Consider the following 111,552-nt stretch of genomic DNA (forward strand, 5'->3'; position numbering starts at 1 on the left):
ACGAACTCAACGACAGACCCCGCCAACGATTCGACTTCTGCACCCCAAATGAGATGATCAGAACCTTCCTGTTGCGATAACCGCTAGAAACCGCCCGCTCAAAACAACCACAACTGCGAGTTGGTTGGGCTACAGAACCGGGAGGACTTCCAGGCCGCCCAGGTACTTCTGCAGGGCCTTCGGGACGTTCACGGAGCCGTCCGGGTTCTGGTGGTGCTCCAGGAGCGCAACGATCCACCGCGTGGTGGCAAGCGTGCCGTTCAGCGTGGCCACGGCGCGGGTGCCCTTGGCTACGCCTTCGTCGTTGACCACGCGTTCGCGGATGTTGAGGCGACGCGCCTGGAACGTGGTGCAGTTCGAGGTGGACGTGAGCTCACGGTAGGCGTTCTGCGTAGGAACCCAGGCCTCGCAGTCGAACTTGCGGGCCGCGGACATGCCAAGGTCTCCCGCGGCCGTGTCGATCACGCGGTAGGGAAGCTCGCACTTGGCCAGCATTTCCTCTTCCCACGCCAGCAAACGCTCGTGCTCGGCGGCGGCTTCCTCAACCGTGGTGTAGATGAACATCTCCACCTTGTTGAACTGGTGCACGCGGATGATGCCGCGGGTGTCCTTGCCGTGCGAACCGGCCTCGCGGCGGTAGCAGGAGCTCTGGCCCGCATAGCGGATGGGGCCTGCTGAGAGATCCAGGATCTCGTCTGCGTGATAGCCGGCGAGGGCCACCTCCGAGGTTCCCACAAGGTAAAGGTCGTCTTCAGCGAGACGGTAGATCTCGGCGTCGTGCTTTACATCGAAGCCGGTGCCCTGCATGGTTTCCGGACGCACCAACGTGGGCGTGATCATCGGGACGAAGCCGGCCTCGATGGCCTGTTCCATGGCCATTTGCAGGAGTGCCATCTCCAGGCGGGCCCCAACACCCTTCAGGAAGTAGAAGCGGGCACCGGAAACCTTGGCACCACGTTCCATGTCGATGGCGCCGATCAGTTCACCGATCTCCAGGTGGTCCTTCGGCTCAAAGTCGGGGAATTCACGGGGCGTGCCCACAGTCTTGACCACCACGAAGTCGTCTTCGCCGCCCTCGGGCACGCCGTCCACCACCAGGTTGGGGATGACGCGCAGGAGTTCATCTTGCTTGGCCTGTGCGACGTCGGCTTCCGAGGACGCAGCCTTGACGGCGTTGGCCAGTTCCTTGACCTCGGCCAGCAGGGCCTGCTTCTCCTCGCCCTTGGCCTGCGCAACCTTCTTGCCGAACGCATTCTGCTCTGCACGCAGGGTCTCGTAGCGGATCAGCGCTGCGCGGCGGTCGGAATCGGCGGAGATGATCGCGTCCACAACGGACTCGTCGGCGCCGCGGGCGCGCTGGCTGGCACGGAACTTGTCCGGGTTTTCGCTGAGGTCTTTTACGTCGATCACCACACAAGAGTATCGAATCGGCCACGATTCCCTGTTCCGCGATGCACGGGGACCGGACCGGCGCAAACGGCCCCGCCGGAACGGATAGTGTTGGAGCACAATGAGCGACTGGATCTGGTGGGTGATTCTCGCTGGGGGTGTGGCATTTGCCGTCTCCAGTTGGTGGGGCGTGCGGCGCTTGAAGGCCCGCCATATCCGCAGTGCCGTGGCGGAGGACCCCCACAGGCCGGACCCCGGCCACCAGAAGGTGGCGGTGATTCTCAATCCGGTGAAGAACAAGTCCGACGAGGCGCGGCAGGCGATCATCGATGCCTGCGACCTGGCCGGCTGGGATCCGCCGACGTTCTACGAGACCACGCCCGAGGACCCTGGATACGCCCAGTCCCGCCAAGCGCTTGAGTCAAGGGCCGACGTCGTTCTTGCGTGCGGCGGCGATGGTACGGTGCGCGTGGTGGCCGAGTCGCTGGCGCACCAGGGCGTGGCGATGGGACTGATTCCGCTGGGCACCGGCAACCTGCTGGCCCGCAACGTGGATCTGGACGTCTACGATCTGCCGGGCTGCATCCAGGTGGCGTTGTTCGGGCACCAGCGCTACATCGACACCGCAACCATGGGCATCGAGAACAGCATCACCGGGGAGTCGTCCACGCACACGTTCCTGGTGATCGCCGGCATGGGACTGGATGCCGAAGTGGTGGGCGACACCAAGGAAGACCTCAAGAAAACGGTGGGCTGGCTCGCCTATACCGAAGCCGGCGTGCGGCACCTGCCGGGCCGCCGCAAACGCGTCACCATCGCCATGGACGACGAACCGGAACAGGCCCGTAAGATCCGCAGCGTGCTCTTCGCCAATTGCGGGTTGATCCCCGGCGGCATCGACTTCATCCCGCAGGCCATGGTTGACGACGGCATGCTGGACATCGTGGTGATGAGTCCGCGCAGTGCGGTGGGCTGGATCGCGATGTACGCGAAGGTGCTGTTCAAGCACAACCGGAACCTGCCGGTGATGAACTTCTATCGTTCGCAGAAAGTCAGCATCCGCAGCCAGGAACCCATGGCAACACAGCTCGACGGCGATCCGTCAGGTGAGGCCACCGAGGTCACCGTCCAGGTGCAGCCCGGCTCGCTGCTGGTGCGGGTGCCGAAGAGCCACCCTTAGAGGGCTCCCTTATCCGGCTCTGCGGCATTCCGGTCAGCCTCTTCCTGGGCAGCTTTTGCCGCCGCGCGGGCCTCGGCCTGCTCCCGGATCATGGCCTGTTCTTCTTCAAAACGGAGTCGATCCGCACGGTCGGCTTCGTCGCCGTCCCAGTCGTCCTTGTTGTCGCCGGACGGCTTGGGATTGACGATCATGCCCTGGCCGTCTTTGTCATCGCGATGCACTGACATGACGTCTCCCTTCGTTTGGGCATTCATCCATCGTTTATGGATCAGGCAAGCATACGCACACTTACAGTCGCGCGAAAGGGGGTTGAAGCGTCAATGATTTCGCCGGAAATGGCCCGTACCGAACAAACGATCAGCCCTTAATAATCGATTCCACCCAGGCATGCGCAGACGCAAAAGCAGCGTCCGAAGTGTGCGGTGCCACGACGGCCGGCTGCTTATCGGCGCGGGCATACGACCCCAGGAACCGCGTGGCGGGGCTGATCCGGTGGAGTCCGGCGAGGGCGTCGGCCACGCGGGAATCGGCTGCGTGGCCGTCGGCGTCGATGCTGAAGAAGTAGTGGCCCAAGTACTGGCCGGTGGGCCGTGATTCGATGCGGCTCAGGTTGACGCCACGGGAGGCAAACTGGTCCAGGATTTCCATCAAGGCGCCGGGGTGGTCCTCCGGCAACGGCACAACAACCGTGGTCTTATCCGCCCCCGTACGTTCCGGGAGGGCACCGGGGCGGCCCACCAGGATGAAGCGGGTGACGGCCTCAGGGTTGTCCCCGATGTTCTCGGCGAGTACGTTCAGCCCCGGTTGCCCGGCCGCAACCAGCGGCGCACAGATGGCAGCCTCGTAGGGCGCGTCCGGTTCCAGCAGGCCCATGGCGGCAGCGGCCGTCGATGAACCCGGAACATAGTCCGCTTGGGGAATATGTTCGTCCAGCCAGAGGCGGCACTGCGCCCACGCGTGGCCGTGGGTGGAGATGCGCTGGATGTCCGAAAGGTCGACGCCGGGCCTCGCCACGAGCACGAAGGTGATGGGAACCAGCGCCTCACGGAGGATGCGGAGCTCCGGTCCCGTGGCAATGGCGTCGAGGGTTGCCGTAACGCCTCCCTCCACCGAGTTCTCGATGGGCACCATGGCAGCGTCAGCTTCACCTGCACGCACGCGGTCAAGGGCGGTGTTGACGTTGGTGCACGGGACGCGGGTAGCTTCCGAAGCACCCGGGACCTGCATGAGCGCAGCCTCGGTGAACGTCCCTTCCGGGCCCAGGAACGTATACGTGGGAACTGCAGGCATCAATATATTCCTTGCCCGTTATTAGAGGACGACCGGCTTGAGGCCGTTGTCGGAGGTCATCGGCCTGCCTGCTTCGAACCACATGTCCATGCCGCCAGCCACATTAACGGCGGAGTAGCCCTGGGCCACGAGCCACTGCACCACCCGGAACGAGCGGCCGCCCGTGCGGCAGATGACGAACAAATCGTCGTCCGGGTCCAATTCCTCCAGGCGCGCGGGGAGTTGGTCCATGGGGATGTGGCGCGCACCCTCGGCGTGGCCGGCAACCCACTCGTAGTCTTCGCGGACGTCCAGGATGCTGGCGTCGGCCGGAATGTCGCCCACGGTCACTGTTTCGAAGTCGCTCACGGCAGTCCCTTCCATCGGTTCACGGAATCTGCATCCAGCCTAGTGCCCGGGAGGCGCACTCCGCGCCCGAAGAGCGGGACCTCCTTGCATGCCGGCGCCTTCCCGCGAAGACTGGGTGCCAGTCACTCCCACCGACGCAACCCAGGAGTAAGGAGCAGGCCATGGCTGCTGTCCAACCCACTATTCTTGCCACGTCCGGCGGGTACAGGCAGGGCAGCCGCACGCGGATCGAGTTCGACTCACTGGTGGACTATGCCGTGGAACTCTCCGGTGTCACGGGCAGGGCACCGAGGATCGCCCACATCGGCACCGCCGGTGGGGACCAACGATGGTGGGCCGCGGAAATCGACCAGGCAGCACGGATTGCGGGCTTCGACCTGAGCCACCTGAACCTGTTCACCATGCCCAACGTCGAGGATCCAGAGGCGTACCTGTTGGAGCAGGACGTGGTGTGGGTCAACGGCGGATCCGTGGTGAACCTCCTGGCGGTGTGGCGCGCCCATGGCTTGGACCGCATCCTCAAGAAGGTGTGGGAGAGCGGCGTCATCCTGGCCGGTGTATCAGCCGGTTCCATCTGCTGGTTCAAGGGCGGCGTCACTGACTCCTTCGGCCCCGGGTTGAGGCCCGTTACGAACTCGTTGGGATTCCTTCCGTTCCACAATGGCGTGCACTTCGACTCCGAACTGCGCCGCCGCCCGACGGTCCACAAGCTGGTAGCTGACGGCACCTTGGGCGAGACCCACTGCACGGACGACGGCGTCGGACTGGTTTACCGGGGCACGGAACTGGTGGAGGTGGTCTCCTCCGTGAAGAACAAGGCAGCGTTCCGCGTGACGGCAGGAGCCGGCGAGAGCGTCGATGCCGTTGCCATCGAAGAACGGTTGGAGTCGCGCTTCCTTGGCTGATTCATCCCCTGGCAACCAGTCGGGGATCGCAGCGTTGACGGCAGTTGAACTCCGCGATGCCCTGGCCGGCGGCGAGCTGTCTGCGCGTGAGGCCGCAAGTCACTTCCTGTCGGTGATTGAATCCCGCAACAGACATCTGGGTGCCTTCATCACCGTGACCGCCGAGCACGCGATGGCCGCCGCCGCGGCAGCGGACCAACGCCATGCCGACGGCGAGCGCAGCGAGCTCCCCTTGCTGCACGGCATGCCCCTTGCCTTCAAGGACCTCACGGATGTGGCCGGCGTTCCCACCACGCACGGCAGCGCGGCTTTGGAGCACAAGCCGGCACCCGAGGATGGCGCCCTGGCCGCCACTTTGAAGGCGCAGGGGGTCATCTCGCTGGGCAAGACCCAGGTTCCGGAATTCGGACTCACGGCCTACAGCGAAAACCGCGTGGCACCGCCGTCGCGCAATCCGCATTCCCTGGCCCGCAGCTCGGGTGGCTCTTCGGGCGGAAGCGCTGCCGCGGTTGCGGCGGGCATGGTGCCGTTCGCGCCGGGTACCGACGGCGGCGGGTCCATCCGCATCCCGGCCGGTGCCTGCGGGTTGGTGGGCCTCAAGCCGGGCCAGGGGCTGGTACCGTCTGGGGCGAGCGCGGGTGACGCTGCCAAGCTGGTGGTCGCCGGACCCCTCGCGAAGAACGCCGCGGATGCCGCACTGCTGCTGGACGCGCTGGTCCCCTTTGGGAACAGGCCCGACGGCGGCTACCTCGCCAACGTCGGCAGAGCGCCCGGACCCCTGCGCATCGGTTTGACGCTGGACAGCCCCTGGGCCGCCAGCTATCCGTTCGAGATCGAAACGGAAGCCTTGGACGCGCTGAACCGCGGCCGGACCCTGTTGGAAAGGGCAGGACACCGTGTCCTTGAGGCAGGTATCCGCTACGACAACCGCTACCCGGAGGCGTTCACCGCGGCCTGGACTGCCGGCGTCGGGAGTGCACGGATAGCTCCGCAGCGGGAGGCGCTGCTGACCCCGCTGACCAGGACGTTCCGGCGTCGGGCGCAACAGCGGAGCGCCGCAAAGGTGCAGGAAGCGCTCGGGTTCCTGCGGCAGTTCACCACCGATACCGTTGCCCAGTACTCACAGTGGGACCTGATGCTCATGCCCACCCTGGCTCAAACTCCACGGCCCATCGGCTGGTTTACGGGCGGCGGCCACAGTGGCGAACCGTGGCCCAGCGAATGGGCCGGAGACGCGGACGAGGACTACAAACGGCAGTGTGAGTACGCGCCGTGGAGTTCCATGGTGAACGTGTGCGGCCTCCCTGCGATCAGCATTCCGGTCCACACCACGGAGAACGGTATGCCGATGGGCATCCAACTCATTGGCAGGAGGGGATCCGAGCTACAACTTCTCCAGGTGGCGGCAGCGCTGGAGGCTGCATAAATTCGGGCGTCTAGCATATGGAATGCGGTTGCCAGAGGCATTGGTCGATGTGACAATGCCCGCAGTCAGTGCCAGCATTGAGGAAATGAGCACACCTCAAACCACGGCTCCGCCTGCTAAAACCCCGGGCGATACGTCATTCTTCGGCCACCCAAAGATGTTGGCCAGCCTTTTCTCCGTGGAAATGTGGGAGCGATTCTCCTTCTACGGCATGCAGGGCATCCTGCTTTACTACATGTACTTCACGGCCGACCAAGGCGGCCTGTCCATCGACAAGGGCCTCGCGGCCGGCCTGGTGGGCGCGTACGGCGGTGGCGTCTACTTGTCCACCATCCTGGGCGCATGGCTCGCTGACCGCATCTTCGGTTCAGAGAAGGTGCTCTTTGGCTCGGCCATCATGATCATGATGGGCCACATCGCCCTGGCACTCATCCCCGGCATTCCGGGTCTGATCGCCGGCCTGGTGCTGGTGGGAGTCGGCTCGGGTGGCCTGAAGGCCAACGCCACGGCATTGGTCGGCACCCTGTATGGCGAGAAGGACGAACGCCGCGACGCCGGCTTCTCCATCTTCTACATGGGCATCAACATCGGTGGGCTCATCGGCCCGCTGGTCACGGGTTGGCTCCAGGAAAGCCATGGCTTCCACTGGGGCTTCGGCGCGGCAGCCGTGGGCATGGCCATCGGCCTGGTCATCTACGCCTTTGGCCGCAAGCGCCTGCCGGAAGAAGCCCACCGGGTCCCCAACCCGCTGCCCGCCAAGGACCGGACAAAGTACGGCCTGATCTTCCTCGCGATCCTCGTGGTGATCGGCGTGCTGCTCGGTACCGGCACCGTGAACGCGGACAACCTTGCGCGCAGCATGGCTTACGCGGCTATTGGCGCCTCGGTGATCTACCTCTTCCTGATCTTCCGGAGTCCGTTGGTGACGGGCCTTGAGCGCAGGCGTGTGCTCGCGTTCATCCCGCTCTACATCGCATCCGCCGCGTTCTGGGCTTTGTTCCAGCAGCAGTTCACGTTCATTGCCGTCTACTCGGAGGAGAAGCTGGACCGCAACCTGTTTGGCTGGGAAATGCCTGCCGCGTGGGTCCAGTCGATCAACCCGGTATTCATCATCATCTTCGCCGGCGTCATGGCTGCGCTGTGGACCAAGCTGGGTTCCCGGCAGCCGAGTTCACCGTTCAAGTTCTCCATGGGCTTGTTCATCATGGGGCTGGCCTTCCTGGCATTCATCCCGCTGGCCGGCGACGGCAAGACCCCGCTCCTGGCACTCGTGGGCATCCTGTTCCTCTTCACCATGGCGGAGTTGTGCCTTTCCCCCATCGGGCTCTCCGTGAGCACCAAGCTTGCGCCGAAGGCCTTCCACACACAGATGGTGGCGCTGTTCTTCCTCTCGGTCTCGCTCGGCACCACCCTGGCCGGCATCCTCGCGGGCCTCTACAACCCGGACGACGAACTCCCCTACTTCCTGGGCATCGGCGGTGTTGCAGTAGTGCTCGCGGTGGCACTGGCCGCCTCGACTCCGGCGATCAAGAAGCTGATGGCAGGCGTCCGGTAGCACGCGTTAAATCGCCACGGCGGCCCTCGCCTTCGGTGGGAATCCCAACCGAAGGCGAGGGCCGCCGTCGTTCGCTTTTAGTAGTTGTAGCGGCTCGAGGCGCCCAAAACCACGATGAAAATGATCCAGATGATGGCCAGGGCCACGCCGATGTATCCCATCACCAGGCCCGCGATCGCCATGCCCTTGCCCGCGGGTTCGCGGTTCAGTGCGAGGTGGCCCAGGATCACGGCCGCGATCTGCGGGAGGATGAAGAAGCCGAAGCCCACCAAGGTGGCGATACCGCAGATCATGCTCGCGATGCTCAAGCCCTTGGGCTGCGAGGGCATGGCGTAGTAGGCGGGCTGTCCATACGGGTTCGGCTGGCCGTAGGGCTGCTGCTGGTAAGGGCTCGGCGGCTGGTTGTAGGAGGTGGCCGGCTGGTTGTACGGCGACGGGGGCTGCTGGCTGTAGTCACCCGGCGTGTACGAACTGCCAGGCGGCGTACTCGAAGGCGGCGTCGGCTGGGTGTAGAAGTCACTCTGGCCTTGCGCGTTTTGCGTGTAGGCGTTTTGCCCGTACGGCGGCAACGGCTGGGTGGCGTCGGCCTGGGTCGTTGATTCGTACGACGGCGGCGGCGGCACCGCGCTGCCCTGGCCCGGCGCGCTGAATTCGGCGGGCGGAACGTACTGCGGCGGTTCGTAACCCGCGGGCTTGTCTTCGTTGCCCTTGGCTGGTTGCTCTGACATAGGTATCCCCCTGTGTGCATGGTCTTTGATCCCAACCCTACCGCCGCCGAAGGCCCCGCATAAGTAGGGAGTATTGCTGTGGCCAGCGGGATGCGGGGCTGTGACGCGATTCATGCATATGCATGGAATACGCCTCTTATGGAGTGGGTTGGCTTTAAGAGCGACGTAAGCAGCGCTACAACGATCATCAGCGGGCTCCGGTCCCGCGAAGGAGGACATCATGGGTAACTTCCAAGGCAAAACCGCACTCGTCACCGGCGGCGGTTCGGGTCTCGGGGAAGCGATCAGCAAGGACCTCGCGAACAACGGCGCCAACGTGGTTGTGGTGGACGTCAATCTTGATGCAGCCACCCGCGTTGCCGGGGAAATCACGGCCTCGGGCGGCAGCGCAGTTCCGTTCAAAGCCAACACCGCGGTAGCCGAAGACAGCAAGAAGGCCGTCGACTTTGCCGTCGACACCTATGGTGCCCTGAACTATGCAGTCAACAACGCCGGCATCGGTGGCGCCAACGCCCCCGTTGGCGAAGTGGACCTTGAGGATTGGGACCGCGTCATCGCCATCAACCTCAGCGGCGTGCTCTACGGCATGCGCTACCAGATCCCGGCCATCCTCGAAGCGGGCGCGGCTGAGGGTGCGATCGTCAACATGGCTTCAATCCACGGCACGGTTGCCGCCTTGGGCAACGCCGCCTACACGGCGGCCAAACACGGCGTTGTGGGCCTGACCAAGAACGCCGCCGCCGAATACGGAGCCCAGGGACTGCGCATCAACGCGATCGGTCCGGGCTACATCGAGACCCCTCTGCTGGCCAACGCTCCCAAGGAAGTGATCAGCGGACTCGAAGCGAAGCATTCACTGGGACGCCTGGGCCGCCCGGAAGAAATCGCCAACGTCACCACGTTCCTGCTTTCGGACAAGGCAAGCTTCGTGACCGGCTCTTACGTCCTGGCTGACGGCGGCTACACGGCCGTCTAGTTCGTCACGGCCCTTACGGCCAGTGGTCCAGTCGGATCCACCGGCCGTAAGGGCTCTTTTGTGCTTAATCAAGAAGCTGTCCGCAACGTAAAGCCGGCGTGAATCTTTAGTCCTTTTGTTCCACCTGACCGCCATTCGACGTCATAGGGGCCGCATCACGGACATTTCCTGTCGGCGGGCGGAACGGTCTGGCATGCTGTTGGACATGGCTAGCCGAGCGGGCACAGTTGCCCTTCCCCAGGACCTTGTTGACATCACAGCCCTGCTGGACGCGTACTTCGATGTAGCTCCGGACCTGGGCGATCCCGCCCAGCGCGTGGCTTTTGGAACCTCGGGGCACCGCGGTTCCAGCCTGAAGGCGTCGTTCAACGAACCGCATATCCTCGCGATCACGCAGGCAATCGTCGAGTACCGCGGACGCCAGGGAATCACGGGACCGCTCTTCATTGGACGCGACACCCACGCTTTGAGCGAACCCGCGCAGAACTCCGCCCTGGAAGTGCTGGCAGCCAACGGCGTGACCGTCCTGGTGGACGCGCGCCACGGCTACACCCCAACCCCGGCCTTGAGCCACGCAATCCTCAAGTACAACCGCGAAGCCGCACCCGGCACTCCCCAGGCCGATGGCATCGTGGTCACTCCGAGCCACAACCCGCCGGCAGACGGTGGCTTCAAGTACAACCCTCCGCACGGCGGCCCGGCGGACACCGACGCCACGGGCTGGATCGCCGAGCGCGCCAACCAGCTCCTGGAAAACGGGCTCCGCGGCGTCAAGCGCATCCCGCTGAATGACGCCCTGGCCGCAGACACCACGGGCAAGTTCGACTTCCTCAGCAGCTACGTTGACGATCTCCCGTCCGTCCTGGACCTCGATGCGATCCGCAACGCAGGCGTCCGGATCGGAGCCGACCCCATGGGCGGCGCCTCCGTGGACTACTGGGGCGAGATTGGCGAACGCCACCAGTTGAACCTGACCGTGGTGAACCCTACCGTGGACCCGCAGTGGGCCTTCATGACCCTCGACTGGGACGAAAAGATCCGCATGGACTGCTCCTCGCCGTCGGCCATGGCTTCGCTGATCAAGCGCATGTCGCTCGGCGCCGAAGGCACCGCAGCGTATGACGTTGCCACCGGAAACGACGCCGACGCCGACCGCCACGGCATCGTCACCCCGGACGGTGGGCTCATGAACCCCAACCACTACCTCGCCGTCGCCATCGACTACCTCTACCGCAACCGCAGCGGCTGGAACCCTGAGTCGGTAGTCGGGAAGACGTTGGTTTCGTCCTCCATCATCGACCGTGTCGCTGCCGGTTTGGGCCGAAAGTTGGTTGAGGTCCCCGTGGGCTTCAAGTGGTTCGTGCCCGGATTGCTGTCCGGCGAAGGTGCGTTCGGCGGCGAAGAGTCCGCCGGCGCTTCCTTTAACAAGCGCGACGGCAGCGTTTGGACCACGGACAAGGACGGCATCCTGCTGGCCCTGCTCGCCTCCGAGATCACGGCCGTCACGGGTTCCTCCCCCTCCCAGCTCTACAAGGGCCTGACCGACCAGTTCGGCGCCCCGGTCTACGCCCGCATCGACGCTGCTGCCACCCGCGAGCAGAAGTCCAAGCTGGGCAAGCTCTCCGCCGCCGACGTCACCGCGACGTCCCTGGCCGGCGAGGACATCACCGCGAAGCTCACTGAAGCTCCCGGCAACGGCGCCTCCATTGGCGGCCTTAAAGTCGTTACGGAAAGCGCCTGGTTCGCGGCCCGCCCGTCCGGCACGGAGGACGTCTACAAGATCTACGCTGAGTCCTTCAAGGGCGCCGACCACCTGAAGCAGGTCCAGGACGAGGCCAAGGCCCTGGTGGACGGGGTCATCGCCTAACCCCCCACCCCCGGACGCTCTCTCACCGAACCCCCCTTCCCCCCGGACGCTCTCTCACCGAACCCCCCTTAAACGCCAACGCTCCTGCACTTGGGTGCAGGAGCGTTGCCGTGGAAGGACCGGAATCAGACGGTGCGGACCACGTCGTCGTAGGCGAACTTCGGCTTGGCTTCGCCCCAGGCGTCCGGACCGGGCTGGCCGATGTTGACGATGAGGAAGCTCTTCTGGTCACCTTTCGGGAAGAATTCTGCGTCGATGGCCGCAAAGTCGGCGCCCGTCATGGGACCGGCGGCAAAGCCGAGCGACCGGACGGCGAGGATGAAGTAGCCGGCCTGCAGGTGGGCGTTGTTGTTGCCGGTGCTTGCGGCGAGTTCGGCGTTGTCGTCATACATGGCCTTGGGGGCGCCGTAGGCGGGGAGGAACTTGTCCCACTGTCCCTGCCAGTCGGTGTCGTAGGAAAGGACGGCGACCAGCGGAGCCGAAGCAGTCTTCGCCTGGTTCCCGCGGGAAAGGTGGTCAACCAGCTTGGCGCGGGCCTCGTCGGAGCGGACGTAGGTCACGCGGAGCGGCTGGGAGTTGAAAGCTGTGGGACCGAACTTGGTGAGCTCGTAGATGGCGCGGGCCTGCTCTTCGGTCACTTCGCCGGCGAAGCTGTTCGCGGTGCGGGCTTCGGCAAAAATGGCGTCGACTGCGGCGGCGTCAATGACTGCTTCTTCGTGTGCAATCGTCATGGATAAACCTTTCGCTGTGCCCTCGCCTCTTGGGGTGGCTGGGCTCTTCTGCTTTCCATGGTTGCAACTTCAAGTTCGCCTGTCCTCTTCCCGTGACGGCACGTGACGTTTGGCACACCCGGTGTCGCCAGGCCCGGTTTGCGCTCCACTGCGCGTGCGAGGCGCGTAGAGCAGGCCCCGCAACGGCGGTAATGTTGCACCGAACCCCAACTATTCTTCTGAGGAAGGCACGCCATGAGCATGCTCGGCATCAAATGGAAGCTCCACGGCAACGGCAAGACCATCCGGCCCGGCCACGTGGTGGCACCCGACGAGCGTCTGGCTTGGCCTCTGACCATCGGCATCGGCATGCAGCACGTGGTTGCGATGTTCGGCGCCACCTTCCTGGTCCCGATCATCACGGGCATGCCGCCGGCCACCACGCTCTTCTTCTCCGGCATCGGCACGCTCCTGTTCCTGGTCATCACCAAAGGCCGCGTGCCCAGCTACCTTGGTTCGAGCTTTGCGTTCATCGCCCCGATCCTCGCCTCCCAAGACCAGTACGGCGTGGGGGGAGCTTTGGGCGGCGTGGTGCTCGCCGGCGTCGTACTGGCGCTCATTGGCGCCGTTGTCCAGAAGTTCGGCGCCGAATGGATCAACCGGTTGATGCCGCCGATCGTGACCGGCGCAATCGTCGCGCTGATCGGCCTGAACCTCGCTCCGGCAGCCAAGAACAACTTCGACGCCGCGCCCGTCACCGCACTCGTCACGCTGGTGACGATCATCCTGGTTTCCGTGCTGTTCCGCGGCATCCTGGGCCGGTTGAGCATCCTCGTGGGTGTTGTGGTGGGCTACGTCGTGGCGATGATGCGAGGCGAGGTTTCCTACGAAAAGATGGATGCCGCCGCCTGGGTGGGCCTCCCGACGTTCCACACGCCCGAATTCCACATCGGAGTGGTGGGTCTGTTTGTACCAGTGGTGCTGGTGCTGGTGGCAGAAAATGTGGGCCACGTAAAGTCGGTGGCCGCGATGACCGGGCAAAACCTCGACGGCGTCTCCGGCCGCGCGCTGATGGCCGACGGTGCCGCTACGGTACTTGCCGGCTTCGGCGGCGGTTCCGGCACCACCACCTACGCGGAAAACATCGGCGTCATGGCGGCCACGAAGGTCTACTCGACGGCGGCCTACTGGGTGGCCGGCGTCTTCGCCATCCTGCTGAGCTTCTCGCCGAAATTCGGCGAGCTGATCGCGACCGTCCCCGCCGGTGTACTGGGCGGCGCGGCAACCATGCTGTACGGCATGATCGGCGTGCTTGGTGTGAAAATCTGGGTCCAGAACAAGGTCAATTTCTCGAACCCGATCAACCTGACCACCGCCGCCGTTGCCCTGATCATCGGCATCGCTGACTACACCTGGACCATCGGCGAACTGAAGTTCACGGGCATCGCCCTGGGATCCGCCGCTGCCCTGGTGATCTACCACGGCATGAAGGGCCTGGCCCGCTGGCGCGGGACCGTGGCTGAGCCGGAGACCGAGACCGCAGGACTGCCGCCTGCGGTGAAGTCGGCCATGAATGCGGCGGCGAAGCGGAGCGGGAAGAAGAAGTAGGGGCCGACGGCGGGTAGCAACCCGGGTGCCGAGGCGCCGGTCCCCGCGCCTCGCAGGGACCGGCGTCGTACCTTCCGTATCTGAGCCGCTACGAACTGAAGTCGATGACGAACCGGCCCCGGACGCGACCGGCTTCCAGCTGCTCGTGGGCCATCCACGCGTCCTCTGGCGCGAAGACGTCGGCCACGCGGAGAGTGAGGATGCCCTCCTCGGTCTGCTGCACCAGTTCCTGAAGGAGGGCGGTTTCCTTAAGGACCGACCCCACATACACCCTGTGGACCTGGATGCCGCGCTCTCCGGCGCCATCCCAGGCCCGGACCACAGCCAGGTGTCCGTGATCGCGGATGGCCCCGAACGTTGCGCCGTTAAGGACTGCGGCATCCAGGACGCCGTCCACCCCGTCAGGGACAATCGAAAGCACGTCCCCCACGAAGTCTCCGCGCCGTGGAATCAGGTGATCCGCACCGAACGAACGCAAAGAATCGCCATCATCAGTGGAAGCGTCGGCTATGACCGTAATCCCTGCCGCCTTTGCCAACTGGATCGCATACACGCCCAACGCCCCGGATGCTCCCGTGATGGCGAGCGTCTGACCGGCTGCAAGTCCCATGTGATCCAAAGCGATCCTCGCGGTGGCTGCGTTCATAAGCAGCGTGGAGGCCGCCACGAAATCGGCCCCGGCCGGTGCGGCAACCACCGACTCCGCCGGAAGGACGATCTTGTCCGCATAGGCCCCCGCCGGGAAGGGAAGTACGATTCCCACCACAGGATCGCCCACTTTCAGGCGTCCATCCAGCCCCGGGCCAAGGGCATCCACCACACCGGCAAGATCCATGCCGGGGATGAAAGGTGGCCGGAGGTCCAGCGCGGAGACGGTGGCGGCGTGTTCGCCGTTCCGCAGCATCAGGTCGGTGGGACTGACGGCAGCAGCGTGTATCCGGACACGCACTTCTCCGTGCCCGGGCGTGGGCTCCTCCACGTCCAGGAGTTCGAGGTTCTTCGGGCCACCATAGGTCTTTACTCCAAGTGCTCTCATGACAGGTCCAACCCGGTCACATTTGTAGTAATTCCAGGAAAATGACTCATATCCGGGCAGTATTTGTAACAGGATAAAAAGCCACTGGACTGCGGCAATGCCGCACCACATACTCGCTTCCATGGCCGGAACAACTCTTTATTGCTTTCACCATGCCGGCGGGACGGAGTGGCAGTTCCGCTCATGGCAGTCCCGGCTGCAGGCTTCCGTGCGGGTCATCGGGGTCCCTGTCGAATGCCGCACTGGCGAAGTCCAGACCATTGAAGACATGGCAGCACGAGCCCTTGAATTCCTTAAGAGCGCCCACCTTCCAACTGCCGCCTTTTATGGGCACAGCATGGGCGGCCACGTCGCCTACGAGGTGTGCCGCCTCCTGCTGGAGCGCGGACTGGACCTTCCCTCCGCGGTCATTCTGGGTGGCTCACCAGCTCCTGGCTCGCTCCCGGACAGCGGGGAGGCACTGCGGATCCTGCACGAGACCGAACCGATGCCCGCTTTCCTGCCCGGATACATCGCCGAACGAACCGCAGCCGGAGTGAGGCGCGCCTGCGCCTATTCCCCGCCCCGTGACAAAATTCCCCTGCAACTTGACCTTATTCGTGGAACAAAAGACACGCTGGTAAATATTCGTCGCATGCAGCAATGGGAGGAGTACTGCGGCCCGACACCTCGCTACCATCAAGTTGTTGGGGGACATCTTTTTCACCGAACTGCGCTTGACGATTTCATGACCGTCCTGGAGCACTTGGTTCCCCTCAACGCACACAGTGCAGGAACAGCGGCAGCCTCCTGACAGCCGGACAGACACCAAGAAAGCGCAGGCATTTCATGGCAACCACAACACTGGCGGACAACCCGGGAACGCCACAGTTCGCCGTCCAGCGCGGCGTTGACGAGTCCGAGGCCCGGCGGCAGAACCTGGCCCGCTTCCTCCGCGCCCGCCGCCAGCAATTACTGCCACAGGACGTTGGCCTTCCCAACAGCAGCCGCCGCCGAACGCCCGGCTTGCGCAGGGAGGAAGTAGCCGTCCTGGCCAACGTGGGCGTCACTTGGTACACGTGGTTGGAGCAGGGCCGGGACATCGGAGTTTCCTCGGATGTTGTGGATGCGATCGGTCAGGCCCTCCGGCTCGAAGGCGGCGAACTTGAGCACCTTTACGAGTTGGCGGGTAAGCAGCAACCTGTCCGCAGGTCCGCGGCGGCCGAGGTCCGCGCCATCATGGGACGGGTCCTGGCGGGTTTCACGCATTCACCCGCATACGTCGTTGACCGCTATTGGAACGTCGTGGCAACCAACCCGATCTCTGAATACGTCTTCGGCATCCACGTCGGTTCCAACTGCCTGGAAGCCTTCTTCACCAAAGCCGACGTCGCAGCCCATTACCCGCATCGCGAACTGGCAGGGCGCATGATGGCGGCCCAATTCCACCGGCAGGCTGCCATGTACCCGGGAGATGCAACGTTCTCCATGCTGGCCGACAAGATCGCCTCCGTTTCCGCCGAGTTCAAGGACTACTGGGAAAGCCACGTAGTGGGGGTGGAACCGCATGTGGACATCGTCTTCGACCACAACCAGATGGGCCGGCTGACGTTTGAATCAGTGGTCCTGAACCCCGTCGGCGGTGACGATCTTCGCGTATTCGTCTACTTGCCCAAACCCGGCTCCGGCACCGCCGAAGCCCTCGCCCGCGCCAGCTGAAACGCCCGCGCCAGCTGAACCGCTGCCGGGCGCCTTACGAGAAGGAGAACCCTTGGAAGCCCGAACCAGCCCCGACCTGGACCGTTGGAGCGCAGTTGCGCAGCACCGCACCGTCACCGTTGGAGACCTCACGGTCAGCTACCTGCCCGACGGATTCGTCCAACTGCACCCGGAAACCTGGTTCTCCCTGCCGGGTGACCGCGGCGACTACTTCGGCATGCCCGAGCTCATCTCCGGCAGCGGCTACCTGACGGGTTCCATCGGCTCCCTGCTGGTCAGCGGACCGGGAGTTGCGGTCATGATCGACGCCGGGTTCGGCCCCAGGCACCTCCCGGCAGCCAGGTCGCATCCGTCCCTCGGCGACATGAACGGCGGCGGACTCGCGGAGGCAGGTTTGCTTCCGGACCGCCTGGACGCTGCGGTTTTCACTCACTTGCATGACGACCACACCGGCTGGTTAAACCACGACGGCGGTCCCGGCCGCCTGCTGCGGGACACGGCCTTGCACGCCTCGACGGCCGAACTTGGACAGAACGGGCTGGGCCACGATCCCCGGTGGCGGGCCATCAGCGATGGAACCGTGATTGTCCCCGGGATCACTGCCTTGGCCTCCCCGGGCCATACTGCGGGACACACCTCCTACCTCATTGAATCCAACGGCCAGCGCCTGCTGTGTTTTGGGGACGTCATGCACAGTCCCGTCCAGGTCTCCCAGCCGCATCTCAGTTCATGCTTCGAGGCCGATCCGATCGCCTCCCTAGAGTCCAGGAGGCGCACCCTGGAGCTGCTCTCGGGCGCTGACGTGATCGGCGCCGGCCTGCACTTCGGCGATGTCGTTTTCGGAAAGGTGCGTCCCGGTGACGATGGTGGCCTGCGATGGGTCCCCCTTCCCTAGGAAACGCCAGCCGGACAAGCAGGTGCCACCAAGGCTGGTGGGGAAAACACCACCATAAGCAAGCTCTGGTTGGTCATTGGCGGAGGCAAGAGGCTTGAAGCATGTCAACAAAAACCTCCTTGCCAACACCAAGCCTCACGGGCCGCCAAAGGCTCGTCCTGACGTTGCTTCTCGGAGCACAATTCATGTTCGCCCTGGATTTCTCGATCGTCACCGTGGCCCTGCCGGCCATGGGACGGGAACTGGGCATCGCCGACGGAGACCTGCAATGGGTCATCACGCTCTTTGCCCTCTCAGCAGCCGGCCTGGTGCTGCTCATGGGACGCATCGGCGACTACTACGGCCGCAAGAGGATGTTCCTCATCGGCATGGTGATCCTGACCATCGCATCAGCTGCGGGCGGCATCGCCACCGATCCGGCCATCCTCTTCGGGGCACGCGTGGGCCAGGGACTGGCTACGGCAATCACCATGCCCGCAGCGCTCTCCCTGCTCACCACGTCCTTTGAGGAGGGTCCGTTGCGGAACAAGGCACTCGGGCTCAACGGGGCACTGCTTTCCCTCGGGTTCGCCGTCGGAGCCGTACTCGGTGGCGTGCTGACCGATGTCTTCGGCTGGCGCTTCACGTTCTTCATCAACGTTCCTGTGGGCATCATCATCCTCGCGCTGGCTCCCTTCGTCATCAAAGATCTCTCGGAGCGCATCCAGCAGAAGCTCGATGTTCCTGGCGCCATTACGCTGACCCTTGGTCTCCTGGCCCTGGTCCTCGGCGTCACATCGGTGGAGCGTGAGGGGTGGGCCTCCCCCACTACCCTGGGCCTCCTTGGACTCGCAATCGTGGCGTTCGTTGTCTTCTGGAACATCGAGGCCCGCTCCTCCCACCCGCTGGCGGCCGTCACCATCCTGAAGCGTCCATCCGTGTTCCTGGGCAACCTCGGCGGGCTGGTGACCTTCTCCATGGAAAGCGGCAAGGTGTTCCTGCTGACCATCTACCTTCAGCGTGTACTGGAATCGTCCGCCTTCGCCACCGGACTTGCCTTCGGTGTCCTTGGGGCAGGTGCGTTCACCGGCGGCCTGGTAGCTGCAACCATCATCAACAAGATCGGCGCCAAGGCCACCCTGGTCCTCGGTCTCGGCCTGCAGGGCCTCTCCACGCTTAGCTTCCTGTTCCTGGGCCTGAACGCCGGGCTTGGCTTCACCCAGATCCTGGTAGCCACGGCAATCGGCGGCTTCGGACACGTCCTGGTCATTGTGGCGTACACGGTTGCGGTCACCTCCGGGCTTCCGGACTCCGAGCAGGGCCTCGCATCGGGACTCGCGGGTCAAACCCAGCAGGTGGCGTTCACCATCGGCACGCCCATCGTCAGCGCCATCGCTTTGGCCTTCACCACCACCAACTTCGCAGACCCATCGACAGTCCAGGCCATCCTGGGCGGCGTCCACTTCGGGCTCATCATCAATGCCGTCATCATTCTTGGGGCCGCAGCGGTCATCCTCGCTTTCCTGCCCTCCAAGAAGGCCGTCTCTCCAGAACCTGAGCTCGTCCCCGCAGAATCCGCCTGACTGGCCCGACAGAAAGCGCAGTCCCATGAACGTGACCTACCCCGACCCGCTCGTCCTCAACAACGTTGACGACTATCTCGGCCCTAAATCCACCCGCTTCTTCGGCAGCGGCTACCGCCAGACAACGCCCGCCCTGCGCGGACTGTCCATTCGTCACACGGTGGACGGGTACACCTTCATGGAAGCCCGGGGCTCGGTGCGGGTTGGGGACCACTGGTCCGTCAAAGGAACAACGGCACAGGAACCGCACCTGGGAACCACCGATGCCATTGTCCTGGCCTTGGAAGCAGCAGAGGCACTGCTTGCAAGCCGCTACTCACCGTCCATCCTTCCGGCCGTCTACGTCCGCAAGCTCACCCTCGTTGCGGGAACCACGCCGATCGAAGACATCCTGGATGATTTTCCCGTCACGGCCACCAGCAACGGACAGTCGGATGACGGGATCATCCTGATCAACGTGGAAATGGCCTCCATGAAGGCCGTCCTGGAGCTGCACCACCCACTGTGCGTGGCGTCCAAAGCCAACCTCCGCACGGAAAACCCGGATGCCTTGGTGGGCGACGCGGCACGGCGGGTGTACGGCGACATCTACAAGTCAAGGGACACCGACATCCTGGATGTCACCTTGGACGTCGCCGGGCCCAGCGGAAGTGCCACCGCACTGGTAACCGAAGCTCCCAACGTCCGGTCTGAACCGATTGGGCTGGAGGGCGCCTACCAACCCGGGCTTTCCCTCATGGAAGCCTTCGTGACGACCCTTCAGCTTGGACAGGTCCTCCTCTACGAACTCGACGGCGTGACCCGCGCCCAAAGCAACACCTTGTGGATGCGGCGGACGGTGATCACGGCCTCTGCTCCGCCGTCGAGCATCCTGGACGGGCTCCCCCTCAACGTTCAGCTCCGCCGGCCCCGGGTCCTCCCCCTGAACGGCAGTAATTGGCGCTGCGCCGACATCGAGGGGCGCATCGGCAGCCACCTCGTCATCACGTGCGACGTCGCCCACGAAATCCCCCGCTAGACCCACCACAGGACACACTGAAAGAGAGCATCATGAAACTCGCAATCTCCGGCACCTATTCCTCCGGCAAGACCTTCACCACCCTGGCCCTGTCCCACCTCACGGGCATTCCCCGCAGCGCGGCAAAGACCATGCGCGAACTGCTCCCCATCTCCGTGCCGGGAAAGACCTTGGAGGAGTGCACGGCCGCGGAAATCCTTATGTTGATCACCCGGCGGAACACCGAGCGCGCCGTGAACGAGTCCCACTTGGGTGACACGTTCATTTCCGATGGATCTTCCCTGCACGAGTGGATCTACGGAACGGTCCGCGTCCTTGTGGGCATCAACCCCAACGACTCCATTGACCTTGAGACCGTGGAAAAGACCGGCGAACTGGTCTTCTTCGAGGAGGTCATCAGCGCCCTGGGTGTTCCGGCCAAGCAGCACGCACTGGCCAACTATGACGCGTTCGTCCACCTGCCCATCGAGTTCCCGCTGGTGGCCGATGGCCACCGCCCGGTCAACGAGAAGTTCCGGTCCCTGGCCGACCAGATGATCCAGGACGAAATCACCAAGCTGGGCATCCCTAATGTCACCATCGGCGGCAGCATTCCCGAGCGTCTCGAAGGAATCACGGCGCACTACAACCTGCCCCGCGTTATCAGCATCGAAGAGGCCATCGCCCGCGCCCAGGCGGACTACGATGCCCTGGATGTCCGCAATGAAAAGGACCGCGAACTTGCCGGCGCGCACTAAACGGCCCGCCGCCGTCGTTCTTGAAGGTCTGGGCGGCTACGTGCCGGCAGGCACGGTGACCAACCTGGACCTTGAGGGGCGGCTGGAGACCTCGGATGCCTGGATCCGTTCGCGGACAGGCATCCATTCCCGGCGCTTCGCGGCGCCTGGCGAGGCTACGAGCGACATGGCGGCCGAGGCGGCAAGCCGCGCCCTTGCGTCGGCCGGTTACCCGGAGATCGACCTGGTGATTCTGGCAACTACGACGCCGGACCACCCTTGCCCGGCCACGGCACCGGCGGTTGCGTCCCGGCTCGGCCTGGGTCCAGTCGCCGCGTTCGACCTCGCCGCCGTGTGCTCGGGATTCGTCTACGCCTTGGCGCAAGCCAATGCGGCCGTGTTGTCCGGGCAGCACCGGCGGGTATTGGTGATCGGCGCGGATACGTTCAGCGCAATCGTCAATCCCCTGGACCGCAACACGGCCATCATTTTCGGGGACGGAGCCGGAGCTGTTGTTGTGGGCGCCGGCGAAGAAGGCCAGCCCGGCCAGCTTTCTGCGTTCGACCTGCATTCGGACGGCAGCTGCACTGACCTCATCCGCGTCGCTGCAGGAGGATCCCGGATGCCTGTCAACGCCGAGACAAGCGACGCCGACCGATACTTCTCGATGCAGGGCAAGGAGGTCTTTGTCCAGGCAGTCACCGCCATGGCCGAGTCCTCCCGGTCTGTGCTGCAGGAGAGCGGTTGGCAGCATGGAGACGTTGACTGGCTGATCGCGCACCAGGCCAATCAACGGATCCTCAACCAAGTAGCCGGTCTGCTGGGCATCGACCCGCGAAAGGCAGTCATTCACCTGGACCGGGTGGGCAATACCTCCGCCGCCTCGATCCCCTTGGCCCTGGCCGATCACGCACCCCGTTTCGAGACGGGCGACAAGCTGCTGCTCACCGCATTTGGTGGGGGCACAACCTGGGGCGCAGGGACACTCACCTGGCCGCCCATCGCCGTCGCTGATCCGCAGCAGGCCGTCAACGAAAGGACAAAACCATGGCCCACTCCACAGCCCTCGTAACCGCCGAGGATATCTACCAGCTGGTCCGCACTGCAGCCCCCGAAGCGATCGGGGAGGCCGCTGTTGACACCCCCTTTGACCAGCTGGACGTGGACTCGCTGACGCTGGTTGAAATAGCCGTCCTCACCAGCCAAAACTACGGTCCCCTGGTCCATGACTGGGAGATCGCCGAAGCCGGGACTTTTGCTGACCTGGCGGATTTGGTGAACCAGAGGCGCGTCCTGGAGGAGGCGTCCTGAGCAGGTCCGCGGCTGGCGCATACTTTGACGTCGATGGAACCCTGACCCCTCTGACAACCATGTTTGAATTGCTGCTGTTCGACGCACAGTCATCCGGTCGTCTTTCCGAAGGGCAGGGTTTCCTGAAGGGGCTCCGGCAGGCCAAGGACGCCGGAGCCCCACGGGAGTCGACCAACCGGGCGTACTTCCGCTGGTGGGCCGGCCGTTCCGTGGACGAGGTCCGGGAATTGGGGCACACGTGGTTCTCCAGCCTCCAAGAGGAAGACCTTGTGTTCCCGGGAATGCAGCGACGGCTGGAATGGCACAGGCAACAGCAGCACCGGATCGTCCTGGTGAGCGGCTCGTTTGATCCTGCGTTGGCGCCCCTGGCCGGCTATCTGCGCGTGGACGATGTCCTCACCACAACCGCAATCGTGGACGGCGGCCAGTACACCGGCGACATCACTGCGCCCATGATCGGGGAAGGCAAGGCGGTTGCGGTGGCGGAACACGCGGCCCGCCATCGGCTGGACCTGGCAGCATCCCACGGATATGGCGACGACATCTCCGACGTGCCGTTCCTGGACCTGCTCGGTACGCGGGTTCTGGTCAGCGCCGCCGAACTGCAACTCCCCAACCCTGCGCCTGGATGGTCCACGCGCGTTCTGGCAGAAACATGAGGAACCTATGAAAATCGCCATTGTGGGCGCCCACGGCGTGGGAAAGACCACTCTGACCAAAGCCCTCGAGACGCACACCAACCTGGTGGCGCCGGTCCCCACGCCCATGCACAATCCAAGTCCTGGCACGTTGAAGTCCCTGCAGGACTGTTCCAACGAGGAAGTGCTGCGCCTGAGCCAGCGCCGTTACACCGAGAGGATCGTCCAGGAGCAGTCCACCCATGACGTCATCTCGGACGGTTCGGTGCTGCACGAATGGGTTTACGCCTCTACGCGTTTGGCGCTGGGCATCTACCCGGACGATACGTCCCAGCCGCAGCCTTCCTCCGTGACGCAAACGCACCTGGGCCTGGTAGAGGATTTCACCGAAGAGGCGTTGGCGTACTTCGAACAGGTCTATGACCATGTGTTCTTCATCCCGGTTGAGTTTCCGTTGCCCCGGGACAACGCGCCGATCAGCGACAGGTTCCAGTTGGAGGCAGGCCAGCAGTTGTTCGGTTTGTTGACCCTGGGCGCCAAACCGGTCCATGTGCTCACGGGTTCGGTGGAGGAGCGCTTGGCGGCCACACTCGGTGTCCTGGGCCTGCGGGAGGCGGCCGTGGCCACGTAACTCCTGATCACGCCGCTGGTCTTGGGCACCAGGAAAGAAAATTAGTCAGCTTGCTTACTAACTCCGCTATCCCTAGGCTGGATCGCGTCAGACAAACAACTCTCGCAGCAGCGGCACGCGCCCAAAAAGCCGGCCGCACAAGGAGGAGGAACAGTGTCAGAGCACAGTATCGCAGGCAAGAAAGTCGCCTTCCTGTTGACCGATGGCGTGGAGCAGGTAGAGCTGACCAGCCCATGGCAAGCCGTGGAGGAAGCCGGCGGCGAGCCCACCCTTATTGCGCCCGAAAAAGGCAAGATCCAGGGCTTCAACGGCGTGGACAAGGGTGACACCTTCGACGCAACGCTGGCCGTCGCCGACGCCAATGCCTCGGACTTCGACGCACTGGTTCTGCCGGGCGGCGTCGTGAATGCAGACCACCTGCGCGTCGACAAGGACGCCCAGAACTTCACCCGGGCCTTCTTCGAGCAGCACAAGCCCGTGGCGTCGATCTGCCACGGGCCGTGGATCCTGATCGAAGCCGGCGTGATCAAGGGCCGCAACGTCACGTCCTACCACACGCTCCAAACGGACCTTCGGAATGCCGGCGCCAGCTGGAGCGACCAGGAAGTGGTGGTGGATCAAGGCCTCGTCACCAGCCGCAACCCGGACGATCTCCCGGCCTTCAACAGCAAGGTCGTCGAGGAAATCTCCGAGGGCCAGCATGCTGGCCAGACCGCGTAGCGGTCACCGCACCACAGCATCGCAAGGCGGGTGCCGCCGTCGTACTTTCCCATAAAGCACGACGGCGGCACCCGCCTTGCGCACCCGACCCACCAAACGAGCAGCAACCCAGCAAAATTACACCGTCGTAATGTTGCGTAGATCACATTAGATGCCTAGGCTGGGGGACGCTGCAGCGTGGCAGCACACCTAGGAAAGGCAACACATTGGCCAGCGAGAAGCTCTCCGTAGTTGTTCGAGTGGATGTAGACGGCGAACAAATCCAGATCGCAGCAACCGGTCACGTGACGACGTCGAGCATCCAGGGACTCTACCCGGTGGTTCAGCGCACCAAGAGCCTGGGTGGGGGACTCGATGTGGAGATGGACCTGTCCGAGGCAATCGTTGATGCGGACGCCTTGGATGAACTGCAGGTCTACTCAGAGCTCTACGAAGTGCCCCTCCGCCTGCCGGAATTCGACAACGTCACAGCGCTGCCGAGTCGCCACCTTGCCACAGCGGGCCGCGCGGCTTAGTTACTGCGCCATCAGCGGGGGTTCCGCCCCGGAAAACGCCTGGTCAAACGTCCGAGGTCTTCCTTCATCCCTCCCCGCCGCCTAACGTGACTCCTGACAATCGATTTGGAGGCTACACATGCGCAAAGTCACTGCCGGACTCTTTCACTCCGTGGATGGCGTGGTTCAGGATCCGTTCAAGTTCCAGTTCGACAGCTTCGACGAGGACCTGGGCAAGGGCCTGACCAAGATGATCAACACCGTGGACACCGTGGTGCTTGGCCGAGTGAGCTACCAGGAGTGGGCGCAGTATTGGCCTAACGCCTCCCGGGACGAGGATTTCGCGGCGTTCATCAACCCCGTCGAAAAGTTCGTGGCCTCACGATCCCTCGATGGACCCCTCGAATGGGAGAACTCCCATCTAATCGAGGGCGATGTGGAGGAGTTCGTGTCCGACCTCAAGTCGCGTGACGGCGGCGAGATCGCAGTCTGCGGCAGTATCTCCCTGGTCCGTCAACTGTTCTTCGCCGGCGTCCTTGACGAGCTGACGCTCATGACGCATCCAGTGATTGCCGGCAATGGGCGCCGCATTTTCGAAGAGGGCGACCCCGTACACCGGCTGGTGCTTGAGGACCAATACGCCACCAGCAAGGGCAACGTAGTGACCACGTACAGCCTGCGGAAAGACTAAAGGCCCCGGGACGGACTACTTCTTCCCGGCTTTCAGGTCCGCCACGACCTTCGCTATGCGGCGTGCCCGCGTCTCGGGGGTCTTGGCGTCCCCGATCGGCTCAACATAACGCCGCTGCGCGCTGTAATTGAGGGTTCCATAGAAGGCCTTGGCGTCAGGCTCGGCATCCAGGGCGGCAGCGAGGTCCTCCGGAACTTCGACGACGCGGGGCTGGGTGTCGACTTCGAGGCCCACCTCGAGGGTGTCTCCGGACGATACGCCGGTCAGCTCGCGGTTGGCCGAACTGACGCCCACCATGTACTTTCCGCCCATCACCGCGATGCTGCTGCGATAGCTTTGGCCATTCATCGTCACCACCACCGGCGGCCGTTTGCCTGCGCCCAGCGCCTCGACGATTTCCTCGGGTACGACGATGCCGGCCTTGTTGCCATCGCCAACGATGGTGGTGGTGAACTCCATGTGCCCAGTATGCCGGTAGACGTGCAACTTAAGCAGGACTACGTTCGAACATAACCGTCCCACCAAGCGTAGGAGTCAGAAGCATGGACAATCAGGACATCCTGGAACGCATCCAGTCACTGGTGGAAGAGGAGCACCAGCTCCGCGATGCCTCCACTCCGGAGGATGGCAAAGCCCGGCTGGCACAGGTGGAAGCCCAGCTTGATCAATGCTGGGACCTGCTCCGCCAACGCCGCGCCAAGCGCGACGCCGGCGAAAACCCCGATGACGCCGAAGCCCGTCCCGTCAGCGAAGTCGAGGGCTACCGGCAATAGGCGTTACGCGCCCTCGAGGACCTGGCTGGTGGCCCACGCCACGTACTTGCCGGCGTTGGCAACCGCGTCGGCAATGTCCGGGACACCGTCCTTGCGCTGCGCCACGTCCAGCAGCTGGGCAGCCGCCACGATCCCGTGCTTCGCCAGGTCTTCCGGCGTTACTGTAATCCGGCCGGCAACAGCCACCACCGGAATCCCGTGGACGCTCGCGGCATCAGCGAGAGCGATGGGCGCCTTGCCCGTGAGAGACTGCTCGTCCATGGAACCCTCGCCCGTGATCACCAGGTCAGCTTCGCCCAAGTGTTTGGCAAGCCCGGTCAGGCCGGCGACCAAGGCGAAGCCACCTTCCAGCGCGGAGTCGGTGAAGGCAAGGAACGACGCCGGGAACCCGCCTGCCGCTCCGGCTCCCGGCACGTTGACGTCACGGCCGGTGGCTCCCCGAAGGAGCGACGCCCAGTTGCGTAGACCGGCGTCGAGCTTTTCCACCGCATCCTCATCGGCACCCTTCTGCGGGCCGAAGACATGCGCGGCACCTTCCGCGCCGTACAGCGGGTTCCGGACGTCGACGGCGATGCGGAACTTCACGCCCGAAAGACGCGGATCCAGCTCGGAGACATCGAGGGAAACGACGTCGATCAGGGAGCCTCCGCCCAATGGAGCCACATTCCCGGCAGCATCGAGGGGTTTGAGCCCCAACGCACGCAGGGCACCGCTGCCGCCGTCGGACATGGCAGAACCGCCAAGGCCCAAGACGATTTCGGTAGCACCAGCGTCGAGCGCCGCGGCGATCAGCTGGCCGCAACCGTAACTGTGCGCGCGAAGGGAGTTCTCCGGGGTGGGTTCCATGTGGGCCAGGCCGGATGCCTGGGCGGTTTCGATGACGGCGGTGGTCCCCCCAGACTCCTTCTTGAGCGCCCAGGACGCTCCAACCGGCTTGAGGATGGGACCAACAACGGCGTTGTTCCTTTCCTCGTAGCCTGCGGCGATGGCGGCGTCGAGGGTGCCCTCGCCGCCGTCGGCCACGGGGAACTGGGTGGTTACGGCATCGGGGTAGACGCGGAGGGCGCCTTCGGCCATGGCTGACGCGGCTTCGGCGGCGGTCAGGGATCCCTTGAACTTGTCAGGGGCAATGAGGATACGCATGAGATATATCATGCCAGCTAGCGTGGGAAAGCGCTTGCCGAGCGCGTAATGTTCCGTCCTGCGGCGATGGGTTCATGCGGCGCGAACAGTAGCCCTGCCCCAAAGAATGACGGCGTCGCTACCGTTTCCGCCAAGCGCACCCGTAACACCGGGAGCACACAGCGCGAACAGGTGCGCCGCCTGAGCAGAAGGGGCGCATGCGGCGCGAACGGTAGCCCTGCCCCAAAGAATGAGGGCGTCGCTAACGGTAGCCCTGCCCCAAAGAATGACGGCGTCGCTACCGTTTCCGCCAAGCGCACCCGTAACACCGGGAGCACACAGCGCGAACGGGTGCGCCGTCTGGCCACAAGGGTGCGCGCGGCGCGAACGGGTGCATGCGGCGCTAACGGTAGCCCTACCCCAAAGAATGCGGGCCTCGCTACCGTTTCCGCCAAGCGCACCCGTAACACCGGGAGCACACAGCGCGAACGGGTGCGCCCCCTGAGCACAAGGGGTGCGCGCGGCGCGAACGGGTGCATGCGGCGCTAACGGTAGCCCTGCCCCAAAGAATGAGGGCGTCGCTACCGTTTCCGCCAAGCGCACCCGTAACACCGGGAGCACACAGCGCGAACGGGTGCGCCGCCTGACCAGAAGGGGTGCGCGCGGCGCGGACAGGTGCCCTCCGTGCTGCCCGACTCAGCCGTTCAGCACCCGCACCGGCGAGCCCGCCAGCCACTCCGTCACATCCTCGTATGCTCCGCCGTAAAACTGCCGGTAGCTCTCATGCGTCACATAGCCGATGTGCGGGGAAAGCACTGTCCGCCGCGAACGCAGCAAAGCGTGTCCGGCCGACAGCGGTTCCTCGTCGTAGACATCCAATGCAGCGCCGCGGATCCAGCCCTCGTCCAAGGCACGTATGAGCGCAGCCTCATCCACCAAGGGGCCCCGGGCGGTGTTCACGAGGAGTCCTTCCGGGCCAAGGAGCCGCAATTCGTTCGCTCCCACAATGCCCTCGGTCCGCTCCGACAAACGCACGTGGAGAGTGACGACGTCGGACTCCCGGAAGAGCTCCTCCTTGGTGACCTTGCGCGCGCCTGCCGCCGATGCGGCCTCGGCCGTGAGGTTCTGGCTCCAGGCGAGCACCTCCATGCCGAAGGCCTGGGCATACCGCGCCATGCGCGAACCGATCTTTCCCAAGCCGACGATCCCGAGGGTCTTGCCTTCCAGTTCAAATCCGACGGCGGATTGCCAGTCGCCTGCGCGCAACGAGTTCTCCTCTACCACCAGGTTCCGGGCGAAGGCCAGCAGCAATGCCCAGGTCATCTCGGGCGCAGCCGCCGGTGATCCGCCGGTGCCGCACACAACAACGCCCCGCTCGGAGGCGGCTTCCATGTCGATGGCAGCATTCGCCATGCCGGTGGTGACCAGGAGTTTCAGATTGACCAGTGAATCAAGGACGCGCCGCGGGAAGCGCGTCCGCTCACGCATGGCCACGATGATGTCGAAGGGCGCCAAGGCGGCCACAGCCTGCTCCTCCGAAACGAAAGGTGCACTGAAAACCGTGACTTTCACGCCGTCGTCGAGCAGTGACTCCCACGGCGCGTAGTCGCCGGAGACCTGCTGGTAGTCGTCAAGGATGGCCAAACGGTACTGGGTCACGTGAATCTCCTTGGCTCGCAGGCTGGACGCGTAGCTCCAGCCTCTCACGGCGGGCTAGTCCTGGATGGCCTCGTCCAGCAACTGCCGGAACTGCTCCTCCGTGTCCAGGGTGAGTTTCTTGCCGTTGAGGAAGAACGTGGGCGTGCCTGTAACGCCAAGCGCCCGGCCGTCGGCGACATCGCGACTGATCCTGTCCTTCACCGAGGGGTCGGCGAGGGCGGCATCGTAGCGCGCCATGTCCAGGCCGAGTTGCTGTGCGAACGTCCTGAACAGCCCTGCCTGGGAGTCCGTTTTCTCACCCCACTGCGGCTGTGTTTCGAACAGCTTGGCGGCCATTTCCTGGTACTTCCCCTGTTGCGCAGCCGCTTCGACAGCGACGGCAGCCGTCCCGGAGTTACGGTGGCCAGGGAGCGGGTAATAGCGGTGGACGAACGAGATCCGCTCCCCGTACTCCTTCTTCAACTCAGCCAGCAAGGGTTCGGCGGCACGGCAGGATTCGCATTCGAAATCCAGGAACTCCACCAGCTGGGCCTTCTCGGCGGGCGGACTGGTGACGCGGTGGCTGTCGGCCCGGACGAGCTGCGCGTCCGCTGCCGCGAGCGGCTCTGGCTTGCTGGAGGTGATGACGGCATAGGAGATGGCTCCGACCCCAATCACCGCTGCCAGGAGGATCCAGATGGCAAGGCGGACGCGCCGGCCCGTTACGGCCACGCTCATCGGTCAGCCGGCTTGCTGCCGAGGGTCAGGGACACGTTGCTTGGTCGATCCTTGGAGCAGTCGTCACAGCAAGCGTCCGGTGCGCTCTGAGCCACAACGTCTCCCTGGCGGCCGGCCGGCACCGCACAGCACACGTCGCCCTTCCATGCATTGAAGCCTTCACGAACGGCGATGCCTGCGATCACCAGCGCCGCCATGGCGTCCGCCCACCACCAGCCAAGCGTGCTGTTCAGCAGCAAGCCCACCAGCAGGACAGCGGACAGGTAGGTGCAGAGGAGCGTCTGTTTCGAATCGGCGACGGCGGTCCGGGAACCTAATTCCCTGCCGGCGCGGCGCTGCGCCCAGGACAGCACGGGCATGATCGCGAGGCTCAACGCTGCGATCACGAGTCCTGGCGTCGAGTGCTGGGCCTCCCCGGCCCCCAACAGCGATCTGGCCGCATCTACTGTGACGAAGGCAGCCAGGGCGAAGAAGGAAATGGCGATGATCCGCAGGGTCAGGTGCTCGCGCCGCTCAGGATCCTTGGCGGAAAATTGCCAGGACAACGCGAGCGCCGAGGTCACCTCAATGACGGAATCCAATCCAAAGCCCAGGAGCGCGGAGGAGTCGGCCACTCCACCGGCCCACAGTGCTGCGACGGCCTCAATGACGTTGTAAGTGATGGTGGCGGCGGCGAAGAGCCTGATCCGTCGGGTCAGGACAATGCGGCGGTCCACGCTAAGAGCAGCAAGTGTCACGCGAAGCACTCTCCGTTCGGCGCGCAGCAGGACGGGTCCACCGCCAGGACCACTCCCAGCAGGTCCCGGATGGCGCGACCGAGCCGCGCGTCCGCGAGTTCGTAGCGGCTCCTGCGCCCGTCGGGCACGGCAACCACCAGTCCGCAGCCACGCAGGCAGGTCAGGTGGTTGGACATGCTCTGCCGCGAAACGCCCAAAGTGTCTGCCAGATCGGAAGGGTAGGACGGCGTCTCGGACAAGGCCAAGAGGATCCGGGCACGGGTGGGGTCTGATACGGCGTACCCGAAACGGGCCAACACGGGAGCTTGCGTGAGCGTTTCCATTGCCTCAAAGTACAGCCAATCATGTATTCAGTCAAAGCTGTATTGGAAGAACCCTTGGAATCGGAACGCCGAAGATTCTAACGTTGTAAATGATGATTCTTTCCGCTTCAGAAGGAGATATCTTGACCGAGACCGCCCTCCCCAAGCCCGAACACCCCCGCCCCCAACTGGTCCGCGACACCTGGCTCAACCTCAACGGCACGTGGGGTTTCGAGATCGACGCCGGAGACTCAGGTCTGGAGCGAGGCCTCCTGACGCGTGAACTCGCCGGGGAAATTCTGGTCCCGTTTGCGCCGGAATCTGCGCTCTCCGGAGTGGAGAACGTCGATTTCATGGAGGCCGTCTGGTACCGGAAGAGCGTGGGCATTCCGCGGGATTGGGAAGGCCTCAAAGTCCTGCTGCACTTCGGAGCCGTGGACCACGATGCAACGGTATGGGTCAACGGCGTGGAAGTTGCCCGGCACAGGGGCGGATTCACTCCCTTCACCGCCGACCTCAGCGAAGTCACCGAACCCGGCGCTGCCGCCGACATCGTGGTGCGGGCACGCGATTCCCGTCACGACATGCAGGCCAGGGGCAAGCAAGCCACCTGGTACAACAACACGCATTGCCAGTACACGCGCACCACGGGCATCTGGCAGACGGTGTGGCTGGAAGCAGTTCCGGATGTCCACATCAAGCGCCTTCGCATGACCCCTGGCCTGGCCGATTCCAGCCTGACACTTGAGGTGCCCGTCTCCCGGAACCGCACAGGCCACACCGTCGAAGCCGTCCTCACCAACCCCCAATCCAAGGTGCGGATGGAGGCATCGGCGAGGGCCGACGTCGACCTTTCCCCCGCGCTTCGGTTCGAGATCCCTGAAGCGCAGCTCCGTCCGTGGTCCCACGAGGACCCGTTCCTGTATGACCTCCGGGTCACACTCAAGAACGACGTGGGGCAAACAGTGGATGAAGTCAGCAGCTATGCGGCAGTCCGTTCCATAGCCTTGGACGGCAAGGTGGTCCGCATCAATGGGAAGGCCGTGTTCCAGCGCCTGGTTCTCGATCAAGGCTATTGGCCCGGGTCCCTCATGACCGCGCCGGATGATGCCGCGCTCGTCAAGGACATTGAACTGGCCAAATCTGCTGGTTTCAACGGCGCACGGCTCCACCAGAAGGTCTTCGAAGAGCGGTTCCTTTACCACGCGGACCGCTTGGGCTACTTGGTCTGGGGCGAGTTCGGCGATTGGGGTGTCTCCGGCGGTGGCACCCTTGGCCACAACCAACAGCCCACAGCAAGCTTTGTGGCGCAGTGGCTGGAAGTCCTCCAGCGCGACTACAACCACCCGAGCATCATCGGCTGGTGCCCGCTCAATGAAACCCACCAGCATCTGCATGACAGGATCACGGTGCTGGACGACGTCACCCAGGCCATGTTCCTGGCCACCAAGCTCGCCGATCCAACGCGGCCCGTCATCGACGCCTCCGGATACTCCCACCGGGTCCGGGAGACGGACATCTACGACTCGCATTCGTATGAGCAGGACCCGGATACCTTCCGCGTGGAGCAGGCGGGCCTGGCCGGTGGCAAGCCCTTCGTAAACCGCGCGCATGATGGAGTGGATTACTCCGTTCCCTACAACGGGCAGCCCTTCTTTGTCTCCGAGTTCGGCGGCATTTGGTGGAACGAGGCTGAGGCCCGGCAAGCGGCAGCCGCGGGCAACGACGTCGAAACGTCCTGGGGCTATGGTCAGCGCGTCGCCAGCGAGGAGGAGTTCTACGAGCGGTTCGAAGGCCTCTGCGGCGTTCTGCTGGATAACCCGGAGATGTTCGGCTACTGCTACACGCAGCTCACTGATGTATTCCAGGAAAAGAACGGGATCTTCACCTTCGATCGCTCCGCCAAACTGGACCTGTCCCGGATCAGGGCGGTACAGCAGCGCCGGGCGGCCATCGAGAGGGAGTAGCTGCGAGAGCGTCCGGCAAAAAGGGCGATTCCGTGAGAAAGCGTCCGATCCTCTCTCACGGAATCGCCCCTTCAGGCAAACGCTCTCTCACCGCGGTTTAGCGCTCCCCCGCTAAACCCACTGGCGCCGATTGATGAGGACTTCCTTGAGCAGGTCCAGCCGGTCGGAAACCAGTCCGTCCACGCCAAGATCCAGCAAACGGTTCATCTCACCGGGTTCGTTGATGGTCCACACATGGACCTGCCGACCCACGCGATGCGCCCGGCGGACGAAGCCCCGGGTGACCACCGGGAACCGGCCGTAGCGGGCCGGCACCTGGAAAGCGTCGACGCCGGCAAGCAGCTTGCGTGCCAACGGCGCGGGAAGGACAGGGCCAAGGAAGACGAACAGCGCCGTGAGGGTTGTCCCTGCCGAAGATGCTGTCCTCTCGCTGAGCTTCTTCAACACCGCCCTGAGGCGACGGTCGGAGAAGCTCGTTACCAGCACGCGGCCGTGGATGCCGTGACGCTCGATGGCCTCCGCCAAGGGAACCACGGAATTCCAGTCCTTCACGTCCAGGTTCAACCTGGCCTGCGGGAAGGCCACAACGAGCTCATCGAACGTGGGTACCGGCTCACGCCCTCCAATACGGGCTGCGGACACCTCGCCCGCCGTCAGCTCAGCGATACGGCCTGTGGAATCGGTCACCCGGTCCAGGGACTCATCGTGAAAGACGAGCAGGACGCCGTCCTTGGTGGTGTGGACGTCCGTCTCAAGGTGCACGGTCCCCAAATCAACGGCTGCCCGGAACGCTGCCATCGAATTCTCCAGGCCGTCCAAGGAGAAGCCGCGGTGGGCAAAGGCCAGGGTCCCGGCCGAGCCGTCTTTGCGCAGGAAGTAGGGCAGCGTCACATCCGTAGCGTAGCTGACTGATCCAGCGGGGAGAGCGTGCTCAGGACTCCTGCGGGACGATCGCCACGCCGTCGCTGACGTGCACCAGCGTCCGGCCGCGACCGCCGTCGAACTCTACCCAAACGGCAGTGGCGTCCCCCGTGACGTCGTCCACCACGCCGTGTTCCGCGAATCCCGGGGTCAGCGTGACGCTGACTCGATCGCCGCGGCGGAGCGAACGCCAATGGTGGTCCGGCTCGATGCGACGCACGGGCGTGGAAGTAAAGTCGTTGATTCGGCGCTTGGCCATGGTTGCCCCCTGGATTCCAACTGCTGGGACGCGATGCGAACGGGTCCTTGGCTGGAAGCCTATGGGCACAAGTTGAACGGCGGTTGTATGGAGTCTGGGAAGTCGGTGACGGCTGCGCGGCTGGCAAACTAAGGGAATGACTGTGTTGATTGCCGGCTGCGGCGACTTGGGAACCGAAGCCGGCCTGCGATTCGCTGCGGCGGGCCACCACGTGTACGGGATACGGCGGTCTCCGGAGAAGCTGCCGCCGGAAATCCGCGGGGTGAAGGCTGACGTGGCCATCGACGTTCCGGAGGTGCCCGACGCCGACATCGTGGTCGTCGCCCTGGCCGCTGATGCCTCCACCGAGGAGGCTTACCGCGCCGCGTACGTGGACGGCCTGCGGAACGTGCTGGACGCCGTCGGGCGCCAACAGGTGGCGCCCAAGCGGATCATCTTCGTGTCCTCCACCGCTGTGTACAAGGATGCCGGCGGCGCGGTTGTGGACGAATCCACGCCGGCCGAGCCGGACAGGTTCAGTGGAAAGATCCTGCTGGAGGCTGAGGAATTGTTGTTCTCACGTCACCCGCACGCCACCGTGGTGCGGCTCGGCGGGATCTATGGCCCTGGACGCACGCGGTTGATCGACCAGGTCCGCTCGGGCAAGGCGGTGATTCCCGGTCAGCCGAAACACACCAACCGCATCCACCGCGACGACGCTGCAGCCATGATCGTCCACCTCGCCACCATGTCCCCCGACCCCGGACCCGTGTATCTCGGCGTGGATGACGAGTCGGTAGAGCTGGGCGACGTTTTGCGCTTCCTCGCAGCTGAACTCCGGCTTCCGGAACCGCCCGTGGGGCCGGCGTCCGACGGCGGTGCGGGCGACAAACGCTGTTCCAACCGGCGCCTCAGATCCACCGGTTTCCAGTTCACGTATCCCAGCTACACAGAGGGGTACCGCGCCATCCTGGCCGGAGAAGGCGTGCGGCACCCATAAGTCTTTAGACGGTCTGCCCGGTCAGCTTCGCTTCGAGGATCTGGGCCACTCCGTCATCATCGAAATGCGGAGCCTGCTGCCCGGCCGCGAGGATGGCCTCGGGGTGCCCACTGGCCATGGCATACCCGTGGCCGGCCCAACGGAGCATCTCGATGTCATTGGGCATGTCCCCGAAAGCAACCACGTCCGCAGCCTCGATCCCCAGCGACTCCGCGTACTTCGCCAACGTGACGGCCTTGTTGATGCCAGGCACCGACATTTCCAGCAGGGCAGTCCGCGGCGCCGAGTGGGTGGTGGACACCAGGTGGGAGACAGCCGGAGCCACTTCGGCCAGGAACTCATCCGGCGTGCCATTGCGGGTAATCGCCAGGAACTTCACGACGGCGTCGTCCGCAGTGAGCGTCTGGTGCAGCGGTGCGGGGGTAAATTCGGCGAGCAGCTCGCTGGTTTCGTTTTCGATGAAGCCCGGCTCGAGGTGGAATCCGAAGAGCGTCTCGGCGCCGAACAAGGCATCCGGACGGATCGACTTGATGATGCGGCGTGCTTCGAGGACGGACGCCAGATCCAGGCCGGTGGACGAGATCGGCTTCTCAGTTGCAAGGTCCCACACCACGGCGCCGTTGGAACAAATGACGATCCCGCTGTGCCCCAACTGTTCCTGGAGCGGGTACAACCACCGCGGCGGCCTGCCCGTGACGAACACGAGTTCCACCCCGGCATCGCGGCAGTCCTGGAACGCCTTGATGGTCCTGGCGCTGATTTTTCCGTCATGGCCGAGGATGGTTCCGTCTATGTCACTTGCTACGAGCCGCATGATGCCAGTCTACGTGGGTGGTATCGGAGCGGGTTCGGGCGCAGGCCCTCGCGGCCCGCAGGGAGTGCGCCATAGTGTGGGTCCATGAGTGAAAAGACGAAGGAAGAGAACAGCACCAAAGGCGCATACGTTACAGGCGGAGAATTCAACCGGGACACCAACTACATCGAAGACCGCATCACTCGCAATGGAACTCCGGGACCGAACGGTGAACCCGGATGGGCCGTGGAGTCCGGACGTTACAGGCTCATCGCGGCGCGGGCGTGCCCGTGGGCCAACCGTTCCGTCATTGTCCGGCGGCTGTTGGGCCTCGAGGACGCCATCAGCCTCGGCCAACCCGGACCCACCCACGACGCGCGGTCATGGACCTTCGACCTGGACCAGGACGGCAAGGATCCCGTCCTGGGCATCGAACGCCTGCAGGAGGCCTACTTCCAACGTTTCCCGGACTATCCGCGCGGAATCACGGTTCCAGCCCTGGTGGATATTCCCAGCGGAGCAGTGGTCACCAACAACTACCCGCAGATCACCCTGGACTTCTCCACGGAGTGGACGGAGTTCCATCGGCCGGGTGCTCCGAAACTGTACCCGGAGCACCTCCGCGCCGAGATCGACGAGGTCAACAAGCGCGTCTTTACCGAGGTCAACAACGGCGTGTACCGCTGCGGTTTCGCCGGTTCGCAGGAGGCCTATGACGCTGCCTACTCCCGCCTCTGGACTGCCATGGACTGGCTGGAGGAACGGCTCTCATCCCAGCGTTTCCTGGTTGGCGAGACCATCACCGAGGCGGACGTCCGGCTCTTCACCACGCTGGCCCGCTTTGATGCGGTGTACCACGGCCATTTCAAATGCAACCGGAACAAACTCACCGAAATGCCGGTGCTCTGGGCCTATGCAAGGGACTTGTTCCAGACGCCCGGTTTCGGGGACACCATCGACTTCGTGCAGATCAAGAAGCACTACTACGTGGTCCACGAAGACATCAACCCCACGCAGATCATCCCTGCAGGCCCGGACCTCTCAGGATGGTTGACTCCGCATGGCCGCGAGTCGCTGGGCGGCCGGCCCTTCGGCGACGGCACACCTCCCGGACCGGTCAAGCCCGGAGAGGAAGTGGCACCTGGGCACGGAGCCGATTGACGTTCTAGCCGTGGTTGAGTTCAGCCCTCGACGGCGGATTGGCTCCGGGGCGTGACACCGTGACGGCCGCTGCCCTCGCTGCGTGCTGCATGATCGCAGCCAAAGTCTCGGCCGGCATGGCCCGTAATTCCTCCCGGTTCTGCGCACCATCCAATCCACGGTCCACGATCGCGGAGAGGAGTCCCGCCATGAAGGAATCCCCGGCACCCACGGTGTCCACTACATCGACCTTGGGTGCGGGAACCTCGGCCTCGCCTGCCTTGGTAATGCCCCAGGGACCTTTGACGCCGCGAGTCACCACCACCAGCGCAGGCCCCTCACTTCCACCCAAGGACAGCCAACGACGCGCCGATTCCAAAGGATCCACACCGGGATACAGCCACTCCAGGTCCTCGTCGGAGGCTTTGACGACGTCGGCCAGGACAACAAAGCGTTCGGCCTGCGCCCGCGCATATTCCTGATCGGTAATGATGGACGGGCGGCAGTTCGGATCGAAACTGATGGTACTGCTCGGATGGGCATGCTCGACGGCGGCCAGCACCTCGGCAGCTCCAGGCTTCAAGGCGGTGGCTATCGAACCCGTGTGCAGCAAAGTGGCGCCCTGCAGCATGAGCGGCAACCGGGCGCTGAGTCCGGGCAATTCCCAGGCGAGATCGAAGGTGTAGGTGGCGGCGCCGTCGTCGTCGATCAGGGCCGTGGCCACGCTGGTTGGTTTGTTGTCCGGCGGAATCGGCACCATCACGGAACTGGACCGTAAGTGGGCGCCGACGGAATCGCCGTAGGCGTCCTGGCCGAACCTTCCCAGGAACTGCACGGGGTGGTCCAGCCGCGCCAGGCCCACGGCAACGTTGAGCGGGCTCCCGCCAACATGCGCTTCGATCCCGGTAGGGCGCTGGACGACGTCAACAAGGGCCTCGCCAATCACAGTCAGCATGGGATTACTCTGCCAGAGCAGACCCGCCGCGACCAGCACTCAGGAGAGGAGCCTCTGAACGAGTTCGCGGCACTTCTTGTACGCCACAGCCTTGGGGTCGATGAGATCGAAGTGGTCTCCCGGGACCCTCAGAAGCTGGGCAGCCCCGCCTGAAGCGTTGCTCGCCGCGACGTAGGCCTCCGACTGGCTGGCCGGGACGTCCTCATCTTCCATGGCGTGAACGGCATATACCGGAACATCGATGGGCAACGATGTCATGGGGTCTGCATATTTATGCCGTTTCGGGTATCTGGCTGAGTCACCACCCATGAGGTTGCAGACCGCTCCGTTGCTGAGGTTCAAGCGCTCAGCGGCCGCCAGGTTCAGCAGACCGGACTGGCTGACTACGCCCGTCAGGTGCACGGCGTTCTCCTCCGGTCCCCGCACAAGTTGGCGGTCGGCGTCGGGATTGCCCATCGACGAAAGCCGTTCGCGCCCGGCGGCCCACACTGCCAAGTGGCCACCCGCGGAGTGCCCCAAGGCCACCACTTTGCCCAGTTGCAAGTCGTGGTCGCCGGCAATCTCGGCCAGGTGGTCAATGCCGGCCAGGATGTCTTCGAAGGTATGGGGCCAACCACCCCCGTTGCCGGCCCTGCGGTATTCAAGGTTCCAAGCGGTAATTCCATGGGCCGCCAGGTCACGGGCCAGGGGCTCGCCCAGCTCGGCACCGTACTGTGAGCGCCAGTATCCGCCATGGATAACCACCGCCACGCCGCCGGAAATCGACGCCGGACCACGATGGTTTCCGTTGCTTGGTTCAGGTATGAAGAGTTCGCCCCACTGACTGGGGTGTTCGCCGTAGCTGTACTTGTGCCGCAACATTGCGCCCTCCTTTGTACCGAGCCTATCGCGAGGTTCCGCTGGTTTGGCTAGATGCATTTAGACGGCGGAGTGTCCGGCTTCGGTGTCGGACCTGCACCGTAAGCTGGGGGCATGGCAAGCAACTGGGACAGCCTGGATCCGGATCAGCGCAAAGCGGTAGAGGCGAACGTAGCACTCTACGAGCGGGTCCGCCCTGCCCTCAAGCGGGTTACCCGGGATGTTTTGCTGACGTTGCGGGACATGCTTAACGACGCAGAAGTGACGCCTTTGTTCGTCACCGGACGCACCAAAACCGTGGATTCGTTCCGCGAAAAGATCTCGCGCACGGATGATCCCATCGAGCCCGGCGGCCCGCGTGTCCTCAAATTTCCAGACCCCTTCCGGACCCTGAATGACATGGTGGGAATCCGCGTCATCACCAAGCTCCCTGCCGAGAATGCCGCGGTGGCCAACATCATCAAGCGCCAGCGCCAACTCTTCGACTGCCGCGGGGACCGGGAGAAGGACATCGGCTCCATCGAATCCGGAACCTACGGCTACTCCAGCCGGCACCTCATTCTGCGCACCATCCAGAACGAGACCGTGAAGGAGTACCAACAGGTCTTCAACCCTGATCTCCCGGCCAACGGCAGCTACTTCTTTGAGTGCCAGATCCGTACGGTCTTCGCCCACGCCTGGAGCGAGATCGAGCACGACATCCGCTTCAAGGCCGAGGATCCCCGTGCATGGACTCCGCACTTCGACCGGCAGTTCACAGCCACGGCCGCGATGCTGGAGACCGTGGAAAGCGCCTTTGCCGATCTCCACGAGCGCTATGAAGAAGTCCGGGGCTACTGGGACCTGGAAGGCGAAGGTGGCTCGCCGCTCACTCCCAACCGCGTTCGTGACGTTTGGCGTACCCTGCTTCCCCACGTTGACCGTAAAGTAGATGATGACTGGGGATGGGCAGCCGAACTCCTCGCGGCCCACGGACTGACCAAGACCGTGGAACTTGCCGGACTGCTCAGTGCCAACCGGATCACCGAGGTCCGCAAGGCCCTGGACCACCGCTACTCCCCCGGCCCCGACCGCCTCCTGGACGACCTCCTGCTGTGGCAGTACGGAACCGAACACATTGATCTCACTGCCGAGGCGCCCGACGTCGTTCCGCACCCGCGGCGCGACAGCCTCCAGAGGCGCCTTAAGCAGATTGAGCGATACCGCCAGACTGCCCTGTAGCAGACTGCACTCTAAGGATCCATGACTCCCGAGCAACTCATGTCACTGCGGGTGACCTTCCGTTCACCCCGCCGCCTCCTGACGGAATCCCTTGCCGGACTCGTAGTGGCTTTGGCGCTCATCCCGGAGGCCATCGCGTTCTCGGTGATCGCCGGAGTGGATCCCCGCATCGGCTTATTTGCTTCCTTCACCATGGGCGTGGTGACGGCCATTGTGGGCGGGCGTCCTGCGATGATTTCGGCGGCGACCGGCGCTGTGGCGTTGGTGATCGCTCCGGTCATGAAGGAACACGGCCTCGACTACCTGATTGCCACGATTATCCTGGCTGGAGTCTTCCAGATCATCCTCGCCGCCCTCGGTGTGACCCGGCTTATGCGGTTCATTCCTCGCTCCGTGATGATCGGCTTCGTCAACGCGCTGGCCATTCTGGTGTTCATGTCGCAGATGCCGGAGCTCTTCAACGTTCCGTGGATGGTCTATCCGATCGTTGCCGTCGGCCTGGCCATTGTGTTTTTCTTGCCGCGGTTAACCAAGGCTGTTCCGGCCCCGCTGGTGGCAATTGTGCTGATCACCCTGGTCACGGTGTTGGGTGGCATCGATGTGCCCACCGTCAGCGACAAGGGCGAACTGCCCCACAGCCTGCCCGGTTTCTTCTTGCCCCATGTGCCGCTGAACCTGGAGACCTTCCAGATCATCGCGCCCTTCTCCCTCTCCATGGCGCTTGTTGGTCTGTTGGAATCCCTCATGACCGCCAAGCTCGTGGACGACATCACGGATACCCGCTCCAACAAGACGCGGGTTTCCTGGGGCCAGGGTGCCGCGAATATCGTCACCGGTTTCCTGGGCGGCCTGGGCGGTTGCGCAGTGATTGGGCAGACCATGATCAACGTCAAGGGGTCTGGCGCACGGAGTCGTCTCTCGACCTTCCTGGCTGGCGTGTTCCTGCTCATCCTGGTTGTGGTGCTGGGCGACGTGGTGGGCATGATCCCCATGGCAGCCCTGGTTGCCGTCATGATTTTCGTTTCCCTGATTACCTTCGACTGGCACTCCATCCGGCCGTCCACCTTGAAGCGCCTGCCCAAGTCCGAGACGGCGGTCATGGTGCTCACTGTTGCCGCAGTGGTGGCGACGCACAACCTCGCGGTGGGTGTCGGCGTCGGCGTTTTGACGGCAAGCGTGCTGTTCGCGCGGCGGGTGGCGCACTTCGCCACCGTGGAGCGGACCGAACTGGAGCTGAACGGCGAAACCGTGGCGACGTACACAGTGAACGGAGAGCTCTTCTTTGCGTCTTCCAACGATCTCTACACGCAGTTCGACTACGCGAAAGATTCCGCAGAAGGCATAGATCGCGTGGTCATCGACCTGCACGCCTCCCATCTCTGGGACGCGTCCACCATTGCCGTGCTGGATTCCGTCACCGAGAAGTACCGGAATCATGGCCGCGAGGTGGAGTTCATCGGGCTCAACGAGGCCAGCATCCGCATGCGTGAACGCCTGGCGGGCAAACTCAACTCCTAACCCATCTGAGTCGCAATAGTGCGCGTTTGGACGTTCAAAACGCGCACTAATGCGACCCAGTTGGGTGGGGATGACGGATGTCTGACATATACGGCTCGCTGCAAGTAACGAACTCGCCCTCTCCGACCTGCGGGTGTGAGCATGGATGAATGCTTGAGGCAACGAATTCTCCCTCCGAAACCACCACGCCGGCCAACGCAGCCCTCGCCGCAGAGGCCAAGATCGCGCGCATCGCGGTCACGATCTTCCCGATCCTGGTGGTAGTTGCCGGCGTTCTTGGCTTCCTTCTTCCGGACCTGTTCAAGCCCCTCGGCGTCAGCGTTCCCTACCTCCTGGGCGTCATCATGTTCTGCATGGGCCTCACCCTGACGCCGCCGGACTTCGCTTCCGTGGCGCGCCGGCCGTGGGCTGTGGCGTTGGGAATCGTTGCGCACTACGTGATCATGCCCGGCGCCGGCTGGCTCATCGCCGTCTTGCTCCAACTGCCGCCTGAGCTCGCCGTGGGCCTGATCCTGGTGGGATGCGCTCCGTCCGGAACAGCGTCCAACGTCATGGCGTTCCTGGCCAAGGGTGACGTGGCACTGTCCGTTGCGGTTGCTTCGGTGTCCACCTTGATCGCACCACTGGTTACCCCGGCACTCACCCTGCTTCTGGCCGGATCCTTCCTCCACATCGACGCCGGCGCCATGGTTTTGGACATCGTCAAGACCGTCTTGCTTCCCGTCATCGCCGGCCTCTTGGCCCGCCTCTTCCTGTCCAAGCTGGTGGCGAAGGTCCTTCCCGCGCTTCCGTGGGCGTCCGCCGTCGTGATTTCACTGATCGTTGCGATCGTGGTGGCCGGCAGCGCCAGCAAGATCGTCGCCGCAGGCGGAATCGTGTTCCTGGCAGTGGTGCTGCACAACGGCTTTGGGCTGGGCCTCGGCTACCTTGCAGGCAAGCTCGGCCGCCTGGACGACAAGGCCCGCCGTGCCCTGGCTTTCGAGGTTGGCATGCAGAACTCAGGCCTGGCCGCGACCCTCGCCACGGCACACTTCAGCCCACTCGCGGCATTGCCTTCTGCGGTGTTCTCCCTGTGGCACAACATTTCCGGTGCGATCGTGGCCGCGTGGCTGGCTCGTCGCCCGCTGAAGGGCTAACGCCGCTTCCACTGGGCGGGCCGCCACGACCCACATTGGCCGGACTGCCTCGGCGGCACGCCGCAGTAACCCGCGAAGTGGGAGCGAGCGGCGCTCAAAGTAGGTGGCGGGGGCACAGGCTCCCCAGCGGGGCAGGCGCAGCGCCACCCAAGTACGGCGGCACAGGCTAGCCGAGCGTGGTGCCGCGGCGGTGCAGCTTCCAAGGGCTCGCCACGCGGACACCCGCTGCGGGGGCTTCCCCGGCCAAACGATCCAGCAACATGCGCACCACCTGTTCGAAGATCGGTTCCGGGCCGACGGTGGTGAGGGGTGGATCGAAGTCCTGGCCCTCAGTCGAATTGCCCACTCCAACAATCTGGACATCTTCCGGGACCCTGAGCCCCAGGCGGTAGGCCGCGCGAATCGCCTGCAAGGCTTCCATGTCGTCGGTGCAAAAAATGGCGGTGGGCCGGTCCGGAAGCTGGAGCAGCTCGAGCGCGGATTGGTAGGCAATCGGCGGCCGGTGCTGCGATGTCCGCACCAGCGATTCATCCAGACCGATTCCAGCCCTCTCGAGCCCGGCAGCGTAGGCCGCGAACCGGCTCTTGCTCCGGCCGGCGGGCTCAGCCCTGCGAATGCACCCGATCCGGCGGTGCTCTGCGGTGAGGAACTCAATGCACTCCTGCAAGCCGGCGTCCTGCTCGGGAGCCAGGACATCGAATCCATCCGGCTTCAGGGTTCCGGAAATGACCACTTGGGCCACACCGCGCCTGGCAAGCTCACTGACGGTCTGGTCCGATTCGCGAGCCTCCGGAAAGTAGCCGATGATGACACCGTCGGCGCCACCTGACATGACGAACCTCCGCCAATCGTCACCGAGCAGGATCACAGGCTGGAAGCCATGGTCCGGGAGGATCCTCGCAGCAGCGGTGGCAAGGGCGCGGTCCCACGGCCAGTCAAGGTTTCCAATGGCAACAGCCACCACGTCCGTCTTTCCGCGGCGCATTCCGCGGGCAGCTTGGTTGGGCACGTAGCCCAAATCCTTGACGGCAGCGAGGACCCTCTCTTGCGTGGGCTGGCTGATCCGGGTGGTTCCGCCGTGCCGGCCGGAAAGGACATAGGAAACCGTGGTCAAGGAAACGTTCGCGGCAGTGGCCACATCCCGGATGGTGGGCTTGGATGCCTTGCTCACGTGCTGCTCCTGATCAACGGACGAATTTCTTGAACTCTATCCGCCCCAGCGCGGACGTCCCTTGACGCGCATTGTTGTGAGCGCTAACAATCAGAACTAAACACATCAGCAACATGGGAAGATCAGTCGATGAAGAACTGGGCAGGGAACCTCGAGTACTCCTCCGCGAATGTCTACCACCCCACCTCCGTCCAGGAGGTCCAGCAACTGGTGGCCGACGCCACCCGGCTCAAGGCGCTGGGCTCGCGTCACTCCTTCAACCACGTTGCCGATACTGAGGGCACCCACATCCTGCTGTACGCCCTCCCCCAGGACATCGCTCTCTCAGCGGACAAAACCACCGTGAAGGTGGGCGGCGGCATCAGCTACGGTGCCCTGTGCAGGGCTCTGGAAGAGAACAGCTACGCCATCCATAACCTCGCTTCGCTGCCCCACATCTCCGTCGCGGGTGCTATCCAAACCGGGACGCACGGCAGTGGGGTCAACAACGCCTCCCTGGCTGCCGCCGTCGTGGGTATCGACCTGGTGCGCCCCTCGGGCGAGCTGGTGACACTCACCCAGGATGACGACGAATTCCTCGCCAGCGTGGTGGGGCTCGGTGCCCTGGGAATTGTCACAGGACTGGAGTTGGCAATCCGGCCCAGTTTCGAGATGCGTCAGCGCGTCCTCACCAACCTGCCGTGGGACCGGGCCCTGGCTGACTTTGAGGCGATTGCGTCGAGCGCGTACAGCGTCAGTTTCTTCACGGATTACACCGGCGACGCGATCCCCCAGGTCTGGTTCAAGGCGCTCGACTCCGAGCCTGCCCTGCCGGACCTCTTCGGAGCGACCGCCGCCGCAGCAGCGCTGCATCCGTTGCCGGGGATGTCGGCCGAGAACTGCACCGTCCAACTGGATGAACCGGGTAAGTGGCTGGACCGGCTTCCGCACTTCCGGCACGAGTTCACCCCGAGCAACGGCGAAGAGTTGCAGAGCGAGTTCATCCTGCCGCTGCGCGAAGCTCCAGCCGCACTCGAGGCGGTCCGCGCTCTCTCCGGGAAGCTCGCGCCGCTGCTCTTCATCTCGGAAATCCGCACGATCGCCGCCGACGAGTTCTGGCTTAGCCCGTTCCACCGGCAGCAAAGCGTCGCGCTCCACTTCACCTGGAAGCCGCTGCAGGACGAGGTGGAGGCCGTGCTGCCCGAACTCGAATCGGCGTTGGCACCCTTCGGATCGCGTCCGCACTGGGGCAAACTTTTCACGCCGGGCTTGTACAACTTCGCTGCCCTCTACCCGCGTTTTGACGACTTCCGGGCCCTCGTCCACGCCAACGACCCTTCCGGCAAGTTCCGGAACGGGCTGCTGGACAGCGTCCTCGGCGTTCCTGCCCCGGCAGGCAACTAACGCACGACGGCGGTCCCGTCGCCTTGCGCTGTTCGCGGCAACCCGCGGGTTGCCCGCTCTTCCGTTGCCCGGCAACGAGGGAACGCAGAGTCCGACGGCGGCGCCCGTCGCCCTGCGCTGCTCGGCACCCGCGGGTTGCGGCGACTGGATTACGTTGAAGTGCTACTCGATGTGAGCCAAGACTGCGCCGGTGGTAACCACTCCCCCGGGTGCTGTCAGCACTTCCGTGAGCTTCCCCGCCCGGTGCGCAGGGACCTGGGTTTCCATCTTCATGGCTTCGAGCACCACCAACGGATCCCCTGCGGCAACCTCGGCTCCGGGTTCAACGAGCCACTTGACCACGGTGCCGGACATTGCGGCCACGAGGGCTGAGTCGGCAGGTGATGCCACACCGTTGGTGACAGAACCCGGCGTATCGGTCAGGCCGGAGACAGGCGGCAGGCCCTGCCCTGAACGTGCCCAGCCGTCCAGGAGGTCCGCCGGCAACCCAACGGCCAAGCGCTTTCCGTCGACGTCCACGGTGATGGTCCGCCGCTCACCGGACGGAGCCGCCGCACTGTATTCCGGGTCAACAGGGATCTGGTCCGCGAAGTCCGTCTCGATCCAGCGGGTATGAACGCGCAGCCCTTCCGAAGACGTGAAGTCCTCCGATTCCAGGACAGCCTGGTGGAACGGCAGCACCGTGGCCAGCCCCGTAACGTTCATCTCCGACAGGGCCCGGCGCGCCCGGCGCAGGGCCTGCTGGCGGTCCGCCCCAGTCACGACCAATTTGGCGAGCAGGGAGTCGAACTGAGGAGCCACGATCGAGCCTGCACGGACGCCCGAATCCAAGCGGATGCCGGGGCCGGTGGGCGCCACCACCGAGTCAACGGTTCCTGGCGACGGAAGGAAACCGCGGCCAACGTCCTCGGCGTTGATGCGGAACTCGAAGGAGTGACCCTGTGCCGCGGGGTCCTCGGTGATGCTCAGGGGCAGCCCGGCGGCTATGCGGAACTGCTCCTGCACAAGATCCACCCCGGCCGTTTCTTCGGTGATGGGGTGCTCCACCTGCAGTCGGGTGTTGACCTCAAGGAAGGCCACGGCCCCGTTGGCTGAGACAAGGAATTCGACAGTGCCCGCACCGTAATACCCGGCCTCGCGAACGATCGCCTTGGCTCCGTCGTAAATCTGCTGCCGTTGGGATTCGCTGAGGAACGGTGCAGGAGCCTCCTCAACAAGCTTCTGGTGGCGACGCTGCAACGAGCAGTCCCGGGTTCCAACCACAACGACGTTGCCCTGTTTGTCCGCAATGACCTGCGCTTCCACGTGCCGTGGACGGTCCAGGTATTGCTCAACAAAGCACTCGCCCCGCCCAAAGGCCACCACGGCTTCACGGACTGCGGAATCGAACGCTTCCTCCACTTCGGCGAGCTCGCGGACCACTTTGAGGCCACGACCGCCACCCCCGAAGGCTGCCTTGATGGCAAGGGGCAATCCATGCTGCTCGGCGAAAGCCCTGGCTTCGGCCGAAGACTCCACGGGTCCGTCACTGCCGGCCACGAGTGGGGCACCGGCCCGCACGGCGATCTCACGAGCTGTGATTTTGTTGCCCAACTGGCGGATCGACTCCGGCGACGGACCGATCCACTCCAGTCCGGCGTCGAGCACTGCCTGGGCGAAGTCCGCATTCTCGGAAAGGAATCCGTACCCCGGGTGGACGGCGTCCGCGCCGGACCGGGAAGCAACGTCGAGCAGTTTGCCGATGTTCAAGTAGGTGTCAGCCGGGCTGTTTCCGCCCAGGCTGAAGGCTTCGTCGGCAACTGCCACGTGCATGGCGTCCGCGTCGATGTCTGCGTAAACGGCTACCGAGGAGATTCCGGCATCATCGCAGGCTCGGGCGACGCGGACGGCGATCTCGCCGCGGTTCGCAATCAGGACCTTGCGCATCAAGTACTCACTTTTCTGGGATCGGGGTGAAGTCTGGGGAATCGGGGACGAAGCGGAAGCGGATCCGTCCGCCGATGGGGACCTGTGCGGCAAGGTCCAAGTGCTCGTCGCGCACCACGCCAATCACGGGATACCCACCGGTGATCGGGTGGTCGGCCAGGAACAGGACCGGAAGCCCGGCGGGCGGAATCTGAAGGGCACCAGCCATGGTGCCCTCGCTGGGGAGCTCACCTTCACGGTTCCGCTCGAGGGGCGTGCCGTCCAGTCGCATTCCCACACGGTTCGACTGCGGCGTGACCACCCATTCCTGGCCGGTCAGTGATTCAAGGGCAGCCTGATCGAACCAATCGGCGCGCGGGCCTGCGACCACATCTAGGACAGTGACGCCCTGGCCGGGGAATTCGGGCTGGAGCTCGGGGCTGCCGACTGCCGTGGACACCGTCTCCGTTCCCACCTGCAGTATTTGCCTGGGCACAAGGGGCGCGGGCCCAATGCCGGACATGGTGTCCGCTGAACGGCTGCCGAGTACCACTGGCGCGTCGATTCCGCCACGGAGTGCCAGATAGTTCCGGAAGCCGGACGCGGGTGCGCCGAGGGTGAGCACTTCGCCGTCGAGCAGCGCGAAAGGCGTGGCCATGGGTACCGAACGTGTGGCGCCTGGCTGCTCGCCGCCGTCGGGCCCTTCCGTATCAGCCCACGACGGCGACTCTACGGTCAGCGTGGTCGGCGCACCTGTCACGGCAATCACCTGGTCTCCGACGGCCTCCACCGTGAGGCCGCCGCCGACGGACTCGATGGCCGCAGCGGAAGACGCGTTGCCCACCAGCCGGTTGGCCCGGCGAAGGGAAGCGCGGTCCAAAGCACCTGCCGCCGAGACACCCAGGGGTCCGTATCCCCGGCGTCCCAGGTCCTGGATCAGGCTCTGTGCTCCCGGGCTAAGGATCTTCACGCCGAGGGAGGCAGGGTGGTGTTCCGCGTCTGGCTCGGATTCGTGGGCGGAAGCCGTGACAACCTCACGCACCGCGCGGTACTGGACCCGGTCGCCCGGGCGGACAAGCGCCGGTTGGGCACGGTCCAAGTCCCACATCCGGGCACCTGTGCGACCGATGAGCTGCCAGCCTCCAGGCGAACGCCGCGGATAAACGGCCGAGTACTGCCCGCCCAAGGCCACCGAACCGGCGGGGACGGCGGTACGTGGCGAGGGCCTGCGCGGAACGGTCAATGACTGGTTTTCGCCCACCATGTAGCCAAAGCCGGGAGCGAAGCCGGCAAAGGCGACGGTCCAGATCTGGCCGGTATGGGAAGCAATCACGCCGTCCACGCTGAGGCCGGTAAGCTCCGCGACATCGGCGAGGTCTTCGCCGTCGTAAACGGTCTCGATGACCACCAGTCGGGAATCCGTATCCTCCGGTGTCGTGAGCTCCAGCTCCAGCAGCCGCTCCCCGATGGCCCGGGTTGCGGACGCTGATTCGCCCACCACCATGACCGTCTCGGCAGCAGCCAGTACGTCAACCTGCCCCGGAAGCGGAGACTTGTTGAGCATGGCCTGCAGGGCAAGCACGTCCGGGAGTCCGTCCAATTCGGCGAGGACTGCTCGCGTGCCCACGGGCCGCACGGAGCGGACCTTCTTGGTGGTTGCGGTTTCCATCACGGTATCCATCATTCACTTCGCCAGCCGTCAGGCGTGCGAACCCTCCAGGAGATGGGCTTCTTCTTCCGGCTTCGGGTCGCGTCCCATGAGCATTCCCACGATCGTCACAATGGCCGCAAGGAGGAGGTAGCCGGCAATGAGGAACCAGCCGTGGTTGGCTGCACCGTAGAGGGCCGTGAAGATAATGGGGGCCACGGCACCGCCGATTACACCCGCCAAGGTGTAGGCCAGGGAGCTGCCTGCGTAGCGGAGCCGGGCCGGGAACTGTTCGGTGATGAACGCAGCTTGCGGGCCATACATGAAGGCATGGAGTGCCAGGCCGATCACGACGCCAATGGTCAGCATCACCACGGACTTGCCCTGGATCATGAGGAAGAAGATTGGGATGAAGATGGCAGTCGCCGCGGCCGTTACGCCATAGACCAAGCGGCGGTTGATGCGGTCGGTAAGGGCCCCAGCTGCCGGAATGAGAAACAGCTGGAAGGCGGACCCAATGAGGATTGCTGCCAGGACGTTTCCTGTGGTCATGCCCAGTTCCTTGGTAGCGTAGACGGCTACGAAGACCGTGAACAGGGCGTAGAGGACATCCGGGCATACCCGGGACAGGGCGGCCGACACCAGGGCCTTGGGCTGCTGCGTGAAGACTTCCTTAATGGGGGCCTTGGGACGTTCGCCGTGGGCCTGGATGGCTTTGAACACGGGGGTTTCTTCGAGCTTCAGCCGGATCAGCAGGCCAAAGACCACCAGGAGTGCCGAGGCCAGGAACGCTACGCGCCAGCCCCAAGACAGGAAGGCCTCTTCGCTGAGGGAAGCAGCCAGGACCGCGAGGACTCCGTTGGCCATGAGGTTGCCGGCGGGTGGGCCGATCTGTGCAGCAGAGGACCAGAAGCCGCGCTTGTTGGGGTCGCCGAATTCGCTGGACAGCAGCACTGCGCCGCCCCACTCGCCACCCACGCCGATGCCCTGGGCCAGCCGCAGGAGGACCAGGATAGTGGGTGCGGCGACACCAATCACGGAATAGTCGGGCAGCGCACCGATGAGTACCGTAGCGACGCCAATCAAGACCAGCGTGAAGACGAGGACGTACTTGCGCCCGATCTTGTCGCCCAATCGGCCGAAGATCACTCCGCCGATGGGACGGGCCAAGTACCCGACTGCGAACGCCGAGAAGGACAGCAGGAGGGCAACAAATTCGTCGTTAGAGGGGAAGAAGATCTTCGGGAATACGAGTGCCGACGCCACCGAGTAGATCGCAAAGTCGTAGTACTCAAGCGACGTGCCGGTGAGGCTGGCGACATATGCCTTGAGGGCGCCGGCCGGTGGCTTCCTTGTCACGGCCTTTGCTGCCTTGTTGGTGCTGGTCATGGTTTCCTCCGGAGGGGATGAGGGGTACTGCTTGGCCTGTTGGCTAGATGAACGAGCCGATGGTGACACCGGCATCGGTGAGGGCGGACTTCACTGCGGTGGCCATGGCGACGGCACCGGGTGAATCTCCGTGCACGCAGATGCTCTCTGCGCGGATGGTGAAGGTGGAACCGTCAATGGCCTTGACGGTTCCTTCCGTTGCCATGCGCAGGACGTGCTGGGCAACGTCAGCGGGATCGTGAAGGACAGCACCCGGCTGGGAACGGGAAACCAAAGTGCCGTCGGGGTTGTACGCGCGGTCAGCGAAGGCTTCCGACACCGCCCGCAGGCCGGCCTCTTCCGCCAAGCGCAGGACCTCCGAGCCGGGGAGTCCGAGGATCGGAAGGTTGGGGTCAACCGACTTCACCGCTTCCACCACTGCCTTGGCCTGTGCCGTGTGCTTCACGATCGCGTTGTAGAGCCCGCCGTGCGGCTTCACGTACTGGACGCGTGTACCGGAGACGGCGGCCAACGCCTGGAGGGCACCGATCTGGTAAACCACATCGTCCGCGAGTTCGTTGGGGTCGATGTCCAGGAAACGGCGCCCAAACCCGGCAAGGTCGCGGTACCCGACATGGGCGCCGATTACGACGCCGGCCTTCGCCGCCTTCTCGCTGGTAGCACGGATAACGCTGGGGTCGCCGGCGTGGAATCCGCACGCAACATTGGCACTGGAGACGGATTCGAACATGGCGGCGTCGTCGCCCAACGTCCAGCGGCCGAATGACTCTCCGACGTCGCTGTTCAGGTCAATGGTTGCCATGCTGTGATCCCTGCCTCGTGATGTGCGTTACATCAAGGATGCACCAAGTTGTGGGATTGTTCAACAATCCAGCGATACCACTTTTCGGCAATCGTGTACTTTTGGTGTCATGGCCAGTGCAGATCAGCAAGCAAGCGAACAGGCTGGCTTCGACACTGCCCGCGCACGCGTGCGCATGCGGGTCCCCTCAGTGGCAGAGCGGGTGGCAGAAGAACTCCGCTATCAACTGGCCGAAGGATTCCTTGTCCCCGGGGCCAAACTCACCGAGGCCACCATCGCTGAGGACCTTGGCGTCTCCCGCAACACCGTCCGCGAGGCTTTCGCAGAGCTGGCCAGTGAGCGCCTCCTGGTCCGTCAGCCCAATCGCGGCGTTTATGTAGCAACGCTGGAAGCCGGCGACATCCACGACGTCTACACCGTGCGCCGGGCCATCGAGGTCAGCTCAATCCGGGCCGGAGGTTCACCTGAGCGCATTGCCGCCGTCAGGGCCGCCGTCGAGGAGGGGAAGAAGGCCGCAGCCGCCAATGACAACGATGGCCTGGGCAGCGCCAACCAGCACTTCCACGGCTCAATCGTGGCCCTGGCCGAGAGCAACAGGCTGAATTCGATCATGAAGCAGGTTCTCGCCGAGATGCGCCTCTACTTCCACAAGGCCACGGTCAACGCGCACTTCTACGTCGACTGGCTCTCGGAAAACGAGCAGATCTGTTCCGCGTTGGAGAATGGCGAACTGGACAAGGCCGGCGATCTCCTCTTGGCCTACCTCAACCGCTCAGAGCAACAACAGGCCGCCATCCACGGCGAATAAGTCAGCGCTTCCCCTTCTTCCGCGAACCCCGCCCACGGCCCTTGTCCGGATTGGGCGCATATCGCTGTGAAACCGCCGGCTTCTTTACGCCACCGGTGCCCCGCCGGTCCGGCTTCGGAGCCTTCTTGGGTTTCTTCTGCTGCGCCGACGGCTGCCGCGAACTCTGCGCGGTCCGCCCACGTACAATCCCAATGAACTCCTCGATCACGGGGCTGTCATTGCCCGCAAGCCACGCGAGGCCGATCTGCGTACCGGGAACACCGGACAATCTCCGGCTCACAGTCTGCTTATTGTTCAAGTGCCTGGCCACAGGCATCGGCATGATGACCAAGCCTGCTCCGGACGCCACCACCTGCAGTGCCATGTCCGGGCCACCCATTTCGGCAACGTCCAGGAAGTTTTCCTCTGACAGGTCCTCGAACGCCACGTCTTCGAAGACCGAGATCTCGTGGCCTTTCGGCGCCACCACTGCCTGCTGTTCCTCGTACAGCGGGATGACGTGCAAGCCGTCGCGGTCCACGGGCAACCGCACAAAACTAAGGTCAGCGGAACCGTCACGCAAAACCGCAAGCTGCGATGCGTCGTCGGACATGAAAGCGTGCAACGGAACATCCGGCATCCGCTCTTCCCACCGACGGATCCACTTTCCGGGCGTCACGCCCGCCACGTAGGCGAAGCGGAGCTCGGGTGTTTCGGGGGACTCTTCAGCGTCTGGCACACACTCACAGTACCGGGCCGGATACCCTTGAAGCATGACTCCCAAGAACTCCCAGACCATGAAGCCGGCAACAGCTGCCAAGAAACTCGGTATCTACTTGCCCGCTGCACCGCAGGAGTTCCAGGACTCACCCGTCACCCGCGACGAATACGCCGAACTCCAGGCCAACCCGCCCGAGTGGCTCGCCGAACTGCGCCGCAATGGCCCGCACCCGCGGCCGGTCGTGGCCCAGAAGCTCAACATCTCCATCAGCGGCCTCACCCGCGGTGGCGTCACCGAGCCACTCACGACGGCGGAAATCGCCGAGTTGCTGCAAACTCCCCCGCAGTGGCTGGTGGTTGAGCGCGCCACCCACGCTGCTGTGCGCGCCGAGACCTTGCGGGTCAAGGAAGAGGCCCGCAAAAAGGCCGCCACCAAGGAAGCCAGGGAGAACGCCGCCGCCAAGCGCGTGGCCCCCAAGGGAACCAAGCGCAACTCCTGAACCAAGAGCAGTGGCCGGGGCGGAAACGTCCCGGCCACTGCTCTTTAACTAGTCCTGGTGGAGCATCACAAAGTTGCCACAGCCGTCGTCGAAGACGGCAGTGACACCCGACGGATCCTCCGCAGGTTCGCCCTTGAAGATCACGCCGGCGGCCAGAAGACGCTCATACTCGGCCCGGACGTCAGGCACGCCGAGGACAACTGCCGGCATCCCGGCGTCGTACACAGCATTCATGTAATTCGCACCGATAGGGTTATCGCTGGGTTCCAGCAGCAGGCCTGGCACGCCGTCTCCCGCACCCGGGTCCTTGATGATGAACAGGTTCGCCTCGGGCATGGCCATGAGGGTGTCGAAGCCGAGCGTCTCCGTGTAGAACGTGTGGGCGGCCGCGGGGTCCTTGACGTGGATGCTGCACATTTTCAGTCTCATGGCCCCTAGGCTACGCCGCAGCACCGACAGCCCAAACGTGCACACGATGAGCGTACCGAGAGTTAGCTACCCGATGTGGAACGCCAGTCCACGATGTTGAAATCGCCCTGTACCCAAACTCCCCACCGGAACGCATACTGAAAACACAGCCTTTTGCGCCCGGGAGGTCCTCCGATGCTCATGTGGGGTTTGGCCCTGATCCTCGCGACGGCGGCCACGACATTTGTCCTCCATCGCAAGCTCACGCACGGTCGCGGACCTGAGCCGGACACCATCTTTTGGGACCTTTTCGCTGGTCTGACAGTGATCGCGCCGGCCATCCTGGTCCCATCCGTGCAGTCTCCTCCCGCAGGACTGGTGATGGTCGCGCTGGCAGGAACGACGGCGGCAGGAACCTTGGCAGCCGCCCGGAAAGTCGAGCGCGTGCACGCCGCCGAGCCGTGGCGCCGTGCAGGTTTTGCCGATGACGCCGCACACCACGAAGTCATTCTGGCTCAATGGCGAAAGTACGAATTGGACCCCGGCCGGACCATCGACTACCCGGCCATGACGGACGTGCGGGTAACAGAAACCGCAACCCTCACCAAAGCCATACGCGAGGCGGAATATTGCAAGGTGACCGCCGGCACCGACTACGGTGCCGCCGTCGAGCGCCTTGCCCAAGCCCTTACCGAGGCCGAGCGCGCCGCCGGCGTCCCTAAAGCCACACTGTGAGGCAGAGTTCTAGCTGCGGGAAGCGCCAGTACGGGAGAAGTTCCTGAAGAACTCGGGACGCACCCGGTACATCACCAGCATGACCACCACGCCCAGCAGGATCACGCCCATGCCCAGGATGAACACCAGGCCGATTCCGCCAACGGAGGAGCCAGAGCCGTAGGCCGGATCCAGGGAGTCGATCGCGGTTTTCACGAACATGACCAAGAGGATCACCCCGCCCAGCAGTGGGGCCAGGAACTTGAAGAAGAACGACCGGACACTGCTGAAGGCGGCTGCACGGAAGTACCAAACACAGGCCAGCGCAGTGATGCCGTAGTAGAAGCAGATCATCATGCCCAGCGCCGTGATGGTGTCCCAGAGGGCGTTCTCAGAGACGGTCCGGGTGATCACGTAGAAGGCCGCTGCGGCAATGGCGGCGGCGATCGTGGCGGTGCTCGGCGACTTGTACGTGGGACTGATCTTGCCGAACCGGGGCGAGATGGCACGGTAGTGGCCCATCGCCAGCAAGGTCCGGGCGGGCGACACAAACGTGGACTGCAGGGATGCTGCCGAGCTGCTCAGGATGGCCAAGGACATGAGGATCGCGAACGGTCCCATCACCGGACCGGCCAACACGGCGAAGATGCTCGACTGGTTCTCCGGATTCCCTGCACCGAGGCCGGTATCGCCAACACCCGCGAAGGACAACGTGGCCAGGGCAACGGTCATGTAAATAATGACGATCACCAAGACAGTCACAGTTGCCGCGCGGCCGGGTGTTTTCTCCGGATTCTTCGTTTCTTCATTCATGGTCAGGGTGACGTCCCAGCCCCAATAGATGAAGATCGAGAGGGACACACCCGCCGTGAAAGTAGTGAAGGAGTCGACGGCGAACGGGTTGAACCAGTCGGGCGAAATGGCGGTGGCGTCGAAGGCCGTGCCGTTGGCCACGTGCGCGAATGCGGAAACGGCGAACCACCCAAGCACCAGCAACTGGAAGGCCACCAACACGTACTGCACGCCCTTGGTGGTTTCCATGCCCCGGTAAGAAATCCAACAGGCCGCCGCGATAAAGACCAGCGTCGTAGCGATGTTCAAAGGAAGGATCTTGCTCAGCTCAGCCAGCGACGGGTTGCTGAACACCTGCCCCAGCATCAAGTAGAAGAAGTCCACGGCAACTGCCGCGAGGTTGGACAGCACAATGATCGTGGCCGCGATCAGACCCCAGCCACCCATCCAGCCGATCCACGGACCAAAGGCGCGCGTGGCCCACGTAAAGGACGTTCCGGCGTCGGGCATGGCGTTGTTGAGTTCGCGGTAGCCGAGCGCCACAAGCAGCATCGGAATGAAGCCCACCAGGAAGATCGCGGGCAGGTGGACACCGACTTCCGAGACGGTCGGACCGAGTGCTGCGGTCAGGGTGTACGCGGGTGCGATGCAGGAAACGCCAATCACGACGGCGCCGATGAGGCCCACCGATCCGGCTTTCAGCCCCTTCTCACTCAGGGCCGAATCCTTCGACTGGACCGTCTTTGGTGCAGTTGACATGGGAATTGCCTCTCAGGCGACGGGTGCTAGGAGCGCTGTCGCGTGTAGTCGCGGGGAACCACGATCATTGGTACTGGCAAGGCACGCAGGATGCGGTTTGCAGTGGTGCCCAGGAAGGTGGCGCGGTGTTGCGCCAGGCGGCTGGAGCCGATGAGGAGGATTTCGCCGTCTTCCCACTCGAGCCGGTCCACGGCTTCTTCGATGGTGCGGCCTTGTGCAACGACGATTTCGGGCTCGGCCCCGGAATCGGACGCGGAACCCCCGACGTCGGCAAGACGGTCGGCGGCATGCACCCAGGCGGCGTCGGCGAGCCCGGGCGAGTTACCGCCGTCGAGCGCCAACAGCGAGACGAGCCGCAGCGGAAGGTGACGGTCCCGCGCAGACTCGACGGCGATGCCGAGCAGTTCGTCGGCGCCGGGCCTGGTGCCGAAACCGCAGCTGATCCGGGTGATGCCGTCCGTTCGGTGGTAACCGTGCGGCGCCAAAGCAACGGGCAGCGGCGCTGAATGCAGCAGCGAACTCGCTACCGAGCCGATGGTGAAGCGCTTGAAGAGCCCGTTGTTGGTGGCTCCGATAACCAGGGCGACAGCGTCGAACTCCACGGCCGCGTCGATCAGTGCGTGCGCTTCCGAGTCGCCACGGCGAATGTGTGCGCGGGCTGTAACGTCGTCCGGAACCAAGGCCAGGCCTTCGTCGAGCCACTGCTTCGCCTGCTCGTTGAGGATCGAATCGTAGCCGGGCTCCGGTGGGTAGACCGCGTTGAACGGAGAATCCTCAGGGACCACCAGGACCAGATCCAGGCTGGCGTCCTGGCCGCGGGCCAGCGCAATGGCGAGGTGGACGGCGTCACGGCCCCTCGCGTTGGCGGTATAACCGACGACGTAGCGCATGGTTTCCCTTTCGATACTTAAACAGTGCTGCCGGCAGTCCGGGGGACGGCACTTCCCCCGGACTGCCGGTTGCTTGATTCTGCGGCTAGACGGCCACCGAAGCCAGCTTGTCGGCTTCGACGATGCGCGCGGCGGTTGCCTGGCCCATGCGGACGGCACCGTCAACGTGCTGGTAGCCCTCCGCCGCGAGGTCGGAAGACGACCAGTAGATGGGGCCAACATTCGCGTGCTGGTCCTTGCCGTAGCGGTGCAGGCCGCCAAGGTCATAGCTGGAGGCGTAGGCGCCGCGGGTCCATTCCTCGGAGCCCCAGTCGGACTCGTAGTAGACCTCGGGAGTCAGGGCCTTGTCACCCAGGAATCCGGCGATCGACTCCAGGATGGCCTTCTTGCGGTCCTCGGCGCTGAGCTCAAAGACGGCGTCGGCCTTTTCGTCGGACACGAAGCCCACCAGGGTGCCGCGGGTGTCGCCGTGGTTGGTGTTGTCGTAGACCTCCTGGACCAGGGCACCGGCGCCGAAGCCCGTGCCGGAGAGTCCGTCTTCACGCCAGAACGGGGTGTCGTAGACGGCGTGCACCTTGATCACCAGGCCCAGCGACTGGTGCTGGTGCATCTGGTGCTGGCGGCGCGGCAAAGGCGGGTTGAAGGAAACGCGCGAGTACAGGTTCGGCGGTACGGCCATGATCACGTAGCGGGCGTTGACGGTTGCACCGTCGGAAACCACGGTGACCTTGTTGCCGTCCCAGTTGATGGTGCGGACTGGGCTGTTAAGGACGACGTCGGAGCCCAGCTCAGCTGCCTGGAGCAGCGAGACCTGCTGCATGCCGCCGATCACGCGCTTGTCCAGGATGAAGTCCTCGTCCGTGAGGTGCGTGAACGAGCCGGCCGAAGCCGCCATGAGGACCGCTTGCAGGGCGGAGAATGCGTGGGCGGGCTTCGTCAGCATGCCGCCGGCGATGAAGAGGCCAATGTTGTTGCAGGCTTCTTCATCGTTCGAGTTCTGGCGGAGCCAGTGGTGGAAGGAGATGGTGTCCAGTTCGCGGGACTTGGGGTGTGCCCAGGGTTCGGTGGGCCCGATCTCCGCAGCGAGCCCGTCAAGGATGGCTACAAGCTTGTCCATTTCGGCCTTGGTGGTTTCGCTGACCGGGAAGGTATCGCCGGTGTAGCGGGTGGGGTTGCCGTCTGCACCGATGTAGACGGACTCACCTTCACGGTAGCGCGAGTACATTTTCAAGCCGAGCTCGTCCAGCAGCGCCATGAGGGCTGTCTGGTCCGGTGAAACCCACTGGCCGCCGATCTCCAGCATGGCGCCGTCGATGGTGTCGGTCCAGGTGCGGCCCCCAACGCGGTCGCGTGCTTCGAGCACTGCAACGCTGAGTCCGGCCTTCTTCAGTTCGCGTGCCGCCGTCAACCCTGACGGCCCGGCACCGACGATCACAACGTCGCGATCAAGATTCTGCATGATGTCCTCTCCGTGGCCGTCCGTTGGTGGCTGACCAATAAATGAATGGCATTCATTTATATCCAGAGTAGCCCGAAAGTCGGCGGCTGTGAAGACCCGATGGAATAATGCTGGGGACACAGGCAGCAGAAAGGCCTCCGATGCCCGCACCCGAACCAGCCCCCTCCGCCACCTCGAGGCGGCGTGCCGGGCGCCCGACAGCGGCGGTCCTGGACCAGGACGGAATCACGACGGCGGCGCTCACGTTGATCAGCTCCAAGGGTTACGACGGACTCACCATGGCGGCGTTGGCACGATCGCTGGGAGTTGCCCCGTCGGCCCTGTACAACCACGTTTCATCCAAGGACGACGTGCTGCTGCTGCTCGAGGACCATCTGGCGGCAATGGTGGATGTGTCAGCATTCGGCGTGGAGCCGTGGGACGTCGCGGTCCGGCGCTGGGCGTGGTCCTACCGGGACGTGTTCTCCGAGCACACTCCCCTGATTCCTGTCATTGCCGTGCTTCCCGTCGCGAATGCGCCTAAGACGCTGGCCATGTACGAGGCCGTGACTGCGGGCTTCCGCGATGCCGGCTTCCCCGAGGAACGGATCATCTCCGCGATCGTGGCGCTTGAGGCGTTTGTTTTCGGGGCTGCGTATGACGTCACCGCGCCGGAAGACATTTTCGACGCCGGCAATCTCGCCGACCAGGTCCCGAACTTCACCTCGGCCGTGGACCGGCTGGCCATGGAGAGGCACGAGCGGCCCACGGATGTTGCGTTCAACCTGGGCCTGGAGGCACTGATTGCGGGTTTCGGGGCACTGCGCGGCTAGTGTGCCTAGGCTTGTGCTCATGAGCCAACCTTTGGAAGACGGTCCCTTCTATCACGGCACAAGAGTCGAAGTGCAGGAGGGGGAAACCCTTTCCGCCGGCTTTCGGTCAAACTACCGGCCTGATGTGGTCATGAACCATATCTACTTCACCGCGCTGCGTGACGGCGCCGGACTGGCGGCGGAGATCGCCGTCGAACTGGCCGGGGGCGAGGGCACGCCGCACGTGTACCTCGTGGAGCCGACCGGGCCGTTCGAAAACGATCCGAACGTGACGGATAAAAAGTTCCCAGGCAACCCCACTCGTTCCTATCGCAGCAGCTCTCCACTCAAGGTGGTTGCGGAAGTCCACGACTGGACGCGACTGACCCCCGAGGCACTGCAGATGTGGCGGGAACGGCTGAAAGTCCTCTTGGGTGACAAGGGCGGGGAGATCATCAACTAGCTTCTTAGTGCCAAACCAGTGCAGTATGATGCACTACGTGGAAGATGGAGCAGAAGCACTGGCGCGCGCCATTGGGATCCGGGTCAGGCAAGAGCGAAATGGCCTGGGCTGGACCCTCGACCGTCTCGCGGCGGCCGCCGGCGTGAGCAGGCGAATGCTCGTGAACGTTGAGCAGGGCGGGGTGAATCCGAGCATCGGAACCCTGCTGAGACTCAGCGATGCCTTGGGCGTGGGCCTGCCTGCGCTGGTGGAGCCTCCCGCTCCACGCGCACCGAAAATCACCCGGGCCGGCGAAGGTGCCGTTTTGTGGACCGGGCCTTCCGGTGGGCGCGGCGTACTGGTCGCAGGCACCGAGTCTCCGGACGTCGTCGAGCTCTGGGATTGGACATTGGCCCCGGGCGAGCGGCACGAAAGTGAGGCCCACGCAGCCGGCACTCGTGAGCTGCTGCAGGTCCAGATGGGTTCCCTCACGGTGGTCGTCGGGATCGAAAGCCATGAACTTAAAGCCGGCGACGCACTCACGTTCCGCAGTGACGTTGCCCATTCCTACGCAAACCCCACCGGTGAACCCACCCGGTTCTCACTCGCCGTCTACGAGCCGGGCGTAGGGGCGGGCCACCGAACGGAGGGTCCGCATGCGTAGGACGCTCACCGCGGCCCCACCCTGGTCCCTGGCGGTTGCGGCGATGCTGGCCATTCAATTCTCCAACGCACTCTCCGTTGCCGTCATCGGCCAGGTCGGCCCGGCGGGTACAGCTTGGTTGCGTATGTGCTTTGGGGTGGTGTTCTTATGGATCATCAGCCGTCCGGCGATTCGTTCCCTGCGTCGGCGCGACCTGCCGGCGTTGATCGCACTCGGCGTGGTGACCGGCTTCATGACCACATTCTTCCTCGCCGCCGTCGAACGCATCCCGCTGGGGACCGCCGTCGCCATCGAGTTCCTGGGACCCCTCACCGTGGCCGGGGTGATGAGCAAGAATCGCCGGGCGCTGGTCTGGCCACTCCTCGCCCTCATCGGCGTAGTGCTCCTCACGGAGCCGTGGGCAGCCTCGATCGACTTCGCCGGCGTTGGTTTTGCCTTGGCCGCCGGCGTCTGCTGGGGCCTGTACAACGTCCTGACACAACACGTTGGCGACCGCTTTTCCGGGATCAGCGGACTGTCGCTCACCATTCCCGTCGCAGCCCTGGCCACCCTGCCCGTAGGACTTCCGCAAGTCCTTGGCCACCACTTCGAGTGGTGGGTGCTCCCTGCGGCGGCCGGCATCGCCCTGGTCACACCGGTGATTGCCTTTGGCCTGGAGATGCTTGCATTGCGGCGGATGACCCACACGGCCTTCGGCACGCTGTTGTCGATCGAGCCGGCCTTCGGAGTGTTGATTGGCTTGTTGGTGCTGGCTCAAGCACCCACCCCCATGCAGTTGGTGGGGATCGCGTTGGTTGTGCTGGCGGGGACCGCGGCCCAGCAGGGTGGTCGCCGCAGCCCGGACGCCGCAGTCACCACCGACGTTCCTGCTACGCCTTCCTAGTGCTTCTTGCCCCCAACGCCGTGCACTGACGTAACCTGCTTCATCCAGTCCGCCAACTGGTTCTCGTCGAGATCGTCCAGGGTCCCGATCTCCACACCCCTCGTCGCCTTGCCCATTCCCACCGGCGTCACGGGAGGCACGGGATTGAGGTTCACACCGTTGATGAACATCAGCTTGACGTGCCCCGCGAACCCTCCGGAGCTGAAGCACCAGCCGTCCCCCACACCGTAGTAGGCCATGCCCCATTTGACGGAGCGTTCCAGGTTGGGGAGGGTTCTTGCGGCCAAGGCATCGATGGCTTCAGCGATGCCGCGCTGGGGCTCCGGAAGGCTGGCGATGTAGTTGAACACCGGCTTATCGCCGACCGCCGCCTTCGCGGGGCTCGCTTTGCCGTTCATGGACTCGGGCAGGGTGAAGGGTGTTTCGTTCATGGGGGCGCTTTGTTCGGCCATGGTGAGGATTATCCTCCTGGCACGGGCGTGGAGGCACCAAGCTTGTCGCTTGGTCGTCAGGAGCTTTCCGGTCTTTGTTTCATGAGTCCGGCTGTTATTCCTCCTGCTCCGATGCCAAGGACGAACAGGCCGGCGGCAAGGACCGGAGTGATGGCGTCCTTGATGGAAGGGTGCGGCGGGATCCTGTGGCTTCGAAGGCGGCCGCCCAGCGCAGGAGATCGTTGTCCTGGTAGGCCTTTCCAGCGATTGTCAGGCCGACAGGCATGCCGGTGTCAGACATTGTTCCCATGGGAACGGTGACAGTGGGGATGCCCAGGTGGCGTGGGACAAGGTTGCCGTTGGCCACCCAGACACCATTGCGCCAGGCGATGTCGGCACTGCGTTCGTCCACGTCGGCATCAGCGGGTGCCACGTCGGCTACCGCCGGGAAGATGACCGCGTCGAGCCCCAGGTCCTCCATCCACATTTCGAAGTCCAGGACACGGGTCTGCTCAAGGCCCACGATTCCGTCTTTGAGTTCTGGAATGGCCGTCAGATCGGGGACGCCGTTGCGGCGGACGAACGTAGGATATTCGGCGATGTCGTCGTCGAAGCCGTTGTAGCGGTCGGGCAGGGCCCCGTCGGGGTGCGGGAAAATGATGGTCCCGTCGACGTCGGCGAGGCAGTGCAGCTTCGGGTCACCGTTGGTGACCAGGAAGTCGTTCCAGGCCCATGCGGAAAGGTCCACGATTTCGCGTTGGAGGTATTCTTCGGTGACCAGTCCGCGGGTTTTGATCGTGGGTGCTCCTGGCCGGTCGCCTTCGTAGTTGCTGACTACGGGGAAGTCGACGTCGATGACCTCCGCTCCGGCGGCTTCGAAGTCTTGACGGGCAGCTTCCCACAGTTCGATCACCGAAGCCCTGGTGTGGATATGCTGCCCGGTGGGGCCGCCAACCCCAGGTACTTTGGCCCTGCCCGCTTCAGGGTCGGCGTTGATGTACATTTTGGGCACACCGAAACGCTTCCCTGCCAGAGCGGCTTTCGCGGCGCTCTGATCCGGCGCGGAGAGGGAAAAATAGGAACCGGGGCGCACCTGGGAGGCTCTTGGGACGGGGATCCAGTGCTGCACGCGCCAGAAGTCTCCGCGCTCTTCCTCGTCGTCGGCGACGATCACATCGAGCACTTCGAGCAGGTCAGCCATGCTGCGTGTGTGGGGTACGACGACGTCCATGGTGGGTACCAGTGGCCAGTTACCGCGCATGGAGATGACCCCTCGGGACGGTGTGTAGGCGCAGAGGGCGTTGTTTGAGGCGGGAGCGCGTCCGGAGGACCAAGTTTCTTCGGCGAGTCCGAAGGCTGCGAAGCTGGCTGCTGTTGCGGTCCCTGAGCCATTGGATGATCCGGAACCGAAAGCTGAGGTGAGATAGTCGCCGTTGTAGGGGCTTTCCGCTCGCCCATAGAGGCCTCGTTGCATGCCGCCATTGGCCATGGGCGGCATGTTTGTCAGTCCCATCAGCACCGCGCCTGCTTTGCGAAGCTGTTCAATGGTGAAGGCGTCCTGCTGGGCGACCAGATTCTCGAAGGCGGGGGACCCGGCCGCTACAGTCAGGCCCGTGACCTTATAGCTGTTCTTCGCTGTGTAGGGAATGCCGTCCAACGGGCCAAGGATTTTGCCGTTTCGACGACGCACATCCGATGCCCGGGCCTCCTTGAGCGCCGCTGGGTTGAGGATGACGACGGAATTTAACAGCGGTCCAGCGTGATCGAAGCGCCTGATGCGCTCAGCGTACTGGCCAACCAGCTGCATGCTGGTGACAGTGCCAGCCACAAGCGCGGCCCTGAGATCGGCAATGCTGGCCTCGAATACATCGAATGTGCTCATGGTCGTTCTTCCTGGTTCTTGGAGTAGAACCCGGTTGTTCGGCTGCGAAGCGGCGGGTTCCGATGACTGGAGACGGGGTCGTGGGGGCTGGGCATCATCAGTGATGCCCTCCATGAACCCCAAAAGTCCAATAAATGAATGGCATTCATTATTGCCGAATCTGCCCTCCTCGACAAGTAGGTCGTCACGCCGGTGACGGTCCATCAAGCACCAACCGCTTGAGCCACAGACCCGGGCCTTAAACCGAGTCTGCCAATCCAAGCTTCGAACGCCTCGCCATGTGGAGGGCGGTTGAATCCAGGATCAGCCCCGTTCCGAATACCGACACAAAAGAAGGTACAGACAGCCGAATTACGGAATAGAAATACAGATGGGGACCGGAATCCAGCGCATATTGGAGTTCGGAATCCGGAAGTTGGCTTGACGGCGCTGTGGCGTGTGTCTAGCGTCACTTCCACACATTCCAATTCGGAGGCTTTTCATGCAACATCCCCCAGCCATTCACCCGCCGGACGCCGAGCTCCGCCGCGAGTTCACCCTCTGGTCGGCCGCCGCCGTGGCGTTCGCATTCATTTCCCCGATCGTTGCCCTGTACTCCATTTTCGGGCTGGTGCTGAAGTCTGCCGGACCCGCCGGGTGGTGGGCCTTCCCGATCGTCTTCGCGGGCCAGATCCTGGTCGTCCTGTCTTTCGCCGAACTGAGTTCACGCTGGCCCTTTGAAGGCAGCGTGTACCAGTGGGCACGTCGCCTGGCTCCACGTGCGGTGGGGTGGATGACCGGATGGACGTACGCGTGGACCCTGATTATCTCCACCGCGGCTGTGTCTTACAGTGCCGCAATCTTTGTCGGCCCCACCTTGGGGCTCGAGATCGTTGACCCGGTGGCGCTGCTGTTGGTGGCTCTGGCCATCCTGGCCGTCGTGACGTTCCTCAACAGTGCAGGACGCCGCTGGCTCAAATACCTGGTCGCAGGTGCCTTGGTCGCAGAACTCGTCGGCAGTGTCCTGATTGCCGCCTATCTCTTGATCTTCCAGCGCAGCCAGTCCTTTGATGTGCTCTTCCAGAACTTCTCGGCAGGGGAAGTCTCTCCCGGCTATCTGTGGAGCGGATTCGGTGCCGCGGTAGCATTTGTCGGCTGGTCCTTCGTGGGCTTCGAAGCAGCAAGTTCCATAGCCGAAGAAGTCAAGGGCCCGGCCCGCGCAGTCCCCAAGGCCATGATCATGTCCTTGGTCATGGTCGCTACGGTTGTCACCTTTTCTGCCCTGTCGATCATCCTGGCCACGCCGGACATGCAAGCTGCCGTATCCGGGGGGTCAGCCGACCCCGTCGTGGAGACAATCCTGGCCCGCCTCGGTGCGGACATGGCCCGGCCGCTCTTCGCCCTTTTCGTGATCGCCTTCATCGCCACCCTCGCCGCAGTCCAAGCCTCCGCATCCCGCATGATCTTCGCCCTGGCCCGTGACAAAGCCCTGCCCGGAGCAGGAATTCTCTCCAAGCTTTCCCCCAAAGACGGCCTCCCCGTCGCTGCCATCAGCGCCGTTGGCATCGCCGGAGCCCTCGTCCTCCTCACAACGGCGTGGGGCGATGTCTACGCAACCCTGATCGGCTTCACGGTAGGTGGCTTCTTCATTACCTTCTCCATCGTCATGGTCTGCCGCATGATCGCCCAACTCCGCGGACGCTGGACCGCCGGCCCCTTCTCCCTGGGCAATGCGTCCGCGCCGGTCATGATCATCGCCACCCTCTGGGCAGTCTTCGAAGCCGTAAACATCGGCTGGCCCCGCGCGGTCGACCAGCCCTGGTACATCCAGTACGCGATTCCTTTGATGTTCAGTGTCCTGCTTATCGCGGGAACGATCATCTACTTCACCATCCGACACCGGATCGTTCCGCCAGCACCGGAACCGGCCACCAGCGAAGACCTCGCCCTGGCCGACCAGTAAGCCACCGAGGCCAAACCAGCCCCGGCCCTGCGTCACTGACGCGAAATCAACACACTAGGAGTAGTACCCACCATGACCGCACACCGGACAACCAGCAATTTCGCCTCGATCACCAGCGGTGTGATGTCCTTCCTGGGCGCACCCCACGTCCCCACCACCGAGTTGGCGGGGACCGGAACGAAGGCAGCATTCCTCGGCTTCCCATTCGACGGGGCCAACGCGGCCATCGAACGCCCCGGATCCGCCAACGGCCCACGCGGGCTGCGCATCGCCTCAAACATGTGCTTTCCTTGGTCCTTTGAATGGGACATTGACCTCTTCGACGCTTACAAACTCGTTGACTGTGGCGACAGTCCCCTGGCCATCGGCAACGCCGTCCGCACCCACGAGCTCGTCCAAGCCGAGATCGAACGCATCCTCGACGCCGGCGCCATCCCCTTCACCATCGGCGGTGACCACTCGGTCTGCGTACCCGGCGCCCGCGCCCTGTCCAAGCACCTCGGCCCGGAGAAGAAGATGGGCTATCTCCACCTCGACGCCCATCTGGACGCCGGCGAGGAGATCGGCGGGGAGTACGAAACGAACTGCAGCGGACTTGTGCGCGCCGCGGACCTGCCGAATGTCAGCAAGGACAACATCGTCGCAATCGGCGCACGCGGCACCATTAACGTGCCCGAATGGTGGACGGCCGTTCGCAACCGCGAAATCTCCGTCTACACCATGAGGGACATCCGTTCCCGCCCGTTCGATGAAGTCATCGCAGAAGCACTGGACAAAGTCTGGGACGGTGTCGACGGCGTCTACGTCTCCTTCGACTGCGACGTCGTTGACTCGGCCTACGCCCCCGGCACCACCGGGCCGGAGCCCGGCGGTTTCACCGGACCGGAAATCATCAAGATCGGACAAATGATCGGCGAACGCGGCGTCGCAGCCGTGGACAACACCGAACTGTGCCCCATCTACGACCCCAGCGGAATCACCGCCCGCTTGGTATGGGAGGTCCTGTCCCAGATGCTCTACTCCCAAGCAGCCCACCACCCCGAGAAACTGGCCTCGTCTCCGCTCGGTACCGCCCAGGCGTTGACGCACTAGCATTGCCTTCATGGACCGTTCCCGTTCCCAGCCCCTTTTCGATGACACCGACAGGGCGATCATTGACTGTCTTCGCGAAGACGGGCGCATGCCAAGCTCCACCATCGCCCAGCGCGTGGGTGTCTCGGAAAAGACGGTCCGTCGCAGGCTCCAGCAGCTCACCGAAGAACGGGGCCTGAAACTGGCCCCTGTCATCGACCCGGACCTGATCGGGCTATCAACCTGCCTGTACGTCGGCCTCACAGTTGAGAGCTCCAGGATGGAAGAAGTCGCTGCCCGGGTTCGGACAATGCCTGAAGTCAGATACCTGGCCTTCACCACCGGTCCGTGGGATTTACTGGCCGAAGCCTTTGTAGGGTCCCGGGAACACATGGCCGATTTCCTCATCAAGAACATCGGTCAGTTGCCCGGCGTCACCAAGACCGAAACTTTCAACGTCATCCAGATCGCGAAGTTCGGCTACGAATGGGAAATCCCGCACGTAACAGCAGCGCCGCCACCCGCGGTCAGCATCGCCCACCCGCAGTACCAGACACCCCGGCCCGCGACGCCAAGGTACAGAGCCGGATAACAGCAGAGCAACAAGAGGGGGAGCCTACGTCCGCGGAGGCTCCCCCTCCAACGCCGAGGCAGAGCAAATCTGTCGAACCGCTCACGCCGTCATCCCGCAGCTAAACCAGACCCGCCCTTCGTGCCGCGTGCCTCACCACCTTTGCGGATCATGATGACCAGCAGACACAGTAGGGCAATGCCGCTAACGGCATACAAGAGCTTTCCCCACGGCGAGTAGTCACCACCCGAAATCGCAAAGGTGTCTGCAAGTCCCATGCCTGCCGGAAAGGACGCCATCCAATGGCTGGGCGCCCCCAGGATCAGCACAAGCAACTCCAGCGCCAGAACGGTTCTGACGCTGAGCGGCCGCCTCAACGCGGCGACCAGAACCGCGGCACCCAAGGCGATGCCGACAACGGTCCACACGAGGACCCGCGGAATCGCCAAGGACTCCTTGGCCCGATCAACGGCGGAATAAATGTCGGCCAACGCCATTCCAGGGACGGCCGCCAAAGGATTCCAAACAAGGATCTGGAATGCGCCTACCACCGCGTATGCGACCACCACCACGAAGCCAAGTGCTGCCACCCAAAGCGCAGTTCCCTGACTGCGCGCTCCCCCAAACGCCATGGTGGCAAGCCTAACGCCTTGGGGGAACGGATAGTCTTATCTCAGCTGGGAATCGCCTGGCAGTAAGAGCAAGACCCAATGGGGGATTTGGAAATGAAGAAGTTTGCGCTGCAGAGCGTCGGAATTTCGGCCTTGGTCATGATGGCCGTGAGCGGTTGCAGTGGGTCCACGGGGTCCACCGACGCCGCTTCGCCGGAAGCCACGGCCACGCCTACGCCCACAGTTGCCAAGAAGTACACCAACGAGGAACTCATTGGATTGGTCAAGCAGATCAAGCCCAAGTCCGGCAAGGAATTGACGGTAGCGTCCAGCGAGGAACTCGCGCAGGAGAATCCCATCAAGGCCCTCCTGAGCATGTTCACGATCGAACCTGCCGAGTGCAAGGACCTGGCGACGCTGGGCGGCAATACGACACTGGCCGGTTCAACCACCGCTGCCGGGGCAGATCTGGATGCTGAATCGGGCGTCATGACCATGGTGACCCTGACGTCCGGACTCGATAAGCAGAAACTCCAGGACAGCATCGACCAGAGCGGCGCACAGGCCCAAAAGTGCGCGAAAATGACCCTCTCCATGGCCGGTCAATCGATGAATGTCTCGACTGAAGAGTTCGACGGCATCAGCGCGGTTCCCGGAACTGTGGCTTACAAGACCGAAATGTCTTCAGCCAGCGGCTCGAAGCAGACCACGTACATGGCCTACGCCATAAAGGACGGGGTACTGATCTCGGCTACGGCTTCCGGCAAGGGCGCCGAAGCGAGCGGTGTTGCCACGGCCAGCGACCTCATGGAACAGGCCGCAGCGCTGATCAAGTAGCAGTCCTCTACATACAGGGGCCGCGACCCTCGCCGGGTCGCGGCCCCTTGCTTGTTACGGGGACAGTCCCACATCCTCTTGTAGCACAAGTTCCTAACTTGTATCCTAAGTAAAACAACTTAGGAGACCCCTTGAGCCCCGTAGACCTCATCCGGCACGTCAAACTGTCCACAGCCCGACTGCCCCTGACCGTACCCATCAGCGACGCCAAGGTCTTCACCGGCCGGCAGAAGCCGATGACCGAAGTGGTGTTCCTGTTCGCCGAAATCACCACGGAACAGGGCCACAGCGGCATCGGATTCAGCTACTCCAAGCGAGCCGGCGGCCCCGCACAATACGCGCACGCCAAGGAGGTCGCAGAGGGCATCATCGGCGAGGACCCCAACGACATTGGCAAGATCTACACCAAGCTCCTCTGGGCCGGAGCCTCGGTTGGACGGTCTGGCGTGGCAACGCAGGCACTGGCAGCCATCGACATCGCCCTCTACGACCTCAAAGCCAAGCGCGCAGGACTCCCCCTGGCCAAACTCCTGGGCTCCTACCGCGACTCCGTGCAGACCTACAACACCTCCGGCGGCTTCCTCAACGCCACCCTGGACGAAGTCAAAGCGCGCGCAACGCAATCCATCGAGGAAGGTATCGGCGGCATCAAGATCAAGGTGGGCCTGCCGGATTCCAAGGAGGACCTCCGCCGCGTGGCCGGGATCCGCGAGCACATCGGCTGGGACGTGCCCCTCATGGTGGACGCAAACCAGCAGTGGGACCGTGCCACCGCATTGCGCATGGGCCGCCAGTTGGAGGAGTTCAACCTCATCTGGATCGAAGAACCACTGGATGCCTACGACTTCGAAGGCCACGCACACCTCGCACAGGTCCTGGACACCCCCATCGCTACCGGTGAAATGCTCGCCTCCGTGGCCGAGCACAAGGGCCTTATCAACGCCAACAGTTGCGACATCATCCAGCCGGACGCCCCGCGCGTCGGCGGCATCACGCAATTCCTTCGCCTCGCCGCCCTCGCTGACGAGCGCGGCCTTGGCCTCGCCCCGCACTTCGCCATGGAAATCCACCTTCACCTCGCCGCCGCCTACCCGCGTGAACCGTGGGTGGAGCACTTCGACTGGCTGGACCCGCTGTTCGAGGAACGCCTTGAAACCAAGAACGGCCGTATGATCGTCCCGGACCGCCCCGGGCTCGGCGTCACGCTGAGCGACCAGGCCCGAGCCTGGACCACCGAGTCCGTGGAATTCGGCGCGTAATCTTGAACCCATGAGCCGCAACCTGACTACGGACCTCGCCGCCGATCTCCGCAACCGCATTGTGGACGGTGCCATCCAGCCAGGTGAAAAGCTCCCCAGCGAGAACACCCTCATCAGCGAATACGGGGTGAGCCGGACTGTCGTCCGCTCCGCCCTGACGCGTTTGCAGGCCGAGGGCCTCGTAGAGACCGAACGCGGGCGGGGCAGCTTTGCGCTGACCCCGCCCGATGACGGGCCCGTCCATGCGCCAGGAGCGCGTGCCGTAGCCACCATGGAAGACCGCCTGCAGATGCTTGATTTCCGCATCGGCGTGGAAACCGAAGCGGCAGCACTGGCTGCGCGGAATCACTCGGAACGCCAATTGAAGGCAGTCCAGGGAGCCTTGGAACAGTTCACTGCGAGCTCCGGCCACCCCGCACACGCCATGAAGGCCGACTTCGAATTCCATCGGGCAATCGCTGCCGCGTCCGGCAATCCCTTTTATTCGGACTGCATCTCCGCGCTCGGCCAAACCATGATCACCATGCCCCGCCCGCGGCTGGTCTCCAGCAACGAGCCCGATTCGCCCGAGCGCTTCGCCCAGGTTGTCCACGAGCATTCCTCCATCTACCAGGCCATCGCCGAGGCAGACCCCGGCGCTGCCGCCGCAGCGATGCGCCTGCACTTGAGCAACTCTCGACGCCGGTTCAAGGCTTCCGCGCGCGGCTGACCTCCCGGCCCACTCCCCCAACTGGGTCGCAATAGTGCGCGTTTTGGGCGTTCAAAACGCGCACAAATGCGACCCAGTTGGGCACGCCGTCATGTGACGCATTACTCCGTCCAACAAAGACATATTTCGCCGCATCAAGACCTCATTTAACGAAATGGGAATCCCCACGTCGCCCCATTGAGAACTATTGATTGACGTTTCACGAAACTGGAATCCAAATTCCGAGTGCCGCTAACTTTTGATGACTCATCAAAAGCCTTTGGGTGCTTCGTTGCAGGGATTCCTGTCTTGTCATGCACCCGGACAGAAAGCGCACCGGCATGACAACACAGCAAACAGAAAACGCCACCACCATCCAGGCGTACCTTGAGCAACTCCCCAAGAACATCGAAGCCCTCGAACCAAGCCTGGAGACCAGCCGCTACAGCCACGACGCCGCCACGGCCAAGACAGCGGGCAACAGTCACACGCCGGGACCCGCCGTCGTACTTCCCGCAGCAGCAGCCGACGTCCAGGACGCCGTAAAGCTGGCGGCGGAACTCGGCATCACCGTGGTCCCCCGGGGCGCCGGCAGCGGCCTGTCCGGTGGGGCCACCGCAAGCAGGAACCAGGTGGTCATTTCCACTGAGAAGCTCAACCGGATTATCGAAGTTTCACCGCTGGATGAAGTTGCCGTCGTAGAGCCGGGTGTTATCAATGCCGAACTGAACAAGCACTTGGAATCCCACGGCCTTTTCTACGCACCCGATCCCGCAAGCTTTGATATTTCCTCCATCGGCGGAAATATCGCCACCAACGCCGGCGGGCTCCGTTGCGCGAAATACGGGGTGACCCGCGAATCAATCCTGTCGCTCGACGTCGTCCTCGCCGACGGCAGCCTCATCACGGTTGGCCACCGCTCCATCAAGGGCGTCACCGGGCTGGACCTGACGTCCCTGTTCGTCGGTTCGGAAGGCATCCTTGGGATTGTCACCAAGGCCACTGTCAGGCTCCGTCCCCTTCCTGTGGCCCGAAAGACCGTGAGTGCCTTCTTCGACAGCACGGCGGAGGGCACCGATGGCCTGGCGGCCATCACCCTCTCGCCGGTGCGCCCGGCCGCGATCGAGTTCTTCGACACCCCGAGCCTGGCGAATATCGACGCCCATTCCGGAACGGCGCTGCGCGAGCGGGGCGCCGCGCTGATCCTGATCGAACTGGACGGGTACGGCATCGGCGACCAAGCCGCCGACCTCGCCACTGCGCTCAGTGCTGTCGGTGGACGGGTCACCGTGGAAGCGGACGACGACGGCGTGCGGCTCTGGGAGTTGCGGCGCAGTGGCCGCGGCCTGCCGCAGGACAAGTGGTACGTCGGCGAGGACATTGCCGTGCCCAAGTCGCAGCTTGCCAAGGTTTACGCAGCTTTCCCGGCGCTCGAAGCCCGCTTCGGCGTCGACATTTCAGCAGTGTCGCACGCCGGTGACGGAAACCTGCACCCGCTCATCACCCTGGACAAAACGCCCGACGACGGCCCCAACCCGCCTGCCTCCCTGCTGGAAGCAGCCACTGAACTCGTGAAGGTGGCGCTTTCGCTCGGCGGGACAGTCACCGGCGAGCACGGCGTGGGGACCATCAAGAAGGAGTGGGCTGCGCTGGAACTGTCCCAGCGCAGCCGCGAGTTGCAGCACGCCATCAAGGCAGCGATTGACCCGCAACAGCTTTTCAACCCCGGCAAAGCCATCTAGCCAAACAGCACAAACCGGCCACCCCAACGGCCGTACCCAACGCATCCAAGGAGCAACCATGAACACCCTCGCTACCCCCGAATTCCGCAGGCGGGCCTTCCTCGCTGGCCTCGGCGCCCTGTCCACCTCGGCACTCATCACCGCCTGCGGCGGGCCTACCGCCAGCACCGGCACCAACGGAGGCACCCCTGTGGAAGGCGGCAACATCACCTTCCTGATCCAGGGCTACGACACTGGCTGGGTCTCCAGCAAGACCTCCATCTCCAGCTACGAGGGCAACCTCTGGGGCCAGATCACGGACAAGCTGGTCTACGTCAATGAGAAGGGCGATCTCAGCCCGTGGGTTGCCGAGCAGTGGGAAGAGCTCAACGGCGCCAAGGACTTTGTCCTGCACCTGAAGGAGGGCGTCACGTTCTCCGACGGAACCCCGCTGGATGCCGCCGCGGTGGTGGCCAACCTCACTGCCTGGGCCAAGGGCGATTCGGCACGCGGCATCAGCAAGGTGGGATTGTTCCCGTCCACCAATTTCGTTTCCGCCGAGGCCGCCGACCCCAAAACGGTCAAGGTTTCCTTCTCTTCTCCCGCGCTCGGGTTTATCGCCACGCTGGCGTATCACGGCTGCATCCTGCTCTCGCCGAAGACCCTCGCGCTGCCGGTGGAGGCGCAGGCGGACCTCAGCCAGGAAATCGGCAGTGGCCCGTTCGTGGTGAAGTCCTGGAAGCAGGGCGACAGCTACGTATTGGAGAAGCGCAAGGACTACAACTGGGGCCCTGCGGCACTCGGCCACACCGGCCCGGCCCGACTGGACACCATCACCTACAAGGTCATCAAGGACACGTCGGTCCGGACCTCCACGGTGGTGTCCGGACAAGCGGATGTTGCCTTCAACGTGGAGCCGCAGGAAATCGAGTCGCTGAAGGCCCAGGGCTTCACGGTTGGAACGCCCCGCTACCTTGGCTTCGTGGACGGCTTCCAGGTGAACACCACAGCCTTCCCCACCAATGAACTCGCTGTCCGCCAGGCCATCCAGCACGGCATTGACCGCGAAGAGATCCGCAAGACCGTCTACACGGATGACTGGAACGCGGCCACCACCTTCATCCAGGGCAACGTCCCTGAAGCCGGTGAGTTCAGCGATTCCTTCACGTTCGATCCGGAGAAGGCCAACAAGGTCCTGGACGACGCCGGCTGGGCCAAGGGCTCCGACGGCTACCGCACCAAGGACGGAAAGACCCTCGAGTTCACGCTCACGCCCAACCCGTACGTCCCTTCCACCAAGGCCGAGGACGAGCTCATCGCCCAACAGCTCAAGAAGGTGGGCATCAAGGTCAACCTCAAGGTGGTGGACGTCGCCGGCTACGCAGCGATCCAGGCCAGCAAGCCGCCGCTGTTCCAGACCTCGCGAAGCTTCGTCGACGTCGGCACGGTGGCCGGTGTCCTGACCAGCCAGAACAAGGGAGAGGACTGGTTCAGCCTTGGCACCAGCGACCAGAAGCTGAACGACCTTTCGACGGCGATCGCCACCGCCTCGGACCGCGCCTCCCGGGAGAAGGTGGCGGACGAACTGCAGAAGTACGTCCTGGAGCAGGGCTACTTTGTACCCCTTAACCAGCTCGTCCAGCGCCTGTACCTGATCAACCCGAAGATTAAGGACGTCCAGTACAACGGCCTGGCGTACGCGAACTTCTACACCGCCTGGATTTCACAGTGACCAGCGACTACCGGCGCTTTGCCCTCACCCGTGTGGGCCAGGCGGTCATCGTGGTCCTCCTCGCCTACGTCCTGACATTCCTGGTGATCAGCGTGCTCCCCGGCGACGCCATCACCAATTCGCTGCGCGACCCGCAGCACGGGCTCAGCGAGGAGGACATCCAGCGGATCGTGTCCTACTACGGACTCGATCAGCCGGTGATCGTGCAGTTGCTCCTGTCACTTGGCCGGTTCCTGACGGGCGAACTCGGCTTTTCCTTGCAGTCCAACCTCCCGGTGACCCAGATCGTCGGGGATGCACTGCCGTCGACCCTGACTTTGGCGTCGAGCGCCTTGGTCATCGCGATCGTTTTCGCCGTGGGCATCGCCTACGGCGCCCAGTACCTTCCGGGGAAATGGGCCGCGGTTGTCCGTTCCATCCCGTCATTGTTTCTTTCCGTGCCGAACTTCGTGATCGGCCTCATCCTGATCGAGCTCTTCGCGTTCCGCCTGCACTCCTTCACCACGACTGATCCGAACAGTCCGGTAGCAACGCTGTTCGCCGCGATCACCCTGGCAATCCCCGTCTCGGCGCCGGTGGCCGAGGTCCTGATTGCCAGCCTGGACCACGAGTCCCGGCAGGAATACGCACTCGTGGCCCGCTCCCGTGGCCTGACGGAGGCCAGGTTGTTCGCGAAGCACTTGGTGAAGCCATCGGCGCTGCCCTCCGTGGCGATGGTGGCCTTGATCGTCGGTGAACTCCTGGGTGGCTCGGTCATCACCGAAACCATCTTCGGAAGAGATGGAATCGGCACTGTTGTCCAAAAGGCCGTGACCGGGGAGGACCAGCCTGTGCTCCAGGCAGTGGTTTCCCTCTCAGCCGTGGTGTTCGTTGCCGTCAACCTCCTGGCGGACCTGGCCTCGCCGTTGCTGGATCCGCGCGTCAAACTCCGGGAGAAGGTAAGCGCATGACCGCCCTGCTCAGCAACCCCCAGCTGAACCAAGAACCTGCGCAGCCGAAGCTGACGGACGGCCTCCCGCCCGTCACGGTCCTCCTGTCCTTCGCCGTGGTTCTGCTTGTGATCCTGTGGTCCCTGGTACCCGGTCTCTTCACGCACTACAGCCCCGTTACGGGCGACACCGCAAGCAAGTTGGCCGCACCCAGCACAGCACACTGGTTCGGCACCGACTACCTCGGCCGTGACCTGTATGCACGCGTCGTCTACGGCACGGCGTCCTCTGTCACGAGTGCCTTGGTAGCCGTCCTGATCGGCTTGGTAGTTGGCAGCATCATTGGCCTCGCGGCAGGTTTCCGGGGCGGCTGGGTCGACTCGATCCTCGGCCGCTTCGTGGACGTACTCCTTGCCATCCCGGGCTTCCTTCTGGCTGTGGTCATCGTGAGTTCCCTTGGGTTCCAGACCATCAACGCCGCCATCGCAACGGGAGTATCCGCCGTCGCAGTTTTCGCCCGACTGATGCGTGCAGAAGTGCTGCGCGTCCGCGGCGCAACGTACGTCGAAGCGTCCTATCTGGAAGGCGGCAACCGGCTTCACGCCTTGCTGGGGCACATCCTCCCCAACGCGTACCGCTCCGTGCTGGTGTTGGCCGTCCTGCAGTTCGGCACGTCCATCCTGGTCATCGCATCGTTGGCTTTCCTTGGCTATGGCGATCCTCCTCCGGCGTCGGACTGGGGCCTGTTGGTGGCCTCCGGCAAGACCTACGTCACGGCTCCATGGCTCGTGTACGCGCCGGCCCTGGTCATCGTCATCACCGTCTTGTCCGTGAACCGCATCAGCCGCTGGCTGCGAAAGGCGAAGTGACATGAGTTCCCTCTTAACAGTGCAAGGTTTGTCGATCGCGTACGGCCGCGCCGCCGTCGTCCATGACGTGGGGTTTTCGCTCGCCAAAGGCGAGAGCCTCGCGCTGATCGGTGAATCTGGCTCCGGAAAGTCGACCATCGCCAAGGCCGTCCTCCGGCTGCTCCCGCACGACTCCACCGCCACCGGGAAAGTGGAGTTGGACGGCAAGGACCTCCTGTCCCTTGCGGAGAAGCAGTTCCGGCCCTTCCGCGGCCGTGAGCTCGGTTTCATCCCGCAGGATCCGGCGTCCGCCCTCAACCCCGTGCGGACCATCGGCGCCCAAGCCCACGAGGCCGCCGCGCTCCTGGGCGAAACGGACCCCGAAGTCCGGCGCACGAAGATCCTGGCGGTCCTCGAGCAGGTGGGCTTGCCGGATCCCGGCCGCGTGTACAACTCCTATCCACACCAACTGTCCGGTGGCATGCTGCAGCGCGTCCTCATTGCGCTGACGGTACTTCCGGGGCCGTCGCTGATCGTGGCGGACGAACCAACCTCCGCCTTGGACGTTACGGTGCAGAAGCTGATCCTGGACATGCTGTCCGAGCTCCGGCGTGAGTTGGACATCAGTCTGCTCCTTATCACCCACGATCTCGCCATCGCAGCGGAACGCGCCGATTCGCTGGTGGTGCTCAAGGATGGCGCGGTCCAGGAAAGTGGTCCGTCGCGCGAAATTTTCGCCGCACCCGCAACGGAGTATGCGCGCAGCCTTCAGGCAGATGTGCCCGCCCTGCACCCGGACAGGTACAGGAACCAGCGGTTAACGCACGACGGCGGCTCCCGGACTGACGCTACAGGGTCACCCGCTGGGCCTGCACAGATTGATGTGCGCGGAGTAACCAAACGGTTCCACGCCGGCGGGAAGGACATCGTGGCCGTGGATGGCGTCTCGTTCTCCGTGGAACGGGGACGGACCCACGCACTTGTCGGTGAATCCGGATCCGGCAAGACCACTGCAGTCCGGTTGCTGCTCGGGCTGGAGCAGCCGGACAGCGGAGAGATCGCTGTCGCCGGCCAGTCGACGTCGGGCAGGTCCCGGACCGAAGTCCGCGAGATCCGCCGCCACCTCCAACTCGTGTACCAGAACCCTTTCACCTCCTTGGATCCCACGTGGAAGGTGAGCAGGATCGTCCAGGAACCCCTGGAGCAGTTCGGTCTGGGCACCAAAGCCGAACGGGTCCAACGGGTCCGCGAAGCATTGGAAGCCGTTGGCCTTCCCGCCTCCGTGGCGTCACGCAGGCCGGCAAACCTGTCCGGTGGCCAGCGGCAACGCGTGGCCATCGCCCGCGCACTGGTGCTGCGTCCCGACGTCGTGGTTTTGGACGAACCCACGTCCGCACTCGACGTGAGCGTCCAGGCGGGAATCCTGGAATTGCTCGCCCAACTGCAGCGCGACCTGGGCCTGACCTACCTGTTCGTCTCGCATGACCTCGCACTGGTCCGGCAGGTGGCAGACACCGTTTCCGTGCTCAGGCGTGGGCAAGTGGTAGAAGACGGGCCCGTGGAGGACATCTTCCTGCGTCCCCAACATCCCTACACCCAAGCACTGCTCGACGCGATCCCGCTGGCCACGCCTGTCCGGGACCAGACAGAAGCCAAACAACTAGCGGAGGCACCAGCATGACCGTGAACCTGACCACCAACCGCCGGCCCGCCCTGATCGAGGCGTTCACCGCGCCCCAGGGATTCGGCGACGCAACGCTGCGCGACAAGCGGGCAGACGCTATCGAACTCCTGGGCGGCATCCCGGATCCCAGTGTCCTTCCCACCACTGCGATCGCCGAAGCGACAGCGCGAGTACTGGCCAAACCGGGAGTCCCCGCCCTTCAGTACTCACGGACTGAAGGCATTTCACCCCTTCGCGAGTGGATCGCCGAACGCGAGGGTGTGCCCGTTGACCGCATCCTGATGACCAACGGCGGCTTCCACGGCTTGTCCCTGGCCATCCAGTCCGTGGTGGAACGTGGCGACCTGGTGGCCGTGGACAATCCGATCTTCCCGTTGTTCCTGAGAGGGTTGCAGCTGTCCGATGCCCGCACGCTGCCCGTCTTTGTGGGGCCGCATGGCTTGGATGTAGACCATCTCAGCGATCTTCTCCGCGGTGGTGCCCGTCCGTCTGCGCTCTACACCGTGCCGGACTTCCACAACCCCTCACAGGGAACCCTCCCGGGTGAGGCCCGGCGTGAGTTGGTGAGATTGGCTGAGCACTACGGATTCGTGATCCTGGCGGACAACCCGTATCGCGAGCTCCGTTTTGCCGGTGAGCAGGAAAGCGTGGAGGAGTTCAACAACTCGGAGCACGTGCTCCACATCAACACGTTCACCAAGACTTTGGGCCCCGGCCTCCGTCTCGGCTGGACTGTCGCTCCCGGGCATCTGGCCCGTGATCTTGCGGCCCTCAGGAGCCGGCAGGACTCGCACAGTTCCACGTTGGTCCAGGCGATCATCGGAGAACTCGTGACGTCCGACCCCGACATCTTCGACGCCACGCTTGATAAGGCACGCGTCCTGTACCGGAACCGCGCCCAGACCCTTAAGGCGGCGTTGAACCGGGAAGCCCCCGGGGCGTTCGAGTCCGTTTTGCCGGAGGGCGGGCTCTTCTTGTGGCCGCGACTGAGTGACGACTCGGTGGATCCGGACCAGCTCGCCGCGGACGCAAGTGCCGAGGGTGTGGAGTACCAGCGGGGTTCGTTCTTCCCGTCCGGACCTGGCACCGACGCCGACCGCCACCTGCGCCTGGCCTACGGTGACGTGTCCGCGGAGAAACTGGAAGAGGCCGCGGCCCGCCTGGGACGTGCCCTGAAGCGCCAGTCCTGACTGTCTACACCCAACTGGGGGACAGCACTTGTCCTGATGAACGCCGATAAGGACGCGATCTGTCCCCTGGTTGGTTCCCCTGCGACGCAATTAAACGAAAGAGCCCCGGTCCAAAGACCGGGGCTCTTTCAGATTGCGTGCGCGAGGGGGGATTTGAACCCCCACACCCTTTCGGATACTGGCACCTGAAGCCAGCGCGTCTGCCGTTCCGCCACTCGCGCGCAACTTCTTTTTCAGGACTTTGACCGGGAACCGGCTTCGCTTCCTTCAAAAGCAGCGAGATCAAGCATAACGGACACTTTGGGCAAAACACCAATCGGCCGCCGCAAGGACCCCGGAACGACTTTTCGGGACACACGAACAAGGCCGCAAAGGCAGACAACAACAGCTGAACAGCGAGGAAATTTAGTCCCTGCCCCCGCCCGCCACGACGGGCATGTGGCGAACTTTTCCGGGTCGCAAGGCGTTGTGGATTAAGGCCATTCGCAGTCACTCCCAGTAGTATCGGGAAGTGAAAGGGCCGTTCGGCGCTCACTTCAGTGTGTGCACGGACGGGACCATGGACCGACTATCGAGCCAGGCACCACATGTGCCGCGACGAGGAAAGGAGAAGGACCATGGGTCTGCTGGACAAAGTGGAACGCGGCATTGAAAAAGCCGTCCGCAACGTCTTCTCCACGGGGTCGCGGGCACGTGTTGAGCCGGTGGAGATCGCGAGCAAACTGCGGCGCGAACTGGACAACCAGTCCATCACCATTGCGGCGGGACGCACCCTCGCCCCCAACGTTTTCGATGTTCTCCTCAGCAATGACGATTTCACCAGGGCACAGGAATGGGGCACGCCCCTCGCCGAGGAACTCTGCGATGTTGTTATCCAGCATGTGCGCAGCCAGGGCTACACGCTGCAGGGTCCCGTGCGGATCTCCTTCCGCCGGAATGAGGAGGAGCGGGCCGGTCACTTCGAAATCGCCTCCCGGACCGAAAAGTCCGACGGCGGCGCTCCCGCCCCGCAGGCCCCGCGGCCAAACCTTCCAGCGGCACCGGCCCGGCAGCCCACCAGGCTCCAACCTGTCCTGGATATCGGCGGCCAGCGGTACTCCCTCAATGCCCAGTCGGTTGTGCTGGGCCGCTCCTCGGAAGCAGACATCCTGGTGGATGACACCGGTGTTTCGCGGAAGCACCTTGAGGTCCGAACGCAAAACGGCACCACCTGGGCCGTAGACCTTGGATCCACCAACGGCAGCTACGTGAATGGCCACAAGGTAGACGGCAGCGTGGAACTCACAGACGGCTCAACCATCACGATGGGACGTACCAAGATTATTTTCCGCCTTCTCCCCCAAAACCCGGGTGGCAACGCGTGAACGACATCAGCGAACTGACCATCACCGCTCTTCGCTTCGGTTTCCTCTTGCTGCTGTGGGTCTTGATCTTCAGCATCGTGTCCACCATGCGCCGCGACTTCCAGATCGGACGCAAAGCCGTGACGGGCACGCCCACTGCGCGTGAGGTCCGCAAGCATCCGGAGTTGGCTGCGTCGCCGCCGCCGGCCATCCAGCATGCCCGGAACCTCGTGGTCACCGAAGGACCGTTGAAGGGCACCACGCTTCCCCTCGCAGCCAGTCCCATTCTCTTGGGCCGCGCGCAGGAAGCCACGCTTGTCCTGGAAGACGACTACGCGTCGGGCCGCCATGCCCGCCTGTTTCCGCAAGGCAGCCGCTGGTTCATCGAGGACCTGGGTTCCACCAACGGCACCTACCTGGCCGATCAACAGCTCACCCGGGCCTTGCCGGTGGAGCTCGGCGTCCCCGTGAGGATCGGCAAGACGGTCATTGAATTGAGGCCGTAGTCCATGGCCGCCCCACAGACCACCGAAGGCAAGGAAACGCCGGCGGAGCGCCCCCTCATCATGCGCTACGCGGCGCGCTCCGACGTCGGTCGGATCCGCTCCAAGAATGACGACTCCGCTTACGTGGGCCGCCATCTTGCTGTCGTTGCCGACGGCATGGGTGGTCACGCCGGCGGCGATGTGGCCTCGGCATCAACGGTCCTGGACATGATCCACCTGGATCACGACGATTACCCGGACGGCGCAGACACCGTCCTCGCGGACGAGATCCAGACCGCGAACTCCCTGCTCTCCGAGCTGGTCCACCAAAATCCCAAGCTTTCCGGCATGGGCACCACCGTGACGGCCCTGCTCCTTGAAGGCCGGAAGCTGCACTTCGCGCACATCGGCGATTCCCGCGCCTACCGCCTGCGCAACAAGAAGTTCGAGCAGGTCAGCATCGACCACACTTTTGTCCAGCGCCTCATCGATGAGGGCCGCCTGCGCCCGGAGGAAGCCGAAACACATCCCCACAAGAACGTCCTGATGCGCGTCCTTGGCGATGTTGACGCCAGCCCAGAACTGGACCTGGACATCCTGGACGTCGAACCCGGCGAACGCTGGCTGCTCTGCTCCGACGGCCTGAACTATGTGGCCGGACACGTCGTGGAGCGCAAGGTCCGCGAGATCAAGGACCTTCGCGAGTGCGTGGAAACCCTGGTGGACCTGACTCTTGAAGCGGGCGCCCCGGACAACGTCACCGTCGTGATGCTTGAGATCGCGGAGGAAACGGACGACGACGTCAGCACGGCCGCCGTCGACGTCGTACCTCCCGCGGCACCCGCCCAAGCCGAACAGGCGGACACGGTCACCGCCAGCAAGTCAGCGGATGAGCCGCCAGCCGCCAAGGACGAGGCGGCGGACGCAGCAAAAGACACCAAGGAACCTGCCGCAGGTTCCTCGTTCAGCGCCCACGGTCCTGGCGACGAAGATCCTGCTGCCCCAAGCAAGGAACCAGCCAAGGACGAGTCCTCCGAGGACAAGGAACCTCCTGCCACGACCGATCCGCACCTGGGCGAGCACCTGTCCGCCGAGGTCCTGCGCGAAGAACTGGCCAGCCGGCCCCACGAACTGGTTGGCGCGGCGGCGACAGCTGCCGAGACCGGCTCGATTCCCACGGTGGCGGGCCGCACGGTGGCCCGCCGGGCAGCAACGGTCCTGACGCACAAGGCCGAACAGGACCGCCTGGAACTCGAAGAACCTCCGCGGCGCCGCATCCGTTGGCTCATGCCTGCCGTGGCCGCCGTCGTGGTCCTTGGCGTGGTGGTGGGTCTCTGGCTCGGTTACGCCTGGACCCAGACCCGCTACTACGTGGGCGAGTTCGACCAGCGCGTTGCCATCTACAACGGCATCTCACAGCGGCTCGGCCCCATCCAGCTTTCCCGGTTGGAGTCGGTAACGGACCTTCGCGTCGACTCGCTGCCCGAATACGGCCGGCAGAGCGTCCGCCAGACCGTTCCCGCGGGAGACCTGGATGACGCCCAGCGGATTGTGGAGAACCTGAAGAACTACGGCAGCGCTTCAGCAAGCTGCCCCAGCGCTTCCCCCACCGCAACTCCCACCCCCTCCCCAAGCACCAGCGTTCCTGTTCCCAGCACGGCAGCGATTGCCACACCAACGCCCTCGCCCGTCCCGACTCCATGTGAGGCGGCAAAATGATCCAGACCGAAACAACACCCAAGCCCCGCCGGAACGTCGAGCTGGTGCTCATCGTCCTGGCCCTGGCCGTGGGCATCGGCGCCAGTGCTTTGGTGAGCATCAATTCCGAGTCCGGCCTGGACAGCGATTTCTGGTTCCAGTCCAGCTTGCTCGCTGTGGCTGCCTTCGCCTTCCACGTGGTCCTCCGCCTCCGGGCTAAATATGCCGATCCGGTAATACTTCCGATTGTGGTTGCACTCAACGGTCTTGGCCTCGCACTGATCCACCGCATGGATGCTCCGGGCGAAGACACAGGTAACAACCAGCTCCGTTGGACGCTCATTGCCATGGCCGTGGCCATCGCCGTGATCTGGTTCCTCAAGGACCACCGGATTTTGCGACGCTTCACGTATATTTCCCTGGCTGTCAGTGCCCTTCTGCTGATCCTGCCTTTGGTTCCGGGCATCTCCGCCGGCGAGGTCCTCGGCGCCAAAGTGTGGATCCGCGTAGGTCCCATGACCTTCCAACCCGGTGAAATCGCCAAGATCACCTTGGCCATCTTCTTCGCGGGCTACCTGTCCTCCAACCGGGACCTCATCCTGTTGGCCGGACGCAAGATCGGGCCCATGCAGTTCCCGCGCTTCAAGGACCTTGGTCCCATGATCACCGCGTGGTTGGTGAGCATCGGCGTGCTGGTTTTCCAGCGCGACCTCGGCTCGTCCATCCTCTTCTTCGGCCTCTTCATCGTCATGATCTACGTGGCCACCAGCCGTATCTCCTGGGTAGTCATCGGCCTGGTCCTGATCCTGGGCGGTGGCTTTGTTGCCTCCAAGATCTTCTCGCACGTCGCGTTCCGCATCGACAGCTGGATCAACGCCTTCACCCCGGAAGTCTTCGGACGGTCACCCGGCGGCAGTGGGCAGATTGTCCAAGGCCTGTTCGGCATGGCCGACGGCGGGCTCGTGGGAACGGGACTGGGCCAGGGCAGGCCGGACCTTGTTCCCTTTGCCAACAGCGACATGATCGTGGCACTCATCGGGGAGGAACTCGGCCTGATTGGCCTGTTCGCCGTGGTGATGCTCTACCTGCTGCTGTTCACCCGCGGCTTCCGTGCCGCACTGGGCACCCGGGATGCGTTCGGCAAGCTCCTTGCGTGTGGCCTGTCCTTCGCCATCGCCCTGCAGTGCTTCGTGGTGATCGGCGGTGTCACCCGTTTGATCCCGCTGACCGGCCTCACCACGCCGTTCCTCGCCGCAGGTGGCTCGTCGCTCCTGGCCAACTGGATCATTGTTGGATTGCTTCTCATGATTTCCAACACGGCACGGGGTCCAGTGGACACTACACCCATGGTCAACAAGCCGCCGGCAACCAGCAGCACCCCGGCCGCCCGTAAGCCGGCCACCGGACAAACCCCCAGCACACCAACAGAGGCGGTGAAGCAGCAATGAACCAGGCTATTAGAAGTTCGTGGATGGCTGCCGTCGCCATGTTTGCCCTGATCCTCGGCGCCATCAGCTACGTGCAGGTGATCGGTGCCGACGATCTCAACAAGAACCCCTGGAACCAGCGCGCCATCCTCGCGTCCTTCTGCAACGACCGCGGGGCCATCATCGTGGCCGGCACGCCGATCGCCGAATCCGTCACGGGGACCGAGTCCTGCGCTTTCCAGCGCAAATACACCCAACCCGAGCTGTACGCCGGCATCACGGGCTACTTCTCCAAGGGCTTTGGTTCCACAGGCCTTGAGCAGTCCATGGGAGATACGCTCGCGGGCAACTCTGACCAGCTGTTCCTGGACCGCGTCAGCCAGATGTTCCTCGGGAACGAGCCCAAGGGTGCCTCCGTGGAGCTGACCTTGGACCCCGCCGTCCAGAAGCTTGCCTATGACCTGATCCCGGACGGCCAGCGCGGCTCCATTGTGGTGACGAACCCGAAGACCGGCGCCATCCTGGCCATGGTTTCCAAACCGTCCTACGACCCCAACCTGATCGCCACCCATGACACCAAGGCGGCGCAGGCCAACTACAACGAGCTGAACCAGATTCCGGGCATCAACCTGAACCAGAACGTGAGCGGCCCTACGGGCAACCTGCTGTCGCCGGGCTCTGTCTTCAAGCTGATCGATACCGCTGCGGCGTTGAACTCCGGGAAGTACAACAAGGACAGCGAGCTCCCGAACCCCTCCAGCCTGCCGCTCCCGGGATCCAGCGCAAGCCTCCCCAACTATGCCGGCGGCAACTGCAATGTCCGGGAGACGGCGTCTTTCTCCTTCGCCCTGGAGCAAAGCTGCAACACGCCGTTCGCCAGCATCGCTTTGGACCTGGGCCAGGACGCCATCCGCACGCAGGCCGAAAAGTTTGGTTTTGGGGACAACTTCGGTGACCAACTGAAGCTGCAGATGGCACCGAGCGTCTTCCCGAAGGACCTTGACCAGGCACAGCTGGCCCAGTCCTCGGTGGGCCAGCGCGACGTCAAGGCGACCCCGTTGCAGATCAACCTCATGACCGCGGCCATTGCCAACGGCGGCGTGCAAATGAAGCCAAACCTCGTCAAGACCGTCAGGTCCCCGGATCTCCGCGTCATCAGCGAGACCAAGCCCGAAGCCCTCCGCACCAGCACCACGGCTCCCATTGCCGGCCAGATCACCGAGTGGATGACCAGTGCCGTGGACAACGGCATCGCCAACGGCGCCGCTGTTTCCGGCGTCAAGGTGGCCGGCAAGACCGGCACCGCGGAGCTGGGCGATTCAGGCCTGAACAACTCATGGTTTACCGGGTTCGCCCCGGCAAACGACCCGCAAGTGGCCGTCACCATCGTCATGGAAGGTGTGGATGTGCTCAGCGGTGCCAAGCTAACCAGTCCGAACGCAAAGAAGATTTTTGAGGCGGTGTTGAATAAGTGAGACCTACTTCGGGAATCACACTCGGCGGCAGGTTCCAGTTGACCAGTCGCATTGCGATTGGTGGCATGGGCGAGGTCTGGAAGGCCAAGGACCAGATCCTGGGCCGGATCGTGGCCATCAAGGTGCTCAAGGAGGAATACACCGGCGATCCCGGCTTCCTGCAGCGCTTCCGTGCCGAGGCCCGCCACACAGCACTGCTCAACCACGTGGGTATCGCCAATGTGTTCGACTACGGCGAGGAAGCCGGTTCGGCGTATCTGGTCATGGAGCTTGTTCCGGGCCACCCGCTCAGCGCCATCCTTGAGCGTGAGCAGGTGCTGTCTCCGGACATGACGCTCTCCATCATTTCCCAGACGGCACGCGCCCTGGCCGTGGCGCACGCGCAGGGCCTGGTGCACCGCGACATCAAGCCCGGCAACCTGTTGATCACGCCGGACAACCGGGTCAAGGTGACGGACTTCGGCATCGCCCGCCTCGCGGACCAGGTGCCGCTGACCCAGACCGGACAGGTCATGGGAACTGCCCAGTACCTCGCACCGGAACAGGCCACCGGCCAGACCGCCACGGGGTCCTCGGACATCTACTCGCTGGGTGTCATCGGCTACGAGTGCCTCACGGGCCACCGGCCTTTCTCCGGCGAGTCGCAGATTGCCATTGCCCTGGCCCAGGTGAATGACGCTCCGCCACCCCTTCCGGAGACGCTTCCCACCCCGGTGCGCGCGCTGCTCATGTCCATGCTGGCCAAGGATCCGAAGAACCGTCCTGCCAACGCCATCAAGCTGGCGGAGGCCGCCGAGGCCATCCGCAACGGGGATATCGCCACGGCCCACGCCGCCGTTCCCGGCATGCTCCTCTTCGAGGGTGCCACCGGACCCATCACCGCTCCGGTCAACACTGCGACGGCTCCGACGGGCGTGGTTGCCTCGCCGTTCGGAAAAGAGCAGTCGACGACGGCGACCTCCGCACTTCCGGTGGTTGGCGCCGCCGCTGCCGGGGCTGCTGCAGGCGCCGCGGCCGCTTCGTCGGACAACGCTTTGACCCGTGCCAACGCCTTGGAAGCAGAACGCCAACTCAACGACGACGAGACCGTCTACAGCGACGATGACGGCAACTACGACGACCAGGAACCGGAGCGCAAGAAACGCAGCCCATGGACCTGGCCGCTCGTGGCGTTGATCCTGCTGGTCCTTTTTGCCTTGGTTGGATTCCTGATTTCACAGTCCGGCTTCTTCTCGCCGAGCCCCAGCCCCAGCAGTTCCTCCTCCAGTCCCAGCGTGTCCTCGAGCCCCACCAGCAGCTCAGCCTCACCAACGCCGTCCCAGACCTCGCAGACGCCGACTCCTTCGCAGTCCACGCAGTCCAAGATCAATGTGATCCCGGAGCAGTTCCAAGGACAGCAGTTCCCGAAGGTCAGCTCGGAACTGCGGGCAATGGGCCTGGGCGTTGACGGCCAGGAGGTCTTCAGTAACACGGCCGCACCGGGCGAGGTCATCAGCCTCAACCCAACCGGTCCGGTTGACCCCGGCACCACCATTACCGTCCAGTACTCCAAGGGTCCGGAGATGGTGGCTGTCCCGAGCATCGGCGTGGGCCTGCCCGAGGACCAGGTACGCGGGCTCATCGAAGGCGCAGGCCTTCGTTGGGTGGCCGGCGATCCCGTCAACGGCTCCCCGACGCAGCAGCCCGGGACGTTCGTCCGGTCTTCGCCCGCTGCGGGCACCAACGTGGAAGCCGGCTCGCTGGTTACCTACTACCTGTCCAAGTCCGTGGTCCCCACTGGCCCGTCGTCATCGTCCAGCGCGAGCCCCAGCGCCCAGGCAACCAAGTAGTTCACCATGTCAACGTCACGGCCCGGTCCGGCACACCGAGAGGAAAGCACGCCTGTGTCTGAACAGCGCATCCTCAACGGTCGCTACGAACTCGGTGAGCTGATCGGCCGTGGCGGCATGGCAGATGTATACCGCGGAACGGATACGCTCCTTGGGCGGACCATTGCGGTCAAAGTCCTCCGGGCGGACCTCGCCCGCGATCCACAGTTCCAGGCCCGCTTCAAGCGCGAAGCGCAAGCCGTAGCTGCGCTCAACCACGCCTCCATCGTGGCCATCTTCGACACGGGTGAGTACTCGGTCCCCGGCGGCCCCGGAGAGGACGTACGCGTCCCGTACATCGTCATGGAGTTCGTCTCAGGCCGTACCTTGCGGGACATGATCAAGGCCAAAGAGCTGACGGTCGAGGACTCCATTGGTTATACCCTCGGTGTGCTGTCCGCCCTTGAGTACAGCCACCGGGCCGGAATCGTCCACCGGGACATCAAGCCCGCCAACGTGATGGTCTGCGGAGACAGTGGCGACGTGAAGGTCATGGACTTCGGCATCGCACGCGCCATGGCGGATTCGTCCGCCACCATGACCCAAACGCAGGCCGTGGTGGGAACGGCGCAGTACCTGTCGCCGGAGCAAGCCAGGGGCGAGACCGTCGATGCGCGCAGTGACCTCTACTCGGCGGGTTGCCTGCTTTTCGAGCTCCTGACGGGTCGTCCGCCTTTCGTGGGCGACAGCCCGGTCTCCGTGGCCTACCAGCACGTGCGGGAAACTCCGGACCTTGCCAGCGCCCACAATCCCGAGGTCTCCGAGGCCCTCGATTCTGTCCTGACCAAGGCCCTGCAGAAAAACCGCAGCGACCGCTTCCAGGATGCCGCGGCCTTCCGTCGCGCCCTCAGGGCAGCGAGCAACGGCATCCCGGTACCTGCCGTCGCCGCCAGCGAGGCGCCTACGGATCCCAACGACCTTGTGGATGACGAGGGCCCCGCAACCCAATTGCTGAGCGCCACCGCCGTCGGGTTCCTCGACGTGGACCAGATCAACGAGGACCCCGAGCGGGCCGGTTACAACGAGCCGCAGGCCTACGCCACCCGCGCCCAGGAGGAACCGCTTCCCCTGGGCCTCCCACCGGAACGGGAGCGGACCCCACGGCAGAACTCCCGCCGTCGTGCGTGGGCAGCCACGCTCGCCATCTTCACCATCCTGGTCCTTGCCGGCGCCGGATTCTGGATCTACAGCGTGGTCAACACACCCCCGCCCGCGCCCGCCAAGGTGGCTGTTCCCACCGTCGCGAACATGTCCGAGTCGCAGGCGATCCAGGCCTTGTACGGAGCCAAACTGGTGCCTAAAACCACACGTGTGGCCAGCGATTCGGTGGCCAAGGACATGGCCGTCGGCACTTCGCCAACGGCCGGAACCCTGCTGGAGCAGAACGCCGACGTGATCCTCAATATCTCCAGCGGGCCCAGTTCCGTGACCATCCCCAAGGACATCGCAGGCAGAACCGAACCCGACGCCAGGGACTACCTCCGAAGCCTGGGAATCACCGGCACCATCTCCACCGTCCGGACCAACAGCCCCACAGTAGCTGCAGGCCTGGTGATCACCACGGGCCCTGCGCCCGGAGCACCCATAGCTGCCGGGTCCAACGTGGAATTACAGGTCTCCTCGGGCAAGGTGCTCATGCCGCAACTCATCGGCCTCGCGCAAGCAGAAGCCGAGGCCGTCCTGAAGGAAAACGGCTTGGTGATGGCCGTCGTCGAGCAGGAAAACAGCCAAGTGGAACCCGGCAAGGTGACCGCCCAGAGCGAAGCATTCAACGTCGAAGTGGATCAGGGCAAGACCATCACTGTCACGGTGGCCAAGGCGCCGGCCCCGAGTCCCACTCCCACACCGACGCCCACGGACAAGCCGAAGCCCTCGCCGTCAGCCACCAAGAAGGACTGACGGCCGCGCCCACCAGCCTCCGCGTGCTGCTCCTTCGTCGCTTGGACGCACGCTTCCGGCTGCCGGCCCGCGACAGTCAGTGCTCTCCGGCAGCTAGTGCTGGATCAGCGGGCTCAGCTTGGACGCACGTTCGGCGGCGCCCTGCATGCCCAGCGACTCCAGCCAGTTGCCCAGCATCTGGTAGCCGCCTTCGGTGAGCACGGATTCCGGGTGGAACTGGACACCGCACAGCGGTGCGGTCTTGTGCTGCAGGCCCATGACCACGCCGTTGGTGGTTTCGGCGGTGATCTCCAGGACATCCGGGATGGAATCGCGGACAGCAGCGAGTGAGTGGTAGCGGGTCGCCGTGACCGGGGAGGGGAGTCCCGCGAAGACGCTCTTGCCTTGGTGCTGTACCGGCGACGTCTTGCCGTGCATCAGTTCCGGTGCGTGGGTCACCACGCCACCGTAAGCTTCGGCGAGGGCCTGGTGGCCCAGGCAGACGCCGAACATTGGTTTGCTGTTTTCGCCGCACCACTTGATGAGCTCAATGCACACACCCGCTTCGGCAGGCGTGCCAGGACCAGGCGAGACAAGGACGCCGTCGCGGGCTGCAGCGAGTTCCTTCGCTTCAGCGAGCGTCACGTCGTCGTTGCGGACCACGGTGGTTTCGGCACCGAGTTCCTGCAGGTATCCAACAAGGGTGTAAACGAAGCTGTCGTAGTTGTCTACGACCAGGATTTTTGTTGTGCTCATGGCTGCTGTGCTGCACCAATCGTTGAGTCGGTCAGGGTGGTGAATTGGGAAAACCAGGGGAAAAGGAACTCGACCATAAGTACCAGGGCCGCTCCCACGAGGACCACTGAGGTCAGGATCCGCACCCACAGGGGTCCGGGAAGGTTACGGAAAATCCAGGCGTACATCCGCTATCCCTTTCCTTGGGCTTGGGCGACCAGGGCGGCAATGTCCGACGGCGGTCCGGCTGACGAAGGTTGCCAACTGTCCAGTACTGAGTAGGCGATGATTCGTTCCTGTGACCCGAAACGGGGGTTGCAACTGGTCATGGTCAGGATGCTTTCGCTGGGGGTGGCCCCTTGTTGGGTGGGGACGGGCAACAACACGTCGGTCCGGCTCGGAAGCACGATCTGGTTGTTGCGGAAAACGTAGGTGTAGTAGCCGTCTTTGGTCTGGACGTAGATCTTGTCGCCCGGTACCAGGGTGTGGATGCTGTCCAGGACGGCGCCGTGGGTTTGCCGGTGCCCGGCCACGGCAAAGTTTCCAACCGCTCCGGGCATGCTGGTGCTTCCGTAGTGCCCCAGGCCCAACGTGTCCAGGACGTCGGATCCGGTGCCCTCAATGATGGGGCGCGTGTACGTTGCCCCAAAGCGGGGAACGTACATGATGCCAATGGTTCCACCGTTACCCGGTGCCGTACCCACCACGGGCTTGCCATAGTCTGCCGGTGCGGCGGGCGTGACGGGGCCGGTGAATTCCTGCGCGAAGCTCTTAACGGCCTCGGTCTGCTTCGCGTCGGCCTCTACGTTGGTCCACCAGAGTTCCCATGCCACGAAGAGGAGAAGGACTACGCCGGCGGTGATGAGCAGTTCACCGATGATCTGGCTGATTTTGCGGACTACATCCATGGGCCGGAGCTTCCGGCGCGGGGCTTTGTTCCTCCGGCTTTCGGCAGACGGCACAGCAGCAGCGGCTGAGGTCTGCTGGTGCGCCACGGGCTCTCCTCGTCTGGGGACGCGGGCGGCGCAACCGGCCCTTTGGTTACGGCTAGACTTGACAGCTAGACCAACCCGGAACGCCGCTGGCCGTTGACCGCTGGAATTTTCCTTCCTGCAGGATATCAAGGCAGGCTGCGACGGGTTTATGTGAACCAGCCAAGGAGGATCCGTGCCCGAGTCCAAGCCCCGCAAGCGGCCTGCCCGTCAGGAACAGCAGACTTCCGCTGCGCAGCAGTACAAGCCGAATCCGGTCTGGTACAAGCCGGTGATGTTTGGCCTCATGATCATCGGCCTCATCTGGATCATCACCTTCTACATCACTGAAGGGCAGTTCCCGGTCCGGGATTGGGCCTCATGGAACATCGTGGCCGGCTTCGGCATTGCGATCGTCGGCTTCCTCATGACTACCCGCTGGCGTTCCTAGAAACTCCAACCTCACATTTCCGTGCCAGTGAACGTCTACAGAGTATGAACAGCAGGCACACCACCATGGATTCCCCGTTGGGGCAGTTGACGCTGACTGCCCGCGGGGAATTTTTGACGGGCATCTTTTATGAGGGCCACTGGCATTTGCCGCCAACCGAGTACTTCGGAGACGCGGTGGATCCGGAGGATACCGTGTTCTCGCAGGCCGAGTCAGAGCTCCGTGAGTACCTGGACGGCACCCGGACCCACTTCGGCGTAGCTTTCAAGACCAGTGGGAATCCCTTCCAGGAGCGGGTCTGGGAGCGGCTGCAAAGTATTCCGTTCGGGGAAACAGTCACGTACGGCGAGTTGGCCGCCGAGTTGGGCGATCCCCATCTGGCCCAGGCCGTCGGATCTGCCGTGGGCCGCAACCCGATCAGCATCATCATTCCCTGCCACCGCGTGGTTGGTCACAAGGGCCAGCTCACGGGCTACGCCGGAGGGTTGGCCAACAAGCGATTCCTGCTGGAACTGGAGGAACCCGCGTCCATCAGAGAGAGCAAACTCTTCTGATGGGTCCCACTGCGGCTGTACCCATCAAGAGACCCTTCGAGGCGGTGGTCCAGGACCACGGCGCCACGGTCCTTCGGGTGTGCCGCGCGGTACTTGGAATCCACGAGGCCGACGATGCTTGGTCCGAAACCTTCCTCGCAGCCCTTAAGGCGTACGGCGACCTTCCGGCGGACGCCAACGTCGAAGCCTGGCTCGTGACCATCGCACACCGGAAATGCCTTGACCTGCTGCGCGCCACGGGCCGGCGCGCGGTCCCTGTGGACGCACCCCCGGAGGAGCCGTCCCGGATCGGTATCCCTGGTGATGGGCACGCGGATGTCCTCGAGGCCGTGGGCCAGCTGCCACCAAAGCAGCGCCAGGCCGTGGCCTACCACTACCTGGCAGGGCTTCCCTACAAAGACATTGCAGAGCTGCACGGCGGCACTCCCGAGGCCGCGCGTCGGGCTGCAGCGGACGGCGTCAGGGCACTCCGGACGGCCCTCGCCGGCCAATCCATGAACTCCCACCCCACCCTGGTATCGGCAACACCGAAAGGAGCCTCCCGATGACCCCCGAATCCTCCGCGGACCACGGCGACGTCGCCACCCTCCTGAAGCCCTTGGATTCCGGACTTGAAACGGCGCTGGCCAGTCTTCATGCCCGCCTGATCCGTGACGCCCTGGAGGACAATTCGCTGGAGATCGCCTACACGGTAGTCGACTCTCCGGTTGGCAAACTCCTGCTTGCCGCCACCGCGCAGGGGATGCTGCGTGTGGCCTTTGAATTGGAAGACCACCAAGCAGTCCTCCAACTCCTCTCGGACAACGTGAGCCCCGCCATCCTGAAGGCTCCGTCCCGCTTGGACGAGGCCGCCAGGCAGCTGGACGAATACTTTGGCGGCACACGTCACAGCTTTGACCTTCCCCTCGATTTCCGGCTGGCACGCGGGTTCAGGCTGGATGTCCTCCACCACCTTCCCCGGATCGCCTACGGCAGCACAGAGAGTTACGCCCACGTGGCCCAGGCCGCGGGCAGTCCCAAGGCCGTCAGGGCAGTCGGCACCGCTTGTGCCACCAACCCCTTGCCGGTGATCGTTCCCTGCCACAGGGTAGTCCGCTCTGATGGCTCGTACGGCGGGTACCTTGGCGGCACCGACGCCAAACGCACCCTGTTGGCCCTGGAGGCGGCATGAGCGATGACGCGCTGTTTCCGGTGGAGCTTGTCCAGCCGGACACGCACGACGCCGGTCCCCGCCTGATTGCCCCGGGCGCAGTCCACGTGCCGGGTTGGCTCACCCTGGAGCAGCAGCGATGGATCGTGGACCGCTTCGGAGAATGGACCCGTGGCCCGGTTCCACTGCGTGCTGCCACGCTGCCCGGTGGCCACCAAATGTCCGTCCGGACCGTATGCCTCGGCTGGCACTGGCAGCCGTACCGCTACACACGGGAGGCTACGGATGTGAACGGCCGTCCCGTTCTGGACTTCCCGGACTGGATGGTGCGCCTCGGCAGGAAGGCTGTCGCGGCCGCCTACGCCCCGGAACTGGCCAAGGACTCATCATTGGCTGACCTGGCCGTGGACTACACCCCGGACGCAGCCTTGGTGAACTTCTACAACAATGCTGCAGCCATGGGCCTGCACCAGGACAAGGATGAGCACTCTAACGCGCCGGTGGTTTCGCTGAGTATTGGCGATTCCTGCGTCTTCCGCTTCGGAAACACAGAGACCCGCACCAAGCCGTACACGGACGTCCACTTGCGCTCCGGAGACCTCTTCGTCTTCGGCGGTGCTTCGCGGTTCGCCTACCACGGCATCCCCAAGGTGCATCCCGGAACGGCACCCGCGGACTGCGGGCTCTCCGAGGGGCGGATCAATATCACCATGCGCGTCACAGGATTGTCGTAGCCAGCAGGCAGAATAATCCACAGAACACCCACCCGTGGCAGGCCGCACCCTGGCTGCTGCGGAGGATGCCACAGAGGAGCACCGTATGACCCCGGGAGAGAACGGCACCATCATTGGCGAGGACGGCCTTGCGCGGCCTGTATGGGCCGCATCAGATCCGTTGATGCAGTCATACTACGACCATGAATGGGGCATGCCGGTCCGGGACGAGCAGGGGATGTACGAGCGCATCAGCCTCGAGGGCTTCCAGGCGGGCCTGTCCTGGGCCACCATTCTCCGGAAACGCGAGGCCTTCCGGAAAGCCTTCATGGACTTCCACCCAGAGAGTGTTGCGGCTTTCACTGAGGAGGACGTCGAAAGACTGATGCTGGACGCCGGGATCGTCCGCAACAGGCTCAAGATCCGCGCTGCCATCACCAACGCCAAAGCCACCATTGCCTTGCGTCAAGAGGGTGGGCTGGTTGACTTCGTGTGGTCCTTCAAGCCCGAGTCCACGCCGGCACCCAGAACCTTGGCAGACATTGCCACCACGTCGCCGGAGTCCCTCGCCCTTTCCAAGGCCCTCCGCAAGAAGGGTTTCGCCTTCGTCGGTCCCACCACCATGTACGCGCTCATGGAAGCCATCGGGATCATCGACACCCATTTAGTGGACAGCCACCGGCGCGGGTCCTCGGGCGTCTGGGGTTAACCGCCGGGGTTAACCGCCGCGGTTGGCCACCCGGTCTGTCCACAGAAGTGGGTAAAGTTATCCACAATCGGGGATAACTTATGTGGACATCCACGCATTTGTTGCCCTCTTCGCCGCCATTGCGGCAATGACGGGCCTCCAACGGTTCTGAACAGGGTTATACCCACTGTGCATCACCCTGTGGATAGTGTCCGCTTCTTCATGGAAAGTTCACCTCCGGAGCGTTGCGTCTTTCACTCTGGGCAAGCCTGTCCGGCTTCCGTCGGCAGGCCCCGGCAGAAGTTGTCCTGGGGGCGACTATCCACTTAACAACAAGCGACTACACACAAGTTATCCACAGATGGGGAAAAGGTGTGGGTTGATGTCAAGAAACCCGCGAATTGGCGGGCTCTCCGGGGCTCATCCACTCCCGAACTACACGGCTGTAAGTTATTAACAGTGTTGATAACCCTGTTGATACACCCTTATTAACAGGGGTATTAACAGGGTTTTCCACAGCTCGAGCCCCAAGCGGCCGTTTGTCCACATAATCACCCTCTACGGGGACAAAGTTATCCACAGATGTGGATGAAAACATGCCAAACGGGGGATATCTACCCGCTGTTCCCCGGATGCAGGCCTCGTTAAGGCTAACTACACAGATGTAAGTTACACACAGTGTGGATAACATCTGTGGATAAGCAACATGCGGAGCTGTGAACGGGGGAGAGGCATGGGCGGCGAGACCAAGATTGACTTCAAACGGGAAATCCACAGCTACAAGGCCCGTGCAGGACAGCTGGAACTGGTGACTGTTCCTCCGCTGCAGTTCCTCATGGTGGATGGGCACGGTGATCCCAATACGGCCCAGTCCTACACGGACGCGCTCTCCACCCTGTATCCCGTGGCCTACACCCTGAAGTTCTTCAGCAAGAAGGAGCTGGGCCGCGACTACGCAGTCATGCCTCTGGAGGGCCTGTGGTGGTCCGAGGACATGGCCAGCTTCACCAGCTCGCGGGACAAATCCAAATGGGACTGGACCATGATGATCATGGCTCCGGACTGGATCACTCCGGAGCACGTGGACGCAGCACGGGAAACTGTGGCGGGCAAGGGCGGTGCCCCCGCACTGGACTCACTCCGCCTGGAAAGCCTCGATGAGGGCTTGGCTGTGCAGACCCTGCACGTGGGCCCATACGACGCTGAGGGGCCGGTACTGGAGGAAATGCACCATGGCTACATCCCGGAGAACTCGCTGCGGATGACCGGCAAACACCACGAGATCTATCTCAGTGATGCCCGAAGGACTGCTCCGGAGAAACTCAAGACCATCCTCCGGCAACCCGTAGCCCGCGACTGACCCTCCCAACTAAGTCGCAGTTGTGCGCGTTTTGGACGTTCAAAACGCGCTCTACTGCGACCTACTTGGGTGGAACGGCAGCTAGCCGGCAGAAACGCGGAACCAGGTAACGATCGCCAGAAGGGCTGCAACCAGGACCAGTCCACCCACTTGAAGGAGTGCCTGGTTCTTACCGCGGGGAGCGTAGGCGATGGCCGCTGCAGCCAGGCCGCCAGTAATCAGGCCACCCAGGTGGGCTTGCCAGGCGATGCCCGGGATGAAGAAACCGATGGCACCGTTGATGGCTATCAGGACCCACAGCTGGCGGGTTTCGCCGCCCCGATGGCGCTGGACCACCAGCATGGCCCCGAAGAGACCGAAGATCGCACCGGAGGCACCCACAACACCGATGGCAGGTTCATCGGGCGTCAGGAGCAGGAACCCCACAGAACCACCCACGGCGGACAACACGTACACTGCCAAATACCGGACACGCCCGAGCAAGGGCTCAAGGGCTTGGCCGAAAATCCACAGGGTGTACATGTTCAAAACGATGTGGAGCAGGAAGCTCTGCGAGTGAAGGAACGCCGCCGTCAACATCCGCCACGGCTCCTGCTCCGCCAGGACGTTGGCGAACGCAAACTCTCTGTAGACGGCGTTTCCGGGGACAATCCACTGCAAAATGAACACCAGGACGCACAACGCAATGATCGTGTACGTCACCAAAGGCCGGCCCACGGCCAAGGCCCCGCCATACGCAGAGCGGTAGGCCGGCGTCGTGCGTTTTTGCTCGTTGACGCAGTCAACGCATTGGAACCCGACGGCGGCCGCCCGCTGGCACTCCGGGCACGCAGGGCGCCCGCAGCGCTGGCACCTGACGTAGGAGGGCCTGTCCGGGTGCCGGGGGCACACCGGAATATCAGCGGACGGCTCGGCCGACGGGACTCCGTAGCTCATGGGTTCTGGCTAGAGCTGTTCGATGTCGATGCTGTTGATGACAACGTCTTCAACAGGACGGTCGCCCATACCGGTGCGGACGCCCTCGATTGCGTCAACAACCTTGCGGGATTCCTCGTCCGTGACCTCGCCGAAGATGCTGTGCTTGCCGAACAGCCAGTCGGTGTTGACCGTGGTGATGAAGAACTGGGAACCGTTGGTGCCCTTGCCCATCTGGATGCCGGCGTTGGCCATGGCCAGCTTGTACGGAGCGTTGAAGGTCAGCTCGGGGTGGATTTCGTCATCGAAGTTGTAACCGGGTCCGCCGACGCCGCGGCCCAGGGGATCGCCGCCCTGGATCATGAAGTCCTTGATGATCCGGTGGAAGATGGTGCCGTTGTAGAGCGGGGTGCCGGTCTTGTCTTCGCCGGTCTCCGGGTGGGTCCAGGACTTTTCGCCAGTGGCCAGGCCAACAAAGTTGGCGACCGTCTTGGGGGCGTGGTTACCGAAAAGGTCAACCTTGATGTCGCCCAGGCTCGTGTGGATTGTTGCTTTTGCGGTTGCAATGGTCATGCGCCCATTGTTTCATGCAGGGTCAACGCCGTGGCGGCCCTAAAGCCGGTTCCGCGCTCGGTGAAATCCGGCAGGAATCTTACGGATGAATGGCCCGTCTTCCTTGGGACACGTAGGCTAGCAACAAACCAGCATGTGTATCGGGAGGTAGTTGTGAAGAAATCAGACCGTATTGCCCGCGACATTGAGCACTCTGTTGCATCCGGTGTTGACAACGCCCGCGACTGGGCGGCACCACGTGTTGAAGCAGCCGTCAACTGGGCTGTTCCGCGTATCCAGCACGGTATTGACAGCGCATCTCCCAAGATCCAGGAAGGCCTGAAGTCGGCCGCCCATAACCTTGCGGACGGCGTCGAGAAGGTCACCCCGAAGATCCAGGACGGCCTTGCCCAGTTGGCGCCGAAGATCCACGACGCCGTCGAGGACGCAGCACCCAAGATCCAGGAGACCCTCAACAAGGCCACACCGGCTTTGGGCGTTGCCCGGGACAAAGTGGTTGATGAGTACCTGCCTAAGCTCTCCGAGCAGTTGGGCCACGCCTCGGTAGCCGTGCACCACGCCCTGGAGAACGCTCCGGCACAGGTGGACGCCGTGGCACAGAAGCTGGTGGACTCGGGCGTCGTCCACAGTGTCCAGGAACAGGCACAGGCCACCGGCAAGCACATCAAGGCTGTTGCCGATGAGACCACCAAGGCTGTGTCCAAGCAGCTGGGCAAGCAGCAGAAGCCCAAGAAGCGCGGCTGGCTGGTAGTCACCGTGATCGCGGCCGCCGTTGCAGCCGGTGTAGCTGCCTGGAAGGCTGCCAAGCCGGTTGAGGACCCGTGGAAGACACCATCACCGGTGACTCCCACCCCCGCGCCCGTTCCGGCTGACGCTGCGGCCTCGGCCACGGCCAGCGCCAAGGAAGCAACCGCCGCAGTGGAAGAAACCGCCAAGGACGTCGCAGAAAAGGCCGAGGACACCACCGCCAAGGTTGCCACCGACGCCAAGACGGCCGTCAAGAACATCGCTGCCAGCATCCACAAGGATGAGGAAAAGGGCTCCGGAGCCTAGGCGCCACGGCTCACACAGCTGAAGAACACTGAAGGGATCCCGTCACCGGGGTCCCTTCAGTGTTAGTCAGCTTGTAACCCGGGCGTCCGCCGGTGGCGGAGGCCCGGGTGTTAGATTTGAAGGGATGTCAGCTGATAGACCCGTGGTGGGTGAACTCAAGGACGTCCCGGAGCCTCCGGGCGTTTCAATTGTCATCCCGGCGTATAACGAGGAAAGCGTCATTCGCCAGTGCCTCATCGCTGCCATCTACCAGTCTGTTCCCGCCGAGGAAATCATCGTGGTGGACAACCTGTCCACGGACCGCACCGCCAGGATCGTGCGGCAGATGCAGCAGGAATACCCCGAAAGCCCCATCATCCTGCTTCGACAGGCTGACAGCCAGGGCCTCATCCCTACGCGCAACTACGGCCTCAACCATGCCAAAGGCGAGATTGTGGGCCGCATTGATGCCGACTCGGTCCTTGAACCGGACTGGGTTGAGCAGGTCCAAAAAGCCTTCGCCGACCCCACCGTCCAGGCAGCTACCGGACCCGTGGTCTATTACGACATGCCAATGCGCCGCTTCGGGCTGAAGGCCGACGACAAAATGCGCCAGCTGATGCTCCGGCTGGCCAAGCACCAGTACCACTTCCTTTTCGGCTCCAACATGGCACTCCGGCGCTCGGCGTGGGAAACCATCCGCGACGAAGCATGCCTCGATGAAAAGGATGAGATGCACGAGGACATTGATTTGTCCCTGCACCTGGCAGAACACGATCTCCATATCCAGTATTGGCCGCAGATGGTCTCCGGAATGTCCGCGCGGAGGCTTGAGGATTCCCCGCGGGATTACCGGTACTACGTCACGCGGTTCGACCGGACGTACAAGGCCCACAACGTCAAGAAGATGGCCTTGAAGGCGCCCATGGTGGTGTTCTTCTCGGTGTACTTCCCCGCGAAACTGCTGCGCGCCATCCACGCGGCCAACGCTGCCCAGGGCGGCGTCCGGCGCGGGGGCATGTAACCCCCGCTTAAACGCACGACGGCGGCTGCTTCAGTCCGCGCCCAGCTCGGCTTCGCGCCGGTCTTCTTCGATCCGGCCGCGCCGCTGCCCGATTACCACCACGGCCAGGCCAACCAGGATCAATGCCAGCCCGGCGTAGGTGCCACCGGGAAGAGTCTCGTTCAGGAAAACGGCGGCGAGGATGGCCGCCCCGGGGATCTCCAGCAGGATAATCATGGACACCACCAGCGGACTCATGGTGGCCAGCAGATGGTTGAACGCCGTGTGCCCCACCAATTGCGCACACACGGTGATGGCGATAATCCCAAGCCAGCCTCCGGCGTCGAACCCTGAGAGCGGCTGGCCGGCCACCAAGGCCATGACGGCAACCAGCGCGGCACACATTCCGTAGCAAAGGGCCGTATAGGTTCCGGTGCCCATCGTCTGGCGGGCCTTGCCTCCAGCGAGGGTGTAGAGGCCGGCCAAGGCGCCACCGGCCAGAGCCAGGACATCGCCCAGGAGCGCTTCGGGGGAGGACCCCATGTCGAAACCCGTAATGGCAACCACACCACCGAACGCGGTCCCCAAGCCAACCAGCACCGGCCAGCGGTGTCTGGTTCCCCGAAACAACTGGAAGACGGCAATCCACGCTGATTGCAGGCAAACCAGCGCCGTGGCCGCGGCAACCGACGTCAGCTGGAGGGCTGTGATGAAGCAGGCGAAATGGAAGGCCAGGGCAACAGCCGCAAACGCCGACCACCCGAATTCGCGCCGGGTGACCCGGCCGATTTGCCTTGGGGTGCGGATAGCTACGGGGGCGGCCATTACCACGGCGCCAATCGCGTTCCTCCAAAAGGCAATCGCCAGGGCAGTCACCGAGGTGGCACCCAGTGTGCCGGCGATCAGTGGTCCGGAGGAGGCGACGCCCAAAACACCCAGGGCGGAAATGAGGAGGTTCACGCATCAACCTTAGTGGGGCAGGAAAACCGGAACCGCACTATCTGCGGCGTGATCAGTGTGATTGTCTTGACACATCGTTTCAGAAACCCAGGGAGATACCTGATTGAACGCAGCATCCGCCCATCCCGGAGCCAAGCGGAGGCGCCGGGCCTTAATGCTGTCCGCTGCTGCGATCGTGGTAGCCGCACTCGTCGCGGGCTGGTTTATTGCGTCCAAGGACCGTCAGCCCACCCTTGGCGGCCACCCAGCAAGCCTTCCGGGCATCTATCCGGTGCCACAACGCGCAAGCGCCTCGTCCGGTCCTTCGGTGCCGCTGAACGGTCGGGTGTACATCGTGGCGCCACCGGGGACGGACCAGCCGTCCCTTGCAGCGGTCCAGGACCTGGTGAAGGCCAGCGGCGGCACCGATGAGGTGGTAACCACAGTGGACGATCCGGCCGATGGTTCCTCCGCTGTCTACCTTGGAACCTCGGAGGGATCTTCCGCAGGAACGGTGCTCAAGGAGCTCGGGCGGGACAACGCGGACTCCAACCAGGAAGCACTCAAGCGGGCCGAAGGCTATGCGATGGCCACGGGAACCTCCGGAGGGATCCCGACGGCGGTCCTCGCCGGCAGCGACGCGGACGGCCTCTTCCACGCCGTCCAGACCCTTCGCCAAGTACTGAAGGACGGTTCAGTACCTCCGATCCGCGTCAGTGACTGGCCGTTGATGGAGACCCGCGGTGTCATCGAAGGCTTCTACGGCACGCCCTGGTCCCATCAGGCCCGTCTGGACATCATCGAGTTCGCTGCCCGCCAGAAGATGAACACCTACATATATTCCCCCAAGGACGATCCCCTCCTGCGGGACAAGTGGCGGACGCTCTACTCGGACCAGGAGCTCACGGAACTGCAGGAGCTCATCGATACCGCCACGGCCAACCACATCCGCTTCACGTACGCGTTGTCGCCAGGGATCGATGTTTGCTATTCGCGGGACGCGGACCTGGAAGACGCCATCACCAAGCTCGAGTCGCTTTACTCCTTGGGTGTGCGGTCCTTCGTCATTCCCTTGGACGACATCGCCACGAAGGTCCAGTGCTCCGAGGACATCAAGGAATTCGGCTCCGGCCAAGCCAACCTCGCGAAAGCCCAGGCGTCCTTCCTGAACGAACTGAACCAGCGTTTCACGACCGGCAAAAAGGGCCTCCAACCATTGGAAACAGTGCCTACGTTCTACTCCGGTTCCGGCAGCACGCCCTACAAGAAGGAACTCGGCCGGGCCCTGGATCCCGGAATCGTGGTGCAGTGGACCGGAGAGGACGTGGTGTCCCACCGCATCACCCGCGACTCTGCCGAAACCGCCCGGCGCAGCTACGGAACGCAAGGAGCGCCGCGGGACCTCGTCATCTGGGACAACTACCCGGTGAACGACTTCTCGCAGGACCACCTCTTCCTGGCGCCACTCATAGGGCGGGACGCGGACCTCTACCAATCGATCCGCGGTGTTGTCACCAACCCCATGATCCAGCCCTACCTGTCCTTGCCCGCGATCTTCAATTACGCCGACTACTCCTGGAATGGCCCGGCCTACAATCCGCAAAAGTCCATGGACGCCGCGCTGGCACAGGTTTCCGGTCCGGATCCGGAGGTGCAGGCCGCCGTGAAGGCGTTCGTGGACCTGAACCAGGACTGGCAGGACGACGAACTCACACCGTCGGCCCCGGCGCTGCGGCGCGATATCGACCAGTTCTGGAGCGATTACGACGCCGGCAGGTCACCTTCCGGAGGATTGCAGGCCCGTGCTGGGCTGCTTGAGCGCTTGCCCGAGCTCCTGCCGAAGATGGCAGCGCCTGGCTTCGCAGACGATGCAACACATTGGGCTGCCGCCGCAGGCGAGTACGGCCGAGGCGTCACGGCGGCCCTGTCCATGCTTGATGCTGCGAAGAAGGGCGATTCGGCGGCGGTTGCCGATGGCCGGAAGAACGTCCAGGCAGCGCTGGCCTCCGCCGGCGCGAAAACCCAACCCACGCTCGATCTGGGAGTTGTTACCCCCGTGCTGGGCGACAGCGAAATGAAGACCTTCCTGGAAAGGGCCCTCAAGACAGTCCCACCCAACTGAGTCGCAGTAGTGCGCGTTTTGAGGGTTCTAAACGCGCACTACTGCGACCCAGTTGGGGGCCGTGGGTTGGGAGGTCCCTTCTCGGAAGGGGCCGGGGCTTAAACAAAAAAGTCCCGGTCATTCCTGACCGGGACTTTCCTTATGGTGGAGGCAAGGGGACTCGAACCCCTAACCCCCTGCTTGCAAAGCAGGTGCGCTACCAATTGCGCCATGCCCCCATAAGAAGCAACCCGTCAATCATACCCCACGTCCTGACTGGTTTTTGCCAGTTCAAGACCGGGATCCGGGCTAGTCCACCTTGTCGGTTGACTTGCTCCAGATATCTTTCCGGGCTTCGGATTCCTGGGCCTTTTTGTAGACCAGGACACCTGCGACCGCCGCTGCAACTACAACCAGCAACTTCTTCACAAGTACCTCGTTCCGGTTCAGTTTCCTGAACCTGTTAGGTTCCGTGGGCGTACCAGGACTTGAACCTGGGACCTCTTCGTTATCAGCGAAGCGCTCTAACCGCCTGAGCTATACGCCCCGATGCCTCATCGGGCCGAGATATGACTGTACAGCACATCCCGGCCCGATCTCAAATCGAGGCATTTTCGGCTCGGATTTCCGCGTGAATCAGCGTGAATCCGGGGATTTTGGCTAGTCGTCGGTGAGGGTGACGCCGATGCCGCCGACCAACGTTGCGGAAATGTTATACAGCACCGCAGAGAGCATCGAGAGGGCAGTCAGCAGGACCACGTTCACCACGGCGATGATGGTGGCAAAGGAGGCGACCTGGCCGAGGGATGCGATCTTCTTCAGCTCGAAGCCACTGCCTTCAGAACCGGCAAGGGTGCCCAAGAGGCTATCCACCTGGTTGAAGATGCCGGTGAGGTCCAGCACAGTCCACAGCACGATCGCCGCGACCACCGTGACGATACCCAGGGCCACGGACAGCAGGAAGGCCATCTTCAGGACAGACCAAGGGTCCACCTTGCTGACAAGGAGCCGGGCACGGCGAACCTTGGCCTTGGGAGCAGGCTTGACCAGGCCCGGACCACCTGGTGCAGGACGCTGTCCGGGAGCGCCGGCAGGGCGCTGGCCGGCGGAAGCGGGACGCTGGCCGGGTTGGGCCGGACGCTGGCCAGCCGCACCGGCAGGGCGCTGGCCGGGAGCCCCGGCCGGACGCTGCGGAGAGCCACTCGGGGTCGCCGGGCGGGCTGCGCCGGCGCCAGGGCGCTGCTGCGGCGGTGCGGGCGTCCCTGACTGGGTGTTGCCTGCTGGCTGCCGGAGTCCGCCGGGGACACCTGTGCTCGGCTTGGGATATGAGTCGGAATTACTCACTCGTTACCTCCGGTGTTGTCTTCATTCAGCTCCGCGCCCGCTTCGGTATCCGGGTCTGCGTCGTTTTGCGTTTCTGACGTGACGATCGCCTCAGCAGCGCCGTCTTCTGCAGCCAACGTTACGTCATCGTCCTGCCCGTCTTCGGATTCTTCGCCTTCCAAACCGCGTTCGCTGTTGCGGGCAACCTCGATGATGCGGTCGTTCTTGTCCGGCTTGGCGAAGATGACGCCCATGGTGTCACGCCCCTTGGCAGGGACGCCACTGACGGCCGAGCGGACGACCTTGCCGCCCTCCATGACCACCAGGACTTCATCCTCTTCCTGCACGATCAGGGCTCCCACAAGGTCGCCCCGGTCCTCGGCCAGTTTGGCAACCTTGATACCCAAACCACCACGGCCTTGCAGGCGGTATTCGTCCACGGCGGTGCGCTTGGCGTAGCCGCCCTCTGTGACCACGAAGACGAAGGATCCGTCTTGGACAACGTCCGCGGCCAACAATTCGTCATCTTCACGGAACTTCATACCCGTCACGCCGGACGTCGCACGTCCCATGGGACGCAGGGCATCATCCGTGGCCGTGAATCGGATGGACTGGCCCTTGCGGGAAACCAACAGGAGGTCGTCGGTTTCGCTGACCAGCTGGGCGGAGACCAGTTCGTCTTCATCCCGCAGGTTGATCGCGATAACGCCGGCGGACCGGTTGGTGTCGTAGTCCTCAAGCCGGGTCTTCTTGACCAGGCCGTTCTTCGTGGCCAGCACCAGGTACGGAGCCTGCTGGTAGTCGCGGAGATCCAGAACCTGGGCAATGTGTTCGTCCGGCTGGAACGCGAGCAGGTTGGCTACGTGCTGGCCCTTGGCGTCACGCCCGGCTTCAGCAAGTTCGTAGGCCTTGGCACGGTACACGCGGCCCAGGTTGGTGAAGAACAGCAGCCAGTGGTGCGTCGTTGTCACGAAGAAGTGCTCAACAACATCATCACCGCGCAGCTGCGCACCCTTGATGCCCTTGCCGCCGCGCTGTTGCGAACGGTAATTGTCGCTGCGGGTCCGCTTGACGTAGCCACCACGCGTGATGGTCACGACCATTTCCTCTTCGGGGATCAGGTCTTCCACGGACATATCGCCGTCGAAGCCCATGAGGATCTGCGTCCGGCGGTCGTCTCCGTGCTTGGCAACGATCTCGGCGAGCTCTTCACTGATGATCTGGCGCTGGCGTTCTTCCGAGGCCAGGATCGCGTTGTACTCCTCGATCATGGCTTCGAGTTCTGCGTGGCGGTCCTGGATCTTCTGGCGTTCCAGCGCTGCAAGTCGGCGAAGCTGCATGTCCAGGATGGCGCGGGCCTGGAGTTCGTCGATCTCAAGGAGTTCCATCAGGCCCTCGCGTGCCGCCTCCGTGGTGTTGGAGGCACGGATCAGGGCAATGACCTCGTCCAGCATGTCCAGCGCCTTGAGCAGCGCGCGCAGGATGTGGGCTTCTTCCTCAGCCTTGCGCAGGCGGTACCGGGTGCGGCGTGCAATGACATCCATCTGGTGTGCAACCCAGTGCCGGATGAAGGCATCCAGGCTCAGGGTACGAGGGACGCCATCCACGATCGCCAACATGTTTGCAGAGAAGTTGTCCTGCAGCTGCGTGTGCTTGTACAGGTTGTTCAGCACAACCTTGGCCACGGCGTCGCGCTTGAGCACGATCACCAGGCGCTGGCCGGTACGGCCGGACGTCTCATCGCGAAGGTCGGCGATGCCCTGGATCTTGCCGTCCTTGACCAGTTCGGCAATCTTGATGGCCAGGTTGTCCGGGTTGGCCTGGTAGGGAAGCTCCGTGACCACCAGGCAGGTACGGCCCTGGAGCTCCTCCACGTTCACCACAGCCCGCATGGTGATGGAGCCGCGGCCGGTCCGGTAGGCCTCCTCGATGCCCTTGTGGCCCAGGATCGTTGCGCCCGTGGGGAAATCCGGTCCCTTGATGCGCACCAAGAGCGCCTCAAGCAGTTCTTCACGCGTTGCACCGGGGTTGTCCAGCGCCCACTGCACACCGTCAGCCACCTCGCGGAGGTTATGCGGCGGAATGTTGGTTGCCATGCCCACGGCGATGCCGGAGGAGCCGTTGACCAGGAGGTTCGGGAACCTCGCCGGCAGGATAGTGGGTTCCTGGTTCTTGCCGTCGTAGTTGTCCTGGAAGTCGACGGTTTCCTCGTCGATGTCCCGCACCATCTCCATGGCCAGCTGGGCCATCTTGGTTTCGGTGTAACGCGGAGCTGCGGCGCCGTCGTTGCCAGGAGAACCAAAGTTGCCCTGGCCCAGGGCCAGCGGATACCGCATGGTCCAGTCCTGGATCAGGCGGACCAAGGCATCGTAAATGGCCATGTCTCCGTGCGGGTGGTACGTACCCATGACGTCGCCCACAACGCGGGCGCACTTGTTGAACGCACGGTCGGGGCGGTAGCCGCCGTCGAACATGGCGTAGAGCACGCGGCGGTGGACGGGCTTCAAGCCGTCACGGACGTCGGGCAGCGCGCGGCCGACGATGACGGCCATGGCGTAGTCCAGGTAGGAGCGCTGCATTTCTGTCTGCAGGTCTACTTGTTCCACGCGGTCCGTCAGCACATCGCCCTCGAGGATCACGTCCTCGGACTCGGGGTTTTCCGCCGGGACTTCAGGAGTTTCGTCGCTCATAGTCTAAGTTTTCCGTTTCAGGTATATGTCAGTTCTGGAATATTCAGGAACCCTGTGGGGCCCTAGATATCAAGGAACCTGACGTCCTTGGCGTTCTGCTGGATGAAGTTTCGGCGCGATTCCACATCTTCGCCCATCAGCACGGAGAAGGTCTGGTCTGCCGCCAGGGCGTCATCCATGGTGACCTGAAGGAGCGTCCGACGTTCGGGATCCATGGTGGTGTCCCACAGTTCCGTGTAGTCCATCTCGCCAAGGCCCTTATAACGCTGGATGCCGTTGTCTTTAGGGAGTCGCTTGTTCAGTGCCGCACCCTTGCGGATGGTTTCATCCCGTTCGCGGTCGCTGAACACGTAGTCGTGTGCTGCGTTGGACCACTTGATCCGGTACAGCGGGGGCTGGGCCAGATAGACATAGCCGTTCTCGATCAGCGGGCGCATGTAGCGGAACAGCAACGTCATCAAGAGCGTGGTGATGTGCTGGCCGTCGACGTCGGCATCTGCCATGAGCACAATCTTGTGGTAACGCAGCTTGGAGATATCAAAGTCCTCGCCGATACCGGTACCGAAGGCCGTGATCATGGACTGGACCTCGGCATTGCCAAGGGCCTTGTCCAGGCGGGCGCGCTCCACGTTGAGGATCTTGCCTCGAAGCGGGAGGATGGCTTGGGTTTCCGGGTTGCGGCCGCGCTTGGCGGATCCACCTGCGGAGTCACCCTCCACAAGGTAGACCTCGCAACGCGACGGGTCCTTGGAGGAGCAGTCGGACAACTTGCCGGGCATGCCGAAGGATTCCAGGGGGCTCTTGCGGCGTGCATTGTCGCGGGCCTTGCGGGCAGCCATGCGGGCCTGGGCTGCCTGGATGGCTTTGCGGATCACATCGCGGGCAGGGCCGGGGTTGCGCTCCAGCCAATCGCCCAACTGGTCCGTGACCACGCGCTGGACGAAGCCCTTGACCTCGGAGTTGCCGAGCTTGGTCTTGGTCTGGCCCTCGAACTGGGGCTCGGACAGCTTCACCGAGATGACCGCGGTCAAACCTTCGCGGATATCGTCACCCGTGAGGTTGTCTTCCTTCTCCTTGATGATGCTCTTCTCCCGCGCATAGCGGTTGATCAGGGACGTCATCGCAGCACGGAAGCCTTCTTCGTGCGTTCCACCCTCGTGGGTGTTGATGGTGTTCGCATAAGTGTGGACGCTTTCCGAGTATGCGGTGGTCCACTGCATGGCTACTTCCACGGAGATGTGGCGCTCGGTGTCCTCGGTTTCGAAGGCGATGACATCCTCGTGGACGATTTCGACCTTCTTGTTGGAGTTCAGGTGCTTGACGTAGTCCAGCAAACCGTCCGGGTATTCGTAGATGACCGTCCGGTGCTCGGCAGCGACTTCGCCTTCGGTGGCCACGGCGTCGAGATCCAGATCGTCTTCGCCTGACTTTGCGGGCGGCCGCTCATCCGTCAGCGTGATCTTCAAGCCCTTGTTGAGGAACGCCATCTGCTGGAAACGGGCACGCAGGGTCTCGAAGTCGAACTCGGTGGTCTCGAAGATGGTGCCGTCAGGGTAGAACGTCTGCGACGTACCGGTCTCTTCAGTGGCTTCACCCTGGACCAGTTCGCCCTGGGGCTTGCCGCCGTCGGCGAAGGACATACGCCAGACGTGGCCCTGGCGGCGCACTTCCGTCTCCACGCGCCGGGACAGAGCGTTGACCACGGAAATACCCACGCCGTGAAGGCCGCCGGAAACGGCATATCCGCCGCCACCGAACTTGCCGCCGGCGTGCAGGATGGTCATGACCACCTCAACCGTGGGCTTGCCTTCCGTGGGGTGGATGTCCACGGGGATGCCACGGCCATCGTCCACAACGTTGACGCCGCCATCGGCTTGGAGGGTAACTTCAATGTGGCTGCAGAAGCCGGCCAGGGCCTCATCGACAGAGTTGTCCACAACTTCATAGACCAGGTGGTGCAAACCCCTTGGTCCGGTGGAGCCGATGTACATGCCGGGGCGCTTGCGGACGGCTTCGAGCCCTTCCAGCACGGTGATGTCGCTGGCGCCATATTCCCTGGGTGCTTCCGCCGCGGCCGGCGTGGAAGCTGCCTCCCCCGCGGGCTCTACTGCCAAGGTCTCTGCATTGTCGTTAGCCACAGGCGCTTTCGACTCCTCTGTGATAGATGACGGCCGCGCCGCGTCGGGTCCGGCATGCGCGGAACCTTCAAAGGCACGTGACTGATTGCGCCGATTACTCCAACGAAGGGGGTCCTGGATCCACCACAGTGGATCCCGAACCCCTGACGGTGTTTCACCGGCGCTCAGTATCTAGGCCAATTCTATCGTGGAAAAGCCCGAATCCCTGCAAATACGAGGGCAGCCGAGAGCTGAATATGCCGATGGGAGGCCACTGGCCCCCTCTGGAACGGCCCTGTGGAGGTCCCGATGGGGGCCTATACGGTCCGGGGGCGTTGAATCGCCCTGCACGCCGTTCAGCCGTAGGTGTCCCGGGGTCCCCGACCGTTCACGCTGCGACCACCTTTTCGCCAGTTCGGCGCCGACGGACCGAGGACCTGGATGCTCGTGACAACACCGTCGCCCAGCTCTTTCCGAAACATTTCCAGCAAGCTGGTGCTCAGCAAACGGAGTTGGGTGGCCCATGCCGTCGAATCGCAACGAACCTGGAGGGTGGTGTCTGTAAAGCTCTCCGGTGTGCAGTGGGCCGCGATGTCCGGTCCTACCAGGGCATCCCATTCGGCCATGACGGATCCCACGGCAACCGGCGAGGTCCAGCCGCGTTCGGCAACCAGTCGGCCCACCACTTTTCCAAGGCCCAACGGATCACGGCCGCTTCCATGGAACTGCGAAAATCCCTTGGTGTCGCGCAGGCCGGTCCGTTTGGGAGTGGATCCGGGACGGGGAGCGCGTTGGCGCACTTCACCGCGGGCGGCCGCGGCTTCGCGCATGCGGTTCAAGGCGGCCTGGGCTGCGTCGATTTCGTCAGGATCCCGGCCGGGTTGACGTCCGTCGGCGCTATCCCTCGCCATCGATGCCTCCCGGAACAACGGTTATGCGCCGTCCGGCCAGCTCCTCCGGGATGTCGGCGTCGACGGCGGCGGTCACCAGCACCTGTTCGGCACCGGCCACGATTGCTGCCAGTTTACGCCGCCGCTGGACGTCGAGTTCGGCGAAGACATCGTCCAGGATGAGGATCGGTGCCGTGCCACCTGTTCGGGCGTCGTCGAGCATCACGTAATAGGAGGCCAACCGCAGGGAGAGGCACATGGACCACGTTTCGCCGTGCGAGGCGTAGCCCTTGGCAGGTGCCTGGCCCAGGATCAGTTCGAGTTCATCCCGGTGCGGACCCACCAAGGAAATCCCGCGTTCCAGTTCCTTCTTCCTGCTTGCTGCGAAGGCCTGGATGTACCGCTCGGTGAGCTCGTCCACGGATAGCAGCCGGAGGTCATCGGCCGACGCCGGAGGTTCCGTTGACGGGGCGCCTGCACCGCCGTCGTCGTCAAGGATGCCCTGGATGGTAGAGCGGTAGACCGCGCCGGCGTCCTTGGAACCGTCAGTCAACTGTGCGTAGGCGCTGTTCAGGTGAGGACGCAGGCGCTCCACCAGTTCCAGCCGTGCGTGCAGGAGGTGGGCTCCGGCGCGGGCCATGTGCTGGTCCCAGACATCCAGGGTTGCCTCGTGCCCTGCGGTGAACTTTCCCGTTCGCGCGGATTTCAAGAGCGCGTTCCGCTGCTTCAGGACACGGTCATAGTCGCTGCGGGTCGCCGCATGCCGGGGAACCAGGCTCACCAGGAGTTCGTCCAGGAAACGGCGGCGGTTGGATGGATCCCCCTTGACCAAGGCGAGGTCCTCCGGAGCGAACAACACGGTGTGGCAAATGCCCAGGATATCCCTGGCCCGCACCGGATTTCCGCGGTTGATGCGTCCACGGTTGGCACGGCCGGCGTTGATCTCCAGCTCGATGATGCTGGACTGCTCGCCACGCACCAGCCGTGCCCGGATCAAGGCACGTTCGGTTCCGAACCGGAGCAGCGGCCCATCTGAGCTGACGCGGTGTGAGCTCAGCGTTGCCAGATACCCGATGGCTTCCATGAGGTTCGTCTTGCCGATCCCGTTGGAACCCACCAGGACAGTAACGCCTGGGCCAAGCTTCAGGTCAACCTGGGCGTAGCTCCGGAAGTCGGTCAGCGAGAGATGTTCGAGGTACACGCCGTTTGCTGGACTCCTGCGGCCTTAGTTGGCCGGGCGGGTAGCGTGTCCGCCGAACTGGTGGCGCAACGCGGAAACCATTTTCATGGCAGGCGAAGTGTCCTCGCGGGAAGCGAAGCGGGCGAACAATGCGGCCGTGATGGCGGGCGCCGGGACGGCATTGGCGATTGCTTCCTCAACCGTCCAGCGGCCCTCACCGGAATCTTCCACGTAGTCGTCGATCGAGGCCAGACCCGGATCTTCGTCGAGGGCCTTGACCATGAGGTCCAGGAGCCAGGAACGGACTACGGTTCCCTTCTGCCACGCCCGGAACGTCCCGGGCAAGTCCTTCACGATGTCCTTGGCAGCCAGCAGTTCGTAGCCTTCGGCGTACGCCTGCATCAGGCCATATTCGATTCCGTTGTGGACCATCTTGGCGTAGTGGCCGGCGCCGACTCCGCCGACGTGGACGAAGCTGTCCGCGCGGTCGCCTTCCGGGCGGAGTGCATCGAACACCGGCATGGCCAGCTCAATGTCTTCCTCGGAGCCGCCGGCCATGAGTCCGTAGCCGTTCTGCAGGCCCCACACGCCGCCGGAAACACCGCAGTCTGCGAAGCGGATGCCCTTCTCGGCCAAGGCTGCGGCGTGCTTCTGGTCTTCGGTGAAGCGCGAGTTGCCGCCGTCGATCACCATGTCACCGGGGCTGAGCTTCCCGCCGAGTTCCGTGACGACGGCATCGGTGATGGCACCGGAAGGAACCATGACCCAGACGAGCCTTGGTGTGGGCAGGGCGGCGATAAGGTCATCGACCGTTGCAACGTCGGTGACGTCCGGATTGCGGTCGAAACCAGTTACCTCAATGCCACCGTTCCGCATGCGCTCACGCATATTGAAACCCATTTTTCCAAGACCGATCAGTCCAATGTGCACAGTGTGACTCTTTTCTGCGGAGGGTGGCGGGAAAGTTGCAGGCCGCGTCATTCGTTGGCGATCCGGGTAGTGGACCATCAACGATCGGCGGTTAGTTCGGCAGGCGGACCGGCATTACCAGATAGCGGTAGTCGTCCTGGTCTTCGCCGTCAGCTTCGGCCTGGGCCGTGATCATGGCCGGCTTGGGAGCTGACGTGAACGAGAACCGGACAAACTTGGTCTCAATGACGCTCAAACCCTCCACCAGGTAATGCGGGTTGAAGGCAACGGTGATGTCATCGCCGGAAAGCTGGGCTTCGAGTTCTTCCGAAGCCTGGGCATCTTCGCCGGTGCCTGCGTCGAGGTTGAGCAGCCCCTGGCTGAAGGCGAGGCGAACAGGAGTGTTGCGTTCGGCCACGAGTGACACACGGCGAACGGCTTCAACCAGTTCCTGGGTCTGGACGGTTGCGTGAATGGGCGTGGAGTCCGGGAAAAGTGACCGGATCTTTGGGTAGTCCCCATCCACCAGCAACGAAGTGGTGGTGCGTCCGCCGCTTTCGAAGCCGATGAGGCGGCTGTCGTCATCGGCAAGGGCGACGTTGATGTCACCACTTCCGCCAAGGGTCTTTGCAACCTCGTTGAGGGTCTTGGACTTGACCAGCGCACTGGTGGAAATGCCTGGAGTGACGGGCTTCCACGGAACTTCGCGCATCGCCAGGCGATACCTGTCCGTTGCGAGGAGGGTGATCATGTCATCTTCGATCTCCATGCGGACACCGGTAAGGATGGGGAGGGTGTCGTCCTTGCTGGCAGCAATGATCACCTGGGAAACAGCTTGGGCGAACGAATCGCCGGGAAGCGTGCCACTGATGGCCGGCAAGGCGGGCAAGGCGGGGTACTCGGATTCGGGCATGGTTGCCAGATGGAAGCTGCTTCGACGGCACGTGAGTGTGACTTTGCTGCCATCGGTTTCAACTTCCACGGGAGCGGAAGGCAAGCTTCGGCAAATATCTGCCAGGAGTCGTCCGGAGACGAGGATGGTGCCCTCGGTGGTGATGTCGGCGGGAATTTCCAGACGTGCCGACGTCTCGTAGTCGAAGCTCGAAAGGCTTACGGTTCCAGCCTCGGCTTT

General features: G+C 63.7%; 109 protein-coding genes and 3 tRNA genes (1 of these 112 only partly in view). 64 read left to right on the forward strand and 48 right to left on the reverse strand.

The annotated features are described in order from the left end of the window. Positions 1–129: 129 nt before the first annotated feature. Positions 130–1,410 (reverse strand): serine--tRNA ligase, encoded by a 1,281-nt coding sequence (gene serS / locus ACIPY3_RS13335; RefSeq protein WP_400334751.1) that lies wholly within the window; start codon positions 1,408–1,410, stop codon positions 130–132. A 100-nt stretch (positions 1,411–1,510) separates the two neighbouring features. Between serS and ACIPY3_RS13340 the strand changes: the two genes are divergently transcribed. Further along, complete coding sequence (locus ACIPY3_RS13340; protein WP_400334753.1) at positions 1,511–2,569, forward strand: diacylglycerol/lipid kinase family protein; 1,059 nt, start codon at positions 1,511–1,513, stop codon at positions 2,567–2,569. Here the strand turns inward: ACIPY3_RS13340 and ACIPY3_RS13345 are convergent. From ACIPY3_RS13345 to ACIPY3_RS13355, 3 genes are all read right to left on the reverse strand, one after another. Further along, positions 2,566–2,796: a hypothetical protein gene (locus ACIPY3_RS13345; RefSeq protein WP_400272790.1), complete on the reverse strand. Its 231-nt coding sequence runs from the start codon at positions 2,794–2,796 to the stop codon at positions 2,566–2,568. The genes ACIPY3_RS13340 and ACIPY3_RS13345 overlap by 4 nt on opposite strands. A 130-nt stretch (positions 2,797–2,926) precedes the next feature. Further along, positions 2,927–3,859: a prephenate dehydratase gene (gene pheA, locus ACIPY3_RS13350; protein ID WP_400334755.1), complete on the reverse strand. Its 933-nt coding sequence runs from the start codon at positions 3,857–3,859 to the stop codon at positions 2,927–2,929. Positions 3,860–3,880: 21 nt separating this feature from the next. Next, positions 3,881–4,207: a rhodanese-like domain-containing protein gene (locus ACIPY3_RS13355; RefSeq protein ID WP_397325989.1), complete on the reverse strand. Its 327-nt coding sequence runs from the start codon at positions 4,205–4,207 to the stop codon at positions 3,881–3,883. A gap of 161 nt (positions 4,208–4,368) precedes the next feature. On the opposite strand from ACIPY3_RS13355, the gene ACIPY3_RS13360 reads away from it, so the two are divergent. Genes ACIPY3_RS13360 through ACIPY3_RS13370 form a run of 3 tightly spaced genes read left to right on the forward strand, consistent with a single transcriptional unit; the run spans position 4,369 to position 8,093 of the window. Beyond that, positions 4,369–5,112, forward strand: coding sequence for a Type 1 glutamine amidotransferase-like domain-containing protein (locus ACIPY3_RS13360; RefSeq protein WP_400334757.1), 744 nt, complete (start codon positions 4,369–4,371; stop codon positions 5,110–5,112). Continuing rightward, a complete protein-coding gene (locus tag ACIPY3_RS13365) occupies positions 5,105–6,538 on the forward strand; it encodes an amidase (RefSeq protein ID WP_400334758.1) in 1,434 nt (477 codons plus the stop codon). Before ACIPY3_RS13360 ends, ACIPY3_RS13365 begins: the two co-directional genes overlap by 8 nt. 55 nt (positions 6,539–6,593) lie before the next feature. After that, positions 6,594–8,093: a peptide MFS transporter gene (locus tag ACIPY3_RS13370; RefSeq protein WP_400334759.1), complete on the forward strand. Its 1,500-nt coding sequence runs from the start codon at positions 6,594–6,596 to the stop codon at positions 8,091–8,093. A 77-nt stretch (positions 8,094–8,170) separates the two neighbouring features. Here ACIPY3_RS13370 and ACIPY3_RS13375 read toward each other — a convergent pair whose 3' ends face one another. After that, positions 8,171–8,821 (reverse strand): DUF4190 domain-containing protein, encoded by a 651-nt coding sequence (locus ACIPY3_RS13375; RefSeq protein ID WP_400334761.1) that lies wholly within the window; start codon positions 8,819–8,821, stop codon positions 8,171–8,173. A gap of 220 nt (positions 8,822–9,041) precedes the next feature. Between ACIPY3_RS13375 and ACIPY3_RS13380 the strand changes: the two genes are divergently transcribed. Beyond that, positions 9,042–9,797: an SDR family NAD(P)-dependent oxidoreductase gene (locus ACIPY3_RS13380; protein WP_400334762.1), complete on the forward strand. Its 756-nt coding sequence runs from the start codon at positions 9,042–9,044 to the stop codon at positions 9,795–9,797. Between the two features lie 205 nt (positions 9,798–10,002). After that, positions 10,003–11,664, forward strand: a complete 1,662-nt coding sequence (gene pgm, locus ACIPY3_RS13385; protein ID WP_400334763.1) for a phosphoglucomutase (alpha-D-glucose-1,6-bisphosphate-dependent) — start codon at positions 10,003–10,005, stop codon at positions 11,662–11,664. Positions 11,665–11,789: 125 nt separating this feature from the next. On the opposite strand, the gene ACIPY3_RS13390 is transcribed toward pgm, so the two are convergent. Beyond that, a complete protein-coding gene (locus ACIPY3_RS13390; RefSeq protein WP_400334764.1) occupies positions 11,790–12,395 on the reverse strand; it encodes a malonic semialdehyde reductase in 606 nt (201 codons plus the stop codon). Positions 12,396–12,629: 234 nt separating this feature from the next. On the opposite strand from ACIPY3_RS13390, the gene ACIPY3_RS13395 reads away from it, so the two are divergent. After that, a complete protein-coding gene (locus ACIPY3_RS13395) occupies positions 12,630–13,982 on the forward strand; it encodes a uracil-xanthine permease family protein (RefSeq protein WP_400334766.1) in 1,353 nt (450 codons plus the stop codon). A gap of 88 nt (positions 13,983–14,070) precedes the next feature. Here the strand turns inward: ACIPY3_RS13395 and ACIPY3_RS13400 are convergent, their stop codons facing one another. Beyond that, on the reverse strand, positions 14,071–15,018 hold the full coding sequence (locus tag ACIPY3_RS13400) for an NADP-dependent oxidoreductase (RefSeq protein WP_400334767.1): 948 nt from the start codon (positions 15,016–15,018) through the stop codon (positions 14,071–14,073). A gap of 121 nt (positions 15,019–15,139) precedes the next feature. Here ACIPY3_RS13400 and ACIPY3_RS13405 point away from each other — a divergent pair, with 121 nt between their 5' ends. The 13 genes from ACIPY3_RS13405 (at position 15,140) to ACIPY3_RS13465 (ending at position 25,392) form a co-directional block, all read left to right on the forward strand. Beyond that, positions 15,140–15,811 carry a thioesterase II family protein gene (locus ACIPY3_RS13405; protein WP_400334769.1) on the forward strand — a complete coding sequence of 224 codons (672 nt, stop codon included), beginning with the start codon at positions 15,140–15,142 and terminating at the stop codon, positions 15,809–15,811. A 35-nt stretch (positions 15,812–15,846) separates the two neighbouring features. Continuing rightward, on the forward strand, positions 15,847–16,716 hold the full coding sequence (locus tag ACIPY3_RS13410; protein WP_400334771.1) for a helix-turn-helix transcriptional regulator: 870 nt from the start codon (positions 15,847–15,849) through the stop codon (positions 16,714–16,716). A 52-nt stretch (positions 16,717–16,768) separates the two neighbouring features. Next, positions 16,769–17,611 (forward strand): MBL fold metallo-hydrolase, encoded by an 843-nt coding sequence (locus ACIPY3_RS13415; protein WP_400334773.1) that lies wholly within the window; start codon positions 16,769–16,771, stop codon positions 17,609–17,611. Between the two features lie 101 nt (positions 17,612–17,712). Beyond that, a complete protein-coding gene (locus tag ACIPY3_RS13420) occupies positions 17,713–19,173 on the forward strand; it encodes an MFS transporter (RefSeq protein WP_400334774.1) in 1,461 nt (486 codons plus the stop codon). Between the two features lie 25 nt (positions 19,174–19,198). Continuing rightward, positions 19,199–20,191, forward strand: a complete 993-nt coding sequence (locus ACIPY3_RS13425) for an AvrD family protein (protein WP_400334776.1) — start codon at positions 19,199–19,201, stop codon at positions 20,189–20,191. 32 nt (positions 20,192–20,223) lie between these two features. Then, entirely contained in the window at positions 20,224–20,928 is a 705-nt protein-coding gene (locus ACIPY3_RS13430; RefSeq protein WP_400334777.1) for an AAA family ATPase, read from the forward strand. Further along, positions 20,912–21,979 (forward strand): beta-ketoacyl-ACP synthase 3, encoded by a 1,068-nt coding sequence (locus ACIPY3_RS13435; protein ID WP_400334779.1) that lies wholly within the window; start codon positions 20,912–20,914, stop codon positions 21,977–21,979. Before ACIPY3_RS13430 ends, ACIPY3_RS13435 begins: the two co-directional genes overlap by 17 nt. After that, positions 21,955–22,218 carry an acyl carrier protein gene (locus tag ACIPY3_RS13440; protein ID WP_400334781.1) on the forward strand — a complete coding sequence of 88 codons (264 nt, stop codon included), beginning with the start codon at positions 21,955–21,957 and terminating at the stop codon, positions 22,216–22,218. Before ACIPY3_RS13435 ends, ACIPY3_RS13440 begins: the two co-directional genes overlap by 25 nt. Continuing rightward, on the forward strand, positions 22,215–22,877 hold the full coding sequence (locus ACIPY3_RS13445; protein WP_400335065.1) for an HAD family hydrolase: 663 nt from the start codon (positions 22,215–22,217) through the stop codon (positions 22,875–22,877). The genes ACIPY3_RS13440 and ACIPY3_RS13445 overlap by 4 nt, the downstream gene beginning before the upstream one ends. Before the next feature lie 7 nt (positions 22,878–22,884). Continuing rightward, positions 22,885–23,487 (forward strand): AAA family ATPase, encoded by a 603-nt coding sequence (locus ACIPY3_RS13450; RefSeq protein ID WP_400334783.1) that lies wholly within the window; start codon positions 22,885–22,887, stop codon positions 23,485–23,487. A 153-nt stretch (positions 23,488–23,640) separates the two neighbouring features. Continuing rightward, positions 23,641–24,207, forward strand: a complete 567-nt coding sequence (locus ACIPY3_RS13455; RefSeq protein ID WP_400334785.1) for a type 1 glutamine amidotransferase domain-containing protein — start codon at positions 23,641–23,643, stop codon at positions 24,205–24,207. A gap of 206 nt (positions 24,208–24,413) precedes the next feature. Next, a complete protein-coding gene (locus ACIPY3_RS13460; RefSeq protein ID WP_400334787.1) occupies positions 24,414–24,722 on the forward strand; it encodes a hypothetical protein in 309 nt (102 codons plus the stop codon). Positions 24,723–24,840: 118 nt separating this feature from the next. After that, positions 24,841–25,392: a dihydrofolate reductase family protein gene (locus tag ACIPY3_RS13465; protein WP_400334788.1), complete on the forward strand. Its 552-nt coding sequence runs from the start codon at positions 24,841–24,843 to the stop codon at positions 25,390–25,392. 15 nt (positions 25,393–25,407) lie between these two features. Here ACIPY3_RS13465 and ACIPY3_RS13470 read toward each other — a convergent pair whose 3' ends face one another. Continuing rightward, positions 25,408–25,851: a YdeI/OmpD-associated family protein gene (locus tag ACIPY3_RS13470; protein ID WP_400334790.1), complete on the reverse strand. Its 444-nt coding sequence runs from the start codon at positions 25,849–25,851 to the stop codon at positions 25,408–25,410. A gap of 83 nt (positions 25,852–25,934) precedes the next feature. On the opposite strand from ACIPY3_RS13470, the gene ACIPY3_RS13475 reads away from it, so the two are divergent. After that, positions 25,935–26,165 (forward strand): DUF2630 family protein, encoded by a 231-nt coding sequence (locus ACIPY3_RS13475; RefSeq protein WP_400334792.1) that lies wholly within the window; start codon positions 25,935–25,937, stop codon positions 26,163–26,165. A 3-nt stretch (positions 26,166–26,168) separates the two neighbouring features. On the opposite strand, the gene ACIPY3_RS13480 is transcribed toward ACIPY3_RS13475, so the two are convergent. The 5 genes from ACIPY3_RS13480 to ACIPY3_RS13500 form a co-directional block, all read right to left on the reverse strand. Next, a complete protein-coding gene (locus tag ACIPY3_RS13480) occupies positions 26,169–27,308 on the reverse strand; it encodes a glycerate kinase (RefSeq protein ID WP_400334794.1) in 1,140 nt (379 codons plus the stop codon). 675 nt (positions 27,309–27,983) lie between these two features. Continuing rightward, complete coding sequence (locus ACIPY3_RS13485; RefSeq protein ID WP_400334796.1) at positions 27,984–28,946, reverse strand: D-2-hydroxyacid dehydrogenase family protein; 963 nt, start codon at positions 28,944–28,946, stop codon at positions 27,984–27,986. Between the two features lie 54 nt (positions 28,947–29,000). Then, positions 29,001–29,663, reverse strand: a complete 663-nt coding sequence (locus ACIPY3_RS13490) for a DsbA family protein (protein WP_400334797.1) — start codon at positions 29,661–29,663, stop codon at positions 29,001–29,003. Continuing rightward, positions 29,660–30,400, reverse strand: coding sequence for a cation diffusion facilitator family transporter (locus ACIPY3_RS13495; protein WP_400334799.1), 741 nt, complete (start codon positions 30,398–30,400; stop codon positions 29,660–29,662). Before ACIPY3_RS13495 ends, ACIPY3_RS13490 begins: the two co-directional genes overlap by 4 nt. Further along, positions 30,397–30,723 (reverse strand): ArsR/SmtB family transcription factor, encoded by a 327-nt coding sequence (locus ACIPY3_RS13500; protein ID WP_400334801.1) that lies wholly within the window; start codon positions 30,721–30,723, stop codon positions 30,397–30,399. The genes ACIPY3_RS13495 and ACIPY3_RS13500 overlap by 4 nt, the downstream gene beginning before the upstream one ends. A 122-nt stretch (positions 30,724–30,845) precedes the next feature. Between ACIPY3_RS13500 and ACIPY3_RS13505 the strand changes: the two genes are divergently transcribed. Continuing rightward, positions 30,846–32,669, forward strand: coding sequence for a glycoside hydrolase family 2 protein (locus tag ACIPY3_RS13505; protein WP_400334803.1), 1,824 nt, complete (start codon positions 30,846–30,848; stop codon positions 32,667–32,669). A 111-nt stretch (positions 32,670–32,780) separates the two neighbouring features. On the opposite strand, the gene ACIPY3_RS13510 is transcribed toward ACIPY3_RS13505, so the two are convergent. Together ACIPY3_RS13510 and ACIPY3_RS13515 are read right to left on the reverse strand one after the other, a co-directional pair. Further along, complete coding sequence (locus ACIPY3_RS13510) at positions 32,781–33,560, reverse strand: glycerophosphodiester phosphodiesterase (protein ID WP_400334805.1); 780 nt, start codon at positions 33,558–33,560, stop codon at positions 32,781–32,783. Between the two features lie 40 nt (positions 33,561–33,600). Next, positions 33,601–33,849, reverse strand: a complete 249-nt coding sequence (locus tag ACIPY3_RS13515; protein ID WP_400334807.1) for a hypothetical protein — start codon at positions 33,847–33,849, stop codon at positions 33,601–33,603. A gap of 136 nt (positions 33,850–33,985) precedes the next feature. On the opposite strand from ACIPY3_RS13515, the gene ACIPY3_RS13520 reads away from it, so the two are divergent. Beyond that, on the forward strand, positions 33,986–34,828 hold the full coding sequence (locus tag ACIPY3_RS13520) for an SDR family oxidoreductase (RefSeq protein ID WP_400334809.1): 843 nt from the start codon (positions 33,986–33,988) through the stop codon (positions 34,826–34,828). Positions 34,829–34,832: 4 nt separating this feature from the next. Here ACIPY3_RS13520 and ACIPY3_RS13525 read toward each other — a convergent pair whose 3' ends face one another. Next, positions 34,833–35,642: an HAD family hydrolase gene (locus ACIPY3_RS13525; protein ID WP_400334811.1), complete on the reverse strand. Its 810-nt coding sequence runs from the start codon at positions 35,640–35,642 to the stop codon at positions 34,833–34,835. Positions 35,643–35,726: 84 nt separating this feature from the next. Between ACIPY3_RS13525 and ACIPY3_RS13530 the strand changes: the two genes are divergently transcribed. Continuing rightward, the gene (locus tag ACIPY3_RS13530; RefSeq protein WP_400334812.1) at positions 35,727–36,782 is read left to right on the forward strand and encodes a glutathione S-transferase family protein; all 1,056 of its coding nucleotides are present in this window, start codon (positions 35,727–35,729) and stop codon (positions 36,780–36,782) included. Between the two features lie 4 nt (positions 36,783–36,786). Here ACIPY3_RS13530 and ACIPY3_RS13535 read toward each other — a convergent pair whose 3' ends face one another. Both ACIPY3_RS13535 and ACIPY3_RS13540 read right to left on the reverse strand, forming a co-directional pair. Further along, positions 36,787–37,716 carry a carbohydrate kinase gene (locus ACIPY3_RS13535; protein WP_400334813.1) on the reverse strand — a complete coding sequence of 310 codons (930 nt, stop codon included), beginning with the start codon at positions 37,714–37,716 and terminating at the stop codon, positions 36,787–36,789. A 39-nt stretch (positions 37,717–37,755) separates the two neighbouring features. Continuing rightward, positions 37,756–38,577 (reverse strand): alpha/beta hydrolase, encoded by an 822-nt coding sequence (locus ACIPY3_RS13540; protein ID WP_400334816.1) that lies wholly within the window; start codon positions 38,575–38,577, stop codon positions 37,756–37,758. A 111-nt stretch (positions 38,578–38,688) separates the two neighbouring features. On the opposite strand from ACIPY3_RS13540, the gene ACIPY3_RS13545 reads away from it, so the two are divergent. From ACIPY3_RS13545 to ACIPY3_RS13555, 3 genes are all read left to right on the forward strand, one after another. Continuing rightward, a complete protein-coding gene (locus ACIPY3_RS13545; RefSeq protein ID WP_400334817.1) occupies positions 38,689–39,795 on the forward strand; it encodes a GTP pyrophosphokinase family protein in 1,107 nt (368 codons plus the stop codon). A 21-nt stretch (positions 39,796–39,816) separates the two neighbouring features. After that, positions 39,817–41,313: a SulP family inorganic anion transporter gene (locus ACIPY3_RS13550; RefSeq protein WP_400334820.1), complete on the forward strand. Its 1,497-nt coding sequence runs from the start codon at positions 39,817–39,819 to the stop codon at positions 41,311–41,313. Between the two features lie 149 nt (positions 41,314–41,462). Further along, the gene (locus tag ACIPY3_RS13555; RefSeq protein ID WP_400334821.1) at positions 41,463–42,449 is read left to right on the forward strand and encodes a bile acid:sodium symporter family protein; all 987 of its coding nucleotides are present in this window, start codon (positions 41,463–41,465) and stop codon (positions 42,447–42,449) included. Positions 42,450–42,615: 166 nt separating this feature from the next. Here the strand turns inward: ACIPY3_RS13555 and ACIPY3_RS13560 are convergent, their stop codons facing one another. Beyond that, complete coding sequence (locus ACIPY3_RS13560; protein ID WP_400334823.1) at positions 42,616–43,620, reverse strand: LacI family DNA-binding transcriptional regulator; 1,005 nt, start codon at positions 43,618–43,620, stop codon at positions 42,616–42,618. 129 nt (positions 43,621–43,749) lie between these two features. On the opposite strand from ACIPY3_RS13560, the gene ACIPY3_RS13565 reads away from it, so the two are divergent. Beyond that, positions 43,750–45,003: a D-arabinono-1,4-lactone oxidase gene (locus tag ACIPY3_RS13565; RefSeq protein ID WP_400334825.1), complete on the forward strand. Its 1,254-nt coding sequence runs from the start codon at positions 43,750–43,752 to the stop codon at positions 45,001–45,003. Between the two features lie 162 nt (positions 45,004–45,165). On the opposite strand, the gene ACIPY3_RS13570 is transcribed toward ACIPY3_RS13565, so the two are convergent. The 4 genes from ACIPY3_RS13570 to ACIPY3_RS13585 are packed head-to-tail and all read right to left on the reverse strand — an operon-like array spanning position 45,166 to position 50,747. Next, positions 45,166–46,929 (reverse strand): acetyl/propionyl/methylcrotonyl-CoA carboxylase subunit alpha, encoded by a 1,764-nt coding sequence (locus tag ACIPY3_RS13570; protein WP_400335066.1) that lies wholly within the window; start codon positions 46,927–46,929, stop codon positions 45,166–45,168. 7 nt (positions 46,930–46,936) lie between these two features. Continuing rightward, positions 46,937–48,589 (reverse strand): 5-oxoprolinase/urea amidolyase family protein, encoded by a 1,653-nt coding sequence (locus tag ACIPY3_RS13575; RefSeq protein WP_400335068.1) that lies wholly within the window; start codon positions 48,587–48,589, stop codon positions 46,937–46,939. An 18-nt stretch (positions 48,590–48,607) separates the two neighbouring features. Then, positions 48,608–49,945, reverse strand: a complete 1,338-nt coding sequence (locus ACIPY3_RS13580) for an MFS transporter (RefSeq protein WP_400334827.1) — start codon at positions 49,943–49,945, stop codon at positions 48,608–48,610. A 43-nt stretch (positions 49,946–49,988) separates the two neighbouring features. Further along, the gene (locus tag ACIPY3_RS13585; protein WP_400334829.1) at positions 49,989–50,747 is read right to left on the reverse strand and encodes a LamB/YcsF family protein; all 759 of its coding nucleotides are present in this window, start codon (positions 50,745–50,747) and stop codon (positions 49,989–49,991) included. Positions 50,748–50,856: 109 nt separating this feature from the next. Here ACIPY3_RS13585 and ACIPY3_RS13590 point away from each other — a divergent pair, with 109 nt between their 5' ends. Beyond that, on the forward strand, positions 50,857–51,555 hold the full coding sequence (locus tag ACIPY3_RS13590) for a GntR family transcriptional regulator (protein WP_400334831.1): 699 nt from the start codon (positions 50,857–50,859) through the stop codon (positions 51,553–51,555). A 1-nt stretch (position 51,556) separates the two neighbouring features. Here ACIPY3_RS13590 and ACIPY3_RS13595 read toward each other — a convergent pair whose 3' ends face one another. Beyond that, positions 51,557–52,273, reverse strand: coding sequence for a LysR family transcriptional regulator substrate-binding protein (locus tag ACIPY3_RS13595; protein ID WP_400334833.1), 717 nt, complete (start codon positions 52,271–52,273; stop codon positions 51,557–51,559). Between the two features lie 34 nt (positions 52,274–52,307). Between ACIPY3_RS13595 and ACIPY3_RS13600 the strand changes: the two genes are divergently transcribed. Further along, positions 52,308–52,754: a DUF5997 family protein gene (locus ACIPY3_RS13600; protein WP_400334835.1), complete on the forward strand. Its 447-nt coding sequence runs from the start codon at positions 52,308–52,310 to the stop codon at positions 52,752–52,754. Between the two features lie 48 nt (positions 52,755–52,802). On the opposite strand, the gene ACIPY3_RS13605 is transcribed toward ACIPY3_RS13600, so the two are convergent. Further along, the gene (locus ACIPY3_RS13605) at positions 52,803–53,183 is read right to left on the reverse strand and encodes a VOC family protein (protein ID WP_400334837.1); all 381 of its coding nucleotides are present in this window, start codon (positions 53,181–53,183) and stop codon (positions 52,803–52,805) included. Positions 53,184–53,357: 174 nt separating this feature from the next. Between ACIPY3_RS13605 and ACIPY3_RS13610 the strand changes: the two genes are divergently transcribed. Then, positions 53,358–53,897, forward strand: a complete 540-nt coding sequence (locus ACIPY3_RS13610) for a hypothetical protein (RefSeq protein WP_400334839.1) — start codon at positions 53,358–53,360, stop codon at positions 53,895–53,897. A gap of 9 nt (positions 53,898–53,906) precedes the next feature. On the opposite strand, the gene ACIPY3_RS13615 is transcribed toward ACIPY3_RS13610, so the two are convergent. From ACIPY3_RS13615 to ACIPY3_RS13625, 3 genes are all read right to left on the reverse strand, one after another. Further along, positions 53,907–55,427, reverse strand: coding sequence for an APC family permease (locus ACIPY3_RS13615; RefSeq protein ID WP_400334841.1), 1,521 nt, complete (start codon positions 55,425–55,427; stop codon positions 53,907–53,909). Positions 55,428–55,453: 26 nt separating this feature from the next. Further along, the gene (locus tag ACIPY3_RS13620; RefSeq protein ID WP_400334843.1) at positions 55,454–56,317 is read right to left on the reverse strand and encodes a universal stress protein; all 864 of its coding nucleotides are present in this window, start codon (positions 56,315–56,317) and stop codon (positions 55,454–55,456) included. Between the two features lie 85 nt (positions 56,318–56,402). After that, positions 56,403–57,776 carry a flavin monoamine oxidase family protein gene (locus ACIPY3_RS13625; protein WP_400334845.1) on the reverse strand — a complete coding sequence of 458 codons (1,374 nt, stop codon included), beginning with the start codon at positions 57,774–57,776 and terminating at the stop codon, positions 56,403–56,405. Between the two features lie 107 nt (positions 57,777–57,883). On the opposite strand from ACIPY3_RS13625, the gene ACIPY3_RS13630 reads away from it, so the two are divergent. The 4 genes from ACIPY3_RS13630 to ACIPY3_RS13645 are packed head-to-tail and all read left to right on the forward strand — an operon-like array spanning position 57,884 to position 60,556. Then, complete coding sequence (locus ACIPY3_RS13630; protein WP_400334847.1) at positions 57,884–58,588, forward strand: TetR/AcrR family transcriptional regulator; 705 nt, start codon at positions 57,884–57,886, stop codon at positions 58,586–58,588. A 19-nt stretch (positions 58,589–58,607) separates the two neighbouring features. Next, on the forward strand, positions 58,608–59,030 hold the full coding sequence (arr, locus tag ACIPY3_RS13635; RefSeq protein ID WP_400334848.1) for an NAD(+)--rifampin ADP-ribosyltransferase: 423 nt from the start codon (positions 58,608–58,610) through the stop codon (positions 59,028–59,030). A 28-nt stretch (positions 59,031–59,058) separates the two neighbouring features. Further along, complete coding sequence (locus ACIPY3_RS13640) at positions 59,059–59,673, forward strand: helix-turn-helix domain-containing protein (RefSeq protein WP_400335070.1); 615 nt, start codon at positions 59,059–59,061, stop codon at positions 59,671–59,673. After that, positions 59,666–60,556 (forward strand): EamA family transporter, encoded by an 891-nt coding sequence (locus ACIPY3_RS13645; protein WP_400334850.1) that lies wholly within the window; start codon positions 59,666–59,668, stop codon positions 60,554–60,556. The genes ACIPY3_RS13640 and ACIPY3_RS13645 overlap by 8 nt, the downstream gene beginning before the upstream one ends. Here the strand turns inward: ACIPY3_RS13645 and ACIPY3_RS13650 are convergent. Together ACIPY3_RS13650 and ACIPY3_RS13655 are read right to left on the reverse strand one after the other, a co-directional pair. Next, positions 60,553–61,008 carry a DUF1801 domain-containing protein gene (locus tag ACIPY3_RS13650; protein WP_400334852.1) on the reverse strand — a complete coding sequence of 152 codons (456 nt, stop codon included), beginning with the start codon at positions 61,006–61,008 and terminating at the stop codon, positions 60,553–60,555. The two genes, ACIPY3_RS13645 and ACIPY3_RS13650, sit on opposite strands and share 4 nt — an antisense overlap. A gap of 94 nt (positions 61,009–61,102) precedes the next feature. Then, positions 61,103–62,869, reverse strand: coding sequence for an amidase (locus ACIPY3_RS13655; protein WP_400334854.1), 1,767 nt, complete (start codon positions 62,867–62,869; stop codon positions 61,103–61,105). 481 nt (positions 62,870–63,350) lie between these two features. On the opposite strand from ACIPY3_RS13655, the gene ACIPY3_RS13660 reads away from it, so the two are divergent. From ACIPY3_RS13660 to ACIPY3_RS13670, 3 genes are all read left to right on the forward strand, one after another. Then, positions 63,351–64,811, forward strand: coding sequence for an APC family permease (locus tag ACIPY3_RS13660; RefSeq protein ID WP_400334856.1), 1,461 nt, complete (start codon positions 63,351–63,353; stop codon positions 64,809–64,811). 72 nt (positions 64,812–64,883) lie between these two features. Continuing rightward, positions 64,884–65,903 carry an agmatinase family protein gene (locus ACIPY3_RS13665; RefSeq protein WP_400334858.1) on the forward strand — a complete coding sequence of 340 codons (1,020 nt, stop codon included), beginning with the start codon at positions 64,884–64,886 and terminating at the stop codon, positions 65,901–65,903. A gap of 10 nt (positions 65,904–65,913) precedes the next feature. Continuing rightward, positions 65,914–66,474, forward strand: coding sequence for an Lrp/AsnC family transcriptional regulator (locus ACIPY3_RS13670; protein ID WP_400334860.1), 561 nt, complete (start codon positions 65,914–65,916; stop codon positions 66,472–66,474). Between the two features lie 89 nt (positions 66,475–66,563). Here the strand turns inward: ACIPY3_RS13670 and ACIPY3_RS13675 are convergent, their stop codons facing one another. Continuing rightward, positions 66,564–67,043, reverse strand: coding sequence for a hypothetical protein (locus ACIPY3_RS13675; protein ID WP_400334861.1), 480 nt, complete (start codon positions 67,041–67,043; stop codon positions 66,564–66,566). 135 nt (positions 67,044–67,178) lie between these two features. Here ACIPY3_RS13675 and ACIPY3_RS13680 point away from each other — a divergent pair, with 135 nt between their 5' ends. The 9 genes from ACIPY3_RS13680 to ACIPY3_RS13720 all read left to right on the forward strand — a co-directional run bounded on the left by ACIPY3_RS13680 (position 67,179) and on the right by ACIPY3_RS13720 (position 77,952). After that, positions 67,179–67,901 (forward strand): hypothetical protein, encoded by a 723-nt coding sequence (locus ACIPY3_RS13680; protein ID WP_400334863.1) that lies wholly within the window; start codon positions 67,179–67,181, stop codon positions 67,899–67,901. A 131-nt stretch (positions 67,902–68,032) separates the two neighbouring features. Next, positions 68,033–69,160: a mandelate racemase/muconate lactonizing enzyme family protein gene (locus ACIPY3_RS13685; RefSeq protein ID WP_400334864.1), complete on the forward strand. Its 1,128-nt coding sequence runs from the start codon at positions 68,033–68,035 to the stop codon at positions 69,158–69,160. Between the two features lie 10 nt (positions 69,161–69,170). Continuing rightward, positions 69,171–69,869 (forward strand): FadR/GntR family transcriptional regulator, encoded by a 699-nt coding sequence (locus ACIPY3_RS13690; protein WP_400334866.1) that lies wholly within the window; start codon positions 69,171–69,173, stop codon positions 69,867–69,869. A 320-nt stretch (positions 69,870–70,189) separates the two neighbouring features. Further along, positions 70,190–71,590: an FAD-binding oxidoreductase gene (locus ACIPY3_RS13695; RefSeq protein ID WP_400334868.1), complete on the forward strand. Its 1,401-nt coding sequence runs from the start codon at positions 70,190–70,192 to the stop codon at positions 71,588–71,590. A 58-nt stretch (positions 71,591–71,648) separates the two neighbouring features. Further along, a complete protein-coding gene (locus tag ACIPY3_RS13700; RefSeq protein WP_400334870.1) occupies positions 71,649–73,301 on the forward strand; it encodes an ABC transporter substrate-binding protein in 1,653 nt (550 codons plus the stop codon). Next, the gene (locus tag ACIPY3_RS13705; protein ID WP_400334872.1) at positions 73,298–74,251 is read left to right on the forward strand and encodes an ABC transporter permease; all 954 of its coding nucleotides are present in this window, start codon (positions 73,298–73,300) and stop codon (positions 74,249–74,251) included. Before ACIPY3_RS13700 ends, ACIPY3_RS13705 begins: the two co-directional genes overlap by 4 nt. Further along, the gene (locus ACIPY3_RS13710; protein ID WP_400334874.1) at positions 74,248–75,099 is read left to right on the forward strand and encodes an ABC transporter permease; all 852 of its coding nucleotides are present in this window, start codon (positions 74,248–74,250) and stop codon (positions 75,097–75,099) included. The genes ACIPY3_RS13705 and ACIPY3_RS13710 overlap by 4 nt, the downstream gene beginning before the upstream one ends. Before the next feature lies 1 nt (position 75,100). Then, positions 75,101–76,759 (forward strand): ABC transporter ATP-binding protein, encoded by a 1,659-nt coding sequence (locus ACIPY3_RS13715; RefSeq protein ID WP_400334875.1) that lies wholly within the window; start codon positions 75,101–75,103, stop codon positions 76,757–76,759. Continuing rightward, positions 76,756–77,952 (forward strand): PLP-dependent aminotransferase family protein, encoded by a 1,197-nt coding sequence (locus tag ACIPY3_RS13720; protein WP_400334877.1) that lies wholly within the window; start codon positions 76,756–76,758, stop codon positions 77,950–77,952. Before ACIPY3_RS13715 ends, ACIPY3_RS13720 begins: the two co-directional genes overlap by 4 nt. Positions 77,953–78,090: 138 nt before the next feature. On the opposite strand, the gene ACIPY3_RS13725 is transcribed toward ACIPY3_RS13720, so the two are convergent. Continuing rightward, positions 78,091–78,173 (reverse strand) — tRNA-Leu (locus ACIPY3_RS13725). Between the two features lie 396 nt (positions 78,174–78,569). On the opposite strand from ACIPY3_RS13725, the gene ACIPY3_RS13730 reads away from it, so the two are divergent. From ACIPY3_RS13730 to pknB, 7 genes are read left to right on the forward strand one after another with little or no spacing between them, the layout of a single operon-like run. Then, positions 78,570–79,316 (forward strand): FhaA domain-containing protein, encoded by a 747-nt coding sequence (locus ACIPY3_RS13730; RefSeq protein ID WP_397324250.1) that lies wholly within the window; start codon positions 78,570–78,572, stop codon positions 79,314–79,316. Between the two features lie 5 nt (positions 79,317–79,321). Then, positions 79,322–79,801, forward strand: coding sequence for an FHA domain-containing protein (locus ACIPY3_RS13735; RefSeq protein ID WP_387437643.1), 480 nt, complete (start codon positions 79,322–79,324; stop codon positions 79,799–79,801). A 3-nt stretch (positions 79,802–79,804) separates the two neighbouring features. Further along, the gene (locus ACIPY3_RS13740; RefSeq protein WP_400334879.1) at positions 79,805–81,499 is read left to right on the forward strand and encodes a PP2C family protein-serine/threonine phosphatase; all 1,695 of its coding nucleotides are present in this window, start codon (positions 79,805–79,807) and stop codon (positions 81,497–81,499) included. Then, a complete protein-coding gene (locus tag ACIPY3_RS13745; protein WP_400334881.1) occupies positions 81,496–82,926 on the forward strand; it encodes an FtsW/RodA/SpoVE family cell cycle protein in 1,431 nt (476 codons plus the stop codon). The genes ACIPY3_RS13740 and ACIPY3_RS13745 overlap by 4 nt, the downstream gene beginning before the upstream one ends. Then, positions 82,923–84,380, forward strand: a complete 1,458-nt coding sequence (locus tag ACIPY3_RS13750; protein WP_400334883.1) for a penicillin-binding transpeptidase domain-containing protein — start codon at positions 82,923–82,925, stop codon at positions 84,378–84,380. The genes ACIPY3_RS13745 and ACIPY3_RS13750 overlap by 4 nt, the downstream gene beginning before the upstream one ends. Further along, entirely contained in the window at positions 84,377–86,209 is a 1,833-nt protein-coding gene (locus tag ACIPY3_RS13755) for a protein kinase (RefSeq protein WP_400334885.1), read from the forward strand. The genes ACIPY3_RS13750 and ACIPY3_RS13755 overlap by 4 nt, the downstream gene beginning before the upstream one ends. A gap of 6 nt (positions 86,210–86,215) precedes the next feature. Further along, complete coding sequence (pknB, locus tag ACIPY3_RS13760) at positions 86,216–88,147, forward strand: Stk1 family PASTA domain-containing Ser/Thr kinase (protein WP_400334887.1); 1,932 nt, start codon at positions 86,216–86,218, stop codon at positions 88,145–88,147. A gap of 93 nt (positions 88,148–88,240) precedes the next feature. On the opposite strand, the gene ACIPY3_RS13765 is transcribed toward pknB, so the two are convergent. From ACIPY3_RS13765 to ACIPY3_RS13775, 3 genes are read right to left on the reverse strand one after another with little or no spacing between them, the layout of a single operon-like run. After that, positions 88,241–88,882 carry an aminodeoxychorismate/anthranilate synthase component II gene (locus tag ACIPY3_RS13765; RefSeq protein WP_400334889.1) on the reverse strand — a complete coding sequence of 214 codons (642 nt, stop codon included), beginning with the start codon at positions 88,880–88,882 and terminating at the stop codon, positions 88,241–88,243. Next, entirely contained in the window at positions 88,879–89,049 is a 171-nt protein-coding gene (locus ACIPY3_RS13770; RefSeq protein ID WP_397324240.1) for a hypothetical protein, read from the reverse strand. The genes ACIPY3_RS13765 and ACIPY3_RS13770 overlap by 4 nt, the downstream gene beginning before the upstream one ends. A gap of 3 nt (positions 89,050–89,052) precedes the next feature. Continuing rightward, entirely contained in the window at positions 89,053–89,769 is a 717-nt protein-coding gene (locus ACIPY3_RS13775; RefSeq protein ID WP_400335072.1) for a class E sortase, read from the reverse strand. 259 nt (positions 89,770–90,028) lie between these two features. Here ACIPY3_RS13775 and ACIPY3_RS13780 point away from each other — a divergent pair, with 259 nt between their 5' ends. The 7 genes from ACIPY3_RS13780 to ACIPY3_RS13810 all read left to right on the forward strand — a co-directional run bounded on the left by ACIPY3_RS13780 (position 90,029) and on the right by ACIPY3_RS13810 (position 94,748). Then, the gene (locus tag ACIPY3_RS13780) at positions 90,029–90,283 is read left to right on the forward strand and encodes a cell division protein CrgA (protein WP_387437502.1); all 255 of its coding nucleotides are present in this window, start codon (positions 90,029–90,031) and stop codon (positions 90,281–90,283) included. 44 nt (positions 90,284–90,327) lie between these two features. Further along, on the forward strand, positions 90,328–90,837 hold the full coding sequence (locus tag ACIPY3_RS13785; RefSeq protein WP_400334891.1) for a methylated-DNA--[protein]-cysteine S-methyltransferase: 510 nt from the start codon (positions 90,328–90,330) through the stop codon (positions 90,835–90,837). After that, positions 90,837–91,385, forward strand: coding sequence for an RNA polymerase sigma factor (locus ACIPY3_RS13790; protein WP_400334893.1), 549 nt, complete (start codon positions 90,837–90,839; stop codon positions 91,383–91,385). The genes ACIPY3_RS13785 and ACIPY3_RS13790 overlap by 1 nt, the downstream gene beginning before the upstream one ends. Then, positions 91,382–92,008, forward strand: a complete 627-nt coding sequence (locus tag ACIPY3_RS13795; RefSeq protein WP_400334895.1) for a methylated-DNA--[protein]-cysteine S-methyltransferase — start codon at positions 91,382–91,384, stop codon at positions 92,006–92,008. The genes ACIPY3_RS13790 and ACIPY3_RS13795 overlap by 4 nt, the downstream gene beginning before the upstream one ends. Continuing rightward, a complete protein-coding gene (locus ACIPY3_RS13800; RefSeq protein ID WP_400334897.1) occupies positions 92,005–92,721 on the forward strand; it encodes an alpha-ketoglutarate-dependent dioxygenase AlkB family protein in 717 nt (238 codons plus the stop codon). The genes ACIPY3_RS13795 and ACIPY3_RS13800 overlap by 4 nt, the downstream gene beginning before the upstream one ends. A gap of 85 nt (positions 92,722–92,806) precedes the next feature. Then, complete coding sequence (locus ACIPY3_RS13805) at positions 92,807–93,409, forward strand: DNA-3-methyladenine glycosylase I (RefSeq protein ID WP_400334899.1); 603 nt, start codon at positions 92,807–92,809, stop codon at positions 93,407–93,409. A 712-nt stretch (positions 93,410–94,121) separates the two neighbouring features. Beyond that, positions 94,122–94,748 (forward strand): GyrI-like domain-containing protein, encoded by a 627-nt coding sequence (locus ACIPY3_RS13810; protein ID WP_400334901.1) that lies wholly within the window; start codon positions 94,122–94,124, stop codon positions 94,746–94,748. A gap of 81 nt (positions 94,749–94,829) precedes the next feature. Here ACIPY3_RS13810 and ACIPY3_RS13815 read toward each other — a convergent pair whose 3' ends face one another. Next, positions 94,830–95,684, reverse strand: coding sequence for a rhomboid family intramembrane serine protease (locus ACIPY3_RS13815; RefSeq protein ID WP_400334903.1), 855 nt, complete (start codon positions 95,682–95,684; stop codon positions 94,830–94,832). 9 nt (positions 95,685–95,693) lie between these two features. After that, positions 95,694–96,236: a peptidylprolyl isomerase gene (locus ACIPY3_RS13820; protein ID WP_397324233.1), complete on the reverse strand. Its 543-nt coding sequence runs from the start codon at positions 96,234–96,236 to the stop codon at positions 95,694–95,696. Between the two features lie 153 nt (positions 96,237–96,389). Between ACIPY3_RS13820 and ACIPY3_RS13825 the strand changes: the two genes are divergently transcribed. Together ACIPY3_RS13825 and ACIPY3_RS13830 are read left to right on the forward strand one after the other, a co-directional pair. Continuing rightward, on the forward strand, positions 96,390–97,289 hold the full coding sequence (locus ACIPY3_RS13825; RefSeq protein WP_400334906.1) for a hypothetical protein: 900 nt from the start codon (positions 96,390–96,392) through the stop codon (positions 97,287–97,289). 124 nt (positions 97,290–97,413) lie between these two features. Next, positions 97,414–98,292, forward strand: coding sequence for a glycosyltransferase (locus ACIPY3_RS13830; protein ID WP_400334908.1), 879 nt, complete (start codon positions 97,414–97,416; stop codon positions 98,290–98,292). Between the two features lie 30 nt (positions 98,293–98,322). Here the strand turns inward: ACIPY3_RS13830 and ACIPY3_RS13835 are convergent, their stop codons facing one another. After that, positions 98,323–99,231 carry a DMT family transporter gene (locus ACIPY3_RS13835; protein WP_400334910.1) on the reverse strand — a complete coding sequence of 303 codons (909 nt, stop codon included), beginning with the start codon at positions 99,229–99,231 and terminating at the stop codon, positions 98,323–98,325. 103 nt (positions 99,232–99,334) lie between these two features. Between ACIPY3_RS13835 and ACIPY3_RS13840 the strand changes: the two genes are divergently transcribed. Then, on the forward strand, positions 99,335–101,332 hold the full coding sequence (locus ACIPY3_RS13840) for a beta-N-acetylglucosaminidase domain-containing protein (RefSeq protein WP_400334912.1): 1,998 nt from the start codon (positions 99,335–99,337) through the stop codon (positions 101,330–101,332). Between the two features lie 142 nt (positions 101,333–101,474). Here ACIPY3_RS13840 and ACIPY3_RS13845 read toward each other — a convergent pair. The 10 genes from ACIPY3_RS13845 to dnaN form a co-directional block, all read right to left on the reverse strand. After that, positions 101,475–101,550: transfer RNA gene (locus ACIPY3_RS13845), tRNA-Ala, on the reverse strand. Between the two features lie 70 nt (positions 101,551–101,620). Further along, positions 101,621–101,740 carry a DLW-39 family protein gene (locus ACIPY3_RS13850; RefSeq protein ID WP_400334914.1) on the reverse strand — a complete coding sequence of 40 codons (120 nt, stop codon included), beginning with the start codon at positions 101,738–101,740 and terminating at the stop codon, positions 101,621–101,623. A 44-nt stretch (positions 101,741–101,784) separates the two neighbouring features. After that, positions 101,785–101,858: transfer RNA gene (locus ACIPY3_RS13855), tRNA-Ile, on the reverse strand. A gap of 113 nt (positions 101,859–101,971) precedes the next feature. Next, entirely contained in the window at positions 101,972–102,655 is a 684-nt protein-coding gene (locus ACIPY3_RS13860) for a DUF3566 domain-containing protein (RefSeq protein WP_400334916.1), read from the reverse strand. Next, a complete protein-coding gene (gyrA, locus tag ACIPY3_RS13865) occupies positions 102,652–105,324 on the reverse strand; it encodes a DNA gyrase subunit A (RefSeq protein WP_400334918.1) in 2,673 nt (890 codons plus the stop codon). Before gyrA ends, ACIPY3_RS13860 begins: the two co-directional genes overlap by 4 nt. 62 nt (positions 105,325–105,386) lie before the next feature. Continuing rightward, positions 105,387–107,462: a DNA topoisomerase (ATP-hydrolyzing) subunit B gene (gene gyrB, locus ACIPY3_RS13870; RefSeq protein WP_400334920.1), complete on the reverse strand. Its 2,076-nt coding sequence runs from the start codon at positions 107,460–107,462 to the stop codon at positions 105,387–105,389. A 335-nt stretch (positions 107,463–107,797) separates the two neighbouring features. Continuing rightward, on the reverse strand, positions 107,798–108,352 hold the full coding sequence (locus ACIPY3_RS13875; RefSeq protein WP_397324225.1) for a DUF721 domain-containing protein: 555 nt from the start codon (positions 108,350–108,352) through the stop codon (positions 107,798–107,800). Then, positions 108,339–109,532, reverse strand: coding sequence for a DNA replication/repair protein RecF (gene recF / locus ACIPY3_RS13880; protein WP_400334923.1), 1,194 nt, complete (start codon positions 109,530–109,532; stop codon positions 108,339–108,341). Before recF ends, ACIPY3_RS13875 begins: the two co-directional genes overlap by 14 nt. A gap of 24 nt (positions 109,533–109,556) precedes the next feature. Further along, on the reverse strand, positions 109,557–110,441 hold the full coding sequence (gnd, locus tag ACIPY3_RS13885) for a phosphogluconate dehydrogenase (NAD(+)-dependent, decarboxylating) (RefSeq protein ID WP_400334925.1): 885 nt from the start codon (positions 110,439–110,441) through the stop codon (positions 109,557–109,559). Positions 110,442–110,532: 91 nt separating this feature from the next. Further along, positions 110,533–111,552 carry the 3' portion of a DNA polymerase III subunit beta gene (gene dnaN, locus ACIPY3_RS13890; RefSeq protein WP_400271910.1) on the reverse strand. The gene runs 105 nt beyond the window's last position, so 1,020 of the gene's 1,125 nt are visible here — the last part of the coding sequence; its start codon lies off the right edge, out of view; the stop codon is at positions 110,533–110,535.

The organism is Paenarthrobacter sp. NPDC089714 (genome assembly GCF_044748905.1).
GTDB lineage: Bacteria > Actinomycetota > Actinomycetes > Actinomycetales > Micrococcaceae > Arthrobacter.

What these genes read in the sequence shown, in the direction of transcription:
- ACIPY3_RS13590 (WP_400334831.1), top strand. Translation starts at nt 50,857, where the DNA reads ATGGCCAGTGCAGATCAGCAAGCAAGCGAACAGGCTGGCTTCGACACT.
- ACIPY3_RS13375 (WP_400334761.1), bottom strand. Translation starts at nt 8,821, where the DNA reads ATGTCAGAGCAACCAGCCAAGGGCAACGAAGACAAGCCCGCGGGTTAC.
- arr (WP_400334848.1), top strand. Translation starts at nt 58,608, where the DNA reads ATGAGCCAACCTTTGGAAGACGGTCCCTTCTATCACGGCACAAGAGTC.
- ACIPY3_RS13410 (WP_400334771.1), top strand. Translation starts at nt 15,847, where the DNA reads ATGGCAACCACAACACTGGCGGACAACCCGGGAACGCCACAGTTCGCC.
- ACIPY3_RS13875 (WP_397324225.1), bottom strand. Translation starts at nt 108,352, where the DNA reads ATGGCGAGGGATAGCGCCGACGGACGTCAACCCGGCCGGGATCCTGAC.
- ACIPY3_RS13785 (WP_400334891.1), top strand. Translation starts at nt 90,328, where the DNA reads ATGAACAGCAGGCACACCACCATGGATTCCCCGTTGGGGCAGTTGACG.
- ACIPY3_RS13430 (WP_400334777.1), top strand. Translation starts at nt 20,224, where the DNA reads ATGAAACTCGCAATCTCCGGCACCTATTCCTCCGGCAAGACCTTCACC.
- ACIPY3_RS13380 (WP_400334762.1), top strand. Translation starts at nt 9,042, where the DNA reads ATGGGTAACTTCCAAGGCAAAACCGCACTCGTCACCGGCGGCGGTTCG.
- ACIPY3_RS13475 (WP_400334792.1), top strand. Translation starts at nt 25,935, where the DNA reads ATGGACAATCAGGACATCCTGGAACGCATCCAGTCACTGGTGGAAGAG.
- ACIPY3_RS13695 (WP_400334868.1), top strand. Translation starts at nt 70,190, where the DNA reads ATGACAACACAGCAAACAGAAAACGCCACCACCATCCAGGCGTACCTT.
- ACIPY3_RS13630 (WP_400334847.1), top strand. Translation starts at nt 57,884, where the DNA reads ATGCTGGGGACACAGGCAGCAGAAAGGCCTCCGATGCCCGCACCCGAA.
- ACIPY3_RS13795 (WP_400334895.1), top strand. Translation starts at nt 91,382, where the DNA reads ATGACCCCCGAATCCTCCGCGGACCACGGCGACGTCGCCACCCTCCTG.
- ACIPY3_RS13720 (WP_400334877.1), top strand. Translation starts at nt 76,756, where the DNA reads ATGACCGTGAACCTGACCACCAACCGCCGGCCCGCCCTGATCGAGGCG.
- ACIPY3_RS13660 (WP_400334856.1), top strand. Translation starts at nt 63,351, where the DNA reads ATGCAACATCCCCCAGCCATTCACCCGCCGGACGCCGAGCTCCGCCGC.
- ACIPY3_RS13715 (WP_400334875.1), top strand. Translation starts at nt 75,101, where the DNA reads ATGAGTTCCCTCTTAACAGTGCAAGGTTTGTCGATCGCGTACGGCCGC.
- ACIPY3_RS13740 (WP_400334879.1), top strand. Translation starts at nt 79,805, where the DNA reads ATGGCCGCCCCACAGACCACCGAAGGCAAGGAAACGCCGGCGGAGCGC.
- ACIPY3_RS13400 (WP_400334767.1), bottom strand. Translation starts at nt 15,018, where the DNA reads ATGAGAGCACTTGGAGTAAAGACCTATGGTGGCCCGAAGAACCTCGAA.
- ACIPY3_RS13405 (WP_400334769.1), top strand. Translation starts at nt 15,140, where the DNA reads ATGGCCGGAACAACTCTTTATTGCTTTCACCATGCCGGCGGGACGGAG.
- ACIPY3_RS13810 (WP_400334901.1), top strand. Translation starts at nt 94,122, where the DNA reads ATGGGCGGCGAGACCAAGATTGACTTCAAACGGGAAATCCACAGCTAC.
- ACIPY3_RS13650 (WP_400334852.1), bottom strand. Translation starts at nt 61,008, where the DNA reads ATGGCCGAACAAAGCGCCCCCATGAACGAAACACCCTTCACCCTGCCC.
- ACIPY3_RS13820 (WP_397324233.1), bottom strand. Translation starts at nt 96,236, where the DNA reads ATGACCATTGCAACCGCAAAAGCAACAATCCACACGAGCCTGGGCGAC.
- gyrA (WP_400334918.1), bottom strand. Translation starts at nt 105,324, where the DNA reads ATGAGCGACGAAACTCCTGAAGTCCCGGCGGAAAACCCCGAGTCCGAG.
- pgm (WP_400334763.1), top strand. Translation starts at nt 10,003, where the DNA reads ATGGCTAGCCGAGCGGGCACAGTTGCCCTTCCCCAGGACCTTGTTGAC.
- ACIPY3_RS13440 (WP_400334781.1), top strand. Translation starts at nt 21,955, where the DNA reads ATGGCCCACTCCACAGCCCTCGTAACCGCCGAGGATATCTACCAGCTG.
- ACIPY3_RS13465 (WP_400334788.1), top strand. Translation starts at nt 24,841, where the DNA reads ATGCGCAAAGTCACTGCCGGACTCTTTCACTCCGTGGATGGCGTGGTT.
- ACIPY3_RS13585 (WP_400334829.1), bottom strand. Translation starts at nt 50,747, where the DNA reads ATGGCAACCATTGACCTGAACAGCGACGTCGGAGAGTCATTCGGCCGC.
- ACIPY3_RS13580 (WP_400334827.1), bottom strand. Translation starts at nt 49,945, where the DNA reads ATGACCAGCACCAACAAGGCAGCAAAGGCCGTGACAAGGAAGCCACCG.
- ACIPY3_RS13640 (WP_400335070.1), top strand. Translation starts at nt 59,059, where the DNA reads ATGCACTACGTGGAAGATGGAGCAGAAGCACTGGCGCGCGCCATTGGG.
- ACIPY3_RS13815 (WP_400334903.1), bottom strand. Translation starts at nt 95,684, where the DNA reads ATGAGCTACGGAGTCCCGTCGGCCGAGCCGTCCGCTGATATTCCGGTG.
- ACIPY3_RS13790 (WP_400334893.1), top strand. Translation starts at nt 90,837, where the DNA reads ATGGGTCCCACTGCGGCTGTACCCATCAAGAGACCCTTCGAGGCGGTG.
- ACIPY3_RS13765 (WP_400334889.1), bottom strand. Translation starts at nt 88,882, where the DNA reads ATGAGCACAACAAAAATCCTGGTCGTAGACAACTACGACAGCTTCGTT.
- ACIPY3_RS13515 (WP_400334807.1), bottom strand. Translation starts at nt 33,849, where the DNA reads ATGGCCAAGCGCCGAATCAACGACTTTACTTCCACGCCCGTGCGTCGC.
- pheA (WP_400334755.1), bottom strand. Translation starts at nt 3,859, where the DNA reads ATGCCTGCAGTTCCCACGTATACGTTCCTGGGCCCGGAAGGGACGTTC.
- ACIPY3_RS13555 (WP_400334821.1), top strand. Translation starts at nt 41,463, where the DNA reads ATGCTTGAGGCAACGAATTCTCCCTCCGAAACCACCACGCCGGCCAAC.
- ACIPY3_RS13625 (WP_400334845.1), bottom strand. Translation starts at nt 57,776, where the DNA reads ATGCAGAATCTTGATCGCGACGTTGTGATCGTCGGTGCCGGGCCGTCA.
- ACIPY3_RS13665 (WP_400334858.1), top strand. Translation starts at nt 64,884, where the DNA reads ATGACCGCACACCGGACAACCAGCAATTTCGCCTCGATCACCAGCGGT.
- ACIPY3_RS13680 (WP_400334863.1), top strand. Translation starts at nt 67,179, where the DNA reads ATGAAGAAGTTTGCGCTGCAGAGCGTCGGAATTTCGGCCTTGGTCATG.
- ACIPY3_RS13540 (WP_400334816.1), bottom strand. Translation starts at nt 38,577, where the DNA reads ATGTTGCGGCACAAGTACAGCTACGGCGAACACCCCAGTCAGTGGGGC.
- ACIPY3_RS13550 (WP_400334820.1), top strand. Translation starts at nt 39,817, where the DNA reads ATGACTCCCGAGCAACTCATGTCACTGCGGGTGACCTTCCGTTCACCC.
- ACIPY3_RS13425 (WP_400334776.1), top strand. Translation starts at nt 19,199, where the DNA reads ATGAACGTGACCTACCCCGACCCGCTCGTCCTCAACAACGTTGACGAC.
- ACIPY3_RS13610 (WP_400334839.1), top strand. Translation starts at nt 53,358, where the DNA reads ATGCTCATGTGGGGTTTGGCCCTGATCCTCGCGACGGCGGCCACGACA.
- ACIPY3_RS13575 (WP_400335068.1), bottom strand. Translation starts at nt 48,589, where the DNA reads ATGGATACCGTGATGGAAACCGCAACCACCAAGAAGGTCCGCTCCGTG.
- ACIPY3_RS13340 (WP_400334753.1), top strand. Translation starts at nt 1,511, where the DNA reads ATGAGCGACTGGATCTGGTGGGTGATTCTCGCTGGGGGTGTGGCATTT.
- ACIPY3_RS13420 (WP_400334774.1), top strand. Translation starts at nt 17,713, where the DNA reads ATGTCAACAAAAACCTCCTTGCCAACACCAAGCCTCACGGGCCGCCAA.
- ACIPY3_RS13710 (WP_400334874.1), top strand. Translation starts at nt 74,248, where the DNA reads ATGACCGCCCTGCTCAGCAACCCCCAGCTGAACCAAGAACCTGCGCAG.
- ACIPY3_RS13700 (WP_400334870.1), top strand. Translation starts at nt 71,649, where the DNA reads ATGAACACCCTCGCTACCCCCGAATTCCGCAGGCGGGCCTTCCTCGCT.
- ACIPY3_RS13480 (WP_400334794.1), bottom strand. Translation starts at nt 27,308, where the DNA reads ATGCGTATCCTCATTGCCCCTGACAAGTTCAAGGGATCCCTGACCGCC.
- ACIPY3_RS13615 (WP_400334841.1), bottom strand. Translation starts at nt 55,427, where the DNA reads ATGTCAACTGCACCAAAGACGGTCCAGTCGAAGGATTCGGCCCTGAGT.
- ACIPY3_RS13745 (WP_400334881.1), top strand. Translation starts at nt 81,496, where the DNA reads ATGATCCAGACCGAAACAACACCCAAGCCCCGCCGGAACGTCGAGCTG.
- ACIPY3_RS13530 (WP_400334812.1), top strand. Translation starts at nt 35,727, where the DNA reads ATGAGTGAAAAGACGAAGGAAGAGAACAGCACCAAAGGCGCATACGTT.
- ACIPY3_RS13805 (WP_400334899.1), top strand. Translation starts at nt 92,807, where the DNA reads ATGACCCCGGGAGAGAACGGCACCATCATTGGCGAGGACGGCCTTGCG.
- ACIPY3_RS13390 (WP_400334764.1), bottom strand. Translation starts at nt 12,395, where the DNA reads ATGACGATTGCACACGAAGAAGCAGTCATTGACGCCGCCGCAGTCGAC.
- ACIPY3_RS13655 (WP_400334854.1), bottom strand. Translation starts at nt 62,869, where the DNA reads ATGAGCACATTCGATGTATTCGAGGCCAGCATTGCCGATCTCAGGGCC.
- ACIPY3_RS13535 (WP_400334813.1), bottom strand. Translation starts at nt 37,716, where the DNA reads ATGCTGACTGTGATTGGCGAGGCCCTTGTTGACGTCGTCCAGCGCCCT.
- ACIPY3_RS13775 (WP_400335072.1), bottom strand. Translation starts at nt 89,769, where the DNA reads ATGGATGTAGTCCGCAAAATCAGCCAGATCATCGGTGAACTGCTCATC.
- pknB (WP_400334887.1), top strand. Translation starts at nt 86,216, where the DNA reads ATGTCAACGTCACGGCCCGGTCCGGCACACCGAGAGGAAAGCACGCCT.
- ACIPY3_RS13670 (WP_400334860.1), top strand. Translation starts at nt 65,914, where the DNA reads ATGGACCGTTCCCGTTCCCAGCCCCTTTTCGATGACACCGACAGGGCG.
- ACIPY3_RS13770 (WP_397324240.1), bottom strand. Translation starts at nt 89,049, where the DNA reads ATGTACGCCTGGATTTTCCGTAACCTTCCCGGACCCCTGTGGGTGCGG.
- ACIPY3_RS13500 (WP_400334801.1), bottom strand. Translation starts at nt 30,723, where the DNA reads ATGGAAACGCTCACGCAAGCTCCCGTGTTGGCCCGTTTCGGGTACGCC.
- ACIPY3_RS13690 (WP_400334866.1), top strand. Translation starts at nt 69,171, where the DNA reads ATGAGCCGCAACCTGACTACGGACCTCGCCGCCGATCTCCGCAACCGC.
- ACIPY3_RS13450 (WP_400334783.1), top strand. Translation starts at nt 22,885, where the DNA reads ATGAAAATCGCCATTGTGGGCGCCCACGGCGTGGGAAAGACCACTCTG.
- ACIPY3_RS13830 (WP_400334908.1), top strand. Translation starts at nt 97,414, where the DNA reads ATGTCAGCTGATAGACCCGTGGTGGGTGAACTCAAGGACGTCCCGGAG.
- ACIPY3_RS13605 (WP_400334837.1), bottom strand. Translation starts at nt 53,183, where the DNA reads ATGAGACTGAAAATGTGCAGCATCCACGTCAAGGACCCCGCGGCCGCC.
- ACIPY3_RS13370 (WP_400334759.1), top strand. Translation starts at nt 6,594, where the DNA reads ATGCCCGCAGTCAGTGCCAGCATTGAGGAAATGAGCACACCTCAAACC.
- ACIPY3_RS13620 (WP_400334843.1), bottom strand. Translation starts at nt 56,317, where the DNA reads ATGCGCTACGTCGTCGGTTATACCGCCAACGCGAGGGGCCGTGACGCC.
- ACIPY3_RS13525 (WP_400334811.1), bottom strand. Translation starts at nt 35,642, where the DNA reads ATGCGGCTCGTAGCAAGTGACATAGACGGAACCATCCTCGGCCATGAC.
- ACIPY3_RS13730 (WP_397324250.1), top strand. Translation starts at nt 78,570, where the DNA reads ATGGGTCTGCTGGACAAAGTGGAACGCGGCATTGAAAAAGCCGTCCGC.
- ACIPY3_RS13750 (WP_400334883.1), top strand. Translation starts at nt 82,923, where the DNA reads ATGAACCAGGCTATTAGAAGTTCGTGGATGGCTGCCGTCGCCATGTTT.
- ACIPY3_RS13360 (WP_400334757.1), top strand. Translation starts at nt 4,369, where the DNA reads ATGGCTGCTGTCCAACCCACTATTCTTGCCACGTCCGGCGGGTACAGG.
- ACIPY3_RS13520 (WP_400334809.1), top strand. Translation starts at nt 33,986, where the DNA reads ATGACTGTGTTGATTGCCGGCTGCGGCGACTTGGGAACCGAAGCCGGC.
- ACIPY3_RS13800 (WP_400334897.1), top strand. Translation starts at nt 92,005, where the DNA reads ATGAGCGATGACGCGCTGTTTCCGGTGGAGCTTGTCCAGCCGGACACG.
- ACIPY3_RS13570 (WP_400335066.1), bottom strand. Translation starts at nt 46,929, where the DNA reads ATGCGCAAGGTCCTGATTGCGAACCGCGGCGAGATCGCCGTCCGCGTC.
- ACIPY3_RS13490 (WP_400334797.1), bottom strand. Translation starts at nt 29,663, where the DNA reads ATGAGCGTGGCCGTAACGGGCCGGCGCGTCCGCCTTGCCATCTGGATC.
- ACIPY3_RS13645 (WP_400334850.1), top strand. Translation starts at nt 59,666, where the DNA reads ATGCGTAGGACGCTCACCGCGGCCCCACCCTGGTCCCTGGCGGTTGCG.
- ACIPY3_RS13545 (WP_400334817.1), top strand. Translation starts at nt 38,689, where the DNA reads ATGGCAAGCAACTGGGACAGCCTGGATCCGGATCAGCGCAAAGCGGTA.
- ACIPY3_RS13470 (WP_400334790.1), bottom strand. Translation starts at nt 25,851, where the DNA reads ATGGAGTTCACCACCACCATCGTTGGCGATGGCAACAAGGCCGGCATC.
- ACIPY3_RS13565 (WP_400334825.1), top strand. Translation starts at nt 43,750, where the DNA reads ATGAAGAACTGGGCAGGGAACCTCGAGTACTCCTCCGCGAATGTCTAC.
- ACIPY3_RS13395 (WP_400334766.1), top strand. Translation starts at nt 12,630, where the DNA reads ATGAGCATGCTCGGCATCAAATGGAAGCTCCACGGCAACGGCAAGACC.
- ACIPY3_RS13600 (WP_400334835.1), top strand. Translation starts at nt 52,308, where the DNA reads ATGACTCCCAAGAACTCCCAGACCATGAAGCCGGCAACAGCTGCCAAG.
- ACIPY3_RS13345 (WP_400272790.1), bottom strand. Translation starts at nt 2,796, where the DNA reads ATGTCAGTGCATCGCGATGACAAAGACGGCCAGGGCATGATCGTCAAT.